This window comes from Maritalea sp. YIW29, assembly GCF_057219265.1.
This window is the reverse complement of sequence record NZ_JBXVVF010000001.1, coordinates 115,343-229,114: the sequence shown is the minus strand read 5'-3', so window position 1 is coordinate 229,114 and position 113,772 is coordinate 115,343. Positions and strand designations below refer to the sequence as shown.

The following is a 113,772-nucleotide window of genomic DNA, read 5'->3' as shown; positions in this document are numbered from 1 at the left end:
GCACTTGTGTTTATCGACGAAAGTCATGTGACCATCGGCCAACTTGGCGCCATGTATCGCGGTGATTTCCGCCGGAAAGCGACTTTGGCCGAATATGGCTTCCGCTTGCCTTCCGCCATGGACAACCGTCCGTTGCGATTTGAAGAATGGAACGCGATGCGGCCCCAGTCCGTTTATGTGTCCGCAACGCCGGGCAAATGGGAGATGGACCAAACCGGCGGCGTGTTTGCAGAGCAAATCATTCGACCAACCGGCCTAATTGACCCACCAGTTGAAATCCGTCCAGCGGCAAATCAAGTCGATGACGTCATTGATGAAATCAAGAAAACCGCCCAACTGGGGTACCGCACTTTGGTGACCACTTTGACCAAGAAGATGGCCGAAGATTTGACGGAATATATGCATGAACAGGGCATCAAAGTCCGCTATATGCATTCGGATACAGACACGATTGAACGGATCGAAATTATCCGTGATTTGCGGCTGGGAGCCTTCGATGTGCTTGTTGGCATCAACTTGTTGCGCGAAGGTTTGGACATACCTGAATGTGCGCTCGTCGCCATTCTGGATGCGGACAAAGAAGGGTTCTTGCGATCCGAAACGTCTCTGATCCAAACGATTGGCCGCGCGGCGCGTAATGTCGATGGCAAGGTGGTCCTTTACGCTGACAAAGTCACTGGCTCCATGGAACGCGCGATGACAGAAACAACCCGTCGCCGTGAAATTCAAATGGCATTCAATAAGGCCAACGGTATTACCCCTCAGTCTATCAAGTCCAATATCAAAAATATCATGGATTCAGTTTATGAGGGTGACCGCGTTACTGTGGGCACTGGAAAAGATCAGATCTCCAAAGGTGGCGTTCATGTTGGTGACAATCTGGCAGCAACGATCAAAGATTTGGAAGGCAAAATGCGCGAAGCCGCAACCAACCTTGAGTTTGAGGAAGCTGCGAGGCTGCGCGATGAAGTTAAGCGTCTTAAGGATATGGAGTTGGATATTATCGATTAGCAGCAGATCAGTTGACCAAATTGATGGGGTGCAATCACCCCTGAAGCCGCATATTCGCTCCAATATGAATGAATGATCTGCTGCAGTCCGCAACATATATTTAACCTTTAGCTCAAATACTGTGTTCGATAATAAATTCAATTATTTCTAGCATCTCGCGTGGCCCAGTATGTTGACAGAAAAACAAATCGAATTGATCCGAAATTCTGCGGGCCAACTCGCCATGTTGGACATTCCAGCAACAAATACATTTTACTCAAATCTGTTTGAGGAGGCGCCAGCTGTTCGGTTCATGTTTCCCGAAGACATCTACGAGCAAAGCGAAAAGCTTTGGAAGTCCATTGTTGCTGTGGTCGAAAACATCGAAGATTTGGGGAAGATCAATGCAGTGCTCAAAGAAATGGGCGCGCGCCATGTTGATTATGGCGTAAAAGCTGAACATTATCCGGTCGTTGCACAAGTGTTGGTGAAAACCATGTCGAGCGTAACAGATGATTGGACAGACGAACACGCCACCGCATGGGCCCATGCGCTGGAACAAGTTTGTGCCACAATGCTTGAGGGCGCAAAAGAGGCCGAAGCGGAGGCTTAGGCCATAATCTTGTTGAAAATCGCACCGCCTACAATTGGGCGGTGCAATTTACGCTGCCTCAGCGGTGCGCCCATATGCCAAATGGCGATCGAATATTGGCGTCACATGCGACAATTTCACCACGAATTCACCCGCCACAATTGATTTATGTCAACTCTGACCTCAAATCATCGGCGCATAGTACGCGCAAGTTATCAAATATGGTTGCAAGTCGAGTCGTCCTATCTGGAATTGATTTCAGGCCAACAATCCTTGGTGACTTCAGCGCTTCTTCATCAAGGCGCTGTGCAATAATCTTGGCGGGTAGGCAATCATCTCATGCCTCGCAAATTATCCGCTCAAGTCTTTGCAAACTAGTGTTCGGGCAGGTGTGGGCATGTCTCGCGATCATCCCCTATCTGATCTCTCCGCGTATGCTGCGCTTGTCCGTTCTAGTTTGCTCAATCCGCTTCATCTCAACGTTGAACGAATGGCTTCACGCTCCTTTTGCCGCTCTCGCCACCAGACGAACAGTCCCGCACCCACGGTCAATGAGGCACCAAATAGGCTAATTAGGTCAATCCAATGACCAAAGAATATGATGGTCATAACTATTGAAGCTGGCAAAATCAGGAAGTTAAACGGTTGCAACGCGCTCGCGGGCGCCTCTCTATAGGCCATTGTAAACAATGTGTGCGCCACATTGGCGGTTACAATTACCAACCCGATCAGCAGCCAACCATTTAGCGTTATTGGCACCATGTTAAACGCACCAACCGCAGTCGAAAGCACGACCCCAACCAGCGCCATATAGACCATCGAGGTTGAAGTGCTGTCGTGCTGCGCGACCAAGCGGGTCAGAACGGTATAAAGCCCAAAAGTCGCCACTGCGCCCAACTGAAACCAAACGCCAATATTTACTTCTTGAAAGCCCGGGCGAATGATTATCATAGCGCCGATAAAGCCCACGCCGATTGCCGACCAGCGGAAAATACCAACTTTCTCCCCCAAAATGGGTATGGCGAACAGGGTTACAACGATTGGGAACAGCATGAAAATCGCTTGCAGGTCAGACAGTGGCATAAATTGAAGCGCAGCGCTAAAGCACCAGATGTCGACCACCAGTAATACGCCGCGAGATAATTGCAGAAACGGTCGTTTGGTGCGGAATGCTTGGCGAATTGGCCCCTCGCGCATCACCCAAACAAGTGTAAAAACTGCAACACCCCAGAACCGGATCATCACAATTTGGGTTGGCGGATAATCAGTTACAAGCATCTTAACCGCAACATCTTGCACGGAAAAAATCAGTATTGAAATCAAGGTAAGGGCAATACCCTTTGAAATATTGTTCCCTGTAACTGGGCTTGGGCTATTCATAAACTGGACCTGATATGCAGCGGGTTTGGCGGATGCCAAGCTGGATTTAAGAAGTTGACCCTAGCATCGAAATCCGCAAACGCCTACACTCATCAGCCCCAAATCAATTCGAATAGACGAGCCACAATGCCCCACATAATCATCGAATATGCCGATCCAATCGCAACAGAGCATAATTTGGATAACCTCTGTAAATCCTTATGCGACGCCGCACTAAATTCGGGGGTTTTTACGGAATTAAAGGACATCAAGGTTCGCGCAATTGCCGCCAGCAACTGGTATCATTCCGTTGAAAATAAAAGCTTCGTGCACGTTACGGTCCGGTTGATCGCCGGACGAACTGAGGAACAAAAAAGTACAGTAACCACCGCGCTATTTGAAGAATTGGAGAAAAGATTGCCAACAGTTGGCACCATCTCGGTGGACATCAAAGAGCTTGACCCAGCAACGTATAAAAGACGGACGCTCTAGGCCCTGTGGCCGAGTTCGCCCGCCCCTGAATTCATCGCCACAAATATTGGCGTCCGAATTTGGTCTATTTATTGGCTGCCATCATTTTGCGAACCACGCCAACTATTGCTGTAAGCGCGCCACCGCCAACTACTCCCGCAACACCGTCACCAGCTAAGCCCATGCCGCTGACCGCTTCAAGGCCGGGAATAACGCCCAGCAACGATGCGCCGCCTAATCCGCCAATTGCACCGGCAATTGTATTTCCCATCGTCCCAAGGTTTACGTCTTTTAACGCACGTCCCACGCCATTGCCGCCTATTCCGCCGGCAATCACCTGAATAAGTAGTGGTAAAATTGCTTCCATTTTCCCCTCCATTTTTTTGGCAAATCTTTTGACCTGCAATTGCGATCCTAACCCGTGGCAAAAGCAAAAAGAAGCCGAAGAAAAAACATTGTCTGACAATAATTGCGAGTACCCTATGCTTCCAATTTCCCCAAATTAGATTAGAGTTGTTCAACAGAGAAGGACAATTAACGATGCGGTTATTTGCGATACTGATAGCGACATTGCTGGCGATCCCTACGGCTTATGCAGACAATTTTGGGGAAAAGCGCGCCTATTTCAAGGATTGGTTGGCAGCTTGCAGACCAAACACCAACTACTGTTCGGTCATAACCTATATTAACCCAAATCCAGCTAATGGAACGGTCGCGGACTATTGGTTCAGGGTCGGCCGACATCAAGATGGCACCGATTGGGAACTCTCGCTAACAACGGTTAAAACACAGCCCGCAAACGCGACCTCCTTCTACATGCATGTTGGTGAAGACTTCTATCCCTATACAAAAGGCGGCACGGCGCGCGCGTTTGGCGCCATCAACGACATATTTCTTTCCGGTGATCAAGCAACCACAATGTTCAAGAAAATGATCACAGACGACAAGCTCACGGTCGATTTCGACGACACAAATGGCAATAGTGTCAATTTAGAATTCTCTTTATCCGGCTTAACCGCTGCGTTGTTGTGGGTGGATGACCAGCAGGACCGGGTCGGCGATCCACGCACTGTCGGTACACTCCCCATGCGCCTGAACTTGGCCGAACCAAATCTGGAAATTCCGAACCAGGTGCCCGCAGCCATCATCGAGCAACATACCAAAGATCAAAATTGCGATGCGCTTTCGGACCTTGTTCATGGATCGGAATGGGAAATTCACCAAGTCAACAACACCACTTTGCTCTATATGATGCCTTGCACAGCGGGTGCCTACAATTTTGGGTACACGTTCTATACCCAATCAACACAATATGAAGGGGTATCAAAACTGCTATTTGCGGACTATTGGGCGCCCATGGGGTGGACCGGCACTGACATTCTCATCAATGCCCATTATGATCCGGCAACCCGAATTCTTTCCAGTTTCTACAAAGGGCGAGGTATCGGTGATTGCGGCAATGCAGGTGAATGGGTTTGGGAAGATTACGGATTTAAGATGAACTCATTTCACGCCAAAGAAAAGTGTGATGGAGAGCCATACGAGTTCCCTCAAATCTTCCCCGCACCTAGCAAATAGAGAACTAAATTGGTCAAAACCATTTCACTAACCGCGCTGGCGATGATTGCGTTTGCCGCCAATTCAGTCTTCACGCGTTTCGGATTGGCAGAGACCAATATCGATCCTGTGATGTTCACCACCATTCGCCTGATTTCTGGCGCTGCTGCTCTGTTCATCCTCGTCTGGGCGCAACACCGAACCATACCAAACCTCAAAGCCGCTGGCTCTTGGCTCGGCGCTGCTTCGTTGGGCGCTTATGCAATATTCTTTTCTTTCGCCTATTTAACGCTGGGTGCAGGATTGGGCGCATTGATCTTATTTGCTTCGGTGCAAATCACGATGATCATTTGGGCAATCGTTAAAGGTGAACGCCCAGGTCCCATTGAAATTCTTGGCATTGTGATCGCCTTTGGTGCATTTACCTACCTGGTATCCCCAGGCCTAGTAGCGCCCGACCCTATCGGCACCTTTCTGATGGTCATCTCTGGCATTAGCTGGGGTGTTTATTCGTTGCTTGGCCGCGGATCTACTAACGCGACCCGAGACACAATGGGTAATTTTGTTCGTACTGTACCGGTTGCCGTGCTGGCCATGGTCGTCGTATCGCTGGCATCGGGCAGTTGGGCCGTAGATATTCAAGGCATCATCTTTGCCTGCCTCTCGGGCGTTTTAGCTTCCGGTATGGGCTATGCGGTGTGGTATCTGGTATTGCCCCAGCTCACGCGCACCAGCGCAGGGGTTGTGCAATTGACAGTGCCCGCCATCGCAACATTAGGTGGCGTTCTGTTTCTTAGTGAACAACTCACAACCCGGTTCGTTATCGCCAGCATATTGATTCTATTGGGTGTTGCCCTCGCGACCATCTTCAAAAAGAAGGTTTAGCCAAACTGGTGCTACCCAAACGCGCTGGAAAACACAAAATACAGAGCGACAAGGTAGGGCAGCGCCAAAACGACAATACCTGCGCGCGCAAACTTGTTAGAAAAGCGCCGCCACATCACAACCGCCAAACTGATCCCAACAATGGTTTCAATCGTACTGACCCAGTCCCCATAATATTGGGACTGCCAATAGGAAATTGGGGAATGAAAACGACCATCGCTTAATGGCCAGAAATGCACGTGAGCATCATCTGCATGAACTGGGAAATCGGCCAAAACATGCAACAAGCAAGCCGCGGAAAACAAAGCCAGCGCAAGCCAAAGCGAGTGTCGTTCCGGGTTTCGTCTCCGTAAGAACATGAAGGCCAGCAACGCAACAATGTAAAGTGGGATGGAATTTGAAAATGCGGATAAAAACTGCCACGGCTCTTGCCAATATAGCCCGTCCGGTTCCCGCCACATATTACTGACTTGAAAGCCGGGGATCCGACTAACCAAAACCATCAAAAACACGGACAAATCGGGGAAAAACCCACCAAAAACAACTAACAAATTTTGCCGACGAGTAAACTTTTTGCGAGTCAACGCGGCCGTTGCAATCAAGATATGTGTGGTTGTCAGCATCGCAATCTCCAGAATTCCAGTCGTAAAGGCAAAAATATGTTCTGACTAGCGCATCAACTAAGTTGTGATGTCTTTACATATAAATACCAATCCCCATATGTGTCACTCTTGTGTTTTGTGGTGATCTTTGCCACTACCTTGCGCACGCACTTTAGAGAAAAAGGTTCAAATGCCATATTTGCTGCTCGCCTTGGGCCTCGCTACATTGGTTGTAACTGGTGATTTGTTGGTTCGCGGTGCGGTTGGCCTGTCCAATCGCATGGGCATTCCACCCCTAGTTATCGGTCTTACCGTCGTTGCATTTGGCACCTCCGCGCCAGAACTTGTGGTCTCGTTATCTGCTGCAGCAGAAGGCGCTCCCGGACTTTCCATAGGCAATGTTGTTGGCTCAAACATCACGAACATCTTGTTCGTGCTTGGTGTGCCCGCCCTGTTTTTCTCAATTAACTGCAAGCAAACCGGGCTGCGTCGTTCCGCGACGTTCATGGTATTCGTCAGCATTTTGCTGATTGTTTTGAGCCTTGATCACATCATCAGTTTTACGGACGGTCTTTTGCTCGTCGTCTTGCTTGCTGGCTATCTCATTTACAATGGCTTTGAAGCCATGCGCATGCGGAAAAAGGGTCAAGCAATCGAAGAGATCGTTGAAGAGATCGATGACGCCCCTGACGATGGCCGCAAAATCACCATTTACCTCATCATTGGCATTATTGGATTGCCACTTGGCGGCAAATTAACAACCGACAGCGCGCTGGATATCGCTTCGATCATGGGCATTGCCGAAAGCGCGGTCGGCTTGTCGATTGTTGCATTGGGCACCTCGTTGCCCGAATTCGCTGCAGGCATGGCCGCAGCCCTTCGCCGTCAATCAGCCGTCGCAATCGGCAACGCGGTCGGGTCGAACATCTTCAACATTCTTTCCATCGTTGGCGTAACGTCGATGATCATTCCACTGCAGGTTGACGCCAATTTCTTGGCATTCGACTATTGGGTAATGCTCTTAATTTCCGTCGGATTGTTGCCGATCATTTTCATGCATCGCAACATCGGACGGTTTGAGGGTATCATCATGGCCGCGTTTTATGTGATGTATTTGTTCCTCGTGTTCCAGGTTGGACACGAGGTTATCGAGGGGAGCTTTTAGGCAAAATGGGACAGCCAGTCGCCCTAATTACTGGAGCAGCAGATCGCATTGGCGCTGCAATGGCCAAAGCGCTCGCTAGTGACGGCTACCAGACCATTATTCATTACAATTCATCTGAAGAAAAAGCCGAAGCTCTTGCCGCTGAAATCACATCAGCCGGCGGCACGACAGCGTCCATTGGCGCAAACTTACTCCATCGTGAGGAACGGGCCGATTTAATCGACCGCGCCAACAAAATTTTCGGTCCGCTGGCGGTGCTCATCAACAACGCATCGATCTTCCAGCCTGACAGCATTGAGAATCTATCAGACGAATTGTGGCAAACACATTTCAGCCTCCACGCCGAAGCCCCAGTGTTTCTTGCAAGCGACTTTGCTAAGCAACTTCCTGACACAATACGCGGCAACGTTATCAACATGATCGACCAGCGTGTGTGGGCCCTCAAGCCAACATTCTTTTCCTACACGCTATCAAAATCCGCCTTATGGACAGCCACCCAAACGATGGCCCAGTCCTTGGCACCGCGCATTCGGGTCAATGCAATTGGCCCGGGGCCAACCATTAAAAACATCCATCAAGCGCAGGCAGATTTCGAAAAAGAGATCAAAAGTCTTCCATTGCAAGTTGGGCCGCAGCTCGATGAAATTTGCGACGCAGTTCGCTTCATTCTTTCCACCCCATCAATGACGGGTCAAATGATGGCGCTTGATGGTGGCGAGCACTTGAAGTGGACGCATAAAGGTGAAAACATCGCACAATAATGAGCGAAACAACCACCTCACCCGGCCCTGACATCATCAAGAAATTCGTTAAAGCGCTGCCCAGTGGGCCAGGCGTTTACCGGATGTTTGATGATGGGGAAAATGTCATTTATGTGGGCAAGGCACGCAATCTAAAAGCCCGGGTCACCAACTACACCCGCTATGAAGGCAATTCCATTCGCATCGGCCGGATGATTTCGGCCACCCGTTCCATGGAGTTTGTCACTACAAATACGGAAAGCGAGGCCCTGCTTTTAGAAGCGAACATGATCAAGCGGCTCAAGCCCCGCTATAATGTTTTGCTGCGCGACGACAAGAGCTTTCCCTATATTTTGATGGCCATGGAACATGAGGCCGCAGAACTCACCAAACACCGAGGTGTGCGGCGCAAAAAGGGACATTATTTCGGCCCCTTTGCCTCGGTGACAGCGGTCAATAGAACCATCACATCATTGCAAAAAGCATTTTTGCTGCGCAACTGTTCAGACAGTTATTATGAGGGACGAACCCGCCCCTGCCTTCAACATCAGATCAAACGCTGTGCCGCACCATGCACGGGCGAAATATCAATTGAAGATTATCAATTACTGGTCGACGACGCCGTAAAGTTTCTTACCGGCAAATCTCGATCTGTGCAGGCCAACCTGTCTGAAGAAATGCAAAAGGCAGCTGAAGATTTAGACTTTGAGCGCGCCGCCCTGCTTCGTGATCGGATTGCGGCCCTTTCCTTGATCCAAGGGCAAGGCGATATGAGCGCGCAGACCGTCGTTGATGCGGATATTTTCGCCATCCATCAAGAAGCTGGAAAGTTCTGCATTCAAGTGTTTTTCTATCGCGCTCATCAGAACTGGGGCAACCGCGCTTATTACCCTCGTGCGGATAAGAGCCTTGAAGAGGGCGAAGTGCTAACGGCGTTCATTGCGCAGTTTTATGAAGCCCGTGTGCCGCCCAAATTGATCCTGCTTTCGCACGAAACCGAAGAACCTAAACTGCTGGGCGAAGCCCTAGCCATTCGCGCCGAGCGCAAAGTTGAAATATTAACTCCGCAGCGCGGCGAGAAACGCACTCTGGTTGAAAACGCATTGAACAATGCACGTCAAGCGCTGGGCAGACAATTGTCTGAAACGGCGTCGCAAACCCAACTGCTAGAGGGCATGGCCAAGACGTTTGGTTTGGTCGAAACGCCCCGGCGCATTGAGGTTTACGACAACTCCCATATTCAGGGCACCAACGCCGTCGGTGGCATGGTCGTTGCCGGACGCGAAGGTTTTTCAAAAAAGCACTATCGGACGTTCAACATCAAATCGACAGACATCACCCCCGGGGATGATTTTGGCATGATGCGGGAAGTCCTGGAGCGCCGTTTCACAAGGCTGGTCAACGAATATAAGCCAGAAGAAGTCGCCGAAGACACTGACAAGGACGCCATGCCAGATTGGCCAGACGTGTTGCTTATTGATGGCGGCAAGGGCCAAATGAGCGCCGTCAGAGAAACGCTGAAGCAGTTTAATTTACCGCAAAAAGTGACTGTCATCGGCATAGCAAAGGGCGAAGAACGCAACGCTGGCCGCGAAACATTCATTCTCGAAGGACGAGAGCCGTTCATGTTGCCTGCCCGCGATCCGGTGCTCTACTATCTGCAAAGACTGCGCGACGAAGTGCACCGTTTCGCCATCGGCACCCATAGGGCGAAGCGAAGCAAGCAGATCGTCAAAAATCCACTGGATGAAATTGAAGGCATTGGCCCAACACGCAAGAAGGCTTTGCTTGGTCATTTCGGATCAGCAAAAGCGGTGAGCGGCGCGACACTGAAAGACCTGCAATCCATCTCAGGGATTTCAAAACAAATGGCGCAAATCATCTATGATCATTTCAATCGCTCTTGACCTAAACGCACGCATCCTATTGCTTGGTCACATGATAATTTGAAGGGCAACATCTGTGAACTTACCAAACATGCTGACAATGTCCCGCATCGTGCTCATCCCGGTCATTGTTGCGCTCATTTTCATGGACGGCCAGACCACCCAATGGATCGCCTTCATTCTCTACGTCATCGCCGCCCTAACAGATTTCCTTGACGGCTATCTCGCGCGTCGCATGCAAATCGTTTCGCCACTCGGGCGCATGCTTGACCCGATTGCAGATAAACTAATCGTTGGCGCGTTGCTCATCGTCTTCGCGTTTGATGGCAGTTTTGATATGTCGCTCGTCATTGCCGCAATCATGATTATGTTGCGCGAAATCGCCGTCGCTGGCCTACGCGAACATTTGGGTGCAGAGCAAATCACGGTGCATGTATCTGGCCTCGCAAAGTATAAAACAACCGCCCAACTAATTGCCCTTGGATTCGTGATGTTGCTCCCCCTTATCCCCGGTCTTGCGGTTCTCGCTCATGGCGCGATGTGGGTCGCAACCGGGCTGACCGTTTACACTGGCTACGAGTATTTCAAACAAGCTTGGCCACATTTGAATGAAGAAAAAGCATGAAAATCCTTTATTTCGCTTGGCTTCGGGAACGTATGAACAAAGGTAGTGAAGACGTTTCGCCGCCCCAAACTATTACAACGATTGCCCAGCTCATGGACTGGAAGGCAGAAAATGACGAAACATTTGCCCTCGCCTTTTCTGACCGTGCCATAATCAGGGCTTCAATCGATGACGAATTGGTGGACCATGATGCGCAAATCCAAGATGCTCGGGAAATTGCATTTTTTCCCCCTATGACCGGTGGCTAATGTGAAAGTCCAAATCCAACAGGATGTTTTTGATCCCGGCCAACTCACCAATCAATTCATTGCCAAATATCAAGAAGTTGGCGCCGTGGCGACATTCACCGGTTTGGTGCGCTCAACGCCGGATCAACCCATTGAGGCACTAATTCTTGAGCACCACCCAACCATGGCGCAAAAGCAAATTGAACGATTTGCAACAGAAGCGATGGAGAAATTCGAGCTGGTCGATATTTCAGTGGTCCATCGTTTTGGCGAGATGAAAGTCGGCGAAGTCATCGTGCACGTCATGGCCGCATCCCGTCATCGACAGGCTGCATTTGACGGCGCAAATTACGTGATGGATTGGCTAAAAACCGACGCTCCGTTCTGGAAGCAAGAAGTCACCTCAGACGGCACACATTGGGTTCAACATCGCAGTGATGACGATGTAGCACGGCAAAAATGGCAAACAAAAACGCCGCCCAAACCTTAAGGGCGACGTTCAAATATTCTAATACTAACTACTCGGCCGCAACTTGCTTTGGCTGAACTTCAGCAGAATACACTTTCATCATCGCGCTACAGATTTCACGGCCATTGAAAATATTGCCTTCAATTTCAGCCACGGGCACAACTTCAGCAGCAGAACCGGTGAGGAAACATTCATCAAAGTCACCAAGCTCGTCGGGCATAATCACCCGTTCGATTACATTGATGCCCTGAGCCCGCGCCAAATCGATGACCGTGCGACGGGTAATACCGTCAAGGAAACAATCAGGCGTTGGTGTGTGAATTTCACCGTTCTTCACAAAGAACACATTCGCACCGGTTGCTTCAGCAATCTGACCACGATAATCAAGCATCATCGCATCTGAAAAACCACGTGCCTCTGCCGCGTGTTTCGACAATGTGCAGATCATGTATAGACCCGCCGCCTTGGATGCGAATGGCGCAGATGTTGGTGCAGGACGACGCCAATCGGAAAGAGCGAGGCGTGTGCCTTTGAGCTTGTCTTCATGGGAGAAAAGGCTTGGCCATTCCCAAGCAGCGATGGCGAGATGAACTGGATTGTTGTGCGCACCAAGGCCAAGTTCCGCAGAACCACGAAATGCCACTGGCCGCATATAGGCGTCAACCAGATCATTTTTCACAAGAACGTCACGGCAAGCTTGATCAATCTCCTCAACGGAATAAGGAATTTGAAAATCCAACAATTCAGCCGACTTGCGCAAACGTGTTGAGTGGTCGCTCAATTTGTAAATCTCGCCACCATAAGCCCGTTGGCCTTCAAATACGCTGGACGCGTAATGCAAAGCATGGGTCAACACATGCACCTTGGTGTCTTTCCAAGGTACCATTTCACCATCAAACCAAATCCAACCATCCCGTTGGTCTAAAGGCACGCCAGCCATTTCTTATCTCCCTACAAACGCATCTGTGTCGGATGCCGAATAATTTACTTCTTCTGATAAAACCCTCACAGACTTGGCAAATCAACTCAAGCTTGTGATAAGAAGAGAAAAAGCGATGATGAAGGCCAGCATGCCAGCCACAAAAATAAATGTCAACAAGACTGACATAAGTTTATCTCTGGTCGATGAACCCGCAGCCTCTAGCGCTGCAATGCCCCTTGACCTGATGGGACTTTTGTTCTTCGCCTATCGCGACTTTGTGCGCGATGCCGACGCACTATTGTCAAAACAAGGATTCGGTCGTGCACACCACAGGGTGCTCTATTTTGTTAATTTGCGCCCCGGCATGACCGTTGCTGACTTGCTCGACATCCTCAAAATTACAAAACAAAGCCTCGCGCGCGTTTTGCGACAGCTGGTCGATGGCGGTTATATTGAGCAACGTACCGGTCCAAGTGACCGCCGCCAACGACTGCTATACCCCACCAAAACCGGCGCTGACTTCTTCGAAACGCTTTCCGCTTCGCAAGCCCAACGCATTGCCCGGGCTTTAGAGCCAATGCCAAAAGAAACACGTCAACTGGTCACCCAATTTCTGGCTTCAATGATTGATCCAAACGATCAAGACACGCTGAAAAACCTCAACTTGGTGGACTAACTGGCCATCTGCGCGTTCTGGCGGCGGTCTTGAGAAAAATCGTAAATTTGATAGTTGCCGCGGCCATTCTTTTTTGCGGCATAAACAGCAACATCGGCCTGAGACATCAATTGTCGCCCACTCACTTGACCATCAGCTGAGTAGGCAATGCCGATACTGGCATTGCACATGCAGGTTTTTCCATAAAGCTCAATTGTGCGGCCAAAACTTTCGTTGATCCGTCGGCCAAGGTCCGCCGCAGTTGATTTGTCAAATCGACCCGTTGCAATCAACATAAACTCATCACCACCAACACGGGCAAGAAAGTCACCTTTGCGCATTGTATCTTGAATGGTCTCAGCCGCCCATTTTAATATACCGTCGCCCACTTCATGGCCGTGTGTGTCATTGATCTTTTTAAAGTTGTCCAGGTCGATGGAGAATAGCGCGAAAGCCGATCTCTCCCCTTGCGCAACACGCAGCCGCTCCACAAACTCTTTCTCAAAATAACGGCGATTTGGAACGTCGGTCAGCACGTCATGCAGAGAATCATAAGCTAACTTATCTTCCAACATACGGGTCTCAGTAATATCCTCATGCGTGCCAATCCATCCGCCGACAGGAGTTGGTGAATGAACAGAACGAATATAGCGACCCGAATTCAACTTTGTTTCGGTATATAGCTCTGCGCCCGTGCCAACATGAGCGAGGATTTCTGGCTGCAACCTGCTTGTGTCGCCAGTAAAATTACCGTCTGCTTTTTGTTGATCCAAAAGTGTCTGAAATGAAATGCCCTTTTTGACGATGGTGGGATCAACACTAAAGATCTGTATATATTTCTCATTCCAGACAGTAAGATTGCCGTCATTATCAAAAACAGAAACACCTTGTTGCATATGAGCAAGAGTAATCGTCAAAGCCTCATGCTCCATTGCGAGCTCAGACTGACTTTTTGCCAAATTGGAAATGGTTACAGCAATTAAGAATGGAGGAAATGTGAAAAACAACGCCAATGTTTGTTGTTGAAACACAATATCTCGCAATGCCATGTCCGAGGACAAACCAGGCAGAACACCAAACACAGCCGCCGCCGATACAGCCAGTGACAATATCGAACTAGCTAAAGCAACGTAATAGGGTCGTCCTTTGAGCGCCAACCACATAGTCGGAAACAACAGTACCAAGACCGGTGGCAAGGAAAGAGGCAGCAGGATTGAAAACCCAATCACAAAGGTGACGCAAATTCGAACGCTGTCTCGAATGTGGAGTAAATTTATGTTTTTGATTTTGAAAGGCGTCTTTTTCAACCGACGCATGGACAACCACGGCAGATAGATAATCATCGCGCTAACGATATCACCTGCCCACCAATTGATTAGCGCGTCAAATGGATGACCGCCGTAAACTTGCGAAACAATGCTTGACCCAATGGCTGCCGCCGGCATTGCTGCAACTGTAACCACACCTAGCAGCCACATCGCCCTCTTTGGACTATCGACCGAACGTCTTGAAATTTCTAATTTCTGAAAACAAAAATAGACAAACAATATCTCAATACAGTTTGCAAATGGGAAGCCAAAAACAATTAGGAGTGGGTCCCCAAAAATCATTTGGATTGAGGCATTTGCCGCGAAGGCCGAAAGGACGAAAGCAACCAAACGATCGCGCCCGTATGAAATGCAAATTAGCACTAAGACCGCATTGGCAGGCCAAAACACAGCAACATTGTGCGACGCACGTGCGAGCATGACGCTGGACAGAGCCAAAACGAAATAGGTCGCAAAACCGATCAAAAACGAATTCACCGTTTTTGCGTTAATGCGAACCATTCAACATTCTCCTGACACAAGCCTGTGCACTTAACCTATTCCTTCAGTGTTTACATATTATTATGATGAAGAAAAGCCGTTTACTAAAACGTTTTGAATCGGCCTCCAACTTGGCCATTGCATCCAAAATCGACACGATCAAGAATTGAATAACTTTGCAGTGACGCGAGGCGTTTAAGGTCTCGTCAAATGTTTTTTGTAATGAGACGTTAAACGCCTCGCGCAAATGGCTTTTGCACCTAATTTGAACTGCCCCGGGGTGCTAAACCCTTTTATCCCCTTGCTCTGCATTCCATCAAAACTGTTTGGTCACCTAGGACCTTTGATGAGTGCCAACAGGCATAGACGGAAAACAGTTCCCGCCAAACGACTTCCAAGCTGCCTTCGGTGTCAGGCTGGACAAGTCAAAATCAATGCGAACGACAAACGTCTTGCCATTCAGCCATTCCCTTCTTTTTAAGAGTTTCGCGCCGCCGTTGTTCGCTTTCGCTCGCCTTTTCTTGCGCTCACGCCACGCAGGCTGACCCCGACATCCCCGATTTTTTTCGCACCGCCGTCGCAGACTTCGTCTGCTACCCCGGCACCCCCGCCAATTGTTCGTCCCATGCAGACGAACACTAATCAACAGGCTCACTCGCCATCCGATACCCGTCGGCACCCTGTATGGCTTCAAAAGAAAGTGCACATATTGTGACATAACATTGTAGGGCGGGGATAAGAATTACCCTCCTCCCATATCCATTATGAAAAGGATCAAGATCAACCAATCACCGCCATTCGTCATACTCGGGCTTGCACCGAGTATCCAAACGACGTCGAAAAATTAGAACTATATCGAAGACCGTTCCCGCCTCACCCCTGCGCTAATGCATCATGGAACCTCGGGTCAGCCTAAGTGAAGGAAACGCCAAATGATGTCCGAGGGTTACGATGACCATTTCAACTCACCGATCTTGGCGTGGGTAGAAAATGGACGCAGCCCGCTAAATCAGGCGCTGCCCATTCGGCACGAGCTTATCGACAGCTGCAAGGACAATATCGCCATTTTCATCTTCATAGCCCAGCGTCAGCACTTCGGACTTTAGCGGGCCAATCTGACGAGGTGGGAAGTTGACGACGGCCATAACCTGACGGCCAACCAGTTCTTCTGGCGTATAATGAACCGTGATTTGGGCTGACGATTTTTTGAGCCCCAACCCGTCGCCAAAATCAATAATCATGATGTGCGCGGGTTTTCGCGCTTCTGGAAACGGGTGCACTTCGACAATTGTACCAGTTCGTATGTCAACTTTTAGAAAATCATCAAAACTGATCTGATCACTCATGCGCCCAACTCCTCACTTCGTTTTCGCGCTGCGGTTACAACTCGTGTCATCAGCGGTGTTAGGCCCTCTTCGCCCATCAAAATCTGCAAACCCGCATAGGTGGTTCCATTGGGAGACGTCACATTTTCGCGCAATGTCGCGGCGCTTGTATCTGGTTCTGCATCCAAAAGCGCGGCGGCGCCAACAATGGTCTGCCGGGCAAGCTTCATCGCTACATCGGATGAAAGTCCTTGTGCTTCGCCGGCCTTCGTCATGGCCTCAACCATGTTGAACACATAGGCTGGGCCCGAGCCGGATAGCCCGGTTACACTATCAATGTCTGCTTCTTGGTCGACCCATATGGTCACACCGGAGGCATCGAGCAAACTGACAACGACATCTCGATCTGCATCCGCCACGCTCGGCATTGCATAAGCACCGATTGCGCCTTTACCAATTTTCGCGGGCGTATTGGGGATCGTGCGCACCACTCGGTCTGTGCCAAGCGCTGCGCTCATCTGTGTGGCGCTGATGCCAGCCATAACGGACAGCACCAATGTCTGTTCGCCAACGCTTACCGCTGCGTCCGCCATCACCGCCGCTGCGACTTGCGGCTTTACCGCGAGCACCAAAACATGCGCGGCTTGTGTTGGTGGGGAAGTGACAAGCATCGCACCAAGGGATTGTGCATGCTCAACAAGTTCAGGTTTTGGGTTTGGATCAACCAGGACAAGGTTTTCCGGCTTCAAGCCAGCTTCCAGCCATCCAATGGCCATTGCCATACCCATTTGCCCTGCACCAACAAGCACAATTGGACCTACATCAAAAAGGGACATTTTATCAGCCTTTAAGCTTCGCCAACCGTCTCAAACATCACGTGAGAAAGGGCTTCATCGGCAGGTTTGCCGGCCCAAACCACAAACTGGAAGGCTTGATAATATTGATCACAGCTCTCGACCGCAGAGTGCAAAAGCGCTTCGCATTGTTGCGGCGTCACTTCAGCGCCACCGCTCAAAAGATGCGAGTTGCGGAACAAGACCATGTTCTCTTTGTTCCAAATGTCGAAGTGCCCGATCCAAAGCTGTTCGTTCACCTTGGAAATGAGTTGTTTGACTTCTACCCGACGTGCTTCTGGAATTTTGAGATCGAACGCACATGCAATATGCAGCGATTCTAAATCTTCCATCCAAGAGAAAGAGACATGATAGTCGCTCCAACCACCGCGAATAGAAATCGAAATTTCATCCGCATCGGCGCGTTCAAACGACCAATCATTAATACCTGCAATGTGCTCGATGATATCCACCGGGTGCATTGCCCGTTCAATTTCCATCTCGATTAGCGACATAACTAGATGCCTTTTCAAAGCTCGTGTTCTGGCAGAACCGGGACAATGCTCGCGAAAAGCCAGCATAGCCCGCGTGTGATACGCTACTTCAAGATCAAAGAAATCATAACACTGACTTCTTTGAGCAAATCAGTGTTCGACGCGAATCTATCTGCGATAACGAACCTTAACCTGACCAACCCAACTGGGAATTCGAAAACATCGATTCCCACCAAATCTCTTGTGGATGATCAGCTCGAGATGGTTAACAGCACATTAACATTTCAGACTATGCACAGCCTGTTTATGTATTGAATTGGTACAATATGTTCTATTTTTTCTTGGCGGCGGGGCTTTTGCTGCCCATGGCATCCAACTGTTTGCGCAGTTCGGCAATTTCTTCGCCTTGGACCTGAACAAGTTCACGCAACGCGTCGAAATCGTCACGTTTGACCAAATCCATGTCATTGACCGCGCGTTCCATTTGAGACTTAACCGCAGTCTCAATCTCGCGACGCACGCCATCAGCCATTCCAGCAGCGTCATTCATCAACTTGCCTAGATCGTCAAAAATTTTGTTTCCATCGCGCATGGCGGTTTTCCCTCAAATCGATTGGTCATTTCAAACGAGTATTTCATGTATGTAAGCATCTAATGCAAGCTTGACCAGTGCATTGGCGAAATGCATGGTGCGATAAATCATCGCCCATTGCTGAGAGTGAACAATTTGCCATTCCCTGATATCGACCCTGTCGCCCTTGCTTTCGGCCCAATTGTCATTCGCTGGTATGCGTTGGCCTATTTGGCGGGCATCTTATTCGCTTGGGGCTACGGCCGGCATATTTTGCTGCAAAAGTCACTTTGGGGTACAGTAAAACCTCCCTTTACGCCAACCCAATTGATCGACTTCATCTTCTGGGCCGTGATCGGTGTCATCATTGGCGGGCGACTGGGATATGTGATGTTCTACGACATATTATTGAGCGTCGGGCTGAACTGGGCACAAGGTTTTGCCGGGATATATGCGGGCAGCTATTACCTGCAAAGCCCGCTGGATATTCCACAAGTCTGGCAAGGTGGTATGTCATTCCATGGTGGTCTATTCGGTCTTGTGATCGCCATGTGGATCTATGCAAAACGTAGCGACGCGAATGTTCTTTCGGGTCTCGACCTACTCGCCTTGATCAGCCCTATCGGGCTTTTGTTTGGCCGGATCGCCAATTTCATCAATGGAGAGCTTTATGGTCGGGTGACCGACATGCCTTGGGGCGTTGTGTTTCCTGCAGGCGGACCCGATCCGCGTCACCCAAGTCAGCTCTATGAGGGCCTGCTTGAAGGGCTTTTGCTGTTCATTATATTACGCATTATCAGCCACAATTTGTTGGGATTACGCAAGCCGGGCCTTGCGGCAGGTATATTCGGTATTGGCTATGGCTTGTCCCGTACCTTGGTTGAAACGGTGCGCGAACCTGATGCGCATATTGGATTGTTGCCCTTCAATCTCACCATGGGCATAATCCTATCCATACCGATCGCCATTGCTGGTTTGATTTTGATCTGGAATGCATTGCGCAAAAAACAAACGCAGCGTGCCATATGAGTGCCCAACAACCGACACCGACGCTTAGCGACCTTATCAACATGCAGATCATGACCCAAGGTCCGATGCCGCTTTCCACTTATATGACCCTTGCGCTCACCCACCCAACGCTCGGTTACTACAAGAAGGCTGATCCGTTGGGTCAAGCGGGTGATTTCATCACCGCACCAGAAGTCAGCCAAATGTTTGGCGAGATGATCGGCATTTGGGTAGCGCAATCGTGGCATCAATTAGGTGAACCCAATCCATTTTCGTTGGTTGAACTTGGTCCAGGGCGTGGCACATTGATGGCGGACTGTTTGCGAGTTCTGCAGCAAGTGCCGGGCATTCTGGACGCGATGAGCATCGGCTTGGTCGAAACAAACCCAATTCTGATCGATAAGCAGTTTGAAGCGCTTAAGGGCCACAAAGTGAAGTGGTATAGCGAAATTGATGAATTGAGCGCTCAAGATGGGCCGCTGATTATCATCGCCAATGAATTTTTCGACGCCCTGCCCATCAAGCAATTTCAACGTACTAACAGAAAATGGCACGAACGTCTGATCGGCTTGAAAGACAATAAGCGCGTTTGGGGCCTTTCCCCCACACCATTGCCAGATGACGCGTTTCCTGAAGGCTTGCGCAACGCCAGCAATGATCAAATCTGGGAAACAAGTTTTTTAGCGCAACAGATCGTTTCGCAAATCGCCACGCTGATCAAAACCCGAAAAGGGGCGATGCTGGCCATTGATTATGGCTATGGGGAAAGCCAAACCGGTGAGACACTGCAGGCTCTTAGTTCCCATCAACATGTTGACCCGCTGGACGACCCCGGAGAAGCAGACCTCACCACCCATGTCGACTTTGCCGCATTGGCCGAAGTCGGGGATAAAATGCAAGTTCCCTCATCCAAATTGATGAATCAGGTGGCATTTCTGAAGGCAATGGGCATCGAGCCGAGGGCCGAAGCGCTGGCCTCAGCAACACCTGCGGCTGCGAACAAGATTGCAACCGATTTGGCAAGGCTTATCGGGTCAGACCAGATGGGCGAACTGTTTAAAGTTTGGTGCTTGTTCAACACCAGTTCGCCGCCCTACCCGTTCGAGGCAGATTGATGCAAGCGCCACTAAAGTCCAAGCATTTTGACAATTTGGGTGTCGCCCACGGATTTTATGGCCGCGAGGGTGGCGTGTCTCAATCGCCCTATGATGGTCTGAATGTATCCTTCGCCGTCGGTGATGACCCGAAAAGTGTCGACACAAACCTGGATGTCATCGCCAAAGATTTTGGTGTTATCGCCAACGCACTTTGTTTGGTGAAACAAACGCACTCGACAAATGTGATCAGTGTTACCCAAGCATCGCCACGGCAAGACCGAATTGAAGCCGATGGCATCGCGACCGCGACCAAAGGCCTCGCGATTGGCATTCAAACTGCTGATTGCGGACCAGTTCTTTTCGCGGACACCAAAAACCAAATCATTGGTGGCTGCCATGCGGGCTGGAAAGGCGCCGTCGGCGGCATCGTCAGCAACACAATTGAAGCCATGGAAAAGCTCGGCGCTGAACGGCGGCATATTCACGCCATTTTGGGCCCATCCATCCGCGTTGAAAATTATGAAGTTGGCAATGCATTTAAAGAGGATGTGCTGGCCCAGCTTCCGCACGTTTCAGCCTATTTCAAACAGCCCAACGGGGCGATAAACCCACATTTTGATCTGCCCCATTGCATCATGGATCAACTCGAATCGGCCAACATTGCTGACGCTTTTGATCTAGAAGTTTGCACCTACGCGAATGCGGATAAATTCTTCTCCCACCGCAAATCAACGCATTTGAAAGAGAAAACTGGACGGCATTTGTCTGTGATTGCGCTTTTATGAGGAGAATTCAAAAGATTCTTCATATTCAACTTTTGTCACGGTTGAACCGAATGGCAGGCCAGTATAACAAGCAAATGACAGATGGGACTTTCGCTTGACTATCCACATTTTCCTGCATTCAAAGGGCGCGCTTCAAAATGAAACTGGTGACTGGGAATTCCAACCCTCCGTTGGCCAAGGCCGTAGCTAAATATCTCAACATGCCACTCACCGATAGTGTGGTGCAAAAATTCGCCGATAAAGAGATCTTTGTCGAAATCAAAGAAAATGTTCGCGGCGAAGATGTGTTTGTTTTGCAATCAACATCCTACCCCGCCAACGATAATTTGATGGAATTGCTGATCATCATCGACGCCCTGCGTCGTGCATCGGCCCGCCGGATCACCGCAGTGATCCCTTATTTCGGTTATGCCCGACAAGACAGAAAATCAGCGTCACGATCGCCCATTTCGGCGAAATTGGTAGCCAACCTGATCACCGAAGCGGGCGCAAACCGCATTTTGACCCTGGACTTGCACGCACAGCAAATTCAGGGTTTTTTCGATCTACCAACAGACAATCTCACTTCAGCACCCGTTATGGTGCGTGACATCCAAGCCCATTACGACACAAGCAACACCATGATCGTTTCGCCAGATGTTGGTGGTGTATTGCGTGCTCGAAATGTTGCCCGACGGATCGGCGCACCATTGTCTATCGTTGATAAACGCCGTCCAAAAGCTGGTGTTTCCGAAGTGATGAACATCATTGGTGAAGTCGAAGGCCAATCTTGCATCATGATCGATGATATCGTGGATAGCGGTGGCACATTGTGCAATGCGGCTGAAGCTTTGTTGAATGCCGGTGCAAAAGAAGTTTCCGCCTATATCACCCACGGCGTACTGTCTGGTGCAGCATGCGAACGGGTTGGCAATTCAAAACTGAAGGAATTGGTGATTTCCGACAGTATTTTGGAAACTGATATCGAAAAAGCAACCTCCAACATCCGCCGCTTCTCAATTGCAGGGCTGATGGGCGAAGCGGTGGCCCGCACGGCGGCAGAGCAATCTGTTTCTAGTCTGTTTGACTAGGCTTCAAGTCCAACTCGGTAACCCTCGGGTCAGCCTGCGCGGCGTGAGCGCAAAATTGAGACCCGAGGGTCTACACGAGACCTACAGTTGACTGTGGTTGAGATTTTCTAGACGCCCCTTGGATACTCGGGTCAAGCCCGAGTATGACAAAAGAAGCAAATGCTTGTGTTTCAACTCGGCCCTCAGCGTCAACCTTTAGGGCTAAAACTCAACGGCAATACGACCAAATTTCTGGTCTGAGCGAACCAAACCGACACATGCAGGCAAATACAAAAATCAGCCGTCATTTTCCCCATTGTGTTATCCGCCAAGAGCCTATATACACCGGGGCTTGAAGCGCTGCGTGCACCCCTGGAGGACGTCAGCGCGCGACTGGGAGATAGTCACCCAGTTCGCACCAACAACTTGGAGAATATCCATGAGCGCTGAGCTTAAGGCTACGGTTCGGGATCGGGTTGGCAAGGGGGCTGCTCGAGCACTGCGTCGCGAAGGTCTAGTTCCTGCCGTCATTTATGGCGACAACAAATCCCCACTATCAATTACAATTACCTATAAAGATGCAACAAAACGCATCCAACAAGGTGGTTTCCTTTCACAAGTGATCAGCGTTGACGTTGATGGCGAAGAGCACCGCGTAATCCCACGTGATTACCAGCTTGAGCCTGTACGCGATTTTCTTGTGCATGTTGATTTCCTACGGGTTTCTAAAACTTCAATTCTAACCGTTGATGTTCCAGTTCACTTTGTGAACGAAGAAGAGTCACCTGGTTTGAAGCGTGGCGGCGTGTTGAACGTTGTTCGTCACACTGTTGAAGTGAACGCATCTGAGCAAAATCTTCCAGAATTCTTGGAAGTAGATTTGACTGGTGCGGAAACTGGTGATGCGTTGCACATTTCAGGCGTTAAATTGCCAAAAGGTGTTACACCGACAATCACCGACCGTGACTTCACGATCGCAACAATTGCTGCGCCATCTGGTCTTAAATCTTCTGATAATGAAGAAGGTGACGACGAAGAAGCAGCTGCAGAAGCTTCAGTTGAAGTTGAAACAATCAAACAAGGTAGCGAAGAGTAGTTTCTCGCAATCGGGGCGCGATCAACCAGGTCGCGCCTTATCGTAAATACGATAAATCGGCGGGGGTGCCGGGGAAGCAGGCAAAGCCTGTGACGGCGGCACGAAAGTGATGCACCTTCTTGTTGGCCTCGGGAATCCGGGTAAGAAATATCAAGCTCACCGACACAATGTTGGTTTTATGGCGGTGGACGCAATAGCGAGCCGCCATAACCTTTCTCCCTACCGCTCCAAATTCAATGCTGAAATGGTTGAGGGCTCAATTGATGGGACCCGCGTCATTTTATTGAAGCCACAAACCTTCATGAACGACAGTGGCATCAGCGTTGCAGCGGCAGCAAAATTCTTCAAACTCGCCCCAGCTGACATAACAGTTCTTTACGATGAGTTGGATTTGGCACCCGGCAAAGTGCGCGTGAAATCCGGGGGCGGTAATGGCGGCCACAACGGCATTCGATCAATGGAAGCGCATATGGGTAAGGACTTTCATCGTGTACGTATTGGCATTGGGCACCCCGGCCACAAAGACCGTGTGCATAGCCATGTGCTGGGCGATTTCGCCAAGGCAGACAATGTTTGGCTTGAACCACTTTTGAACGCCGTTGGCGACCACGCAGGTTTATTGGCCTCTGACCAAGCCTCCAGCTTCATGAACAAGATTTCGCTGGCCGTAAACGGCGATGAGCCAAAGGCAAAGACCAAAAAGCCAGCTCAGAAAAAACAAGGTCCGAAGGCGCAAAGTCATATTCACCAAGCGCGCGCGACACAGAAAACAAAGATGCCCGACAAAGGGCCAATGGCCGACATGCTGAAGAAGCTGTTTGGCAAAGGAGACTAATTGTGGGATTTAAATGCGGTATCGTTGGGCTTCCCAATGTCGGCAAATCAACACTTTTCAACGCTTTGACACGCACGGCGGCAGCGCAAGCGGCCAACTTCCCATTTTGCACCATTGAGCCAAATGTTGGCGAAGTGAGCGTGCCTGATGAACGTTTGGACACAATCGCCAAAATCGGCGGTTCGGCGGAAATCATCCCAACGCGTCTCAGCTTTGTGGACATTGCTGGTTTGGTAAAAGGCGCGGCACAGGGCGAAGGACTTGGCAACCAGTTCTTGGCCAACATCCGCGAAGTCGACGCGATCGCCTACGTTCTGCGTTGTTTTGAGAATGACGACATTATCCACGTCTCCAACAAAATCGATCCGATTGCCGACGCCGAAGTCGTTGAAACCGAGTTGATGCTGTCCGATATGGAAAGTCTTGAAAAACGAGTGGGTGCACTAGAAAAGCGTCTTCGCGGCCAAGATAAAGAAGCCAAACTGACACTTGAGTTGGTTAAACGTGCCCTAGAAGTGTTGCAAGACGGTAGACCGGCTCGCCAAGTAGAAGTGGCAGAAGACGAACAAAAGGCCTTTAAAGAGCTGAACCTTTTGACCTCAAAGCCTGCGCTTTACATTTGCAATGTGGATGAAAAATCTGCGGCTGACGGCAATGAGCAAACCCAACGGGTTCAAGAATATGCCGACGCGCAAAATGCCCGCATGGTGATCATTTCTGCAGAAATCGAAAGCGAGTTGAGCCAACTCGAAGATGATGAGCAAAAAGAATATCTTGAAACGCTCGGTCTAGAAGAGCCCGGCCTAAACCGCATCATTCGCGAAGGTTATAAGCTGCTCAATCTTCAAACCTACTTCACCGTAGGTCCAAAAGAAGCACGCGCTTGGACCGTTGCTGTCGGCACGAAAGCCCCGCAGGCGGCCGGCGTCATTCACACAGACTTCGAACGCGGCTTCATTCGCGCCCAAACCATCGCCTATGACGACTTTGTGGAACTTGGCGGCGAAAGCGCAGCCAAAGAAGCAGGCAAAGCCCGCGACGAAGGCAAAGAATATGTCGTGAAAGACGGCGACATCATGCTGTTTAAATTCAACACCTAGTTCTTGCTGCAAACCGAATTTTGGAGCCCTGCCAAGCAATTGGTGGGGCTTTTTTGTCGCATGTATTATTGTGGGTTGCCGTTAACGTCAATATATGTACGATAACGGCAAATCGATAATGTGGCGATGAGGCAAGCTGGCAATGACAAATCCAATCACGAAAGATCGTTTGCACTTTGAAGACCTAAAAGTCGGACAGGTCATCCAACTGGGTGAGCGTCATTTATCCAAGGAAGACATAATTACCTTTGCCAAAGAGTTCGATCCGCTGCCCTTTCACCTAGACGAAGATGTCGCCAAAAAATCACTGTTGGGCGGCCTTGCTTCGAGCGGCTGGCAAACCGCAGGTTTCAGCCTGCGCATGCTGGTTGACGGTTTTCTCAATAAAGTCGCTGGCACCGGTGGGTTGGGGTTCGACAATTTGAAGTGGAAACGTCCGCTGATGAAGAACGACACCCTAACGGGCACCATAACTATTTCCGCCCTTCGTCGTTCGCATAAGCTTCAGAACCAAGGCATTGCTGTTCTAGATTTTGATATGCGCAACCAAAAAGACCAACAGGTGATGACATTGAGCCTGACCAACATGGTCGAGCTACGTGACCCGTCTGCACCATTTAGCGAAGAGGAACAGGCATGACTCTCTGGTATGAAGATATAGAACCGAAAGTCGTCTGGCCGCTCGGTGAACACACATTCGATCAAGACGAAATTATCCGCTTTGCCAAACGCTATGACCCACAATATTTCCATGTCGATCCAGAGGCTGCAAAGCACAGCCACTTTGGTGGGCTGATCGCATCAGGATGGCACACTGTATCAGTGGGCCACAAAATCATGGTCGACTTTATGTTCGCCCACGATGATGAACTGCGCGCCAAAGGCGAAGAGCCTGGCATCGCCGGCCCGTCACCCGGCGTTAACAAAATGGAGTTCCGCGCCCCAGTTCGGCCCGGCGATACGATTAGATTCGATCTAACGGTGAAAGATAAACGCAAATCAAACTCACTGCCCGGCTGGGGCGTTCTGACGAGCATTATTGAGGCCTACAACCAAGATGACCAGTTGGTTTATCGCTCAGAGATCGCGAGTTTTTCAAAGCTACGGGATTACAAACCCAAATTGAAAGAGCGCGTTATGCTGGCAATGGCAGCGATGCCGGTCTTGCGAAACCTGCTGCGACGGTAGCAAACGCTTGCAGTTGAAGTTGATTGTGGGCTTAACCATCATCACGGTCGCGCAGATACTGCTTCATTTGTGGAAATGATGGCAACCACGCCTCGCGACGTGAGACCCAACTTTCATAAGTTGGCGTCAGCTGGCTTGGTTCATCCAGCGACCCTAAATGAACTTCAATCTCATCCCCAGTACGTGCAAAAACTGATGACCCACAATCGGGACAGAAGTGCCGCCCCTTATAGTTTTTCGTTTCGCCGTCAACTTCAACTGCATCTTGAGGAAAAACGGCTGACGCATAAAAAATCGCGCCGTGATGTTTGCGGCAGTCCATGCAGTGGCAAATGCCCACCCGCAAGGGTACGCCCTTCGCCACAAACCGAACCTTTTCACATTGGCAGCCGCCAACAAGTTGATCCATTTCCCAGATCTCCTAAATGCAACACATGCTCAAATTGTTTGAGCGCATGTTGACAACAACAGCAATTTGGATAATTTTTAGCACATTCAAATCATGAGGTGACGCCTAAAATGATCAGCTAAGTTTTATCGACGCGACCGATGTTTTGCGATGACACGCTCTGTTTTGAGCGTGAGCGAACATATGGGCCGATAAAACAGGTTTAGCGATCAGCGACGATGATCTATCGTCCCGCGCGTCTTTCAATTTTCAAACTTTTTGTCTTTTACGCGCCCTTTTTGGCGCATCGCATCCTTATGGAGAGCATCATGATCAACATTCCTCAATCCATCAAACTCACAAACAAAATTTCAAGCGCCAAATTTGAGCGCTTCTCGATGGAAGGAACTTTCTATGAAAGCCCCATTTACGCATATGAACCCAAAGGCCAACAAAGGTTTTAAGCAACCCAAAGTCGGTAAAAACAGGCAATCAAATTTTGGCAAAGGTGGACCAACACTTCAGGTTCCCAGAATTTCTAAAAATCCCAAATTGGTTGATTTGCTAAAGCAAAAATAACTTCAGCCTCAAGAATAGTGCGCGGCCCATTTGGGCTGCGCCAAATTTAAATTCAAATGGCCCTGCCATTATGAAACGAGAGAAATTATGAGTATTCTAACCTATCACATTGCTTCAACTCTAGACGGATATATCGCTAAAGAGGACGGAACCGTGCCCGGATTTGCCATGGAAGGCACCCATGTTGATGACTATTTCGCCACGCTTCAAACCTATGACAAAATCATAATGGGGCGAAAAACATATGAGGCTGGATATGCCTATGGCATGAAAAAGGGCCAAAACCCCTATCCTCATGCTAGATCAATAGTCTTCTCCAAAAGTGTGAAAATCGAAGGTGAAAAAGAAGTCGAAATAATCGACACCGACCCGGTTGCTGCCATTAAAGAACTAAAAGCAACCACCGATGGAGAAATCTATTTGTGTGGCGGCGGCGCGTTAGCGGGGACACTTCTCAAGCATAAAATGATCGACAAACTGATCATCAAACTCGCCCCCATTGTCTATGGACAAGGTATATCTCTATTTGGCGAATTGGAGAACTTCGCCGAATTTGAGTTGGTGAATTCAAAGTCCTATGACACCGGAACGGTGTTGTTGACATACAAACGAGCATAGATAACAGCTCGGCAAAACTAAACATCGTCTTCGCCAGCAATGGCGAAGACATTTGATCATCCCTGCAAGATCAACTTCAGCCCAGCGGCGCCAAAAATCATCGCAAAAACGCCCTGCACCCATCGGCGCACTTTGAAATAGCCCTTGATCATGCGGTCGGTCGAGAAGAACAAAGCGTAGGAGAAGTTGATTATGAGTGAAATGCAATAGGCACCAACAAAGACTACAAAAGCCATCCACCATGGTGCGTCAGGCTGTAGTCCCAGCGTGATCACGGCAGCCCATGCGAACAATGCCTTCGGATTTGTGACGTGCAGAACAAAGCCGCCTGCAAACTGTTTCGACAATGACTTGCCACCGATGTCCGCTTGCTGCGGGTCTTCCACGGAGGCTGCATTCTTGCCAGCTTTGTAAGCCAACCAGAGCAAATAGATCCCGCCAGCGATTTTAAGCCAATAAAGCACGCCAGCAAACGAAGAGATAAAAGCAACAAGGCCAAACACCGCTAGCATCGACCACAACAGTGAACCGGTGACAACACCAGCAGCCTTTGCCACCCCTTGCGGACGCCCCAATGACATTGAGGCACCTGCGATGGCGAGTGTGGCTGGGCCGGGACTGGCAACAGCTAAGAAAAACACAAAATATGCCAAAGCCAAATTTGGCAGGTGAGCGATGATGATGTCCATAATGCTTTCAGTACTCCAGTGGGAAAACCAAAGTGGGCAAATCACTTGAAACGGTCAAGTCATCAATTCTAATCAGTCGCCTTCGAATTCAAGCAAGAAATGGGTATTTACGTTCTGGGCTCGTACTTTGTCGGCACCACCCAAATCCGGAAGGTCAATCACGAAGGCAGAATGGTCAAGGGTTGCCCCAGTGCGGCGAATAAGTGTGATTGCGGCAATGGCGGTGCCGCCAGTGGCGACCAAATCATCCACCAACAGAACATTGTCGCCTACCTTTACCGCGCCTGCATGCATTTCGATGGTGTCGACGCCATATTCAAGTGCGTAATTTTGCCCAATGGTTTCACCGGGCAATTTGCCCGCCTTGCGAATGGGGATAAAGCCAACACCTAACTCAATTGCCAACCCAGCCCCAAAGATAAATCCGCGCGCCTCAATACCCGCGACATGGGTGATCCCCATATCTCTGAAAGGGTCGGCAAGCTTTTGAATGCTTTCCTTGAAACCTTCTGGATGTTCGATCAGCGAGGTAATATCGCGGAACATAACGCCAGGTTTTGGGTAATCAGGAATAGTGCGGATAAGTGACTTCAGGTCCATGGTTCGCGCCTTCATGGGTTGGCTGCTCGGACGTCTAAAACCAAACTTGGCCGCGCCCGCCATCCTTATGCATAGCAAGCCGCGAAGGCGATTGGCCAGCACCGTTTTAACTTCTGAAGCCAAATCCAACGATATTTTTGCCCCCCACCCTTAATCCCTCCCCACAAAGGGGAGGGAAAGAAGATGCCGCGCAAAATTCCAAAAAAAGGGGCCAGCCGTAGGCTGACCCCTAAATCTGTAATCTCTTCGCCGTTAAGGCTTAGTGATCGACGTTGCTCCATAAGCGACGTTTAACCAAGTACATCATGCCGGTCAGCAAAATGAGGAACAGGATCACACGGAATCCAAGTTCCTTACGTGCAGTCATATCCGGCTCTGCCATCCACATCATGAATGCAGAGATATCTTTTGCATACTGCTCAACTGTTTCGGGCGCAGTGCCTTCATAGTCCACAAGCTCATCAGACAATGGTGGTGCCATTGCGATTTTGTGGCCTGAGAAATAGTCGTTGTAGAATAGGCCGCCAAGGTCTTCACCGTTTGGCGCTTCATCATGATAGCCGACCATCAGATTGTAGATATAGTCCGCGCCACCTTCTTGATAGGCAGTGAAATAGTTGCCAATCCAGTTCGGGAATTTCTGCGGTACGTTACGTGCTTTAGCCAAAACTGAAAAATCAGGTGGGCTATTTGCCGCCTGGAAGTCCAACGGCGTTTCATAAATTGAAGGCCATGTATCCGCAGGGATACCCGGACGAACGCCGTCTTCAACTTCTAGATCCACGATATCATATGACTTAGCCAACGCTTTGACTTGCTCTTCAGAATATTCCGGTCCGCCTTTTTTTGAAAGCATGCGGAAGCTGAACAAGTTCGCCGTGTGACAAGCCGAACAAACTTCTTGGAACACTTGGAAACCACGTTGCAATTGGGCCGGATCATATTTGCCGAAGATGCCGGCAAACGACCATTCCTGCAAAACAGGATCTGGACCATCGCCGCCGCCAGCTGCAAGTGCAGAACCGGCAGACATTGTACCCGCTGCAAGAAGGACAGCACTGATGAGTTTTGTGAATTTTTTCATCATCTCTCTCCTATTCAGCCGCTTTCGGGGCGCTCTTTTGAAGAACACTTTCCGAGATACTAGCCGGCAATGGCTTCGTTGTTTCAATATTCGGCAAGAACGGCAAGATCACCAAGAAATAGATGAAATAGTAAGCCGTGCACAATTTGGCGAAGAACAGATAAACGCCTTCGGCTGGCTGTGCGCCAAGATATGTCAGGCCGATAAATCCAATCACCCACAACCAATAGAACCAACGGAACATTGGGCGGAAAGCGCCGGAGCGTACTTTTGAACGATCAAGCCATGGTACAAAGAACCAGATGATGATCGAGCCAAACATCATAATCACGCCACCAAGCTTACTGTCGATCGGACCCACATTGAAATCGATCGCACGTAGAATGGCGTAGAATGGCAAGAAGTACCATTCGGGCACAATGTGCGGTGGTGTCACCAATGGGTTGGCCGGAATATAGTTGTCTGGGTGGCCCAAAATGTCAGGCGCGAAGAACACGAACCACGCAAATGGGATCATGATCAACATCACCGCGAACAGGTCTTTCATCGTCAGATATGGGTGGAAAGGAACTGTGTCCGCTTTTGTTTTGACTTCAACACCAGTTGGGTTGCCATTGCCCGGTACGTGCAGCGCCCATATGTGCAGAGCAACAACGCCAACAAGCATGAATGGAAGCAAATAGTGCAGCGAGAAGAACCGGTTTAGGGTTGGATTATCAACCGCAAAGCCACCAACCAGCAATGTCTTGATACTGTCGCCAACAACAGGGATCGCCGAGAAGAAGTTCGTGATCACGGTCGCTGCCCAGAAGCTCATTTGGCCCCAAGGAAGAACATAGCCCATAAAGCCAGTTGCCATCATCAACAAGAAGATCGTACAGCCCAAAATCCACAAGACTTCACGTGGTGCCTTATAAGATCCGTAATACAAACCACGGAAAATATGCACATAAACAGCGAAGAAGAAGAAGGAAGCGCCGTTTGCGTGGGTGGCTTGAATATAGCGGCCCCAGTTCACGTCGCGACGAATATGCTCAACCGAGTTAAACGCCAAATCAACATGTGGCGTATAATGCATGGCAAGCACTACACCGGTCACAATTTGGATGACCAAGAAGATCGCCAAAATCGCACCAAACGTCCACCAGTAGTTCAAGTTCTTTGGCGATGGAAAATCGACAAATGAATCATAACCAAGGCGGATAATGGGAAGACGTTCGTCCATCCATTTTTCAAAACCAGTATTTGGTTTGTAATTACTTTTATGTTCCATCAGACTGCCCCTTAACCAATCTTAATCACTGTGTCGGACGTAAAATTGTAGTCCGGAACAATTAGGTTTTCAGGTGCAGGACCCTTACGGATACGACCAGCAGTGTCATAGTGCGAACCATGGCATGGGCAGAACCAACCATGATAATCGCCCGCCTCACCCACTGGGATACAACCCAAATGCGTGCAAACACCGATCATAACAAGCCACTCTTCGTGACCCTCTTTCACACGTTCCGCATCTGTTTGTGGATCTTTAAGATCCTCAAGCGGCACAGCTTTCGCTTCTTCAATTTCTTTTTCCGTCCGACGACGGACAAAAACAGGCTTTCCGCGCCACTTAACAGTGACACTTTGCCCAACTTCAATAGAAGAGATATCTAACTCGATGGATGCCAACGCCAAAGTTGAAGCGTCTGGGTTCATCTGGTCAACTAGCGGCCATGCGACGGCGCCGACGCCAACCGCGCCAACGGCGCCCGTTGCAATATAGAGAAAATCTCTTCTGTTCGGTTCTGATGTGCTTTGTGTAGCCAAGGTCTAAGATCCCTACCTAAGATCGTTCATCCGCTCCCGATACGCTATCCGTTCAGCAGATAGCAGAATCACCCCCATCTGAAACAGATGAAGCGGAAATCGAATTTCTTTTTGCACTCTATAAAGCGCTTGTCCAGCCTTCGCAGTGCGAACTGATAAAAACTGCGACACAATACCCTAGAAATTTGCGATATTTGCACTATGAATGACGCCTGAACTGTTTTTCTAACGCGTAAACGCCTCAACAAGACCAAAGCAAAGATCTAATTCGTGACTGTTTCCCTCGCCCTTTACCAACCTGATATCCCGCAGAACGCAGGCACATTGATGCGGCTTGGCGCGTGTTTGGACTTGAAGGTCCATCTTATTCACCCGACCGGTTTTCTATTTACGCAGAAATCATTTCGTCGGGCAGGCATGGATTATCTGGATCAAGTTGACCTAGTTGAGCATAAAAACTTTGAAGCATTTAACGACTGGCGCACAGAGGCCGAACAACGCTTGGTATTGCTGACCACCAAATCATCCATTCCCCACACTGAAGCTGCATTTACAGACAATGACATATTGATGGTCGGTCGGGAAAGCGCGGGCGTGCCTGATGATGTGGCAGAAATATCAGACCTCAACCTGCGCATCCCCATGCGACAAGATACACGCTCCATCAATGTCGCCATCGCCGCCTCACTTGTGCTAAGCGATGCGCTGAGACAAACCAGACATTGGGCAAACCTGACATGAGCGATTTCGATCTAGAGCAAAAAAAGCAAACCGCAAGCGCTTGGTTTAAAGACCTGCGCAATCAAATCTGCGCCAGCTTTGAACAACTCGAAGATGAATTGGCTGGTCCGATGAGCGATCTAGAACCGGGGCGGTTCAACAGAAAACATTGGGACCGCACCGACCAAACCACCGGCCAACCGGGTGGTGGTGGCGAAATGTCGATCATGCATGGCCGTGTATTTGAAAAAGTCGGTGTGCATATTTCAACCGTCCATGGTGAGTTTTCTGAGGATTTTGCTAAGGGCATGCCGGGCACTGAAAAATCGCGCGCGTTTTGGGCAAGCGGCATTTCGCTGATCGCCCATTTGCAAAACCCTAACGTCCCAGCCGTTCATATGAACACCCGAATGGTCGCCACGCAGGATTGGTGGTTTGGCGGCGGCGGTGACCTCACCCCGGTGCTCGACCGTCGACGCATACAAGAAGATCAAGACACCATTGATTTTCACGCCGCGATGAAATCCGCTTGTGACGCACACGAATGCGCTGACTATGAAAAATACAAAAAGTGGTGTGACGACTATTTCTACTTGCCCCATAGAAATGAACCGCGTGGCACCGGCGGCATATTCTATGATCGGCACAATTCAGGCAATTGGGATGCGGATTTCGCATTCACCCAAGACGTTGGCCGCCAGTTTAAAGACATTTACACAGAGCTTGTGCGTCGTAACTTCAATGATGAATGGACAGATGCGGACCGTGAAGAGCAATTGGTGCGCCGTGGCCGCTATGTGGAGTTCAACCTGCTTTATGATCGAGGCACCACGTTCGGTCTGAAAACCGGCGGCAATGTTGAGAGTATTCTTTCTTCCATGCCCCCTGCGGTTAAATGGCCATAAGTCGGGTCTCGACTAAAAATTCAAAAAAATTTCTCATCTTTGTCGAATCCGTCATATCCTGATCGACAACAGGGTATAGGCGCCAAACAGTGCGCCTAAATTGGGAACAACTTAAAAGGTGAGAAACAATGCAATTCATGGCTCTTATTTATAATGCAGAAGGTTCTGAAGCGTCTTACGAAGGCGGTATGGAACAGATCATGGCCGACTATTGGAAGTTTGGCGAAGAAGCCAAAGCCGCTGGCGTAATGGTAACCGGCGACGCGCTTGAAGCCGTTTCAACAGCCACTTCAATTCGCAGCCGCAATGGCAAGGTGGACCTCACTGACGGACCATTCGCAGAAACTAAAGAACAACTTGGCGGTTACTATTTGCTTGAATGCAAAGACTTAGACCAAGCGATTGAATGGGCACAAAAGATCCCAACGGCCAAATATGGCACAATCGAAGTTCGCCCAGTTATGGTTTTCGACCAAAAGTAATTGAGCAATATTCAAACCCATCTGACCCGTGTTTTACGCAACGACTCGGGTCGGATCTTAGCGAGCCTCATCAAGAGTTTCGACGATTTTGACAAAGCCGAAGATGCGCTGCAAGACGCAGCGACTGAAGCGCTGCGCGTTTGGCCGAACAACGGTCTGCCTGACAATCCCGCAGCATGGTTGCACACCGCCGCTAAACGGCGCGCCATCGACAAGATGCGCAAAGAGCAACGGCACAATGCCAAGCAAACCCAGCAATTCTTGATGGATCTAGATGCCGACAAGGACGAGATGGCCGAAACTGATTATGACATACCTGACGAACGGTTGCGGCTTATCTTTACCTGCTGTCACCCGGCTCTATCCAAGGAAGCGCAGCTGGCCCTTACCTTGCGCACCCTTGGCGGCTTGACGGTCCGCGAAATTGCCCGCGCCTTTTTATCCAGCGAAACCGCCATGTTGCAGCGCATCACCCGCGCAAAAAAGAAAATCCGCGACGCGGGCATTGCCTATGAAGTGCCAAAAACTGAGCAGATCGCCGAGCGACGTCAAGCGGTACAGAAAACCATCTATTTGATTTTCAACGAATCCTATTCCGCCTTTGAAGGCCAAACACTAACCAGAGAAGACTTGGCAAACGAAGCCATTCGGCTCGCGGCTTTGCTTTTTCATCTCGACCCTCATCCGGAAACCGGTGGACTGTTGGCGTTGATGCGGTTCAGCCACGCGCGCCGCAATGCGCGAACTGATGATGACGGGCAAATGGTTAGTTTAGATCTGCAGGACCGCTCGCTTTGGGATCACGACGCAATCCAACAGGCCCAGCTACTATTGGTTGAGCAATTCAAAATCGGGCAATTCGGCCCCTATCAAATGCAAGCAGCCATCAGTGGGCTACATTGTGGCGCTAAAAGTTGGGCACAAACAGATTGGCAGCAAATCGCGGCCCTTTATGGCGCGCTTTCATCGTTTGATCCCTCTCCCGTTGTAAAACTCAACGCTGCAATGGCCATAGCCAATATGGGCCACCCAAACCAAGCGCTTGAAAACCTTGTTGAACTTGAAACGCCGCTCAATGAATATCAGCCATTTTATGCGGCGCGGGCGGAGGTTTACATCATGCTCGGACAAACAGACCTCGCGCGGCATGACTTGCAAAAGGCCATCGCACTATCGGCAAATCTGGTTGAAAAACAATTTCTGCAAAACAAGTTTACCCAACTTGATGCGTGAATTGGGAACCGAATTTTAACCAATTGCTAACCATAATAATTGTTATGAAAGCACAACTTTACGGACAGAATGTCTCGAGATGGAAGGCTAACGAGATGTGGCGCGCGTCTCGTCAAAAGCACATCAAGGCTGACAGGCAACTCAATCAAACATTGAACCAGTCGATCTTTCAGGGCCTTAACAACTTCACATACGGTCAAAATTCACTCATCATCCAAGCCGCAACGCAACGCATTAACAAGATCGCTTGACGGACCTGCATACGGTTGTCACTTTCAACCGATATATTTCCTGCATCTGCGATTCTACGGTTTGGAAACAAAATGCGCCTAGTTCGAGCCCATATTTCGGGCTACCGATCAATTAAATCTATCCACTTTCCATTAGATAATCTGAACGTGTTAATCGGTGAAAACGGTGTAGGAAAAACCAACCTATATCGGGCGCTTCAACTTTTGCGCCACGCCGCTATCGGCGACCTTGCTATAGAATTAGCAAAAGAAGGTGGCATGGCCAGCGCATTTTGGGCGGGCAACTTCCCAAGAGGAAAAGATCGTCGCATCATCGTCGATATCGAATTGCAAAATGTCATCAACAGCATGGACAGCGTACAATTCCGTATCGAAATTGGCCTACCCAGCAAATATGATGCAGCCTTTGAGCTAGAGGCACAAATCAAGCTGGAACGGCTTACCCTTGTTTCTGGTGGACGACGTTCCGTGCTATTTGAGCGCCAAGGTCCATCGGCCTGGGCACGGGGAAAAAGCGGAAAGAAGGTCCAGCTGGATCAAAGCTTCATGGCAAGTGAAACAGCCATAAGCACAATCAGGAACGCGGACTTCCCGGAAATCGATATCGTTAGAAACGCGCTGGTGCAATGCCGATTCTACGGGCATTTCAGAACGGACATAAACTCACCTATTCGCCAAGACGCTTTGGCCACAACGGCTCCCATATTGTCCGAAAACGGCGATAATCTAGCGGCGGTGTTTGCCACCCTGCGCCACATTCGCAACGATACATATGACCTTGATAGATTAATCGAAGAAGCCTTCCCCGGCGCACATCTTGATGTTCCAAGCCCTAGCGAATTCGCGCAATTCGCAATGCAATACGAAGAATTTCCAAGCCGTCTATTCTCGCCCAAAGAGCTTTCGGATGGCACGATACAGTTCCTAGCGCTTACCGGAGCGCTCATGTCGTACCGACTGCCCTCTTTCATCGCATTGAACGAACCCGAGCACAGCCTACACCCATCGCTGTTGCCTGCCCTTGCAAAAATGATCTCACTCGCTGCCGAACGAACGCAAATAGTGGTCGTCACCCATTCATCGGTCTTAGCAGATGCAATAGAAGATGAAACGGGTGTCCGCCCCTACCACATCATCAAAGAAAATGCCGAAACATGGATCGAAGGCCTGTCGCTTACGGGTCAATTTATCGATGAATGAGGTGAAAAGCTGCGCCAGATTTAATGGTCCAACAATTGCTCCGCGGTTAGAGCAAACCCACTTTCAACCCAACGCATTTCAAGTTTCTTCAACTCTTCACCAAGCTTAGGGCCAGCTTCAACACCCTTATCCATCAAGTCTTGGCCCTTCACAGGAAACGTGGGTGCATCCCACGATTGGGCCGTTTTTAAGAGACGCGCATAAGCCGCTGATTTTTCAGTTGCTTCCAAACTCTCAGCTGATTTTTGCCGCATATTGGCAAGGGAAAGCTGCAATGCTGAACTGATCGCCGGTTGGTCCCCCCAGTAGATAAGGGCTTTGAGTTTCTCGTCTGTCATCTCTGATGAGACACCATCCACCATGGCCCATTTTTGCAATTGATCGGCTTCCGCATTGGAAAGGCGCAATCGTTTTGCCAGTGCGGTCAATTTGTCGGCCATCGGCGGCAAAATGGACTTAAGGCGCAACATTGGATCAATGGTCCAATCAAGATCCGCTTCAGCAGCGACCAAGCCGTGTATTGCATCAATGCCCCATTTCTCGCCTTCCGGCAAAATCAGCGCCAATACACCAGTGGTACGCATCCACAATAGCGAACGCGATGGATCAGGTGCACTCAAAATCTTTTTGGTTTCCTGCCAAATCCGCTCTGGCGACAAGTTCTCCAAACCAGATCGTCCACCAACGGTGGCTTTCAGCCCTTCAGCATCTGGGCGACCGGAGCCGTAATAGGCAAAAAAGCGATAGAACCGCAAAATACGCAGATAATCTTCTGCAATGCGTTTTTTTGCATCCCCGATGAACCGCACTTCGCGCTTGATACAATCATTTAAGCCATCAAGCGGGTCCAACAATTCACCGTCTGGGCCCAGATATAAAGCGTTGAAGGTAAAGTCGCGGCGCTTCGCGTCGTCTTTCCAGTCACCACCAAATTCGACAACAGCATGCCGACCATTGGTTTTGATGTCTTTGCGCAGAGATGTGACTTCAAATGTTTCGCCTTCAATCAAAAGCGTAACCGTGCCATGTTCCAAACCGGTTGGGATCGTTTTGATGCCGGCCTGTTCGGCGCACTCGATCACATCTTGGGGCGAAAACATCGTCGCCATATCAACGTCGCCTGTTGGCTCACCCAAGATGGTGTTGCGTACAATACCGCCTACGGCCTTGGTTTTGCCGCCTGCGCCATCAAGCAACTCAAAGGCTTTTTGAACACTTGGTCGTTTCAGCCAATCGGCACTGCGCAACTTTTGCAAAATTTCTTCACTCATGATCGGCCAATTCCTGCACCAAAGCTGTTTCTCTAAACATCCGGGTCATTGAAGCGGTGATGCCCCAAATCGCTCTATCCTGAAAATCAATCCGCCATGTCTCGCGCGTCTTCGCATCACCGCGTACAAATCGAATTTTCGAGTAATGAGCATCTGGCATGAGATGTGTTAACGGCACCTCAAAAAAACTCGCAACTTCGTGGGGATTGGCCGTGAATGGCCGATTGGGACGAATAATGCCGACCACCGGCGTGATCATATAATTTGAACCTGTCAAATAGTTGGGCAAATAGCCGATCACCTCAACATCTGAGGCATGTAGATCAACTTCTTCGTGTGCCTCACGCAGCGCAGCAACAGTGGCGTTGCCGTCTTCGGGATCAATTTTGCCGCCCGGAAAAGCGATTTGCCCGGCATGGGCACGCATGTTTGCCGAGCGTTCAATATAAAGAACTTGGCTCCCAATTTCGCGCTCCACCAATCCAATTAGAACAGCAGAAGGTGTTGGCGACTTATGAGCATTGATTGGCGGCATGCCATCTAACTTATGACAACCAACATCATCTTCATCAGACGGTCGTTCCAGCAAGCGGGAGGCGAGACGTGAGATCAGCGTCGGCTCTGACATAGATTATTGTCCTTATCGGAGATTGCAGCCCCCGTGAAATTAGTCGACCCATTTGGTGATGGGGCCTTCAAGTCTTTTGCCCATACTATCATCTTTTGCCGCAACCAAAACCCGTGCTGGGTCCACAGGTGCGGGAAACTCAATTCGCTCCGGCAATGTGGGCCCAAAACCTAATGGGGCATAATATGGCGCATCACCAACAAGCAACACAAACTCGCATCCCGGCACTGTAAAAGCCTTTGCCACAACTTCGCGCACCAACAGGCGACCAGCGCCCATTTTTCGTTTCGTGGGATCGGTTGCCAGTGGGCCAAGCAAATATCCATTTAGCCCCGATACATTGATGGCGGACATTTTAACATTGGCGAAGGGTTGATCATCGAGTTCAGCCACAAGGCATAAATTTTCTTCAACACCGAACCGTTCCCGAATGCGAAATGCCGCACGAGCGAACCGACCTGGGCCAAAACAAAGGTCGTGTAACTCGTCGATCCAAGTTTGATCCGCTTCAACTTCGTGCCGAACAGCAAGTTGAAGTGATTTTTGGCCAGAGTCGGCCAACATAGATGTAGCGGTAGTGTTGAAAGTCATGAAATTTGCTCATGCGAGAGTGGACGTCAAAAGGGGCGCGATAGGATTATCGCGGTCGTCGGACTCGTCGCAGTGCAAAAATAGAATTGTTCATATTTTTTCAAGTAGCATTGCCAAAAACCAATGTCGAGCAGAAATATTCCATAAGATTAATGGGTGGCACCGAATTAGCACAAGATAAGGAACAATCAGTTCCTTATTAGATGGTTCAATCGCAACAATAATCCCCTATCTTTCACCCCAGCGATTTGAACGAAGGAATTCTCGATGGGTATGTTAGTGAACGGTCTTTGGACCAATCAATGGTATGACACCAAATCATCTGGTGGGCATTTTAAACGCAAAGAAGCAAATTTCAGAAACTTTGTCACCAAAGATGGATCCGCTGGTCCAACGGGAAAAGCAGGATTTAAAGCAGAAGCTGGCCGCTACCATCTCTACATTTCAAACGCCTGCCCATGGGCGCACCGCACGATGATTTTTCGCAAGCTGAAACAGCTTGAAGATTTGATCACGGTGACTGTTGTCGACGCCAAAATGCCAGACGAACATGGATGGACCATCACCAAAGGTGAAGACCCGATCAACAATGCCAAGACCATGTGGCAAGTCTATGTGGCTGCAGACGAAGATTACACCGGCCGTGTCACCGTTCCCGTTTTGTGGGACAAAAAACTGAGCACAATCGTTTCCAACGAGAGTTCAGAAATCATTCGGATGTTCAACACCGAGTTCAACGATATTACCGGCAATCAAGACGATTACTATCCAGAGCAATTGCGCACCCAAATTGGTGAAATCAACGCACGCATTTATAGCGATATCAATAATGGCGTTTATAAGTCAGGCTTTGCGACGACCCAAGAAGCCTATGACGGTGCAGTCACGGCATTGTTCAAATCCCTTGATTGGGTTGACGATATTTTGGACAACAACAAATATCTAACGGGCAACACGCTGACTGAGGCAGACTGGCGCTTGTTCACAACATTGGTGCGTTTTGACCCAGTTTATGTCGGCCACTTCAAATGCAACATCAAACGAATTGCGGATTATCCAAACATCACCCGCTTGGTTGAAGAACTGATGAAGGTGCCTGGCGTGGCCGAAACCATCAATATGGATGACATCCGAACCCACTATTACTGGTCGCACACTTCAATCAACCCGCACCGTATTGTCCCAGCTGGCCCCGCGGTTTAAACCGCTACCAGTTTTCTGAAATTGTGACGCCACCAAAATATTCCGCAACGCGGCGCTTGGTGGCGTCGCTTACGTCTGTGGGCAGGTCGTCAACCTCGAACCATCCCATTTCAGCAATTTCTGCATTGGATTCGAATGCGCGCCCTTGTTCGAAGTTCTTAAACACAAATAACGCCACATGATCGCGTCGGGACGCATCGGCATTGTGATAAAGCGATAAAAACTGCCCATCATCCAATACCTGGTAGCCTGTCTCTTCGAACAGCTCGCGTTTGGCAGTCTGCAGCACGCTGTCTCCAGCCTCGACGCCACCGCCGGGAAACAGCCAACCTGTTGTATAGGTGTGTTTGATCAGCAGGACCTTTTTGCCATCAACAAGCATCGCCCGCGCACCAAGTGTGGTGCGTCGCCAAAACCCCATGATGAACAAAAATACGCGCGATTGGTAACGTTCAAACAATGGCGTATGGATGCCTCGCATGAACATTTGAATGAGTTTGGGCATAAAACTATCCGTCCATGTGATCAAATTCGCAACATTGCCTTTTTTTCCACATAGCTTTTGTACATAGTGCGCCCGAACAGTGCTAGGCCCTGTGGGCGGATTGGAGACAGGTTTCGTGAGACAACTGGCAAGAAATAGACTTAAAATCCCTGCAGTGCGTATCATAGATTCGGTCAAAGGGATTTTGAGGCTAGTTTGCAGCCAATTGCCTCACCCAAAGGGCCGGGCATTCCTCGCCCAATCTCCACGCAAAACCTTCTCACCGATGCTTTAGCATCGCTATCGTTGATTTTGCCTGATCTTGAACAAGGACTGCTCCGGCGAAATCTATCTCCAATCCGCCCACAGGGCCAAACCAGTTGAAAATTGCCATATGCCGAAAATTGCCCATATATCTGACATCCACCTTGGGCCGTTGCCAGCCATCTCGCCGTTGGACTTGCTGAATAAGCGCATCACTGGATATGCAAACTGGAAATTATCCCGCAAGGGGCAAATGCCTTCCGGGCTACTCCATGATTTAACCGAACACCTAAAGTCCCAATCACCAGACCTAGTTGCCGTCTCCGGTGATTTGGTCAATTTGGCTTTGCCCTTAGAATTTGACAATGCACTTCATTGGCTCAAAGCGCTCGGCACAACTGAAAAGGTCGCTGTAATCCCGGGCAATCATGATGCATATCTTGCCAACAGTTTAGACATCGCCACGCAAAAATGGGGTGACTATATGAAGGGCATGACCCTTAGCGACAACCAGTTCCCGTTTTGGCGGCAACAAGATGGTGTCGCCCTTATTGGTTGCTCCAGCGCCATCGCAACGCCACCATTCTTTGCCCATGGCGAATTCGATGAAGAACAGGCAGAACGGCTTGCCGAAATTCTAAAAATCACAGGACAAGCCGGACTGTTTCGCATGGTCATGATCCATCACCCGCCTCATGATGACGTAAAACAGATTTGGAGACGGGGCCTAAAGGGACGAGACATTTTCAGGCGCGTGATTAAAGAACATGGCGCGGAAATTGTGCTGCATGGCCATTTGCATCGTTCAATGATCAACCCGCTTGAAGGCCCACATGGTGAAGTACCATTGATCGGTGTTGCATCTGCCGCGTCAGGACATGGAGGTAAACATTCCCCTGCCCGCTACATCCTTTTTGACGTGCACAAACTGGGCTCCAAATTTGAATGCCAGATGATCGAATATGGTTATCAACGGATTGGCGACGGAATAACCAAACGTCTTGATATGATGTTGTCTTCTGCCTAAGACGCCATCAAACCTTGTGCAAGCGCTCAAACTGAATTATCGCTTGGTAAAAACATGCAAAGCGCACCATGACTGAATTTTCAATTTTGCGGCCCGAATTCAATATCGAAACTGGCGAAGTGAAATGTCACTATCGTCTGGCGGAGCATGAATTCACTGAGCGACTAGAGCTTGGCATTCGGTTTGCCGAAGATGCCGCAAAATCAGATGCATTTGCCCGCACACTTGATCTTGCTGCGGCAATTTTGGGGGTCAGTTACTTCAAGCTTCTAGCGCCAAAGCAAATTAATGCATCCGAACTAAAGCTGACCGAAACAGCGCAAACCCTGGTCAAAGATATTTACGAAAATGGATTGGGTGAGTTTTACGCCAGAAACGACCTGCAGCGTTTTGGTCAAATTGAATATCAGTTTCGCACAACTCAAGACACAGCAGCTAAGGCACAGAGCCAAACCAATGCGTTAGTTTTGATCGGCGGCGGTAAGGACTCGCTACTTTCGGTGAATTTGATGGAAGAGGCCAAATGGAACTTCACACCTTTTGCCGTGAACCCAAAGGGTCCCATCATTTCTTCCATCGACCGTATGGAGCAAACGCCGCTTTTCGCCCGTCGATATCTCGATCAGAAAATGCTCAAGCTCAATTCTGAACATGGCTTCTTCAATGGGCATGTGCCCTCCACAGCGATCAATTCGATTATCGCTGCCCTCGTGGCTCAACTTTATGGCAATAGCCATATTGTCCTTTCCAATGAGCGAAGCGCGAGTGAAGGCAACCTGGAGTTTGATGGACGAGAGGTCAATCACCAACATTCGAAAAGTTTAGACTTCGAGCGATTGTTCGCCAACGCCCTGAAGTCGATAGTTGGCGACGCCATTGGCTATTTTTCAGTTTTGCGCCCCTTCTCTGAATTGCAAATTGGTGCATTGTTCGCCAAAAGCACGCGCTTTGACGGCTCATTTTCTTCCTGCAATGAAAATTTCAAACAAGACGCAACAGGCCCAGCCAAATGGTGCGGCAATTGCCCCAAATGTCATTTCGTTTCTCTAATCTTTGCGCCCTTCATGTCGCCAAATCGGTTGACCAGCATTGTTGGGAAAAACGTGTTGGATGATCAAGCCAAACTTGCCCCGATGCGCGACCTATCTGGCCTAACGGGCCACAAACCGTGGGAATGTGTCGGCGAGATATTGGAAGCCGCGGCGGCACTTTATCAGCTCAACTCGATACCCGAATGGCAGAACGCGATTGTGGTCAAAACACTTAAGCCTGAACTTGAAGCCTTTTATGGTGCGCAAAAACTCCGCAACGCCTGGGCAGATGCGATGACGCCAAGTGACGAACATGCAATCCCCGAAAATCTATATACTCTAATCGAGCAAAACGAGCATGCAGATGCAAATTGATGGTGCAGTTGTCCTTTATGGCGCGGGACGCGAGGCCCGTTCAACCCGTAAATTCTTGGCTGAAGTCGCGCCAGAAACGAAGGTTTATGTGACCGTCGATGACGGCGAAGCAGACGTGCCAGATTGCACGCAGATTTCACCAACCGAACTGCAAGCTATGTTTGACAACAAGGAAGTTGGACTTTTGGTGCGTTCAGCTGGGGTTTCAATTTACAAGCCCGAACTCATCGCCGCCAAAGAAGCCGGCATTCAAGTCACTACGAATATCAACCTTTGGGCCAAACATCGGCGCGGCAGCGCCAAAGTGGTCGCGGTGACCGGCACCAAGGGCAAGAGCACAACTGTAAAACTGACCGAAACAATGCTGAAATGTGCGGGTATTGACGCGCGGCTTGGCGGCAATTTTGGCGTTGCGCCGCTGGATCTGGATGACCACGACATTATCGTGATGGAGCTGTCATCCTATCAAGTGGCCGACCTTGAAATGCAACCCGACTTCGTCGGCTTCACCAACCTCTTCCCCGAGCACATCAATTGGCATGGCAGTCTTGAACAATATTATTTCGACAAAATGAACTTGTTGCGTCGTGATGAGCGCTATTCCTATGCGTTGGGGATGCAGGCGACTGTAAATCAAAAAGTACAAGCCAATCTGCCAAAGTTCGCCAACGAGCTACCGCCGCCGTCAGCGGACATGGTCGCCGCCCTTCATGGCACCATGCGAAAATCAAAGCTCAAAGGCCCGCACAATGTGGACAATATGATGATTGCGGCAAAACTTGCACTAGGCCTAGGCGCGAGCGAAGAGGCCATTTTGCAAGGCCTTGAGAGCTTCGCCCCCCCAGCGCATCGCCTTGAAGAGCATAAAGTTGGTGAGCTGACTATCGTGGACGATTCTATTTCCACAACGCCTGAGGCCACCAAAGCGGCGCTAGCAACCTATCCGGAGACACGCATCGGCCTAATCGTTGGTGGGTTCGATCGCGAGCAGGAATATCATGACCTAGCCTTTGAGATTAAAAACTCATCCGTCACGACATTGGCTTGTCTGCCCAATACAGGCCATCGGCTTGCAGAAGCTGTCCGTGAGTTGGATTTGGACATTACGCTGATTGAAGCTGATAGTTTGGCTGATGCCATGGACGAATTGGGCAAGCATCGAGATCAGTTTGATACATTGATCCTGTCGCCTGCAGCGCCGTCCTTCAACCAATTCAGAGATTATATTGAACGCGGCGAAACATTCGTCGCGCTTGCAAACAAGCTTTTTGCCTGAAGCAATAGACGCCGATCCAAAGACCGGCGTCCAGATGTTCGAAAACTAGGCAACTAGCAAAATTTTGCCGTCACGCCCGCTTTGCGCTGCATGTTCAACAGCATTTTTGATGTCGCTAAGCGAGTAAGTAGCGTCAATCTTTGCCCCAAGTTTGCCGCCAAGCACCAACGGTATTAGCGCGCCAAACAATTGCTGTTTCTCTTCAGCAGTTGCTGTCTGATACCATTTGGCAAGCCAGAAACCTTTGACTTCAATCTCCTTAAAGATGACGGAACCCAGATTGATCGCAGGTGTCACCACGCCAGACATAACACCAAAAACAACCATGGTGCCACCCTGAGATAAACTGTCCACCATGCGGGAAAATGTTTCGCCGCCAACACTGTCAATACCCAGTGAAATCGGCGCGCCATCAGTTGCGGTTTTAATCTGCTCAAGCAAATCATCGCCATCAACCAGAACAACATCCGCACCCAAGGCCAACAGCGCGTCACGTGCATCTTCCCGACGGACAATATTGACTGTTTTGATGCCTTTTAGGGCGGCGAGCTGAATAACATATTGGCCAACTGCCGAGTTTGCAGCACTTTGGATCAGCCAATCACCTTCTTTCAACTCTCTGAAAGAGTTCAAAAGCAGATGGGCAGTTGCTGGGTTTACGGTGATCATCGACATCTGTTCATCATTGCCATGCGGCACAGGGATAAAGCCCGCGGCAGGGCCCGTAATTTCTTCGCGCCATGTGCCGCCACTGGTCAGCAAAACGCGCTGACCGAGTTCAAACCCACTAACGCCAGCACCAAGTTCAATAACTTCGCCAATGCCCTCGCCACCTGCGACAGCTGGCAATTGAGGGACTGTTCCGTACTGCCCCGAAATTTCGAGCAAGCTAGCAGGGTTGATTGGGGAGGCCAGCATTTTGACCCGAAGTTCGCCATCTTGAAGATCAGCGGAAGCCACATCCGACACCTGCAAAACTTCTTTTGGGTCGCCCAATTCTTTATATTCTACAATCTTCATTTTCGCTCTCCATATTGAGTAATTATTGTGATATTGGGTATATATGTGGAAACGGATGGCGATAAATATACGAATTTGCGCATCAGTTTTGTCATATCGACAACAATAAGTGTATTAGACCTTTCTATGGATAAGATTAGAGCATTAGAATATTTTATGAAGGTGGCCGACACGGGCAGCTTCTCAGCGGCTGCTAAATCATTTGGCGTGCCGCCTTCTTCAATCTCGCGTCGCATACAAGATTTGGAAGCCTCGCTGGGCGTCAACTTGTTGCACCGAACAACGCGATCTGTTCGGCTGACCGAGATTGGTTCAATCTATCTGGAACAAATCCAACCAGCAGTTGGCGCAATTGCCTATGCAGACGAAATCATCGGCAATCAATCTGACGAACCTTCGGGGCTATTGCGGGTCACCACGTCGCCGGCTTACGGGCGGTTGCATTTACTGCCCGCGCTCAACAAACTTCGGGACCGCTACCCGAAGCTGCTCTTCGATATTGAACTCTCGGACAAAATCGCCAACCTCGCATCCAACGATGTCGATATTGCCGTACGCGCAACAACGAGCCCACCGGAGCGAGCAGTTGCGCGAAAACTATGCGATGACACCTATCAGTTGGTGGCTGCACCATCATATCTTGAGAGAATGGGGCGCCCGCAAAAAATTGAGGACGTGAAAGATCACCACGCGCTGATCTATCGAAATGCGGTCGCCCCCGTGAGCTGGCATGCCAAAACAGATAGTGGATGGCTCGATGTGCCGACAACGCCCTCATATTTGTGCAGCGACGGGGCAGAATTAATGCGCGAGTGCCTTGATGGCGGCGGGCTGGCCTTGCTGCCAGAATGGAGCCTTTCACCCTATCTAAACTCCGGACAACTGGAAAAGGTTGAATTTGAAAATGCCAAACTTTCAGTGTTTCGAACGGAAAACGCCGCTGTATATCTATTATATCACCGACCCAAATATCGATTAAACAAAATAAAGTTCACCGTCGATTTTCTTGTATCCACACTTACGGTCAGAACGTAGCCAAACTGCAACCAACTCGCGATATTGATTGCGTGGCATTTATTGGTATGGTCTAGGTTGATATTTTTAAGGAGATTGCCAGTGACCCACCAATTTGGACTTGCTACATATCGGCTTGGAACTGACGCGGGTACTCTGATTGCTGAATGGATCACGGATGACCAGGAGGGTCCTGAATCAGAAGTGGGCATAGGTTTAGCCAGAGCGACCGATCAAAATACTGACCAGTTTGAAGGCAACTACACTGTCGAATATTGGCGCGATATCGACGTCCATAAATTCACACTAGACATTGAAAGAAGTGGGACATTTTACAAATTATTTTGGTCACGCGATGGCGAGATACAAAATACTGGATTTGGGTTCGTTAGCAACGGACTGTTGGTTGCTGGATACACACGCTAAATCAATTCAAGTTTGAAAGACACAAATATGCCACCCGGCTATTTCTACCTTTTGGTCGCCATCGTTGGCGAAGTCATCGCCACCGCCGCGCTGAAAGCTTCAGACGGCTTTAGCCAAACCATCCCCTCAGTCTTGGTTGTGGTGGGATATGGATTGGCATTCTACTTTCTCAGCCTCACATTAAAGACGATACCGCTGGGGATTTCCTATGCTATTTGGTCGGGTGTGGGCATTGTCGGCATCTCAGTCATTGGCTGGTTTGTCTACAAACAACCATTGGACCTCCCCGCCATCATCGGCATGGTGATGATTTTGGGCGGCGTCGCCATAATCCATTTATTTTCCAAAGCCGGTGGCCTGCATTAGTTCAGCGCTTGCCAAGCGTTAGATTTGCATGAATTGTTAATCTTCCATTTAGCTAGATGGGGCAACTAAGCATCAAATTTTCATCTTTTTTAACCAATTCCGCAATTGCGAGTTCTGCTAAATAGCTGTTTTTAAACGATTTAACATCTTCGCTAAATTTTTACCTTGTTTCTTACCAGATTGAAAATCGCCATCACGCAAAATCAGTTTCAATCGCTACATGAAGTGGCGCTTGAAAGTGAGGAGCTAGGACATGGTTTTGTTTCTTTTGACCATATCAGCAGCGTTGATTGTTTATGGATATCACCAACCAAATTCACAAACTTTGGCACGGTCGGGCATCTATAAACACGCGCACGAGCCGCACACTCACGACAATCGTACAAATTATTAAGTTAACGGGGTAATATAATGAAAACACTTGCAGCAACTACTTTGCTATTCATGTTGGTCACTGCTGGCCTAGCTTTGGATTTTTCTGTCAACATGTCCGATGCACCAACAAACCTATCAGCGCCGGTTCAAGTAAGCTCAATCTACTAAAGCGTATGCGCTCGAGTTCGTTCCCTTATGAACCGGGCATCCCTTCCCATACGCAACTTGGGTGTTGACGACGCATTGCCGTCGGCCACCCAATTAAGTGGAGCATTGAGTTGAAATCAAGAACCAACAATTAAGCCTCAGCAGCAACTGCTTGAGGCTTAATTCATTTTTGGACCTCTTCTAGCTCGATCAATGTGCCGTCAAAATCCTTCGGGTGAAGGAACAATACTGGCAATCCGTGCGCGCCAATTTTAGGCTCGCCATCGCCAAGAACGCGGGCGCCTTCGCTTGATAGTTTTGCGGCAGCGGCGCGAATGTCTTCAACTTCAAAGCACATGTGATGAATGCCCCCTGATGGGCTATTTTCCAAGAACTTTGCAATCGGTGAGTTTTCACCAAGCGGATGGAGTAGCTCGATCTTCGTGTTGTCCAGCTGAACGAAAACGACCGTTACGCCATGTTCGGGCAAGTCTTGTGGCACAGACACTTCAGCGCCGAGCAAGTCGCGGTATTTCGCGGTTGCTGCGTCCAAATCTGGAACTGCAATAGCGACGTGATTGAGTTTTCCGATCATCTTATTCGTTCCTCAACTTGCCCTCAATGCGGCTCATCACTGCATTGGCAGCATCAAGCACATTTGTGCCGGGACCAAAAATGTCAGCAACACCTGCATCGCGCAGAGCCTGATAGTCCTGTTCAGGGATTACGCCACCAGCGAATACGGAAATGTGCCCAGCATCATTTTCGTTCAATATATCAATAAGTTCGGGGATCAATGTCTTATGGCCAGCCGCTAAAGAGGATGCACCGATGCTATCCACTTTAAGATCGATTGCCTTCGCAGCAACTTCGGTGGGCGTTTCAAACAGGTCACCAATGTGAACATCAAATCCCATATCGGCGAACGCGGTGGCGATGACTTTTGCTCCGCGATCATGCCCATCTTGACCCATTTTGCCGATGTAAATGGAAGGTTTACGTGACTGCCCAAGATCAAATTCGGCAATGCGCGACTGGATCGCCTTATATTCTGGGTCGTCACCATATTGGTGATCATATACGCCAGATATCACCTTGGTGGATGGTTTGTGTCGGTCGAACACCTCCTCCATCGCATCTGAAATTTCACCCAATGTTGCCCGTGCCCGTGCCGCGTCGATTGCGGCGGCCAGCAGGTTACCCTCACCTGTTTTTGCAACTTCGCGCAAAACATCGAGCGTTTCTTGCCATTTTTGCGGGTCGCGGGATTCGCGGATTTTCTTGATCGAAGCAATCTGCTCCAGCCGAACCGCCTTATTGTCGATATCAAGAATATCTAGATCATCTTCTTGATCTAGCCGATAGCGATTAACACCAACAATGACATCCTCGCCTTTATCCACCCGCGTTTGGCGAATGGCAGCAGCGCGCTCAATTTCAAGCTTTGGTGTGCCTTCTTGCACGGCTCTCGTCATGCCGCCTTGGGCTTCAATGTCTTTGATCACAGCACCGGCTTTTTCCACCATTTCAGCGGTTAAGCTCTCGACATAATAAGAACCACCCAATGGGTCGACCACATCCGTAACCCGCGTTTCATGCTGCAAAATGAGTTGCGTATTTCGCGCAATCCGCGATGAAAATTCGGTCGGCAGTGCAATTGCTTCGTCGAATGAATTGGTGTGCAAGCTTTGCGTGCCGCCTAAAACAGAGGCCATCGCCTCGTAGGCTGTGCGCACCACATTGTTGTATGGGTCTTGTTCGGTCAGCGACACACCCGACGTTTGACAGTGCGTACGAAGCATCATTGATCGTGGGTTCTTCGCGCCCAAATCCTTCATAATGTCAGCCCAAAGAGTACGGGCAGCCCGCAGTTTGGAAACTTCCGTGAAGAAGTTCATGCCAATGCCGAAAAAGAACGACAATCGACCGGCAAACGCATCAATGTCCAAGCCTTTAGCTTGCGCTGCACGCACATATTCAATGCCATCAGCGAGCGTATAGGCGAGTTCTTGAACCGCCGTCGCCCCTGCCTCATGCATGTGATAGCCAGAGATCGAAATCGAATTATATTTGGGCATAAATTCAGCGGTATGGGCGATAATGTCCGCAATAATCTTCATGCTCGGCTCAGGCGGATAGATGAAGGTGTTACGCACCATAAACTCTTTTAGGATGTCATTTTGGATGGTGCCGGACAATTTGTCCTGCGAGACGCCCTGCTCTTCTGCCGCGACAACAAACATCGCTAAAACCGGGATCACCGCGCCGTTCATGGTCATCGATACGGACATTTGGTCGAGCGGAATGCCGCCGAACAAGACCTTCATATCCTCGACGCTATCGATAGCAACGCCAGCTTTACCAACGTCACCCGTTACGCGCTCATGGTCGCTATCGTAACCACGGTGGGTCGCCAGATCGAAGGCTACCGAAAGACCTTTTTGGCCTTTTTCGAGCGCTTGGCGATAGAACTTATTGCTCTCTGTCGCTGTCGAAAAGCCAGCATATTGGCGGATCGTCCAAGGGCGGTTTGCATACATGGTGGCCCGAACGCCGCGCGTAAATGGCGCTTCGCCCGGCATTGCGTCGCCCGCATTCGCTGGCGCGTCTTCTGCGAAATAAACTGGTTTTACATCCAGCTCGCCATATTGGGTTTCTAGCGCGTCAACCGGCTTACCGCGAAGTTCTCCCTCGGCTATGCCCTGCCATTTCTTGTAGGTTTTGGACTTGATGCTCATTGGTCTTCAAACTCCATGATCACTTCGTCCACCGCCAACACAGAACCAACCCCAGCCGCGATGGATTTCACCACGGCCTTCTTTTCTGCCCGCAGCACGTTTTCCATCTTCATCGCTTCAACGATAGCAAGCGCTTGCCCGTCTTCAACAACATCGCCCTCTTTGACTTCAAGCCGCACGACCTGTCCGGGCATTGGGCACAATAGATATTTGGACATATCTGGCGGCAATTTGATCGGCATGTGCACCATGAGATCGGCTACGCGCGGCAACAGCACCTGAACCTTTAGGTCGGCGCCCCGATAACGCATTTTGAACCCATATGAGGTGCGGGTGACTTGCACGACCATGTTTTTCTGGTCGCCCACGCGGCCTTTAGCCAGTGTATCGCCGGGTGCCCAATTACACTCAATGCGGATCAGCGTTTCAAAATTTTCTTCATGTTCCTGCCAGATCACAGCGTCATTTTGAACGGCAAAGTCAAACCGAACCTCACCAATAATCACACTACGTTCATTGCCATTCAGGCCAATATCAAGCGTTGTTGCTTCGGAAAAACCACGGGTCTCGACTTTATACGCCATATGGGCCGCCAATCCGGCCAGCAATTTCAACGACGCTTTGGGCAGCTCAACCCCGTCAAATCCATCTGGGAATTCTTCGGCGATATAGCCAGTGGTCAAGCGACCTTCTTTAAAGCGGTCCTGTTCCATCACCGCCGACAAGAACGGAATATTGTGGCCAATGCCTTCCAGTTCGAACCCGTCTAGCGCATCTGACATGGCTTCAATTGCCGTCAAACGATCAGGTGCCCAAGTGCATAATTTTGCAATCATCGGGTCATAAAAAGTGGAAATCTCCCCCCCTTCAAACACACCCGTGTCGTTGCGCACAATCAGGCTGTCAGTCGTAATTTCAGACGGCGGGCGATAACGTGTCAAACGGCCAATGGAGGGGAGGAAATTGCGATAGGGATCCTCGGCATAAAGCCGGGACTCAATTGCCCACCCATTGAGCGTGACCTCATTTTGGCCGATTGCAAGCTTTTCGCCCGCCGCTACGCGGAGCATTTGCTCCACAAGATCAATCCCTGTGATCATTTCAGTGACAGGGTGTTCCACCTGCAACCGTGTGTTCATCTCAAGGAAGTAAAAATTTCTGTCGCCATCAACGATGAACTCCACCGTACCAGCGCTTGAATAACCAACCGCCTGCGCCAACGCACACGATTGCTCGCCCATCTTCTTGCGGGTTTCCTCATCCAAAAATGGAGAAGGCGCTTCTTCAATAACTTTCTGGTTGCGGCGCTGAATGGAACATTCACGCTCGCCCAAATAAATGCAATTACCGTGCTTATCCGCCAGCACCTGAATTTCGATATGACGTGGATCGGTGACAAACTTTTCGATGAAAATCCGATCGTCGCCGAAACTTGATGCTGCTTCCGATTTTGAACGGTCAAATCCTTCCCGCGCTTCATCATCGTCCCAAGCAATCCGCATCCCCTTGCCACCGCCACCAGCGGAAGCTTTAATCATCACCGGATAACCGACCTTGTTGGCAATCTTCACAGCATCTTCGGCATCTTCGATCAAACCCATATGTCCGGGCACAGTAGAGACGTTCGCTTCAGCCGCGATCTTTTTGGACGTGATTTTGTCGCCCATCGCTTCGATGGCTTTAGGCGGCGGACCAATAAAAGTGATGCCGGCTTTTTCCAGTTGATCACAAAACGCTGCGTTTTCACTCAAAAACCCGTAGCCCGGGTGCACAGCCTCTGCGCCCGTTTCCTGGCAGGCTTTCATGATCCGGTCACCCAGCAAATAGCTTTCGGCTGCAGGCGATCCACCAATATGCACCGCCTCGTCCGCCATCTCGACATGCAACGCTTCGCGGTCTGCATCTGAATATACGGCAACGGTTTTGATGCCCAGCTTCTTGGCGGTTTTGATCACCCGGCAAGCAATTTCGCCCCGGTTTGCAATTAGGATTTTTGAGAACATTTTGTTTTGTTTCTCCATCTTCACCCACCAGATCAAAGCCTAGATGAGTTCTTTTTTTTGTCGTTGTCGGGTCAGCCATGTGGCGCGAACCAAATGCGTCCCGACAATCCAGGCAGCGTCGAAATCTCGACCGGATCCTCAGGTCAGCCTGCGCGGTGTGAGCGCCACTCAGTTGCTCGAGGATGACGAGAAAGATTAAGAGTTACTCAGGCCGTCGACACACAAAATCAATTTCAACCAGCGCCTCAAGCGCCAATCCGGTTACACCAATTGTGGTGCGTGCCGGACGGCGGTCTGCCGGGAAAAATGACTGATATGTTTCGTTGAACTGTGCATAGTCGCCGTAAAAATCAGTGAGATAACAACGCGCCATCATCACATGGCTTAGGTCCAACCCAATGCCGCTAAGAACGATTTTGAGGTTCTCCATCACGCGAATAGTCTGCGCTTCAATGCCCTCAGGCAATGGGGCGTCGGGCGCGTTTGGGTCTGTTGGCATTTGGCCCGTAACGAACACCCAACCGTTTGCCTCAGTCGCGTGCGAAAATGGTGCCACAGGTCGTGGGCCATCTGAAATCATATGAAATAGCGGATCTGTCATTTGTTGTTCCCCCTACAACGGAATGTTGTCGTGCTTCTTCTTCGGCATCGACTGTTGTTTGTTCTTAAGCGTTTCAAATGCCCGCGCCACACGGCGTCTCGTATTATGCGGCATGATGACATCATCAATGAAACCACGCTCGGCGGCAACAAATGGATTGGCGAAGCGGTCTTCATAATCCTTTGTGCGTTTGGCTATTTTGTCGGCATCGCCCAACTCAGATCGATAAATGATTTCTGAAGCGCCTTTTGCGCCCATTACGGCGATTTCCGCCGACGGCCAAGCATAGTTCACGTCCGCGCGGATGTGCTTGGAAGCCATAACATCGTATGCACCACCATAAGCTTTGCGGGTGATCAGGGTTACTTTGGGCACAGTGGCCTCGGCATAGGCGAACAGAAGTTTGGCGCCATGTTTAATGATGCCGCCATACTCCTGCGCTGTCCCGGGGAGGAAGCCGGGAACGTCAACTAATGTCAGAATTGGGATATTGAACGCATCACAAAAGCGCACAAACCGCGCCGCCTTTTTCGATGAATTGATGTCTAAACACCCTGCAAGCACCATCGGCTGGTTAGCAACAACGCCGACAGATTGGCCATTCAACCGGATGAACCCAGTCAAAATGTTGGCCGCATGTTCGGCCTGGAGTTCTAAAAACTCGCCTTCATCGGCAATTTTTAGGATAACTTCTTTCATGTCATAGGGCTTGTTGGCACTATCAGGGATGATCGTATCAAGGCTCATGTCCGGACGGTCGATGACATCATTCACATCAACCTTTGGCGCCTTCTCATTTGCGTTGAGCGGCAAATAGTCGACCAAGCGGCGCACTTCCAGAAGCGTTTCAACATCATTATCAAATGCAGCGTCAGCAACAGAGGAAATCTTGGTGTGGGTTGATGCGCCACCCAACTCTTCTTGGGTCACTGTTTCGTTTGTGACGGTTTTCACAACGTCCGGGCCGGTCACAAACATATAGCTTGTGTCTTTCACCATATAGATGAAGTCCGTCATTGCAGGCGAGTAAACCGCGCCACCCGCACAGGGGCCCATAATCACTGAAATCTGCGGCACCGCGCCAGATGCCATTACATTGCGCAAAAACACATCGGCGTAACCACCAAGCGAAGCGACACCTTCCTGAATACGCGCGCCGCCACTATCGTTGAGGCCAATGATCGGCGCACCGTTTTGCACCGCCAATTCCATAACTTTGCAAATCTTTTTGGCGTGGGTTTCAGAAAGCGAACCACCAAAAACTGTGAAATCTTGTGAAAACACATAGACCATGCGGCCATTGATCGTGCCCCAACCGGTGACAACGCCATCCCCAGAGATGATGTTTTCTTCCATGCCGAAATCTGTGCAGCGATGGGTGACGAACATGTCGTATTCTTCAAAACTACCCGGATCGAGCAGCACCTCAAGCCGCTCACGGGCTGTCAGCTTGCCTTTTCCGTGTTGCGTATCGATCCGACGCTGACCACCACCAAGACGGGCATCGCCGCGTTTTTGTTCCAGCTGCTCAATAATTTCGTGCATCAAACGCCCCAACCATCCATTACCTTGTTGAAGGTAGCCTAGCTTTTGCAAGGCAACATGCGAAGGGCAAAAACAGTGTACAGGAACACGCTTTTCACATTGTTAATTGTAAACTTGTGGATTTTGTGAAACTCTAATCTCGCTCACGATGCTCGTCCGTCTTCGCGTGCCCGCACTGAGTGACTGAAGCGCACCAACCGGCGGGGGTGTCGGGGAAACGCCATGGGCGCGACGGCGGCAAGGAAAGAACAATCAATGGTGCCTCGCAAGACTTACGAGTTCTTGGCACCTAAACATAACTTGGGCGGCCAGCCCGAAACCTTTAGGTTTCGCGCCCGCGCAAGTTAGGCAGCAAAGCTGCCGCTCAACTGGGAGCGAAATAATGGCACAACGGAAAATCTTTGCAGGTGTAAAACTTCGGGCACTGCGCGAAAGCAACAAACTCACACAGGCCGAATTTGCCAACCGGCTCGATATTTCCACGAGTTATGTCAATCAGTTGGAAAATAACCAACGTCCGGTTACGGCATCGATCATGCTTGGGCTTGCTGAAACTTTCAATGTTGACGTCACCACCCTACTCGCAGACAAATCGGACCGACTAATTGTTGATCTCAAAGAAATTTTCGCAGATCCGATCTTCGCCGACATGCCCCCTGGTCTACAAGAGCTGAAGAACTTGGCCACCAACACCCCCGATGCTGCGCACGCGTTTTTACGGCTTTATGAAGCCTATCGAAAGTCCAACGAGCGCATGGCTGGTGTCGATGATGTGCTGATGCGCGAGCATTCTGGCAATCTGCAAACTTCATATGAAGAAGTGCGCGATTTCTTCCACTATGCAGACAATTATATCGACGAGCTGGACCGTGCCGCAGAAGAACTCTCCGCTGAAGCTGGATTAGATGACCACCAGAAACTGGAGCGTTTGGTTGCTTATTGCGCTGAAGTGCATGAATTGAGCGTTGAATTTGTGCTGCCCAACAAGCGCGACATGATCCGCCAATTCGATCGCACGCGCCGAACCATTCGTATAAACGCTTCACTTGAAAAACCAACTCAGTTTTTCCAACTGGCCAACCAGTTGGCATTGTTAGAACAGGTCAGCCTGATCAATTCGATTTTAGAGAAAGCAAACTTCAAGCGGGACGAAGCCCGCGCCATTTGCCGGATTGGTTTGGGCAACTATTTCGCTGGCGCATTGCAGATGCCTTATGCAGCCTTCCTGAAAGAAGCACAAATCGTGCGATATGATATTGAAGTGTTGGCCCAGCGATTTGGCGCGAGCTTAGAACAAGTCGCACACCGCCTATCAACGTTGCAACGCCCACAACATCGCGGCATTCCGTTTTTCTTTGCTAGGGTCGACCAAGCGGGCACCATCACGAAACGACACTCCGCAACCGCATTGCAATTCGCACGGTTCGGCGGCGCCTGCCCTCTGTGGAACGTACACCGGGCATTTGAATCGCCAACTGAAATCATCCGCCAACGTGCCGAAACACCCGACGGCAAACGCTATTTATGCTTGGCGTGGATAAACGAAAAAAGCGCAGGTGGTTTTCGCCAACCTACGCGACGATACGCGTATGCATTGGGGTGCGAAATCACCCATGCCGATCAGCTTATTTATTCAGAAGATTTGGACATTTCCGAAACTGCAGCGTTCGACCCAATCGGCATTTCATGCCGCATCTGCGAACGCCGCAACTGCACCCAACGTTCCGTGCCGCCCATCGCAGCGGAGATATCCATTTCACCTGACGAGCGGAGCGTGGTGCCGTACGATATTGTTTAAAAAAATGGCCCCACACAGATTGTGTGAGGCCAATAATTCGAGCGACGCAGCAGTGCCGTCTATTCGTCGCTTACGACATAGTCTTTGAGCAGCTTTTCATTCTTGGCATTTTCAAGCTTCTCGACAATTTCAGCTGAACGGCGTTGATCGAAACGATATTTCACCAAATTAAGTAGACAGATCATCAACATTGCCAACCCCATGACCCAATAACCTTTGGTGGCAATATCAACGTCGATAATCCAGATGGAGATACCCAGCAACGCAAGTGCTGTCATAACGCCGATGCCATTGACCATGATGTAGATTGAGTTGTCATCTTTTTGCATTTCAAATTTCCTCTAAAGTATATTGCGGATGTGTTCTAGATTTACTGCTGTTTAAGACGGGTTAACACGTCACTGGCATCGACCTTGGTTTTGTCGCCAAAGCCAGCGGCGGCCAACCGGTCGCCAACGTCAGATTTTGTAAGCCCCGCATCGATTTGATCCAAGATCTCTGCTTCTTCAAATGGGTCTGAACTTTGGTTCACCCGCTCGATAAGCTCCTCTGCCTCATTGATCGCGCTAACATTGCCAAGACTACGGTTTAGTGATTTCTGCGCCCGTTTATCGGCCTCGATTGCCCGAGCGCCAACAAGGCCCTGTTTCAAGTCAACAATACGTCGGTGCGCCTTTTCAACTGAACTTTGTGTACGTTCGATGCGATGCTCCAACTCGTCCAATGTGGTTTGACGAACTGCACTTTCATTTTCAATTTCCGCAATAGCTTGCGCTGCTTCATGTGCAAGCTGGTCCTTGCCCGCTTCTAAAGCAAGCCGAGCACGTTTTTCAATATCTGCACTGCGTCCACGAAGATTGCTTAGCATTTTGGCTTCGCTTTTCTTGCGGAGAATGAGAGACGCCAATGTCGCTTTCGCGCCGCTTAACCCAGCCTCAGCTTCGCGCACCTTCTGCTCAATAAGTTCAACTGCATATTGATCAATGATTTTGTCTTCAGCTTTAGCGCTAAAACTATTCAACAATGTACCAAGTAAGTTTTTCATCAGTCTTTCCTTTATTTTGAACGCTGTTCATAATTTCAACATACAGGATTTTGAACGCCGTTCAACAATAAAATTGAACGCTGTTCAGAAAAATCACCATTTTTGTCGCTAGTAGCTCGATATATATTTTATTTACAATGAGTTAGGTGAAGTAATTATTTTCAGAATTATTTGGATTTATACGCCAAAAGATGGATATCGACCAACTCATGAGCAATTTTGCCAATGTCATGGTTCATGATCAATTCCATCCGGCCTGAATTTTCCAGTGAAGAAACGCTGTGTACACTCGCGAACAAAAGTCGGCTGGCTTTTTGCGCTTCATCAAGTGGCAGGTTTGGACGCACAGCGACAAAGCATTGGGTGAGAATTTGAATAAGCCCATCAATTTTGGCCACATACCAATCCGGCACGTCTGCCCCGGGCGAACGGCGAAATTCAAACAATGCGTTCCAAAGGTTTTTGTGGTCTTTAACATAGGCCAAGAAAATATCGGCATAAGCATGAAGGGTTTCCTCTCCCGCTTCTTTACCACCCGCAGCCGCAAATGCCACTGCAAGTCCATTGAGCGTTTCCACGTTGACCGCCGTAACAATCGCGTCCAAGTCCGCAAAATGATGATAGAGCGTGCCGGGCGCATAGCCGATTGACTTGGACAGTGCCCGGGCCGATAGCTTTTCTATCCCGTTTTCGACAATGATCTTGCTCGCCGACTTAACAATAAGTGCGCCAAGTTCTTCCTTGGTATGATCTGCGCGTCTGGCCATGCCTCACCTCTTTTGAACAACGTTCAATTACGCCCTCGAAAGCGAGATGACAAGCAATTCTTAAAAACACAGATCATCACGCACCATGATTTTGGGATAACCTTGAGGCAAAATCTACACTTGGTTTGGACGATGTCTCTATTGAACGGACAATGTTGATTGACGGTTGACTTGCTTTGCACCCCAAAGATGCAACATGCCGATAGCGATATCAGCAACACCAGCCAAAGTCATGATTGGCATATTTGCTGTTAACCCAAACCAGATCATGGTTGGGCCATAGACCATTCTCAGACAACCTTCAAACACACCAATTTCAAGTGAAGGGTTTCGCCAACGCCAGATGCCCCATGCAATGACTAAGAGACCAAGCAACTGTATGGCAAGAAGTGAAAAGGGTTCAGTGACGGCAATCGCGTTGCCGCCCATGAGTTGATTTACAGCGTCATATGTTGAGAGTTGTTGCGCATTGGCAATCGGAATTGCAAACAAGCCAAGACCGACAAAGTCGTAAACGCAAAAGCCTCGGATGATTTTTTTGTAAGTATCGCTGTGCATTCCACTGCTCCAATTTAGAATATGGAGCAGCTCTAGCTATTTCATAAGATCAAAACAATTCCGCTGCAGGGAATGCTTAGGCCTCTTTGTCGACTACCCAACCGGTGCCGTCGCGCTCTGGGGTCTTCACCTCTTGGCGCTGCTCAGTCTGCAGATCGACATCTTGTTTTTTGGAAGCTTGTACGTCTTCCACTTTATCTTGATTGCGTACCGCTTCTGTTTGTTCAGGGCGGACAGGATCTGGGCGCGCAAATTGTGCAGGCGCGCTAACGCTTGAAATTGAACTCATAATTGAAACTCCGGTGAAAACTCACACTCGTCAATTCGAAAGAGTGCTACTAAACTTTTTTGTCGGCCAAATTACCAATATTGCCTGTTTGAGCGAAATGAAGCTCATCAAGTGCGGACATAAAGTCGGCAAATGAAGCCGATTTCCGCTTGGGCGCTTTTGGTTGTGTCTTTTTTACTGTCGATGCCATGCTGTTTTCAAAGAACTCAAAAACACCAAATGGTTCGCGGCTATCTGCCTCAATAAAATTACTCATTTTCCTACTCCCACTTAGAATACGATCCCAAGGTAGCAGGCGCAAAATAAGGTCACGTTAGAATATCGATTAAAATTTTATCTAATCCTGGCCGTGCCCCATAGCACCCAAAATTTCAGCGCGTAAGCAGCACGACTTGCCAAAGTCGGCCATTCCCGATAGCCCTTGAAACGCGAGGCGAAGCAAATTGGAAATGGCACATGATTGATCCACAAAAGGGCGTTCAACATAAATGGCATGAAGACCTACTCGCCATCATCACCGGCACATCAATGGTGGCACTTGGGGTCACCATGTATAAACATACATTGTTGGGCACCGGTGGGATAAACGGTTTGGCGCTATTGTTGGACTACGTAACGCCGCTTGGTTTCGGCTTGTTGTTTTTCGTGCTCAACCTGCCCTTTTATTGGCTAGCTTGGAAACGCCTGGGCGCCAGCTATACAATTAAAACCTTCGCCGCCATTGCCCTTGTTTCGCTGCTCGCCCAACTAACACCGAGTTGGGTTATTTTTGACCAACTCAATCCATATTTCGCGACAATTGCCGGCGGTATGATCATCGGGACGGGGTTGCTGATATTATTCCGCCACAATGCAGGTCTTGGCGGCGTGAACATCCTCGCGGTCTATTTGCAGGACCGGTACGGCATTCGAGCTGGTTATTTCCAAATGGGCGTCGACATGGCGATTTTGGTCTGCGCGTTTTTTGTACTTCCCGTGGACAAGGTCTTATTGTCGATTGTTGGGGCACTCATCCTCAACCTCGTTATCGCGATGAACTTTCGACCCGGGCGCTATGTTGGGTTTTCGGGCGCATTCATGGCCGAAAAGCAGAGTAAGAAAAACGAGCGGTAAGCTTTACTGAGCTGCTTTTATCGCTGCGTCTGACATGGGTAACGTCACCCGAAAGCATGCACCCGTGCCATTGCCTTTTACCAGATCAATCTTGCCATTCATGTGGTTTAGGATTTGTGAACTAATGGCTAATCCTAAGCCCGATCCCGTTTGCACATCTGAAACGCCACGATAACCGCGCGAGAATTTGTTGAATATGCGCTTCTTATCCTTGGGCGCGATCCCGGGACCATTGTCCTGAAACTCCAAAATAAACCGACGCCCAATCCGTTTCATATTCACTTGGACAAATGGATTTTCATTGTCGTTATATTTCACCGCGTTAGACATCAAGTTGATAAAGACCTGACAAAGCCGGTCGCTATTTCCATGAACAATCGGTGTGCCCTCCACGTCCGCTTTGCGGATATCAATGCCAGATGATTTTGCCAGCGGCTCGCAAACCAGAGCGGCCCTGTTCAACACTTTTAGAACATCGACGGGCTCATTCTTCCAACTCTTTTCACCGCGCTCCAGCGCACTCAAATCCAAAATTTCATCCAACAACAAAGTAAGCCGCAGGCTCTCCGTATGGATGGTGGATAAGAAACGTTTTCGCTCTTCATCAGTAACCCCTTCAGGGTCCAACAATATTTCAGTGAATGAACGAATTGAGGTCATAGGCGTGCGTACTTCGTGGCTGACCTGACTTAAGAACTCATCCTTCTCCTGATCCAGTTCACGCAATTTCTCGTTGGCATGCTGAAGCTTTTCGGCTGTTAAGCGAAGTTCTTCAGATTTTTGCTCCAGCTGTTGCGAGTACTCGATGACTTGCTGGGTTTCGTCAGCGATCTGCATCACCTCCTGCAGTGAAATATTGTCGCCCGAAACCACTTGCGACAACATCACGTGAGCTGACGCCGCGCCGATTGAGCCGGCAAGTTCTTTCTCCAAATGCGCAATAAAATCAGGCGTTGGTTCGAACTGCGCCCGACTGCCGGGCTCCCGCTTTAAATAGCCGTCAAAAATCGCGGTCGCCCGCTCAGCACCCAAAACACGTTGGGCGACGAAAAACAAATCGTTTGCAGCTGCCGACGAGCGCATGAACCTTGTTTCAGTCCCTGGCAGCCTCCGAAACGCGTCGACAAACAGCGTACTCTGAATGCGTTCAAGTGCTGATTGGTTTGTGGCCAACGAAACAAAAATCATCAACGCAGAATTGGCGAGAAGGCTCCAGAAGACCGAGTGAACAAGTGGATCGATATTCTCAAGTCCGAACAGCGCTTCGGGACGCAGGAACTGAATTCCAAATGGACCATGCGCCACCAACGCGGCAACCCATCCCCCCGTTTCGACGAAACTGGGTAGAAACAGCGTATAGGCCCAAAAAGCGAAACCAACAGCAAGGCCTACGCCGGCGCCCTTCGCCGTGGCGTCCCGCCAATAAAGCGCCGCAACAATTGCGGGCAAAAATTGGGCAACCCCAGCAAACGAAATCAAACCGATCCGCGCGAGGGCACCCGAGCCATTTGTCAGCCAGAAATACAAGAACCCAAGGGCCAAAATTGCACAAATCGAAACACGACGACTTGTGAGCAACAGATTGGTGACCCCCTGCCCGTCACCTGAATCTGACAGCCACGGCGTGCGCAGTGCGATGGGCATAATAATATGATTGGATACCATGATCGAAAGGGCGATTGAGGCAATAATGATCATCGATGTCGCAGAGGAAAATCCGCCAATAAATGCAAACAGCGCCAACAATTCCTGATCGTGCGCCAACGGAAGCGTAAGAACAAACATGTCCGGGTCAGTTCCGGCGGGCAGGAGATTCATACCTACGATTGCAATTGGCAAAGTGAAAACACTCATCCCCAACAGATAAAGCGGAAACGCCCAGCTGGCGGTGCGAAGGTGGTTCTCATCCGAGTTCTCAACAACCGTAATTTGGAACTGCCGGGGCAGACAGATAATCGCAGATGCGGACAACACGAGAATGGTGACCCAGCGCGTCCCAAACCCACCATTGTCATATAGCTGAATGCCAGCGCTTTCGGCTTTGGCAAAGATCTCGCCAAACCCACCGCCAATGCCAAACACCACAAAAATGCCGACGGACATGAGCGCCACGAGTTTCACAATCGCTTCAAAAGCAATCGCGGCGACAACACCATGATGCTGCTCTTTCGCATCAACATTTCGCGTACCAAACAGAATGGTGAAAAGCGCCATCCCCGCCGCTACACCAAGAGCCAAACGATTGTCGTCAGCACGGTCGCCGACGCTGGCGACTAGACTGTCAGATGAAATTACGAACAGGCTGGTGGTGATCGCTTTAAGCTGCAGGGCGATATAAGGCGTCGTGCCGATAACCGCGATCAAAGTCACCAAAATCGCCAAGCGGTTGCTCTTGCCAAACCGAGAGGAAATCAGATCGGCAACCGACGTAATACGTTGATTGCGGCCAATGCGAACTAACTTTCTCAAACCAAACCACCAGCCAACAAAAACCAGTGTTGGGCCCAAATAGATGGCGAAAAACTCTAGTCCGCTGCGCGCCGCCGAGCCAACCGCGCCATAAAATGTCCAACTGGTACAATATACGGAAATCGCCAATGTATAGACCAAAGGTGAACGCAAAAAGTGTGCGCGGTCGCCCTTTGCCCAACGTTCGGAAAAGTATGCCAACGCAAAAAGCAACACGACATAGCCAACCGAAATCAGGATAACGACATTGGCTGAAATCATGGGCTTTCATCCCCATGACTTGGATTTTCTACACCCTCTTTTTGCGCTTTAGGCAAAAACCGGGTGAGGTTTAGTGAGGCAAAAATGAGGAACAACCAGGTGGAAAATAAATAGGCCACAATCAACGGAATACCAAAGACATTGGCATTCTTATCGAACATCAAAACGATTGGCGGCATGATGAGAAACACACCAACAACGGGTAGAAAAAATGCAAAACCTTCACTGCGTTTTCTCTCAGCCATAATTTATGATCAAGCGGTTGCCTGCTCCATCAATTGGCGCACAGCATCCACCACTTCGCTGTTGGCATAAGGCTTGGTGACAAAACCATTTGCACCCAAATCTTGGGCGATTTTGCGGTCTTGCGGTTGGCCCTTCGCCGTTAACATCAAAATGGGCAAGTTTTTGGTGCTGGGCTGCCCGCGCAATTGCTTGAGCACCTCAAAGCCAGATTTCTTAGGCAGCATCACATCCAACACCAAAACGGTCGGCGTCAATTCGCCGACGGCGGTAATCGCAGATTCACCATCAGTGACCGCGCTGATCCGCCAACCAGCCCGTTTAAGGATAAAATCCAGCGAATCAAGGATGCTTGGTTCATCCTCGACAATCAGTACGTCTACAGACACAAATGTTCCTCCCCCTATGGCGAAATCAGCCCTCCCGCCGAAACAACCAAGGTTATAAGTTGGTCACTTTATTCATTTTTTGCCTCGTCGCCAACATCGAACAATCCTGACACAAGTGGCGCCCGGACTGTATGACGTGAATCAACCCCGGCCAGCACTTCTTCTTGACGGTGCGCACAATCGCGACGAATACACATGTGGCAGGTTGGCCCCACCGGTACATCCAGCGCGCTGTTGTCTAACTGAAGGCCCTCCCCATAAACCGTTTTATCTGCATGCAAAACATCGCAGGCCAACATCACCGATGTATATAGTGGCGTTTGACTGTAAGCGGCAGCCCGTTTGGCCGTGGACTTTGCCAAAAACAAATATCGCGACCCGTCTGGATAAGTCACCAACTGGCTAACCACGTCATTCGGCCGCCTGAACGCGCCATAGATCGCCCATAATGGACAGGCATGCCCAGCGTTGGGCAGTTGAAGCCCGGGCAATGGAAACTGCTTGGTCAAACGCCCGGCCGGGTCTGATCGCAAAAATCCAAACGGAATACCTTCTCGACTCGGGGCCCGAAGCGTTACAAGCCGATGAGCAACTTGTTCAAAGCTGGCAGTGTATTTTTGCCCGAGAAAATCAAGGTCATATTTGTTGCTCTCAGCATCAGACAAAAACTGGTCATATGGTAAGCTGATCGAGCCAGCCAAATAGGAACCAAGTGCCCGATAGGCCAAACGACGCGATGTTTGCGACGTCAGCCGTCGGTCATCCACCAATTGCAGCAAGACATCCATGCCGGACATTTCAGCAAATAACCGGGACAGTTGAAACTGTCGACTGGCCATTGTGCAACTACCGCGAAACCACATAAGTTTCTCAGCCTGATCATAATGATATTGCCCGACCGTCGCTTGCAGCCGGTCATCGCGTTGACCGGAACGTTCAACCCGAACCGCAAATTTGTCCTCCAATGCTGCCTCAAGGCTGACTTCTCCAAATGTTCCAAATTCAAGAACCTGTTCGCGCAGTTTGGAACCAAGCTCTTCAAGTGCGGGGAAATAGTTCTTTTCATCATTTATGAGATCATCCACTTCCCGCATTGGGCTGACGGAATGATGTTCAACCGCATCACGATCAAATTCACCTATCAGGGTTTGAGCAACGTCTGAAAGCGTTCGGCTATCGCGGGAAACTGACGCATGAAACCGGCGTTGTTGATCGGGTTCTAAATCCGGAACATCTTCCAAAATCTCGGCCGCTGAGCGAACCGCAGTAATTTGCGAAAGCATTTGGTGCAATAGTTGGGACAGCAATGGATCAGATTGCAGCCTATTGGACATCGCTTTGACATCCGCCCGCGCGTCCAAATAGCCACGATAAATACGAAACAATGCTGCCCCCGCATCCGGGTTGGTTGCCACCAAATTGCGGGCATCTTCCGGCCCCAATTTTAACGATTCGAGCATCGGGTCTGCGAACACTTCTTCAATGTCATTGATCAGCCGTTGCTCATGTTCCCCCGTTAACAGATCCAACTCAACATTCAAATGCGCGGCAATCCGCTGCAACAACACCCCACCAACTTCGCGCTTGTTCGCTTCAATCAAATTCAAATAGGACGGAGAAATCCCCACCATTTTTGCAAATCCAGATTGCGAGAAATCAAGTGATTTCCTCAAGTTGCGAATTTTCAACCCAACCGGCGAACGCATTTTTTGTCTCCATATTTCAACACCGATGAATATAGCTGGTGTAAATATTTTTACAAACTTTACTTTCTTAAAGGTCAACTATTTACAAAATAATCATTATATTACAATGGATTATTGCATTGATTTTCATATCCCCTCTAGAATGACCGGGATGAGACGCATCGCCATTATCGATGCCCATCAACCTATAAAGGAGGAGAATAATGAGCGAACGCAAGGGCGGCCCAAGCCGCCGTAAAGTTCTTAAGGGCGCTGCAGCCGGTTTCATCGGCGCGGGACTAACGCCAACAATATTTTCAAGTGGTTTTGCCCAGGAATATCGTAATCAGCCCACTGGCGGTTCAGTGACATTTGGCTTTAACGTTCCTCAAACCGGTCCATATGCGGACGAAGGTTTGGACGAACTAAAGGCGCAAGAACTAGCCGTTCAGCATTTGAATGGCGAAGGTGATGGCGGCATGTTGAACACCTTCAGCTCAAAGGCACTGCGCGGCAACGGCGTGCTGGGCAAAAAGGTTGAGTTTGTAACAGGCAACACAAACACCAACTCTGATACAGGTCGTGCCTCAGCAAAAGCGATGATCGAAAAAGATGGCGCTATCATGATCAATGGCGGTTCATCATCTGGTGTTGCGGTCGCTGTACAAAGCTTATGCCAAGATGCAGGCGTGATTTTCATGGCCGGCCTTACCCACTCAAATGACACAACAGGTAAAGACAAAAAAGCGAATGGTTTCCGCCATTTCTTCAACGCCTATATGTCCGGCGTGGCATTGGCCCCTGTTCTGAAGTCTGAATATGGAACTGATCGTCGCGCGTATCACCTTTCCATGGATTACACATGGGGTTGGACACAGCAGGCATCGCTGAAACAATCGACAGAGGGTATTGGTTGGGACACGGTCAACACCGTTCTCACGCCAACAACCACGCAAGATTTCTCGGCCTACTTGACCCCAATTCTCAATTCAGGCGCGGATACACTGATCTTGAATCAATATGGTGGTGCGATGGTAAACTCGCTCACCCAAGCAATCCAGTTTGGATTGCGGGATAAAGTGGTCAACGGGAAGCAATTTGAAATTGTCGTACCACTTTATTCTGAGCTTATGGCTGGCGGTGCTGGCGAAAACATCAAAGGTGTGTTCGGCTCCATGAACTGGAACTGGCAGCTTCAAGATGCTGGAACAAAAGCATTCGTGAAGTCATTTGGTGAAAAGTATGGTCGTCCACCATCAAACTCTGCCCACACTTGTTACGTGCAGACACTGCTATATGCGGATGCATGTGAGCGTGCGGGAACATTCAACCCTTGCGGCGTAGCAGCTGCGCTAGAGGGCTTTGAGTTTGACGGACTGGGCAACGGCCCAACGCTTTACCGTGCCGACGATCACCAATGTTTCAAAGACGTGTTGGTTATGAAGGGTAAAGACAACCCAACCAACGAGTTCGATCTTTTGGACATTGTTGAAGTTACACCACGTGAAAAAGTGGAATACGCACCGGATCACGAAATGTTCGCTGGTGGCGCTTTGGGTACATGTAACCCCGGCGCATAAAACAAAAGGTCCAACCGCGCATCTCCCATTGTGCGGTTGGACTTATTTGAAAACAAATTCAAATTGGTCGCATACCTGAGGTAAACCCCATGGACGCAATAATTCTCCAAACGTTAAATGGCTTGGACAAAGGATCCGCTTACGCGTTGATCGCCCTTGGGTTAACGTTGATTTTCGGCACGCTTGGCGTTGTCAATTTTGCCCACGGCACCCTTTTTATGATTGGCGCTTTTTGCGCTGTGGTCGTCCGGCAAATCTTAAACCTGTCCTACGAACAGATTGATCCTGAAAAGCTCGACTTTTTGGGCAACCCGTTAAAAATCAAAACGCCATATGTTGAAAGTTTCTTCGGCCCCGAAATGGGCGCGGCGATCATTGACTGGTCGGTCCCGCTCGCCATCATATTTGCGATACCCGTTATGATTGCAGTTGGCGTTCTTATTGAACGCGGGCTGATCAAACATTTCTACAATCGTCCCCATGCAGACCAAATCTTGGTGACATTTGGACTGGCCATTGTTTTGCAAGAAATTGTCAAAACATTCTTTGGCGCCAATCCAATTTCTCAGCCAGCCCCGGATGTATTTGCGGGCGCTCTCGATTTCGGCGTGCTCATTGGGTTCGACCCATTTGTTATCGTCTACCCCTATTGGCGATTGATCTACTTCCTATTTGCTGGCGTGATCATCAGCGCCATCTTCGCGTTCTTGCGCTACACCACATTTGGCATGGTCGTCCGCGCTGGCATGGCCGACCGTGAAACGGTAGGCCTGCTCGGCATTGATATTGATCGCAAATTTACCGCAATGTTTGGTATCGCCGCGACCGTCGCGGGTTTGGCTGGCGTCATGTACGCACCCATCAACGCGCCCAACTATCATATGGGCATGGATTTCCTTGTTCTAAGTTTTGTGGTCGTGGTCGTTGGGGGCATGGGTTCCTTGTCCGGCGCCGTGTTGGCCGGTTTCTTGCTGGGAATTGTCGAGAGTTTTGCATCGATGAACTGGGTGAAAGACATCATACCGGGCATTGATCAGATCATCATTTATCTTATCGCCATCATCGTTCTTCTGGTTCTGCCAAGGGGTTTGATGGGACGCAAAGGCGTGATGGAGGAGTAAATTATGCTTGGATTAAACAAAATAGACACCCGATTTTTACTGCTCGTCATTTGCCTGACACTGGCAACACCAATTCTGTTGCAACCATTTCCGGAGACCTCTCCGTTGGCTCAGTTCAATGGCGGTTATCCTGATTTAATGCAGCGCTTTGCGATCTTCGGTATCTTCGCGATTGGCTTCAACATCTTGTTTGGCCTAACAGGCTATCTAAGCTTTGGCCATGCTGCATTCCTTGGCGTGGGTTCTTATTCTACGGTTTGGATGTTCAAACTGTTGTCCATGAATGTGCTACCAGGTCTCGTTCTTGCGGTGATCACATCAGGTATTTTGGCTTTGATCATCGGATACATCTCGCTCAAACGTTCAGGCATTTATTTCTCAATTTTGACTCTCGCTTTCGCGCAGATGTCATATAACCTCGCTTACTCCGTGTTCACGCCCATCACGAATGGTGAAACAGGACTGCAAGTGACATTGAGCGACCGTCGTGTTTTGGGACAACAAGTTGCAGAAAATGGCAATGTGCCAGCAACAAACTTTTTCGGCCTTGATATGAGCAGCTCTTACCAACTGCATTTGGCCGACTGGGTGTTCACCTTCAATTTCGGCTATTACTTTTGTGCCTTCATCGCCATCCTCGCATTCTATCTCAGCATGCGCATTTTCCGGTCGCCCTTCGGCATGATGCTTAGAGCAATCAAATCGAACCAAACGCGGATGAACTATACTGGCTTCAACACAAAGCCATACACACTCGCGGCCTTCGTCATTTCCGGCATGTATGCTGGCCTTGCGGGTGGTTTATTGGCTTCAATGGACCCTCTTGCTGGCGCGGAGCGTATGCAATGGACCGCATCGGGTGAAGTTGTCCTGATGACAATTCTTGGCGGCGCGGGAACTTTGATGGGCCCAATAATTGGCGCGGGATTCATCAAATATTTCGAGAACATTTTCTCATCATTCAACGAGCATGTTTTGCACAATATATTTGCATTTCTGCCTGACGGGATTGAAGACTTTGTCGTCAGCGTTACATCGCTTTTTGTCGGCGAAGGCTGGCACCTCACCCTTGGTCTTGTGTTCGTCTTGGTCGTGACATTCCTGCCCGGCGGCATGATGGAAGGGTTTAAGCGCATATCAAACCTGTTCAACAATAGCGGTGGCGATAAGGCCAAGCCCAAAGATCAAGCCCCAGCTCCAGCACCTGCTGAATAGTCTTGAAAGGACATTGAAATGACGACAGACAACGAGAATATTGTTCTGCATGTCGCAGATGTGCACAAGACATTTGGCGGCCTGCACGCCCTCAGCGATATTGACCTGCAAATCGAAGAGGGCAAAACCCACGCAATTATCGGACCTAACGGCGCGGGGAAATCAACTCTACTTAATGTTGTGGTCGGTAGGCTGGCCCCAACGCGCGGCGCGGTGGTGTTTAATGGTGAAGTTCTAACGGGCAAACAACCGCATGAAATTAATCAGGCGGGCGTTGCACGGGTATTCCAAACACCAGAAATCTTCCCGGACCTCACGGTATTGCAAAACGTGATGGCACCTGCATTTGCACGGCGTGACGGTTCATTTACGTTGAATTTCCTTTCTTCTTTGGACAATGAAGAAGAAATTCGAGCAGAGGCAGAACGCATGCTTGAAGATGTCGGCATGACCGCCAGCAAGGATATGCTGGCCGCCTCTCTTTCACGTGGGGACAAGCGGCGCATGGAATTGGCCATGTGCCTTATTCAGCACCCCAGCTTGTTACTATTGGATGAGCCAACTGCTGGCATGTCGCGACACGATACCAACACCACAATTGACTTGCTTAAGAAGATCAAAGAACGTGGGATGACAAAGGTCATCATTGAACACGACATGCATGTTGTATTTTCGTTGGCCGACAAAATCTCGGTTTTGGCCGGTGGCCGCATCATCGCCGAGGGAACACCAGAGGAAGTGCGCAATAACCCGAAAGTGCAAGAAGCATATCTTGGGGGAGCACACTAATGAACGCTATGACAACTGAAACTGAAATCACGCTGAACGCAGCCGCGACTGAGAATGAACGTCCGTTTTTTTCTGTCTCTGATGTGCATGCCTATTATGGTGAAAGTTACATCGTTCAGGGCATTTCCATGGACTTGCCCAAAGGTGAGATCATGGCCCTTTTAGGTCGCAACGGCGCCGGCAAAACATCAGCGCTGCGTACCTTTGCCCGTACTGATAATCCCCAACTCACCCAAGGTGAAGTGTGGCTAGACGGCCAACCATTGCACCAAATGCGCGCGCACGAAGCTGCGTTGGCTGGATTGCAATTGGTGCCAGAAGATCGGCGTATCATCCAAGGCCTAACCGTGGAGGAGAACCTCACCCTCGCCCAGGTTGCCGAAGGCCATGGATGGGCAATTGAACAAGTTTACGAACGTTTTCCGCGCCTTGCCGAACGCCGCACACAGGAAGGCGTGACCCTTTCTGGCGGCGAACAGCAAATGCTGGCCATTGGCCGTGCGTTGGTGCGGGATGTCAAACTCTTGCTGCTGGATGAGCCCTATGAAGGGCTAGCCCCAGTCATTGTGCAAGAGATTGAAAAGATCCTGATGGAGATCAAGGAAATCGGGATCACAACCATTATCGTTGAGCAAAATGCGGTTGCCGCACTTCGCCTCGCCGATAAAGCAGTTATCCTAGACACCGGCGAGGTTGCCTTCACCGGCTCCGCGCAAGAGGTCTTGGATAACGAGGAACTACGTCACGAATATCTCGCGATTTAGTTTTTAGGGCTTCCACCCAATTGGGTTTTAGCCCAAAGACCGGGCACGGTAGGGACCGGCCATTGAACATTGACGTTTTGATAAAGCACCGCCAGCATGAAATGTGCAGGCGAGCAGGAGAAGAACTATGTCCGGTAAAACCTACCCCGTTCCCGCCGATTGGGCACAAAATGCGTTGATTGACGCGGCCCAATATCAATCCATGTATGAGCGTTCCATCAATCATCCAGACGGGTTTTGGGCAGAACAAGCAAAGCGATTGGACTGGACAAAAGAGCCGACAATCATCAAGAACACGAGCTTTGACCCGGTGTCGATCAAATGGTTTGAGGATGGCGAGTTAAACGTCGCCTACAATTGTATAGATCGACATCTAAAAGAAAATGGCGACCGTGTTGCTCTCCTTTGGGAACCTGATCACCCGGATCAAACGGATCTTGCCATCACCTATAACCAGCTTCACGAACGCGTTTGCCGTTTCGCAAATGTCTTGAAATCCTTAGGCGTTACAAAAGGCGATCGTGTCACCATTTATCTCCCGATGATCCCTGAGATTACATACGCCATGCTCGCTTGTGCGCGGATTGGCGCTGCACACTCTGTTGTATTTGCAGGCTTCTCGCCTGAAGCACTCGCTGGTCGCATCAATGATTGCGACAGCACTATAGTCATCACCGCAGACGAAGGTCGTCGCGGTGGCAAAACCATTCCGCTCAAAAAGAATGTCGATGACGCGATGCCACATGCCCTAGGCGTGCAAAAAGTGCTGGTTGTTGAACATACTGGCACCGATATCACCATGAAGGGCGGGCGCGACGTTTGGTGGCATGAAGCAGCGGCAGGCGTCGACGAATTTTGTGACTGCGAGCCGATGAATGCCGAAGATCCGCTATTCATCCTTTATACGTCCGGATCAACAGGTCAGCCCAAGGGCGTGGTGCATACAACTGGCGGGTATCTTACTTACATCACCTTCGCTATGCGCGCCGTATTCAACTACGAAGACGGCGATGTATTCTGGTGCGGCGCGGACTTGGGATGGATTACCGGACACAGTTTCACGCTCTATGCGCCATTGTCGAACGGGGCGACCTCCGTCATGTTTGAGGGCGTACCAAACTTCCCAGATTGCTCGCGGTTCTGGCAGATCATCGACAAATATCAAGTCAATCAGTTCTACACCGCCCCAACGGCCATCCGCGCATTGATGGGCGCAGGTGACGAATTTGTCACCAAAACGGATCGCTCATCGCTCAAACTATTGGGTACTGCCGGTGAACCCATCAACCCAGAAGCATGGGAATGGTATTACCATGTTGTTGGCGAAGGAAAATGTCCAATCGTTGATACATGGTGGCAAACAGAAACTGGCGGTTGCATGATGACCCCATTGCCCGGCGCTCATGGCTTAAAACCGGGTGCAGCCACCTCACCATTCTTTGGCATCAAACCTGAACTGGTCGACAACGACGGCAACGTGCTGGAAGGCGCGGCGGAAGGCAATCTGTGCATTCTAGACAGTTGGCCCGCCCAAGCCCGCACCATCTATGGTGATCACCAACGGTTCGTCGACACCTATTTCACCACCTACAAGGGCAAATATTTCACGTCTGATGGCTGCAAACGCGATGAAGACGGGGCCTATTGGATCACAGGCCGTGTCGATGATGTATTGAACGTTTCTGGCCACCGCATGGGCACCGCCGAAGTAGAAAGCGCGTTGGTCGCTCATGACCAAGTGTCAGAAGCTGCCGTTGTCGGCTATCCGCACGACATTAAGGGCCAAGGCATTTATGTCTATGTCACCTTGATGGCGGGCAATGAGCCTAGTGATGATTTACTCAAAGAATTGCGGGCATGGGTGCGCAAGGAAATTGGGCCAATCGCAACACCAGACCTCATCCAATTCGCGCCAGACTTGCCCAAAACCCGATCCGGCAAAATCATGCGACGTATCCTTAGGAAAATAGCTGAGGATGAATTCTCAAATTTAGGCGACATATCAACGCTTGCCGATCCCTCTGTGGTCGAAAAGCTCATCCAAAATCGCCAAAACAGATCGGCTTAGACCTGTCCCCACAACTTCTAAGCCGTAATTTGGGGTGCCTTTAGTCGGGCACCCCTAATTTTTTGGCGACACCAAATGTTGCATTTAGGGCGCATATTCCGCACAAACATCAACATCGCTTGATCATCTATTGAGTAAAACGGGCAGTTGTAGCAACAATCAGGCCCGCCCATCCATATGGTCTTCGCCCCATGTCCGACGCACAAAACCAGTCATTGTTGAAGCATTCAGATTTTCTAAAACTCTGGGCCGCGCAAATTGGCAGCGCATTCGGCTCGCGTATCACCCGCACCGTATTGCCAATGATCGCCATTCTAACAATCGACGCGACGGCCAATGAAATTGCAATTCTGTCTGCGCTTAGTTTTGCACCTGGTATTTTTGTGGCTTTTTTTGCAGGCGGACATATTGATCGCAATAAAAAGAGACCTCTTCTTATTGCCACCGACCTCATTCGCGCAGGCCTAATCTTCAGCGTTCCAATCGCCGCACATTTTTCTGCAATTTCGATCATGCAACTCTATATCGTTGCGACAGTCGTTGGCGCAGCAACCGCCATTTTCCAAATCGCTGACAATGCCTACCTGCCCCGGCTCGTGAGCAAAGATCAATTGGTTGACGCCAACTCAAAACTGGAAGCAACGGACGCTGTTGCAGAGGCATCTGGTCCCGGCATTGCTGGACTTCTGGTTTCGGTTTTAACAGCACCAGTAGCCATGATTTTTGATGCGGTGACCTATTTATGGTCCGCACTGATGTTGTCGCTGATCAAGAAATCGGAGCCGGAACCAACGGGAAAGTCTAAAGACGATAGCTTGTTACGCGATGCGCTATCGGGCTTTAACGCCTGTATCAAACATCCAATGATTGGCCCCATTTTGGCCGCTGATACATTGATGACATTGGCTAGTGGCATTTACTTCGCGCTCTATATGATTGTTGCCCTGCGCACTTTGGCGCTCGATCCTTTCACCGTGGGCATCATAATATCTTTAGGAGGAATTTCTGGGTTCTTTGGCGCACTGGCAGCAAAGCCTGCAGCGGAAAAATTTGGGCTGCGCAACACGATCATAATTACGATGATTTTTGGCCAGTTGGCGAATTTTGGCATCCCCCTCGCCGCCACATTCCCTCAATATGGCGTTGCATTTCTGTCCTTTCAGCAGTTTGCCAGCGATTTCTTCATGACCATTTTTATCATTCAATCCCTGAGCTTGCGACAACGCGAAATGCCCTCACATATTTTGGCGCGAGCCAACGCAACATTCCAACTTACCACTGGTATCGTCATACCCATAAGCGCACTACTTGCGGGGCCGATTTCGATGTGGATCGGCATTCCAAATACGCTCTGGATAGCAGCAATTGGCGCAATGTTCGCCTTGCCAATTCTTCTGCGCATAAAAACACCGTCGGCCGACACAGTGACCTAATTCATCACGTCGGACCATGCTGGATGTCGCAGATATTGCGCTTTAACAAACGGGCAAATTGGAATGATCTTAGTACCGCTTTGTCGCGCGTCGGCAATCAGATATTCAACCAGCGCTTTGCCAACGCCTTGCCCTTTTAGCGCCTCTGGCACACCAGTATGGTCAGCAATGATGGAATGGGGGCTCATGCGCGAATAGGTCAATTCTGCTTCCACCCCATCCACAACGGTAAAATAACGGCCCCGTGTGGGGCCGTCCTGCTTTTCAATTTTAATGTCGGTCACTAGTCGGCCTCAAACCCAATAGCCTTATGGCTGCCATCACAAAATGGCTTGTTTTTTGACGCGCCGCACCGGCACATTGCAAAGCGTTTTCCGGTGGTGATTTTGCGACCCGATCCAGCAACGATTTCTAAGTTACCCGAAACCATCAACGGACCATCTTTAATGGCCTTAATCGCTAGCTCACCATCACGTGCTTCCAGCGCAACTGGATCTTCTTTTGGTGCAACGTCACTGGTCGCGGCGAAATCATCATCAAGGTGTGAATTATCACAGAACGGTTTGTTCTTTGACTTGCCGCAACGGCAAAGGACCGCACGAACAGCCGGCTCTTGTCCGTCAACTAACAAGTCGCCTCGGTATTCCACAGGACCATTTTCCCACAAACGAGCAGTGTTTACGCGTGGTGCGGTTTCCTCATCTGATCCGTCTTTGAGTTGATAGGTCAATGCGCCAGATGGGCATTCTCGAACCAATCGCGCCAGATCTTGCGCTGGCGCATTGGCCGGAAATATCCATTGCCCCTTCGCACCGGGATTAAACACCTCCGGTAACCCCAACACACAACGACGCGCATGGATGCATTTCTTGCCATCAAATGACACCGCAATTTTGTCGGATTCAACGGTCCCCATTTCACTCCCCCTTAAGATCGATGCCGAATTGTCGAGCATTGTTGCTGCCTAAGGAGATAAGTGCAAGTTAGCGACCTTCACGATATTGTGCATTGACCACTAAACGGCTTTTGAGTGTCGCGCCGCCCCCTGGCCAAAATATGCGTCGAACTTCGCAGCGATTGCCCGAACGAACAATTTGCCCTGTTCGGTCAGCGCGAATTGTTCTTCATCATTGTTGATCAAACCATCTTTGTCGGCCGCAGCAGCGTAATTTGCTTCATCCAAAATTGGCAAGGCACGTTCGCCGAATTTCGACTCCAAGTCAGCTTTACTGAATGCAAAATCACACATGAGTTTTTCGATGACCCAGCCGCGGGCTCGGTCGGTGTTTGAAAGTTCGAACCCCTTTGCAATCGCCAACTCACCCCGGTCAATCGCGGCTTGATATTGCCCTGTTGCGACAATGTTTTGCACATAGCCCGCTTTGGTTTGTCCAATAGCAGACCCGCCGAACCCAATAAGGGCATCCGAATTATCAACTGTGTAACCTTGGAAGTTGCGGCGCAACGTGCCATCTGCTGCGGCCATGGCCATGCTGTCTGTCGGCAACGCAAAGTGATCAAATCCAATGCGCTCATAACCAGCCGTCGCCAATCGATCACCCGCGGCAACAGCATGTTCAAACCGTTCGATGGTGCCCGGCAGTGCATCCTCTTCAATCAGTTTTTGATGGCTCTTCATCCATGGCACATGGGCATACCCGAACAGAGCAATTCGATCCGGTTTGAGCGAAATTGTTTTCTCAACCGTATCCATCAATCGTTCGGTTGTTTGGTATGGCAAGCCGTAAAGCACATCGAGATTGACCGATTTCACCCCCGCTGAGCGCAACGTTTGAACAACATCCCGCGTTAGCTCAAAGCTCTGCGGTCGATTAATCGCTTCTTGCACTTTTTCACTAAAATCCTGCACACCGATGCTGGCGCGGGTGATGCCAAAATCCACCATGCCTTGCACTTTTTCAGGTGTCACGTCACTGGGGTCGATCTCGATGGAAATTTCGGCATCTTTGGCAAATGTAAACGCCGAGCGCAGCTTTTGCCCTAACGTTTGAAAGTCCTTGCGCTCCAAAAGTGTCGGCGAACCGCCACCTAAATGCACGCCGGTTACCACTGAGCCCGGCTTTACCCTGGTAGCGACCATATCGATTTCTTTATATACCCGCTCCAAATAGGCTTTGACCGGCGCATATTTAAGCGTTTGCTTTGTGTTGCATCCGCAAAACCAACATAAGCGATCACAAAACGGGATATGCACGTATAGGGACAAACGGTCCCCCTCGCCTAGCGCTTTAATCCACGTTTCATAGACTGAATTATCAACATCTGTTGTGAAGTGCGGCGCTGTTGGATAACTGGTGTAACGCGGCACTGGTGCTGCGTATTTTTCAATTGTTTCTTGATGCATTTTTATCCCCATATCTGAGGAGGCAGCATATGGAAATGGTGGACATACACCTTGATCGAAATCAAAACCCGTAACACGCTGGCAAACAGTTCACAGCCATGCCACTATTAGCGCAAATCACTTCTCTTGCCGTTCTGGAAAATATGACACAAAAACAAATACAGCCGATTTTCGATGGCCATAATGACATTCTGCTCAAGCTTCTTGAAGAACGCGCAGACGAGCCCGTACAGTCTTTTTTTGAACCCCATGAAGGCCAGCATATTGATCTGCAATCTGCCCAAAAAGGCGGATTTGTGGGTGGCCTTTTCGCCATGTTTATTCCGCCTGAAGATCGTAAATCTTTTCGCAAAACGCCGAGCCAAACCTTTGCTCGCGACTATACGATGAACATGATCACGCTGCTGCGCGACATTGCAGCGGCATCCGATGACCAAGTGGAAATCTGCCGTTCTGTTGGCGATATTCGCAACGCAGTTGCGGCGGGTCGAATGGCGCCGGTCCTTCATATTGAAGGGGCTGAGGCGATATTGCCGGACCTATCGAACCTTGAAGCCTTTTACGCCGAAGGACTACGTTCAATCGGTCCCGTATGGAGCCGTTCCAACGCCTTCGCCCATGGCGTACCATTCAAATTCCCTGCATCACCTGATACCGGGCCAGGTCTCACCAATGATGGCATCGAGTTGATCAAGGCGTGTAATCAAATGGGCATTGCCATTGACCTTTCTCATATGAACGAGAAGGGTTTTTGGGATGTCGCCAGACACAGCAACAAACCGTTGATTGCCAGCCATTCAAACGTCCACGCTTTGTGTCAAACAACAAGAAACCTAACCGACGATCAGCTCAAAGCGGTCAAAGACAGCAATGGCCTTGTCGGCCTAAATTTCGCTGTTGGTTTCCTGCGTAAAGACGGCAAGCAAGACCCGAACGTGCCGCTTTCAACCTGCATCGATCATGTCAACTATATGGTCGACATGATGGGCATCGACAATGTTGGTTTAGGTTCAGATTATGATGGGGCCCCACCACCACTAGAAATCAACAATGCAGGGAAACTTCCCGCATTAGTTTCCGCTTTGTCGGACGCAGGATATGACGATGATGCCGTCAACAAGATCTGCTTTGAAAACTGGATGCGGGTTTTGCAAGAAACTTGGGGCGAATAACACACCCAACATCTGCAAAGAGCGTTCGCCCATTTCAAAGATTTGGGCGAACTCTAAAGCTACGCTTGCTCAACCAACTCAGCCTCGTCATCAGCCTTCTTGAACTTCACCTTCGGGATGAGCATTAGTGCAAGAATACCCAGGAGGACTGAAAGTCCACCGCCGACGAGGAACGGCACGCCCAACCCAAATTGGCTTGCCAAGATTGCACCAACAAATGGCGCGGCCATCATCGCGATCACCGTCATAGCTTCATTAACCGCCGTAACACGACCCATTTTTTCTGGCGGCGATTCTAGCTGCAATACTGTGCGCATAGGGACGAACATGGCGGACCCTAAAACCCCAACAATGAAGAAGGCAGGAACAAACACCCAGATCGGCACGGTCCATGTCATATAAACCACGATGCCGAGGAAAAGCGTAAATCCAGCGGCGGAAATCATCCCAAAACCGATGAAGATATAGGGATGAATTTGTTTCTTGATGCTGCCCAACACCCATGCACCGAGCACGCCGCCAGCGCCTACGGCGGTGACAGACAACCCGAACACTGATTGGTCAAATCCAAGTTCGCGGGTCACTGGCCCCAATAGTGTGTCGTGCAAAAACATCGCAAAAAAGCCAAAGGCGCCAAGACCGATTGTGACCCATAGTGCCGGGATTTTGGTGACGACGACATAACCTTCAGCAATCTCGGCAAAAATGCCTTCAGACTTCTCGTTGTCGCCGGCTTGATCCTCCAGTTTCTTTTTGTCTGCTGGTCGCAACTGCCCAGGCAAACCAAGCAATATCAACAGCGCACCAAGTGACACAAACCCGTTGATAACAAACACCATCTGACTGGTGACAAACAACAACAGCGCGCCACCAACGGCGGGACCGGCGAGCTTAGACGCTTGGTTGATGATTTGGCTTAAGCTATTTGTTGCCATCAATTCGGATTTATCAGCCAGGGCTTGAATAGACGCCTGTTTTGCCGGTCCAAAAAAGCTATCCACTGACGCACGAATGAAAACCAACACCAGCACAATTTCAGGCTGGCCGGCAAACGCCAAGGCTAGTGTTGTTGCCGCCCGGCCCAGATTTGACCAAACCAAAATCATCTTCAGGTTGCTGCGATCAACCAGTGCTCCTGCCAATGGCCCAATGATCAAATAGGGCAAGGCAAAAGACAACGCGAAGAACGCGAAATAGATCGGATCAACTGTCCAAGTGTAGGTGAACAAGGAAATGATCGCGACATAGTCGAGCCAATCCGCAAAATCCGCTGGCAATTGCGCCAACAAAATTCGTCGCAAGTTTTTATTGTTCGGCAATTTCATAGTTGACCTCTCCCTTGATATCTTACATCTAAGTTACAATCTTTCCACTGTCAAGATTGAGTTTGATGCAAACCAAATTTGGCTGTGGCAAAGTCGGTTTTCTTCAACTCCAAGAGATTCGTGAGATCCGAATGAGCGAACAAACCACAACTTCAAAACAGACATTGCAAATTGGTTCTGCACAAACAGAGGCTCTGACGTTACTTATTGAAGAGTGCGCAGAAGTGATCCAAGCAGCTTCCAAAATTCAGCGGTTTGGCAGTTCAACTGCGCACACCGTTACAGGTGTCAAACACAGTACCAACCTCACGAAGGAACTTGCGGATTTATATGCGGTATTGCACCTGGTGGAAGAGCATCAGGTTATTGACTTGCCCGACCAGATGATGATCGAGCAGGCCATTGCGCAAAAGAAAAAATATTCTAACCTATGAAAGGTCAATTCCGGCCAACGGATTGACCCTAAACAGAACTCAACCGGCGATGACGGTCAGATTTTGCGAATTGGTTGCCGTAAGATCGTTTTTAGCTTCTCCGGCGCAACCTTGCGCGGATCGCCCAGATAAATCTCATGATGTTTGCCGACCATTTCATACCCGTTTTGCGGGATGAATTCATTGTGCATCTTGTCCAATATCGGGCCCTCATCATCATAGGAACCAATGTGAAGGACCTGCACGCACAAAGCTTCGGTCATGACCTGCAATCGCGCAGATCGTAAAAAGCTCTCATCCGTTGGCGCATCTTTTTTCTTCGCGTTTTTGGCGACGACTGTTTCAAGAATTTGAGCGAATTGATCTTGAGAAATCCAATCCGGCTGACGGATCATGGCCGTCCATTTCCATGCCGTTTTTTCCCGCGTAATGAACGTGTTCATGTCATCCGCCCACCAAAGTGCCTCTAATGGGCCGACCACATAGTCCTTCCCCAGTTCCTGTTTGGAAAAGAACTTTAGCCCATAGCTCAATCCATAAAGCACGGCAATCGCAGGCGGATAAGATGAACCAACCGGGCCGCCATCGCCGTCAATCATCAAATATTGCATTGCAGGAACGTCAAGCACATCGAAGCGCCCCACCTTGCCAGAATAAAAAACCTTATCTGACTTTTTAAAGTCCACCTTATCCATGATATCAGCCTACTTAATTGGCATAAAAATTTCGGTGAGCAATTCGTTTGGTGCAATGCGCCGAGGGTCATTCAAATAGTCCTCGAAACAAACGTCATCCCGCAATTCAACGTCAGCATTGGGCAACCACTGACCGTAGAGCCAGTTATAAGCTTTGGGCAGTTCAGAATATGGCCCTTTAAACGTCATCACCGCAAAACGACCGGCATTGATAACCAATCGCTCGAATGGCTCAACAACCTCAATCGGCTTGATTTCCGCCATCCCAGCAAATGAACGCAATTCACTGGACTTCACCATACCTGGATCATCAAAGTACACAGCGACACTTGCTGCACCTGGGCCGAACAGTCCTTTTTCCTGACCATATACGCCCAGCTTTTCGAACGCTTTTCCAATATTCATATATGGCCCCTTATGAGGCAGTCCGACGAGATTTAACGTGTCGACATCACGCAGTTCTACTTTGTGCATTCCAATTTCCTCTTGCAGAATGTTTGATTTGTAACTGCAGAGTTTGCCTGTTTCCCGATAACGCACAGGCGGCATCAAATAGCTCGCAGCAAAAGCACGAGAAAACGCGGACATGCTGCCATATCCCGATTGTTCCACAATCTTTTCTATTGCCGTACTTGTGTTAACGAGCTGGTTAGCTGCACGGTGCAGGCGCAGCCGCTTGACTGTTGCAGCGATTGTTTCACCGGTTAGGCCACGATAAACGCGGTGCCAGTGGAACGGAGAAAGGCAAGCAATTTCAGCAAGATGATTGAGATCTATATCATCATCCAAATGATCATAAATATAGTTCACTACACGGTCTATGCGAGACTGATATTGATGAATTGTTTGACGGGCAGACATGTAAACACTCCAGATTACCATTCACATAAACCATATATTGAATTGACAAATCTTGCTGAATTTACATCGCCATTTCAACCGATTTCCAATGTCGCTTTCATATGCGGATGATATGCACAATAGTAAGATAGGGACATGTCTTTCGTCACTTCAATCGCAAACTCTTCGCCATTGCCTAGTTCCTCGCTATCCCAACTTTGATCATCAGCCGTTGCGGTGTGTGGCGCGATATCCAAGTTTCTCCAAATCACAACATCGCCGATTTTCACATTCAGCTTGTCCGGTGAGAACTTAAACGACTTAATTTCTACAATATGTGTTTTGGGCATCTGTGCCGTAGAGAACCCCACGCTGGGCACGACAGCTATCGCTGCCGCCCCCAACATAAATGCGCGGCGATCAATCAAACTCACTTGAGTTGCCCGACCATCATTTCGGCATGTTTTTGGTGTGCTTGAAATATCTGCAAACCCTGTTCAAAAAGCGCCTTCACTTCGGCGTTTTCGATATTTGGAATAAACGCATTTTCGACCAAGTCATTCACAGCCATATGATAAGCCAGCTCGTTTTCCGCATAGCGCTTATCAAACGCAGCACCGCGCAATTGGCTCATTTCATCAATAAGTTTCTCGGCATTTTCACCAAGTGCTTGGCTTAGGAAATTGTCTTGCGGTTGGGCATCTAGTTTTTTCAACAAACCCAAAGCCAGCTCATTCACCAACGTATGATCACGGATCATGGTTTCGGCGAATTCGTGAATTTCGGGGTTCGTTGAAACGGCCAACGCTAGATGCGCATAACGGATATCAATCGTATCCGCCACATACGCAACATGGGCAATTTCCAAGTCGTTTAGATCGGCAGCCTCTTGCGCATTTGATGTACCAGCCATTGCGGCAACCATCATTGTTGCAGCGAAGATGTTCTTTACAAATTTGAGTTTCACTTTGCTCTCCTGTTAAACTATATTCAACAGATATCCGGCAAAATAGAATACGATAAGCACACATAGTACAAAATAAATGACAATTCGTACAAACCACTGTACAAACAAGCAAATGCCACTAAATTGAACTTATGGACATTCTAAGCGATATACTCAGCGCAGCAAAGCTCACCGGCACCTTGTATTTTCATACATCTTTCACCTCCCCTTGGAGCGTGAAGGTGCCGAGCTACGAGCGTGTGGCACGCTTTCATCTTGCCCATAAGGGCCAATGTCTAGTGCGCGTGGGCGACATCGATCCACCCGTATTTTTGAAGCAGGGTGACCTCATCATCATTCCACACGGAGAGACGCATAAACTCTATTGCGATCCCATTACTGAGGACGCGGCGGAGTTGGTAGACGATGTTATTGAGCGCACTGGGTTCAATGGCATCGGCGCCTTAGTGATCGGCGAAAAAGGCACAGATCACGAAACCCAACTTATCTGCGGACATTTTGCATTTGATCCAGAATTTTCACATGTTCTGCTTGCGGCACTTCCGCCGTTCATTCATATCAAAAACTATGGTGCCATTGAAGGCCAATGGCTTGAAACAACACTTAAGTTGATCGGCAGCGAAGCGCAGGCCGAACGCGCCGGCACCAATTTTATCACCGTGCGCATGTCTGAAATTATATTTGCCCAAGCTGTCCGCCACTATGCTTTGGGTGAAGGTCGCACCATGCCTGTGTTTGCGGGGTTGGCAAATGAACGACTATCGCGAGCGTTGGCAACGTTCCATGCACACCCGGCCCAAAAATGGTCAGTAGAGGCCTTAGCCAACGTCGCAGGCATGTCGCGCACAGCGTTTAGCGAAAGTTTTTCAGCCGCATTCAAAACCACGCCGATGAACTATGTCACCAACTGGCGCCTGCAGAACGCAGCGGAAAAGTTGCGGTGTTCTAACGTACCTATCATCGATGTCGCTGAACTCGCGGGTTATGGGTCAGAACCTGCCCTCATAAGAGCATTCAAAAGCAAATTTGGCGAAACACCAGCTCGATATCGCAAAGCAAAACAGTCGGTTCCCGCATAGATCCAATGTTTTTCGGTCAAAGAATTTGACAAATCCCAGGGAATTTGGTGCACAAGAACCTAAATCCATTCAATGCTGAAGTTGAGATATATATGAGCACGTTCCACTATTTTGCCTTTGGCTCCAATCTTTTGAACGCGCGATTGCAAAATCGTTGTGCTTCGGCAAAGCCAGTCGCCATTGCAAGTGTTGAAAAGTTCGGCATCAATTATGGCATGGTAGCTGACGACGATCATGGTGGCTCTGGCAAAATGACCATCTTTAAGACCGGCAACCGCGAAGATGTTGTGCACGGCGTGGTTTATGAAATGGCATTGGAAGAAGCGCCTGTATTGGACAGGTTTGAGGGCATCAATTGGGACCGTCCGATGAAATATACACGCGCCACCGATTTTGAGGTGACAACGCCATCCGGCGAGGTCCTTAAAACCGTAACTTATATGGTGGAACCAAATCCGGCAGCACCACTTCCCTATCATTGGTATTGGGCATTGTGCCTTTCTGGGGCTATTGAAAATGGGTTGCCCGAACATCATCAGGACATGCTGCGTGCGCACGCCTATAAAGCTGATCCGCACGATGCACGTGATGGTAAGCTCGAAGCAGAAATGCTGCTGAATAGGTCCGGCTTTGGTCACTTGATCGAAACACAGTCCGCATGATTGGTGACTTCACCTACGCCCCCCCAACCGATCCATATTTGGAAGTCGTGCACCAAGACCAAGATATTTTGGTGCTGAATAAACCTTCTGGATTGCTGACCGTCCCCGGCAAGGCTGCCGAACACAGTGATTGTTTGGAAAAGCGCGCGCAGGAAAGTTTCCCCTCATCCACAATCGTTCACCGGCTGGATATGGATACATCGGGCATCGTGATCATGGCCATGCACCGCGAGGCACATAGGCATTTGGGCCTGCAATTCGAACGACGACACACAGCGAAAACCTATATCGCTGATATATTTGGAACTGTCCAAAACGACCAAGGCACAGTTGACCTACCTCTGCGCTGCGATTGGCCAAATCGCCCTCGGCAAATGGTCGATCATAAGGAGGGGCGTAGCGCCCAAACCAATTGGCAAGTGCTGGATCGGTATGAAAACCACACCCGCGTGGAACTCACCCCCATCACCGGGCGTTCGCACCAATTGCGAGTGCACATGCTTGAACTGGGTCATCCCATTTTGGGTGACCGGTTTTATGCTACCGGGGATGCGCTAGCCGCAGCAGATCGTTTGCGCCTTCATGCAAAATCACTGACCATTCACCACCCAACCGGTGGTGAACGGGTGAGCTTCGAGGCAGCGCTGCCGTTTTAGTTTGCTTGCGCCCGTGCTGCTTCAATTTTCACATTGGTGAGACGGAACAATGACACCAGTAAAACGAATGCCATGATACCGCCAGCGACGAAGAACGGACTGCGCAAGGCGATTTCACGGCCAAGCGACGGCTCGAAGACGCTGACCAGCGCGCCGCCGATCAAAGTTCCAATTGGCATCATGCCCCAACCAAAGAAACGGTAAACACTGTTTACCCGACCAAGCAACCGATCCGGAATTATGGTTTGGCGAAGTGAAACAGAAATGATGTTCCAAACAATGCTGGCAAACGAGCTAACAAACAGTGCCATCCACGCCACAATGGCATTGCTTGTAAATCCAAACACCAATGTTTCGCCCAAAAAGAGCAAAAGAGAAATGGCCAATATTGTGCCTGAACGCAGATATTTTGCGATGTGAGGAGCCGCTAAGCCTCCGACAACACCGCCAAACGCGGCACCGGTCAGCAACAGGCCATATCCAGCGGGATCGAGATCTAATATCTCTTGCGCAAACAGCACTTGGGTGGCCAAAGTCATCATATAGGCCGCATTGATAAGCCCCAATATGAGGGCGAGATCACGCAGCAAAACGTTTTGCCACAACCAGCTAAGTCCGGCCTTAAGGTCAACCATCCAATGGTTTTTTTGTTCCGATGTTTCCTGGGCAACAGAGAACTGCCCGGAGATCAATACCACCATCAACGTTGCCAACAGCAACGCACCCGCATTGGCCGCAAAGGCAAATGCCAAGGATATTGCGATCAAGAAACCTGCAAGTGGCGGGCCGATCAGCGAGTTCATCACCAATTCAACTGTCGCCAGTTTAGAATTTGCATTTTCCAATTGGGCAGCAGGCACGATTGAGGGCAAGATGGTTTGCGCGGCATTGTCGCGCAGAACTTCAGCCATACCGAGCAATAGTGCAGCCGCGTAAATCACAAACATGGCCAATAAGTTGCTAGACGGTTCCGCTTGCCCTTCGCCCATATTCGGCAGCACCAAGACAACCGCAAAAACCAAAACGGTCAACAATGTGCGTACGACATCCGTCAGCACAATCAGTTTGCGCCGATCCACTCGGTCGATGATAACCCCAGCGGGCAACGAAAAGAAAAGCCAAGGCGCTCGGCCAAACAAGGGCACCAACGCAATCAGTAATGGATCGCGAGTCAATAAAGACGCGAGCCAAGGAAATGCAATGAGGGCCAGTCCGTCACCAAGATTTGAGGCAGCGCTGGCAATGAGAAGTTTGAAGAAATTTGAATTGATCATATCCATCAAACATATTCACCTCGAACTCAAGATGACAATCCCCAAAACCGATGCGCAATAATTCTATGTAAGCTCAGTGACAAATTTGTCGACGTCCTTAACAGAATTTAGGATGATGGTTTTCCCCGAGAACTCATTCAGTTTCTTAAGGATTTTGGGCCGTCGGGTTCTGTTATAGTTCAACACGTAACCGATAAATGCTGCGTCAAACCGTTCCGGGCATCCGGGCGAAGAACCCGGCCTCACCTTGCCGAACGAGGTAATTGTGCGCTTGATGACCCGAAAAAGACAAAACCAAGTTGGAAGATCGATAAAAATGACTGTGTCAGCTCGGGGCAGTCTAACATCCAACGAACTGGTATAGTTTCCGTCCATCACCCACTTGTCTTGTGCGACAATCTTAGCAACAAGTGATCGCCACTCTTCGTCAGGCTTAATGACCCAATTGGGGCGGAAGTAATGTTGATCCATATGGACTGCGGGCACATCAAGCGCTTTAGAAATGCGTTGGCCAAGGGTGGTTTTACCCGAGCCCGAACAGCCTAAAATGAGTATGCGTTGCATGAACAAAATCCGTTAAACATGAAGGACGGATTTTATATCGGCGCTAGTTTTGTTGTGCAAGCAACGTTGTGCCACGCAGTTGGAACTGACGGTCAGGCACAAGAGAAACAACTTTGTATCCACGCTTTTTCAACGCCCGCAAAAAGTCGGGCAACATATCAACTGTGCGCTGATGAATATCGTGGAACAGAACAATGCCTTTACCCTGCTTGTCCAACCGGGCAAGTGTTCTCTTCAACACCTCATTCCCGCCGCCTTTATAATAGTCCTTGCTGTCGATCTGTACGTCCATGATCACCAAGCCAGCATTGTTCACAGCTGTCCTGAGCTTTGAATTTTGTGCAAGATAGGGGAACCGAAAGAACGGTGCAGGTGCTTTGTTGATCGGTGACAGCGCAGCAACCAAAGGCTTCCGCCCCCGTTCAATTTCAGCCAGTGCCGACATCAGGCTAACTTTAGTTAGGTTGCCATGACTATGGGTGTGCAGGCCGATCGTGTGACCACGTTTTGCAACTTCGCGCACCAAGCCAGGGTGTTTTTGCGCGGCTTGTCCCAACATCAAGAATGTAGCTTGCGCACCATGCTGGTCCAAAATATCAAGAATTTTGTCGGTTTTGCCAGGACGCGGTCCATCATCAAAAGTAATAATCACTTCGCCCGTTGCGAGTTTCAGGTCATCCTGTTGCTCAACCGTCAGTTTTCGTCCGCTTAGGCCGCGTCGCAATCCGAAATCAAGAGAAGTGGATTTTTCAATAGATGCTGTGCGAATGCGCGAATCGACGTTTGGCGAATTTGTGAGCGCTGAAGCAGAACGTGTTGGAGCGTGAGCCGATTTTGCTGGAAGCGATTGGGTTTTTAGGGTTGCTGATTGATCAAATCTTTGTGGCGGCTTTGCACATCCGGCAAGAACGGCACAAACACAGACAAACGCCAACACAACCCTTACGCAATACATTCACAAAACCTATAATCATGTAACAAAAGCCTTTTTACATCGATTATGGTTAACGATTTATTTCCAAGCACTTAGCCGGAAATTTGTTCATCTTTGATTAAGAATTCGACGCCTTCTAAAATATTGACTAGGCGCTCATAGTCTTTTTTGCTGATCACAAGCATTTCTTCCCCCGACGGAGAAAAAACGGATTGTGTCTCAACGCGCGAAAGCGCGGTGAGTAGAATTTGATTTTTCATTTTTTGAGCCTCAATTGTACCGCTAGCGCTTAAAAATCATGCGCCAAAGCTTGCGTACTTTGTGATTAAGCCTACCGTTAATCACAAATACAAGACCAATACCAGCCCCAATTTACGCATTGGTCAACATCAGTTATGCAAAAACTGTCATTTTGGTTGTACCAATTTCAACTTACGCACTTGTGCAGATATTTCTCCGCTCATAGATTGGTCCAAAATCCAACGGTCGGAAATCGATCAAATCGGCACGAAGAGGCAATCATGGCTGACCAAATCAAACGCTCAAACCAACATATATCCACGCGCATGGTGCAAGCGAATGGTGTGATCGACCCGCAAACAGGTGGCGTAGTGCCGCCTATTCAGTCCGCCACCACATTTGCCCGCAATGCAGATTATTCGCTGATCAGCGAAGACCATCTCTATTCACGCGATGACAACGACCTTTTGCGCCTCGGTGAAGAAATTCTGACTAAAGCAGAAAATGGGGAAGCTGGGTTGCTCTTCCCTTCCGGAATGGCCGCAATTGCCGCCATCATGCGTACGGTACCCAACAACGGCACCATTATCATCCAATCGCAAATTTATTGGGGCACCACAAAATGGGTGCGTGATTTTTGCGCAAGAAGGGATATTAGCCTGCATGAAGTCGATTGCAGTGACATAAATGTTCTGGACCAAACAATAAAAGCTCAAAAGCCCAATTTGGTTTTTGTTGAAACACCATCCAACCCATGGCTACGCATTACCGATATTCGAAGTGCGGCCAATCTATGCCAACAGTTTGACGCCAAATTGGTCGTGGATTCCACGGCAGCAAGCCCAGTGCTTTCCAACCCACTTGCTTTGGGTGCGGACATTGTCATGCACTCGGCCACAAAGTCGATCAATGGTCATTCTGATGTTCTTGCTGGCTTTTTAGCGACAGCAGATGCGCAAAGCGAGATTTGGCAGGCTATCGGCATGGACAGACATGATGCGGGAGCGGTGTTGGGTAGTTTTGAAGCATGGCTACTTATCCGTGGCATGCGTACCCTCCCGTTGCGCATGGAACGTATGTGCGCAAATGCCATGCAAATTGCTGACTTTCTGGACGCGCACCCCAAAGTGAAAACGGTGCTTTACCCCGGCCTATCCGCGCATCCGGGCCATGAGTTAGCAGCCAAACAAATGAGTGGTGGCTTCGGCTCCTTATTGAGTTTTCTTGTTGAGGGCGACGCGAAACTGGCCTTGGGTGTGTGCTCGAAGTTAGAAATCTTCAAACGAGCAACGTCGCTGGGCGGGGTTGAAAGTCTGGTGGAACATCGACACTCCGTTGAGGGCGATGCAACCGGCGTTCCGCCAAATCTCATTCGTCTATCTGTTGGCATTGAGCATGTTGACGACCTAATTGGCGACCTAAGCGAGGCTTTACGCTAGATTTTCGGCAAATTGATCTCTGAAGGACGGCGTCCGGTTAAACGTTTGAAGGCTTTTGTGAAATGTGCTTGATCAAAATAGCCCAATGCATGTGCCAAATCTGTTAGTGACACCGCCCCACCACTGTTTAGCGTCTCAACTGCTTCAATCATACGATATCGTTCTATGACCCATTTAGGCGAAACCCCAATATAGCCCGCAAACAGTCTTTGCAGCGCGCGTGGCGACATGTGAAACCGCTGCGCGACCGTTGCCACGTCGAAAATTTCCCGGTTCTCTTCAATAAACGCAACAATATCCTGCGCCTGATTGGCCTTTGCATCTATTTCAATTGTTTGTGCGGACAACATAGCTTCGATCCGTGGCACAAAATCCACGCACTTTTTTACTCTGACAAATCTCTCCAGCAACGCCAAATCATCTACATCAAAATAGCTTGAAACCGGCACCGAATTATCGGTGAGACTTTTCATTTCATGGTGGGCAAACCGCCGGAATTGTCCCGGATGGAATTTCACGCCGAAAATCCGCCCCTTGCCTTCCAAATGATACGAAAATGCGCCGCTCGTTATCCCAAACACGCCAGATTGCGCTTGAGGGTCGATGACAAGATGTTGGCTTGCATGGGGCAAATTGACTTGGCTGTAGTTCTGCCCGGCTTCCAAGTCCCATTCAATCAACCAATAGTTCGCGACAATTCCAGCAAGCGTTTCGCTCGGCATTACCATTGTAAGGTCGAAATGCTGCATGCTGATATGTTGTTCGATCAGACCCTTTGGTTGAGTGGCCTTTGCCATATCGTTCACATTCCCTGTCGCAAAATTACAATTCTCGAAAAATTGCACATGCAATTGTTGCAAAAAAAGGAGAACTAAATGCGCAAATTAACAGGCCAATTTGAAATCGCCAAATGGGAGGAAAGCAGCTTTCTTGAAGTACCCGCACCCTTCAAAGCCCACGAAGCAGACATCGCCTATAAGGTCAGCGGCGATCTTGTGGGCGTATTGAATGGCAAATACATCATGACCTATCTAGATGACAAAACCGCACAATATATTGGTGCATTGCAATTCAAGGGGAACGTGGGCGACAAAGAAGGTAGTTTCTTCATGCAAGAAACCGGCTTTTTTGGAGACAGCACTGCCACAACAAAATGGTCGATCATCGCTGGAAGCGGCATTGACGATTTTTTAGGGATAACAGGCAAAGGCAGTTACAATGCAACCGACAAAACCGTCAGTTTTGAACTTGAAGTTGATGGCATCTAGCTTTCACTTACGTCGCGCGCCAACATGAAGCAGCACCCAACAATCAGGATGCCGCCGAGGACTTGCATGATGCGAGGGCCGAAGGCAGCGGAAAAATTGCCTGCGGCCTCATCGTTTGGGGCTTTTGCGCACCTGTCGTTCAGCAACGGCAATACAAGCACCAACAATCATCGATGCGCCGATCCACAAAGAAATATGAGGTACTTCTTGGAAGAACAAATAGCCATATATTGCCGCCCAAATAAGCGCAGTATTGTCCACCATTGCAAACATTGAAGCTGGAATATGTTTAAGCGCGGTCACAAACATCATGAAACCCGCGGCCCCAAGCACACCCAATGCAACAACCCGCCAAATTTGATCGCCTTGGGGCACAACAAAATCGATGCCGATAAAGGGCAAACAGAATATCCCGATCAAACTAGCCTGTACAAAGGTGATAACCCGGGCACTTGATTGATGGGTTTGGCCCTTCAAAATAATAATACTGATTGCATAAGTCACCGGCGCTAAGATGGCCGCGGCCCATCCGAACAAACTGCCTGATCCAGAGACCGGCGTTTCACTGGAGCCAAATGTGACAATCATCGCACCCGCAAACGCAGCCAATGATGCAAACACCAATGTCTTGCTCAATTCTTCTTTCAAGATAACAACGCCCATCACGGCCACCATTATTGGCGCGGTCAGGGAGATGGCGGTCACCAACCCGAGCGGCAGTTCCCCCAGCGCATAAAAGAAGGAAAAGGCTGTTATCCCAATCATCACAGAGCGAATGACATGGGTTTTCATTTTGCTTAAGCGGGGCAGTTTTTCCTTGGTTGCAAACACCAATGCACCCAATAAAATCGCCGCGCCAAATTGGCGGAAAAACAAAATTTCAATAGTTGGCAGGCTCCCAGAAAGGCTCTTCACCAAGGAATCCATCAACGCCAACGCTGCAATTCCACCGACAGCCATAATCAAAGCTTCGACGGTTCCCAAACTTCTCATTTTCGCACCATGTTGATTTTCGTATCACAAGAAAGAGGATACGCAAGATGCGTCACGCTAAAACAAACCTGCCTATCGTGGCAAGCAGAAGCTGAACATGGAGGATTAGAACAGGCCTAGCTGTTCTCAATTTCCTCGCGCATCAGCTCAATCTCGAGCCAAAGCTCTTCTTTTTCTTCAAGTGCTGATTGGGCTGCTGACATCTGATCGGACAATTTTTGAAACTTGTTTGCGTCCGTTGAATATAAGTTCGGATCTGCCAATTCGCCCTGCAATTTCTCAATTTCAATCGAGAGCTTTTCCATTTCACCGGGCAATGTTTCCAGCGCATGCTTGTGCTTGAACGAAAGTTTCTTCGTTGCTGGTTTTGAGCTGGGTGCCGCTTTATTGGACTTTGATTTTTTTGGTTTCGCCAGCGCCGCTGGTTTAGTCACGCCATATCCACGCAATGCCACCATGTCAGAATATCCACCCGGATATTCAGTCCAAACACCCTCGCCATCTGCGATGATGGTTGACGTTACAACACGATCCAAAAATTCCCGGTCGTGACTAACAACCAAGACGGTCCCATCATAATCCGAGATCATCTCTTGCAATAGATCGAGTGTTTCCAAATCCAGATCGTTTGTTGGCTCATCCAATATTAGGAAGTTCGACGGCAGCGACAGCGCCCGCGCGATCATTACACGCGCCCGTTCCCCGCCTGACAATTTACCAACAGCCGTGTTTGCTTGTTCGGGCAAAAACAAAAAATCTTTCATATAGCCAACCACATGACGCGCTTGACCGTTGATGACGACATTGTCACCACCACCGCCCGTCAAAGCATCTTTCAATGTCGTGCTTGGGTCGAGCTGCGCGCGCTTTTGGTCAAGCGTTGCAACTTCAAGTTTGGTGCCCAGTTTAACTTTGCCAGTGTCAGGTTCCAACTCACCAATGATCATTTTGATCAGCGTGGTTTTACCCGCGCCGTTTGGCCCAACAATACCGATGCGATCGCCGCGCATGATGCGGGTCGAGAAGTCATGTACGACCTGTTTGTCGCCAAATGTTTTTGAAATGTCCTCGATATCCGCGACAATTGTTCCAGACTGTTTGCCTTCTGAAACACTCAACTTCACCTGGCCGGGAGGTCCACGATGATCATCGCGTTTTTGCCGCAGGTCGGCCAGCTCGGACATCCGGCGCACATTGCGCTTGCGCCGCGCAGTTACACCGTAACGTACCCAATGTTCTTCGCGGACAATTTGACGATCAAGCTTATGCTGTTCCAATTCTTCAAGCGCTAAGATCTCATCGCGCCATTCTTCAAAATGGGCAAAGCCCTTGTCCGTTTGGCGCGTAACGCCACGATCAAGCCACACGGTCGAACGCGTCAAGTCAGATAGAAAGCGCCTATCATGTGAAATGATCAACATGGCTGACTTCATTGAAGACAGCTCCGCTTGCAGCCATTCAATTACTGGCAAATCCAAGTGGTTGGTTGGCTCATCAAGCAGCAAAATATCTGGATTGGGCGCCAAGGTTCTGGCCAAAGCCGCCCGACGCGTTTCGCCACCTGACAATGATTTTGGATCAGCGTCTGGCTGCATGCCCAACTGATCAAGCAAATAGGGAGCTCGATATTCGTCATCCCCGGCCGTCAGTCCCGCTTCAACATATTCCAGAACAGTGGAATAAGCCGACAGATCAGGTTCTTGAGGCAAATAGCGCACCGTTACGCCGGGTTGCACAAACCGCTCAACCTTATCTGCTTCCACGTCACCAGAAGCAATTTTAAGCAAAGTCGATTTGCCAGACCCATTACGCCCCACCAAAGCAATGCGTTCGCCGGGCGCCACAAATAGTTCAGCACCTTCCAACAGAGGTGTTCCCCCAAAGGTCAATTGAACATCTTTTAGGCTTAAAAGCGCTGCGGCCATGATAAACATCTTTGAACTAGATTAGATTTCAGCTTGGCTTTAGCATTAGTGCACCAAAGATCAAACCAAATGATGGTGCCGGCCGATGCTAAAACAACAGTTGTTAATCAGCGCAGACGAATTACATGATGAATTAGGCAGCAAAGGCCTCGTTATTGTTGATGGCTCTTGGCACCTGCCCAATGCAAATCGTGACGCTCGGGCTGAATATGAAAGCGGCCGTATTCCGGGCGCTCAGTTTTTTGACATCGACATCATTGCCGACCAAAACTCTGGCCTGCCTCACACCATGCCAACACCAAATTTGTTCGCATCCGCAGTCAGCGCAATGGGCATCTCCAACGAAAGCGACATTGTCATCTATGATGCGGCAGGTATGTTTTCTGCTGCCCGTGTTTGGCTGATGTTCAAACTGTTTGGCACCCAAAATATCCGCGTTCTGAACGGTGGTTTGCCCGCTTGGAAAAGCGCGGGCTTTGAGGTAACCGACAAAAAACGCACCCCAGATTTGACCGAATTCATCCCAAAATTCGACGCCTCCTCTGTTGTCGCCCTTGATGAAATGCGTAAAACCGTTGGTACTAAAAGCGCTCAAATCCTTGACGCGCGGGGCGCAGGACGATTTGCCGGAACTGACCCAGAACCTCGCGAAGGTATGCGGGCGGGCCACATGCCAGGGGCAACCAATGTCCCTTTTTCAAACCTGCTAGATGAGGACGGCACATTCAAATCAGAAGATGAACTAAAGGCCGTATTTGCTGAGAAGAACGTTGATCTCAGCCAACCGACCATCACTACATGTGGCTCGGGCGTTACAGCTTCAATCATCATTTTGGCACTAACCTTGCTCGGCAAAACGGACACAAGGCTTTATGACGGATCGTGGTCTGAATGGGGCAGCTTGACCGATACCCCAATCGAAAAAGCTTGACGCCAAGGACAAATCAAAATATTGCAAATGTTAAATGAAATGGCATTTGCAATATGAACCTAACTGACCTTGAAGCAAAACTGTTGGCGCAACTCAAAGCGCAACCCTTTGCCACCCAACAGGAATTGGGTGAAGCACTGGGCATTTCCCGGGCGAGTGTCGCCAACTATGTCGAGCGGTTACAAGCTAAAGGCCTTGTTTTGGGTCGTGCTTATGTCTTTGCAGATGCATCGACAATTTCGTGCATTGGCGGTGCCGTGCTCGACCGCGTATTGCGTTTGGAGCAGCCCGGCATTGCGCAAACATCCCAGCCAGCCACATCAAGTGAAACCCGTGGCGGCGTTGCCCGAAATGTCGCCGAAAACCTTGCTCGATTGGGTGAGCAAGTGAAACTGTTTTCCATTGTCGGCAACGACCCTGCAGGCAAATCCGTTCTGGACGCCTCAGAGGCAGCAGGCGTTGATACAACCCTAGTAGAACGGTCGAGCAACGCTGCAACCGGCACCTACACTGCAATCATGGAGCCGAGTGGCGACCTCTACTTAGGGGCCGCAGACATGGGCATTTTTGGTCAGCTAGACGCCAGTTTTGTCGAACGGCATTGGCCAAAAATCACAGCGTCTCGCCTGATATTCGCAGACACCAATTGCTCCGCGGAAATGCTATCCCAACTCATCACAAACTGTCACAATGGCCAAATTCCGTTGGCCTTAGATGCTGTATCCATACCCAAATTCAACCGTCTACCCGATGATCTAAATGGCGTAGAATATTTGTTCTGCAACATGGATGAGGCGCAGGCAGTTATTGGGGTTGAGACAGCAAACGAGGCAACTTCGGCACTCAATACACGCGGCGCGAAAAACATCATCATTACGGATGGCACCAATCCAGTGACATGCTTTAACGGCCAAGAGCTGACCAAGGTGGAAATCCCACCCACCAAGATTGTCGATGTTTCCGGCGCAGGCGATGCATTTGTCGCGGGGTTTTTACATGCCGTCCTCGACGGAAAATCAGCCGTTGAAGCGGCACAAGTTGGCGTAGTTTCCGCAGGCCTAACCGTTCAAAGCGAATTGCGCAACAGCCCTGACCTCAACGCTAAGGTCGTCGCTGAACAAGCGCCAAAAATTAAAATCCAAAGGAACTAAAATGAAATTCAACTTGCAGTTCGGCGAACATGTCACCAAAGCAAAATTGTCCGGCCAACCGATCGTTGCCTTGGAAACAACCGTAGTGACCCACGGCATGGATTATCCACACAATATCGACACCGCCCTCGCTATGGAACAAGCCGTACGCGATGCAGGAGCATGCCCGGCAAGTCTTGGTATTGTCGACGGTCAGCCTGTGATCGGCATGAGCGAAGAACAGCTGCGGGATTTCGCCAAATCTCCTCGTGGTTCCATTGCCAAATGTAGCCGTAGAGATTTCCCAGCGCTCATGGGCAAGGGCAAATCTGGCTCACTTACCGTTGCGGGCACAATGATCTTGGCCAAGGCAGCGTCCATCGACGTGTTCGCCACTGGCGGCATTGGCGGCGTTCATCGCGGTCACCCATTTGACGTATCTGCCGATTTGCTTGAGTTGGGCAAAACGCCAGTGACAGTTGTGTGCGCAGGCGCAAAGTCGATCCTTGATTTACCACTCACCATGGAAGTGCTGGAAACCCAAGGGGTCCCAGTGATCGGTTATGGTTGCGAGAATTTGCCCGCATTTTACACGCGTGACAGCGGGATTGCCGTTCCGCACCAAGTTAACGGCGTGGACGATGCAGCAAATGTTCTCAATGCATGGCGCAAACTTTCGAGCGACAATGGCATGTTGTTCACGGTGCCAGTGCCAGAAGACGCGGCGCTGACAAATGCCGAGATGGAAAAGATCATCGAGGCAGCGATTGCGGAGGCGGATGCCAAGGGCATTCATGGTGCCGCTGTGACACCCTTTATGCTCGGTAAAGTCGTTGAATTAAGCGGTGGAACATCACTCAAAGCCAACATCGCACTACTGATCAACAATGCGAAAGTGGCTGGCGAAATCGCCATCGCCGCACAATAATGGCCGCGCAATAGTTGAGCTGGTTAGCGCGCCTTAACGGGCGCGCGCCAGGCGATGGCTTTACTTGAATTGTAGCAGCCAACAGCGACCTTCTTCGAATAATTGCCAGAGATTATTTTGACTTGGCCATTGTCGCATTTGCCCATCACAACACCAATGTGATTGCGCATCACCATGAGCGAGCCGACCTGAATTGGCTTTGCTTTTTTGCCATATTTTGCAAAGTCACGCGCGCGGTTTGAACCTTGCGTAGCAAACCCGGCCTCTGCCAAAATTTTATCCATATAGCAGGCGCACCATTTATTTGGACAGCCCTTTGGGCGTCGGCCACCTAAATCCTGTTCCATTAGTTTGATCAGGTTTTTGGCATGTGCAGGTTGCGCAAAGCCAGCGCTACCCACCGCGATTGTGGCGGCGCATAACAGTGTCATCAAGATTTTGTGCATAGTTTAGTGTGCGGTCAAAGCCGCCATCGTCGCTCTGTTGGTCAAGGATATTGCTTGGATTGACAGATCAATTCCAAGGCACGCCATCAACAATGATTTTGTGGCGCAATTGTGACCGAAGTGTTCTCAGTGCGGGGGAGCTAAAGTTCGCTCTGCCAAGGTGGATTTGCACCAGCACGAGAAACCGTAATCGCGGCAACACTAACCGCCAGTTCAAGTGCAGCTTGCAGATCAGCTTCATCGATGGTTTGCAATGCTGATTTGCTCAGGTTTCCGCTGCGCCGCAATCCCGCCAACAGTCCACCATTAAAGCTGTCACCCGCACCGACCGTGTCGATAACCTCGGCCTTTTGTGCAGGGACAAATGTCTTGCCTTTCCGTGTGACGGCATCAACGCCCTCACTGCCTTTAGTCATCAAAACAATCGAGGCGCCATCAGCAATCATTTGTTGGGCGGCGGTTTCGAACTCAACATTTGGCATAAGCCATTCTAGATCTTCGTCGGAAACTTTGATGATGTCGGCATGTTTCAACATACGTTCCATACGACCGCGGTAGGTTGTTTCATCAGTGACGAAACCAGGGCGAATGTTAGGGTCGAATGAAATCACACGAGAATTGGCTTCGCGGGCCATCAACGCTTCATATGTCGCCCCACATGGGTCTGGGATCAAGCTGATTGCACCAAAGTGCAGTGCAGAAACATCGTCGCCAAAGATCGGCAGATCAGCTTGCGTGATCATCCGGCCAGCGCTGTTTTCGTCGTAGAACGCATACTCTGCGTGGCCGTCAGTCAGCTTCACAAAAGCAAGCGTTGTTGGCAAATCATGACGCTTGCAAAATGAGGCATCAACGTTGGATTGCTTGAGGCTTTCATCAATCTGTTGGCCAAATAGATCCGTGGAAAGTCCGGTGAAAAAACCAGCACTTTCGCCCAATCGCCCAAGTGTAATCGCTGTATTGAAAACCGCACCGCCTGAAACAGGAAGATACCCACTGCCCTCGTTGCCAATTTCGCGGGGCAACATATCAATCAGCGCTTCGCCACAACAAACGATCATCGTTTAAATCTCCAACCACAATTGACGCCATCTATGCCAAATCAACGCAATGCCGCAAGTACAAGACGAACAATTTTGCATCTTCTTGTTACGCTTGGGTCTATTTCTTAGGGCGGAAACTATCAATCCTGCCGTGTTCCGTTTCAATTCGACCTGCGCCGATCAGATCCAGACAGTAAGGCACAGCGGGGAAAACAGCGGACAGGCACACATCAATAGCGGATGGTTTTCCCGGCACATTGATGATCAGCGTCTTGCCGCGAATACCGGCGGTTTGACGCGACAGGATTGCCGTTGGGACTTGTTCAAGGCTAACCTTGCGCATCAACTCGCCAAAGCCGAGCAGTTCTTTTTCCATCACCAGCGCCATGGCTTCCGGGGTTAAGTCGCGCGGCGATGGGCCAGTTCCACCGGTCGTTAAAACAAGATCAACGCCATCGTTGTCGCAAAGCTCTTTTAAGCAGGCTTCGACCGAAGAGATTCCATCTTCAATTATCCGTTTTTCTGGAACCCATTCCGAAGACACAACTTCGTTGAGCCATGCTTCGATCGCCGGACCACTTTTATCCTCATACTCACCGCGGCTAGCACGGTCAGAAATGGTTACGATCCCAATTTTTACAGTCATGAATTATCCACCCAAAAACGACATATGCCGTTTGATACCAGATGTAGAATTCTCATCAATCAAGAATTTGTGGCATTCAGGTTTTGTAAAAACTGTTTCGCGGATCAATCCTTCAACAGCGGCGTTGCTCTCCGACGACCGAAGTGCATCGCGTAAGTCAACTGAACCTTCTGAGCCCATACAGGTAAAAAGGGTTCCGGTGCACGAAACGCGCACGCGATTGCAGGTCGAGCAGAAATTATTCGACATCGGCGTGATAAATCCGAGTCGCCCGCCTGTTTCACCAACCCGCACATAGCGCGATGGTCCGCCGGTTGTGTCGCCAATATCAGCAAGCGACCAGCGGTTAGACAGCTCTTGTCGGAAGTCCGTCAGGGACAAATATTGCTCATTTCGATCAAATCCAACTTCACCCAAAGGCATTGTCTCGATCAGTGTCAGGTCCATGCCGCGGCTGTGGGCAAACTTGATCAAGTCGTCAATCTCTTCCTCGATCTTACCTTTAACGGCCACAGTGTTGATCTTGATATGTAGGCCAGCAGCAAGCGCTTCTTCGATGCTGTCTAGTACCCTCTCCAAGCGTCCCCACCGGGTAATTGCGGCATACTTTTCAGGACATAGTGTATCGAGCGAAACATTGACGCGCTTCACGCCAAAATCGACCAGCTGTTTGGCATATTTGCCCAGCAACGTGCCGTTTGTTGTCAACGTCAACTCATCCAACGCGCCGCTTTTCAAGTGACGAGACAAGCCTTCAAAAAGGCTCATCACATTTTTGCGCACCAATGGCTCTCCGCCAGTCAGGCGCACTTTTCGCACGCCGTTTTCAACAAATGAGCTAACCAAACGCTCCAACTCTTCGAGCGACAACACTTCTTTCCGGGGTAAAAATGTCATGTGTTCTGACATGCAATATGTGCACCGCAGGTCACAGCGATCAGTGATTGACAAGCGAAGGTAATTCGCTTGTCGTCCAAATTGATCAATCAGTTCTGCCGCGGGTTGGTTTTTCATAATGCCTACTGCACCAACGGGCTGTCTGTGCCGTCGATTTGAATGCCTTTGATTTCCGCTTCCCCGGCCAAAATGGTGATGTACTGAGCAACTGCGCGGCTCCAACTTGAAGCTTCCAAGAACGCAGCTATTTTCGTTTTCACATGATCAAATGGCAATTGTCTGCCTTCAATTTTACGATCCAACTGCATGACGTGATACCCAAATGGTGTCGGCACTGGCGCGGGGCTCATCTGGCCTTCTTCAAGTTCAAACAACACCGTTTCAAACTCCGGTACTGTTTGACCTTTGGTCAGTTGACCAAGGTTTCCGCCTTCTTTCGCGGAAGGACATTGCGAGAATTCGCGTGCAAATTCACCAAAGCGCTTGGGCTCTTTCTGAACGGCATCAATAATCTGCTGTGCTTTGACCATGCCTTTGCGGCGGGCCACAGGATCTTCCAGCGCACCGGCCAACAATATGTGACGCGCTTCATATATCGTCTCAGACGAAAACTTTTCTTGGTGCTGATCAAAGTACCGCTGGCATTCTTCTTCGCCTGCCCGGGGCACATCAACCTCTTGTTCCAAAAGCTGACGTACTTTCGCGTCATCGTCTGTTTCACGACGCCCCTGATCATCGCTCATTGGTGCTGCTTCAATATCCAAAGCAGCCGCTTTTTGCACAAGCAGTTCGCGGATCACCAGCGCACGTGCGGCATCCAAATAGGCTTCTTTTGGTTGTTCAGCGGTGTGGTTTTGCACCTCTTGCTGAATCGCTTCCAAAGTGATCTCGACGCCATTTACATATATCTCTGGTGACTTCGGTTTTGGATCAACTTTTACCGCATCGCCATTCGCCATTTTTGGCATTGAGTTATCAATTAGAGTTGTCATTTCAATTCCCCATCAATTTGTAGATGGGTGGGGCAGTGTTTTGCCCCACCAATGGCACGACTAGGCGCGTTTCTTTTTGCTGCGCACGATTTGGTAGCCCGGACGCCATAGATAACGAACCGGTGCACTAAGCATGTGAACAAGGCGAGTGAATGGGAACAAAAACAGGATTGTTAGCCCCAAGAACATATGTGCCTTAAAGATTGGGCTCGCATCAATAATGTAGCCCGACGCTTGGAAGTTGAATGTGAAGATGCCTTGGCAATAGTTCATGAAATTCACCATTTCATGACCATCAAGATGCTGTAGCGACACCGGAATGGTGCCAAGCCCCAATGCCAACTGAACCCACAAAATCAAAATCGTCAGGTTGTCAGAAAAACTGGTAGACGCACGTACCCGCGCATCAAAGAAGCGACGGTGAATAAGCAATGTCGCCCCTATAATGCCTGCAACGCCTGCAATGCCGCCAGCCACAATCGCCAGCATTTGCTTGGCGGAGTGACTAATCCCCAGCGCATCAAATATCCAAATAGGTGTAAGCAATCCTACCAAATGGCCGGCAAAAATCGTCAAAACGCCCAGGTGGAATAACACCGATCCCCACATCAACTGCTTTCGGCGTAGAAGTTGGCTGGAACCAGCCTTCCATGTGTAAGGGTCTTTGTCGTAACGCAAGACCGTCCCAATAATCAGGGTCGCTAGTGCGATATAGGGATAGATCCCAAACGCCGCATAATTGAGAAATTCTGTCATCTCTCTTCTCCCTACTGAACCGTTGGTTGCGGCGCAGGCCGCTTCGCAGCGCGGATCTGACGACCTAGCCGATCAGGACCGCAATCTTCTTCACCCTGACCACCACCAAAGGTGATCGCTTCTTCTTCCCAAACAGCATCAAGCGCTTCTAGATCGTTCGGATCATCGTCCGGAACGCTCAAAATCTCTTCGACAACTTTTGGATCAGCTTGGGTTGAAATGATTGCTTCAAGTGCCTGAAAAGCATTTGCGTAAATGCTCTTTTTCTTTTCCAAGCGCTGACGAAGGGCAGAGAGGATATGGACCGTTTGCCCCAACAGCTCTTCGCGCTCGTTTTCGATTTGAATTGACGCGAACTCAATGAACATGGGCAAGAAATCTGGCAGGTCAGTAACCGCCAGCTCAAAGCCTTGTTCTTCATACATCTGCTTGAGATCAACCATCGCCTGACCACGGTCACGGCTTTCGCCATGCACATGCTCAAACAAATGCAGAGACAAAGTGCGCGTGCGATCGAATAGCTCGACGTAACGTTCCTGCGCCTCATAGACGTCACGCGTTGCGATGTCGTCGATCAGCTGATTGAGGAGAGCCTTTGTGGGCTCTCCGGTTAGTCCGTCATCCAGCACAGCGGCCTTTAGTTCCAACCGAGCGTCTTGCAACTCCTTTGACGGATAAGAAAGCAACGTTGATATTATTTTCAATGCGTTAGCCATTATTTTCTCCGATCAAAATACGTCAGTTGGTGTGGTTACTGTTTTGGTTTTCTTTGCACCAAACAGATCAAGTTCTGAATTGCCACCAGAGCAACCATTGCCGAAACTAAACCCGCATGACCCACGAAGGTCATATGCATCCTCAGCTTCCTCACGGTGTGAGGTTGGGATCACAAATCTATCTTCATAGTTCGCAATCGCCATGATCTTGTACATGTCCTCGATCAATTCAGGGGTTAGCCCGACATCGGTCGCGAACTTGTCGTCAATCACACCGTCGATTGTTTTGGTGCGCATATATCCGCGCATCGCCAGCATCCGCTTCAGCGCAACTTTGATTGGCTCGTCCTTGCCGCCGGTCAAAAGATTGGCGAGATAACGAACAGGAATGCGCATGCTATCGACATCTGGCATGGAGTTTTTATCAACACCAATTTTGCCAGCAGCCGCTGCATTTTGCAGTGGAGACAATGGCGGAATGTACCAAACCATTGGCAGCGTCCGATATTCTGGGTGAAGTGGGAACGCCACTTTCCAATCCATCGCCATTTTGTAGACAGGCGAATTTTTGGCGCTTTCGAGCCAATCTTCTGGAATGCCCTGCGCACGCGCCTCAGCAATAACTTCAGGATCGTTTGGATCAAGGAACACTTTGAGCTGTTTCTCGTACAAATCCTTTGTGTCCGGTGTTGAGGCAATCTCTTCGATCTTGTCCGCATCATAAAGCATCACGCCCAAATAGCGGATGCGCCCAACGCACGTTTCAGAACAAACCGTTGGCAGCCCAGCCTCAATGCGTGGGTAACAGAATGTGCATTTTTCTGATTTTCCTGAAGACCAGTTGTAATAAATCTTCTTGTATGGACAACCAGAAACACACATCCGCCAACCGCGGCATTTTTCTTGGTCGATCAACACAATACCATCATCTTCACGCTTATAGATTGCGCCAGATGGACATGCGGCCACACAAGTTGGGTTGAGGCAGTGCTCACACAACCGTGGCAGATACATCATGAAGGTGTTTTCAAACTCGCCGTATATCTCTTTTTCGACGCCTTCAAAATTGTAGTCTTTTCCACGTTTGGAAAACTCACCACCAAGAATTTCTTCCCAGTTTGGACCCCAATTGATCTTTTCCATCCGCTCGCCAGAAATCAAAGAACGTGGACGCGCGGTAGGCGTTGTTTCAACTTCTTTTGCGGTTTGCAAGTGGCCATAATCAAAATCAAACGGCTCATAATAGTCGTCAATTTCAGGCAGGTCAGGGTTGGCAAAAATCTTGGCTAACACCCGCCATTTCGCGCCCATTTTGGGAGTGATCTTGCCTTTGGAATTGCGGGTCCAACCACCATTCCATTTCTTTTGGTTTTCCCAGTCTTTTGGGTAACCAACACCGGGCTTTGTTTCCACATTGTTGAACCAGGCATATTCAACGCCCTCACGGTTGGTCCAAACATTTTTGCAGGTGACAGAACAGGTGTGACACCCAATACATTTATCAAGGTTCAGCACCATGCCGACTTGTGCACGAATACGCATTATTTAGCACCCCTTTTGCCTTTATATGGCCCTTCGAGCCATTCGACTTTGTCCATCTTCCTGACAACCACAAACTCATCGCGGTTAGAGCCGACGGTGCCGTAATAGTTGAAGCCGTATGATTGCTGGACATAGCCGCCAATCATGTGCGTTGGTTTGGTGATGGCGCGGGTCACTGAGTTATGAATGCCGCCGCGAAGGCCTGTTGTTTCCGCCCCAGGTGTGTTCACAATTTTCTCTTGCGCGTGATACATGAAGATCGTTCCATCTTTCATGCGCTGAGAAACAACAACACGCGCGGTAAGAGCACCATTGGTGTTGTAAACTTCAACCCAATCATTGTCCTCAAGGTCTGCCTTTTTGGCGTCGGTCTCAGACAGCCAAACCACAGGGCCACCACGGTTCAACGTCAACATCATCAAATTGTCAGAATAGGTGGAGTGGATACCCCATTTCTGGTGTGGCGTGATGAAGTTCAGCACCACTTGCTTGTTGCCATTTGAACGTTTGTCCAATTCTGGCGTGATGGTTTTGGTATCAATCGGAGGTCGGTAGAGACAGAACCCTTCACCAAATGCCCGCATCCAGAGGTGATCCTGATAGAGCTGCTGACGACCAGTTAGCGTGCGCCAAGGGATCAATTCATGCACATTGGTATAACCCGCATTGTAGCAAACTTTTTCGCTTTCAAGGCCCGACCAAGTTGGTGACGAGATGATCTTTCTTGGCTGCGCGACAATGTCTCGGAACCTGATTTTTTCATCTTCTTTTGGCAAAGCAAGGTGAGCGTGTTCACGGCCCGTTTTTTCTTCCAATGCCTGCCAAGCTTTAACCGCCACTTCGCCATTTGTTTCTGGCGCAAGGCTAAGAACAACTTCACATGCATCAATCGCACTCTCAATTTTTGCAAGACCTTTGGAAACACCTTCCTCGGTCACAACGCCATTGAGTTCCTTGAGCAAATGCACTTCGTGCTTAGTATCCCAAGCAATGCCCTTGCCACCATTTCCAGCTTTGTCCATCAAAGGACCAAGCGCCGTGAACTTTTTATACAAGTTCGGATAATCACGCTCGACCGGAATAATGTTGGGCATCGTCTTGTTTGGAATGGCGTCGATTTCGCCCTTCTTCCAATCTTGCACATCAAGTGCCTGGCCCATTTCGGCAGGAGTATCGTGCAGAATTGGCAAGGTAACGATATCAGTCTCAACACCAAGAACTTCTGGTGCAATTTCGGAGAACTTTTTGGCCAAGCCTTTAAAAATTGCCCAATCCGATTTTGCTTCCCAAGCAGGGTCCGCCGCTGTTGATAGCGGGTGAATGAAGGGATGCATATCTGACGTGTTCAGATCGTCTTTTTCATACCAAGTTGCTGTCGGCAAAACGATGTCTGAATAAACACATGTTGTAGACATGCGGAAATCCAGCGTAACCAAAAGATCCAATTTTCCTTCAGGTGCCTCATCGTGCCATTTGGCTTCGGTTGATCGCGCACGACCTTCCTCGCCCAAATCTTTGCCCATCACCCCATGTGATGTGCCAAGCAAATGTTTGAGGAAATATTCGTGCCCCTTACCAGAAGAGCCGAGCAAGTTGGAGCGCCAAACAAACATGTTGCGTGGCCAGTTTGCCGGATCGTCAGGATCCTCACATGACATTTCCAATTCGCCAGACTTGAGCTTTTCAACCACATAGTCTTTGGGGTCTTTGCCCTCTTCTTTCGCTGCTGCGGCAATAGTGAGTGGGTTCGTCTTCAACTGTGGCGCAGAAGGCAACCAGCCCATCCGTTCAGCACGAATGTTATAGTCGATCATGGTGCCATCCCACGGGCCATCAGGCGCTGTGGGGGACAAGATCTCATCAACCTTCACAGTTTCATAGCGCCACTGATCTGTGTGCGCATAAAAGAAACTTGTTGAGTTCATATGGCGTGGTGGACGGTTCCAATCCAAACCAAACGCTAGAGGCTGCCATCCCGTTTGCGGGCGAAGTTTTTCTTGCCCCACATAATGGCTCCAACCGCCGCCAGACTGACCGATACAACCGCACATCACCAACATATTGATGATACCGCGATAGTTCATATCCATATGATACCAGTGGTTTAGACCAGCGCCGAGAATGACCATGGAACGGCCATTTGTTTTCTCCGCATTGTCCGCAAACTCACGAGCAGTTGTGATGATATGCTCTCTTGGCACACCTGTGATCTTTTCAGCCCAAGCTGGAGTGTAAGGTGTTTCATCATCAAAGCTCGTGGCAACATTTTCGCCACCCAAACCACGATCAAGACCGTAGTTCGCAACAAACAGATCAAACACCGTAGCGACCAGCGCATCGCCGTCGGCTAGCTTGACCTTTTTGGCCGGAACAGAGCGCACCAAGACGCTGTCGTGATCTGTGCCTTCAAAATGGTCATGTTCCTTATTGCCGAAATATGGGAATGCCACATCAGCAACTTGGTCATGCTCACCATCAAGCACAAAGCTCATATCCAATTCGGTCTCATTGCCGCCAGCGTCTTTGGCTTCCAAGTTCCACTGTTTGCTATCGTCCCAACGGAAACCGGCAGAGCCTTGTGGCACGACGATCTTCTTCGTCTTGCCGTCCACCGCGACAGTTTTCCATTCGGCGTTTTCTTTTTCGCCAAGATTGTCTTTGAAATCAGAGGCGCGAACCAAACGCTCGGGGATTAGGTTGCCGTCTTTTTCGACCAACCGAACCAGGTTCGGCATGTCGGTATAACGACGGCAATAGTCTTCAAAATATTCGGCCTGACGATCAAGGTGGAACTCGCGCAAAATCACGTGGCCCATCGCCATGGCTAGCGCTGCATCAGTGCCCTGTTTCGGGTGCAGCCAAAGGTCGGCAAATTTTGACGCTTCAGAATAGTCAGGCGATACAACAACTGACTTGGTGCCTTTATAACGCGCTTCTGTGTAGAAATGAGCATCTGGTGTACGCGTTTGCGGCACATTTGAGCCCCAAAGCATCAAGAAGCCAGCATTGTACCAATCAGCACTTTCAGGAACGTCGGTTTGCTCACCCCATGTCATGGGTGATGCGGGTGGCAAATCGCAATACCAATCATAGAACGACATGCATGTGCCGCCCATCAATGAGAGGTAACGAGAGCCAGCAGCGTAAGAAACCATGGACATCGCGGGAATTGGCGAGAAGCCAATAATCCGGTCAGGGCCATAAGTTTTCGCAGTATATGCGTTAGCCGCTGCGATGATTTCGTTCACTTCATCCCAAGTTGACCGCACCATGCCGCCATGGCCGCGCACTTCTTGGTAAGAACTGCGTGCTTCTTTATCCTGCTGGATATATTCCCAGGCAGCGACCGGCTCGCGCATCACGCGGGCTTCGCGCCATAATTTCACCAAACGCGAACGGATAAGCGGGTGCTTAACGCGGTTGGCGGAATACATGTACCAGCTGTAACTCGCGCCACGGGCGCAACCACGTGGCTCGTGGTTTGGAAGGTCAGGCCGTGTACGTGGGTAATCAGTTTGTTGCGTTTCCCAAGTGACAATGCCGCCTTTCACATAAATTTTCCAAGAGCATGAACCTGTACAGTTCACCCCATGTGTTGAGCGCACAATTTTATCGTGCTGCCAGCGTTTGCGGTAGGCATCCTCCCAACCGCGACTTTCATTGGTCGTAACCCCATGGCCATTAGAGAATTTCTCCTTTGGCGCTAAGAAGTTGAGACGATCCAGTAAATTACTCATATCAGTTCCCCTATAATTAGGATTGATCGGGGTGCCCTGCCGACACCCCGACAATGATCGCGCTCAGTTATCAAGGATTTTGAACGTATGCGTTCGGGCGGAGGTAGAACCACCAGTTGATCACGATGCAGACCGCGTAAAAGATCGCGAAGCCGTACAATGCGTATTCAGGATGTCCTGCGCCCAACTGCTCGCCGAACACTTTCGGGATAATGAAAGCGCCATACGCGGCAACCGCTGCTGTCCAACCCAATGCTGGGCCGGTTTGCTCTTTATCGAACACCATCGCGATGGTGCGGAAGGTCGAACCGTTGCCGATACCAGTGGCAGCAAACAACACGAGGAACAGTCCAAGGAATGGCCAGAAGTAGATTTCTGGTGTGGCAGATGAGTAGGCCTGCTGAATGAAGTAGGCTACGCCCAACGCACTTGCGACCATAACAACGGAGATGATCTGCGTTACTTTTGCACCGCCCATTTTGTCAGCCCACATGCCACCAATCGGACGGATTAGCGCGCCAATAAATGCGCCCATCCATGCAAACATCAGCGCAGACGGACCATTTGGGTTGGCCAAATCGTGGGTCATAACTCCATCAACTTCAACATGGCTAAAACCGAACACAACCTTGATGGTCAAAGGCAAAGCTGCTGAGAAGCCAATGAACGAACCAAATGTCATGGTGTAAATGACGGTCATCGCCCAAGTGTGCTTGTTGCCGAAAATCTTATATTGACGGTTCAGGTTTTGCCCGACGGCACCTGGGATCATTTTCAGACCCAAGACGGTGAGCACAATAACAATCGGCAATACGATCCATTTTGAAAGACCAAGACCAGAGGTTGGCATGCCGCCCTCAACTGTTGGCAACAATAGCCAAACACCAAACGCTGAAGTCAAAAGGCCAATCGCCAACATGCCAAGGATGATGCCTGCGGATCCAAAGAAGTTTGGAATTTTGGGTGACACATGCTCATCGCGAATGTTGTTCATGAACAACCAACCAAGGATCGCGAGCGGAATGAGGAAGACCAACCAAATCAAACCCGCGTTCTGAATGTATGTTTCAGTCCCAGCAGGGATTTTGCCGATCAATGTGCCAGATGTATTCACCAAAGTGCGGCTCGCGCCACCAAACAGACCCATTGTCATCGCCAATGGGATCAGGATTTGCATGGTGGTCACGCCAAAATTGCCCAACCCGGCATTCATACCCAGCGCATAGCCCTGAATTTTCTTCGGATAGAAGAAGGAGATGTTGGACATTGATGATGAGAAGTTACCGCCACCAATGCCAGACAAGAAAGCGAGCATTTGGAAGTACCAAAGCGGTGTGCCCGGGTCTTGCAACGCAAAGCCTGCGCCAATCGCTGGGATCATCAACAAGGCGGTTGTAAACACAATAGTGTTTCGCCCGCCCGCAATCCGGATGAAGAATGTGGAAGGAATACGTAGCGTGGCACCTGTTAGGCCAGCAATCGCGCCCAGGGTAAACAATTCAGATTTCGCAAACCCGAAATCCAAGTTCACCATTTGCACCGTGATGATGCCCCAATAGAGCCAAACAGCAAAACCACATAATAGAGATGGGATTGATATCCATAAGTTGCGCGTGGCGATGGCCTTACCAGTGGAATTCCACTGCGCTTCATCGTCCGGGTTCCAATCGCGAAGGTCTTTACCCACGATATTTCTCCTTAAGTTGAAAACCTTCTCAAGACTGTTCTTGAGCGTTTCTTGAATTACTTTTGAGCGGGCTGGTTAGTGCCAGCCCGCAATGTTGAATTAAGTTGCTGCTTGAGCTTCTGCTGCGCGCTTCTTGGCAACAGCCTCGATCGCAGCTTCCAACTCAGCATTTGCCTTGTCGGCTTTGGCCTTAATTGTCTCGATGTTTGCCGCTGCAAAATTGGCCCGTTCTTCATCTTCCTGACGAGTTGAGAAGCGAACGAAGAAGGCTAGGAACGATGCGATTGTCACAACAATACCGATGATCAGGAATGCTTGTGACCAGTCCAATGTGCCCTTGAACAAGAACCCAGCGGCCACCGCACCCGCGTTACCGCCAGCGCCAACGACGCCAGCAACTGCGCCAAGTGCTTTCTTGTTGATGAAGGGAACAACCGAGTAAGTCGCGCCTTCAGCCATTTGGGTGAACAGTGAGAAAAGGATCAAGGTAGGAATGGCGAGGAACAGCACATGCATTTGTGAGAAGAGCATCAAAGCCAAGCCCTCACAGAACAAGCAGATGAACAGCCAGAACGCACGACCCTTGAGGCCCCAAAGTGCGCCGTAGTTATCGCCAAATATCCCGCCCAATGTCCGGGCGAAAATATTCATCAAGCCGAATGAAGCGGCAACCAAACCGGCGGCAACCAAACCAAGGTCGAAGTAATCTGCGAAGTAGAGTGCAGCCACATTGTTGACGGTCAATTCGATGCCAAAACACGCACCATAAATCAGGAACAACACCCAAACGCGGCTGTCCTTTAGCGCTTCAAAATAGTTGGCGGTGACGCTCTTCTTTTGTGACATCATGCCTTTGGCACGAAGCTCTTTGTAGTTCCCGTCTGGCGCATCCTTTGTCCAGAAGAAATAGGCAATACCTGTTGCAAAGATCGCCAACCCGACAACCACCATGGACAAGCGCCAGCCCGCAGCTTCGGAGAAACCAAAACCAAGCACGAAAATTGAGAAGATCATTGGCATCACAAACTGTGTGACACCGCCACCGAGGTTACCCCAACCAGCGGAAGTCGCGTTGGCCTGCCCGACCACATTTGGCGCGAACATGACGGTGGTGTGATATTGAGTAATCACGAAGGCCGCGCCGATTGCACCAATAGCAAGGCGGAAAATCAGAAAGGATTGGAAGTCTTGCGCCAAGCCGATGCCCATCACAGGGAGCGCGCCAAGAGTTAGAAGACCAGTGTAAGTCAATCTTGGACCGATCCGGTCGCACAACCAACCGATAAGCAATCGTGCAAAGATGGTCACTGATACTGATGCGATGATTGTCCAACCGATTTGGTCTTTTGTTAAACTAAGCTCATCGCGAACAATCAGCATCAATGGCGCAATGCCAAACCATGCAAAGAAGCAGAGAAAGAACGAAAACCATGTCATATGGAACGTTCTGATTTGCACCATTGAGATCTTGAAAAAATTTCCCCAGAGGCTTGTCGCCTTGTTTTGCAGCTCCATGAGAGTTTGTCCCCTTAATGTACAACCGATAAAGCTGAACTCGCTCTAGATGATCGTGTGCGAGCTCCTTGAAAGGCATAAACTCGCTAATGGGGTCGTGAATTGTTGATCCAGATCAAAATCTTACAAATCCGCAGCAAAACAAGAGATCCACCTGCAAACGTGGGTTGCGGTTAAGACATTTGTTTAGGCAAAAACTTTAGGGTTGCAAGCACGTTGCAAAAATGATCAAGTCTTATCTTGATAATTATCAATAACAAGAAATCTACATGCGACCAGTAGAACAAGAACAGATTCGCGAACTCAACATCTTCAAGGGTATATCCCAAGAGAGTTTTGACGAGCTCATGCGCGCGTCATTTTTGCAGACATTTCCACCCAATATGGAGTTGATCCGTGAGGGTGAAGCATCCGACTTTCTGCATATTGTGGTCGAAGGCTGTGTGGAGCTTTTTGCAAATCTGAATGGACGCGAAAGCACTATGTCCATGGTGTACCCGGTTAGCTCTTTCATTCTTGCGGCTATACTGAAAGATGCCGTCTATTTAATGTCGGCGCGCACGAGCAAAAAGTCACGCATTTTGATGATCCCTGCGGTAAGCGTTAGAGGCGTTTTTGACAGTGACCCCGCGTTCTCCAAAGCCATGGTGATGGAACTTTCCACCTGCTATCGCGCAGTGGTGAAAGAACACAAAAACCTCAAACTACGCACGTCAGTCGAACGCTTAGCAAATCGACTATTGCGCTATCGCCAAAAACAGGGAACCGATGAGGTCGTCCTCCCCTATGACAAGAAAATTTTGGCATCGAATTTGGGCATGACGCCCGAAAATCTTTCTCGCGCTTTCAACACGCTCAAGCCATATGGCGTGAAAGTATCGGGGCACAAAATCAACATCACGGATGTTGACGAGTTGTCTAATTTTGCAAAACCGAGCGATCTGATCGACGATCAAACCGTCTAAATCTGTTTCAAATATTATTGAGGACACCCCGATGACCAATCGCAAAATTTATGACGTCGCTGTTATTGGTTTGGGCGCAATGGGCAGTGCAACGCTCTACCAATTGGCCAAGCAAAACGCCAATGTCATTGGCATAGATCAGTTCACCCCGCCTCACACAAAGGGTTCGACACATGGTGAAACCCGTGTCACCCGCTGCGCCATTGGGGAGGGCATTCAATATACCCCGCTTGCCCTGCGTTCTCATGAAATTTGGAAAGAACTAGCCAACGAAACTGGCGAGCAATTGCTGTTTGAAGTTGGTGGGTTGATGATCGCCTCTGGCGACAGCCATGGCAGCGTGCACGGCAGTGATGACTTCTTAGAAACAACAATCGCCGCCGCGAAAAAGTTCAACATCGATCACGAATTGCTAAACGCGGAGCAAATCCGCGCCCGCTTCCCAGGCTTCAATGCAACCGGAAATGATCAAGCCTATTTCGAACCCGGCGCCGGTTACCTCAAAGTCGAAGAATGCGTGCAATCCCAACTTGATCGCGCGGCCGAGCTGGGCGCCAAGACCTTGTTTGACACCAAAGTGCGCACCATCAATTCTGTTGATGGCCAGTTTGAAGTTGAAACTGATGGCGAGACAATAATCGCGAAGAAGCTGGTAGTGAGCGCTGGGCCATGGGTCAATAAACTGCTTGGAAAACCCTATGACGACATTCTAACCACCTCGCGCCAAGTGCTACACTGGTATCCGATTGCGCAGGATGCAAAAAAGGATTGGACTGATCATCCCGTATTCATTTGGTTACATGGCGAAGGCGATGGATATTATGGTTTGCCGTCCCTCGCGGAACCAAATTTGGTCAAGGTCGCGACCGCAAATTACGGCGAAACAGCAAACCCGGATGCAATGAACACAGATGTCGACACCAAGGAACAGGTCGACATGTTTGAAGTGCATTTAGAAGGTCGCCTCGCCGGCATCCAGGCCGCCGCAAAGAAATCTGTCACCTGCATATATACCCTAACACCGGACAGTGACTTCATAATCGACACGCACCCAGACCATGACAATATGATGATCGTGTCGGCGTGTTCAGGTCACGGGTTTAAGCACTCTGCTGCCATTGGCGAAGCTGTAGCACAGCAAATGTTGCATCAAAAATCTGACCTTGACTTATCTGCGTTCAAACTTGCCCGCTTCTTAGACTAAAGACCCTTCCCTGAACTTATTGCTTTTATTTGAAATCCGTTGTTAGGGTTCTTTGAAAGCAATCAGGTTTTGCGCGCTGCGCCTGTTCGGGGGGAAAACAAATGTGGATCGCTATTCGCTCGGCATGGCCCTTATTCATCGGCATGATTTTGCTGATGGTCAGCAATGGTCTATTGTCGACCATTCTCACCATTCGCGGACAGGAAATCGGATTTTCTGAATCCGTCATCGGTTTGGTGCAATCCGGTTATCCAATTGGATTTATCTTTTCGTGTTTCATCACCCCACGTCTCATTTCAGGGTCCGGGCACGTTCGGGTATTCGCAGCCCTTGTTTCGATTGCCAGCACGTCAGCGCTAATCCACTTGATCACCTATGATCCATATAGTTGGGGCGCTATGCGCGTTGTGTCAGGCTTTTGTTTCTCTGGCATTTATATCGTTGCCGAAAGCTGGCTGAATTCTGTTTCGGACAATAAAAACCGCGGATCTTTACTCTCGACCTATTTCGTCATCCAGACGGCTGGCTACATGATCGGCCAACTCATGCTAGGCCTTTCAAAGCCCGGCGACATAAGCCTATTCATCCTTACTTCCGTGATTTTATCTTTTGCCCTAGTCCCAATTTTGATCGCTGCAACCACTCAACCTTCAACCGAAGACCCCCAACGGGTAACAGTATTTGAATTGTTTAGATTGTCCCCAATGGCTCTAATAGGTGGCTTTGCGACCGGCATCGCCAATGGTGGATTGGTCTTCGTGACCGCGCTATATGCCCGAAATGTGGGGCTAAGTGTCAGCGCGACAGGTTATCTGTTGGCCATCTCGACATTTGGCGGATTGCTGATGCAGTTTCCACTGGGCACGCTTTCAGACAAGATTGATCGACGTCTGGTTATTACGGGCTCGGCCCTCATCACATTTCTTGTGTGCATGTTTATG

120 protein-coding genes and 2 pseudogenes (2 of these 122 only partly in view) are annotated in these 113,772 nt (G+C 49.6%); 58 read left to right on the top strand and 64 right to left on the bottom strand.

Annotated elements, in window-relative coordinates:
• Both uvrB and AC2D8L_RS01135 read left to right on the top strand, forming a co-directional pair.
• A protein-coding gene (uvrB, locus tag AC2D8L_RS01140) for an excinuclease ABC subunit UvrB (RefSeq protein WP_484683614.1) crosses the window boundary here: on the top strand, positions 1-1,011 show its 3' portion. It extends 1,443 nt beyond the left edge of the window; the window shows 1,011 of its 2,454 coding nt (coding positions 1,444-2,454); the start codon falls outside the window, past its left edge; its stop codon occupies positions 1,009-1,011.
• Between the two features lie 169 nt (positions 1,012-1,180).
• Positions 1,181-1,603, top strand: a complete 423-nt coding sequence (locus AC2D8L_RS01135) for a globin domain-containing protein (RefSeq protein WP_484683613.1) — start codon at positions 1,181-1,183, stop codon at positions 1,601-1,603.
• A 450-nt stretch (positions 1,604-2,053) separates the two neighbouring features.
• Here the strand turns inward: AC2D8L_RS01135 and AC2D8L_RS01130 are convergent, their stop codons facing one another.
• Positions 2,054-2,962 (bottom strand): DMT family transporter, encoded by a 909-nt coding sequence (locus tag AC2D8L_RS01130; protein WP_484683612.1) that lies wholly within the window; start codon positions 2,960-2,962, stop codon positions 2,054-2,056.
• A 126-nt stretch (positions 2,963-3,088) separates the two neighbouring features.
• Between AC2D8L_RS01130 and AC2D8L_RS01125 the strand changes: the two genes are divergently transcribed.
• Positions 3,089-3,433, top strand: a complete 345-nt coding sequence (locus AC2D8L_RS01125; RefSeq protein ID WP_484683611.1) for a 5-carboxymethyl-2-hydroxymuconate Delta-isomerase — start codon at positions 3,089-3,091, stop codon at positions 3,431-3,433.
• Between the two features lie 64 nt (positions 3,434-3,497).
• Here AC2D8L_RS01125 and AC2D8L_RS01120 read toward each other — a convergent pair whose 3' ends face one another.
• Positions 3,498-3,779 (bottom strand): hypothetical protein, encoded by a 282-nt coding sequence (locus AC2D8L_RS01120; RefSeq protein WP_484683610.1) that lies wholly within the window; start codon positions 3,777-3,779, stop codon positions 3,498-3,500.
• Positions 3,780-3,952: 173 nt separating this feature from the next.
• Here AC2D8L_RS01120 and AC2D8L_RS01115 point away from each other — a divergent pair, with 173 nt between their 5' ends.
• Together AC2D8L_RS01115 and AC2D8L_RS01110 are read left to right on the top strand one after the other, a co-directional pair.
• Positions 3,953-4,990 carry a DUF1176 domain-containing protein gene (locus tag AC2D8L_RS01115; protein WP_484683609.1) on the top strand — a complete coding sequence of 346 codons (1,038 nt, stop codon included), beginning with the start codon at positions 3,953-3,955 and terminating at the stop codon, positions 4,988-4,990.
• 9 nt (positions 4,991-4,999) lie between these two features.
• Positions 5,000-5,854, top strand: a complete 855-nt coding sequence (locus AC2D8L_RS01110) for a DMT family transporter (protein ID WP_484683608.1) — start codon at positions 5,000-5,002, stop codon at positions 5,852-5,854.
• Between the two features lie 11 nt (positions 5,855-5,865).
• On the opposite strand, the gene AC2D8L_RS01105 is transcribed toward AC2D8L_RS01110, so the two are convergent.
• Positions 5,866-6,477, bottom strand: a complete 612-nt coding sequence (locus AC2D8L_RS01105; RefSeq protein ID WP_484683607.1) for a hypothetical protein — start codon at positions 6,475-6,477, stop codon at positions 5,866-5,868.
• Positions 6,478-6,604: 127 nt separating this feature from the next.
• On the opposite strand from AC2D8L_RS01105, the gene AC2D8L_RS01100 reads away from it, so the two are divergent.
• Genes AC2D8L_RS01100 through AC2D8L_RS01075 form a run of 6 tightly spaced genes read left to right on the top strand, consistent with a single transcriptional unit; the run spans position 6,605 to position 11,589 of the window.
• Positions 6,605-7,621 (top strand): calcium/sodium antiporter, encoded by a 1,017-nt coding sequence (locus AC2D8L_RS01100; protein WP_484683606.1) that lies wholly within the window; start codon positions 6,605-6,607, stop codon positions 7,619-7,621.
• A 5-nt stretch (positions 7,622-7,626) separates the two neighbouring features.
• Positions 7,627-8,382: an SDR family oxidoreductase gene (locus AC2D8L_RS01095; protein ID WP_484683605.1), complete on the top strand. Its 756-nt coding sequence runs from the start codon at positions 7,627-7,629 to the stop codon at positions 8,380-8,382.
• The gene (uvrC, locus tag AC2D8L_RS01090) at positions 8,382-10,268 is read left to right on the top strand and encodes an excinuclease ABC subunit UvrC (protein WP_484683604.1); all 1,887 of its coding nucleotides are present in this window, start codon (positions 8,382-8,384) and stop codon (positions 10,266-10,268) included. The genes AC2D8L_RS01095 and uvrC overlap by 1 nt, the downstream gene beginning before the upstream one ends.
• A gap of 55 nt (positions 10,269-10,323) precedes the next feature.
• Entirely contained in the window at positions 10,324-10,872 is a 549-nt protein-coding gene (gene pgsA, locus AC2D8L_RS01085) for a CDP-diacylglycerol--glycerol-3-phosphate 3-phosphatidyltransferase (protein ID WP_484683603.1), read from the top strand.
• Complete coding sequence (gene moaD, locus AC2D8L_RS01080; protein WP_484683602.1) at positions 10,869-11,120, top strand: molybdopterin converting factor subunit 1; 252 nt, start codon at positions 10,869-10,871, stop codon at positions 11,118-11,120. The genes pgsA and moaD overlap by 4 nt, the downstream gene beginning before the upstream one ends.
• A gap of 1 nt (position 11,121) precedes the next feature.
• Positions 11,122-11,589 (top strand): molybdenum cofactor biosynthesis protein MoaE, encoded by a 468-nt coding sequence (locus AC2D8L_RS01075; protein WP_484683601.1) that lies wholly within the window; start codon positions 11,122-11,124, stop codon positions 11,587-11,589.
• A 28-nt stretch (positions 11,590-11,617) separates the two neighbouring features.
• Here AC2D8L_RS01075 and AC2D8L_RS01070 read toward each other — a convergent pair whose 3' ends face one another.
• The gene (locus tag AC2D8L_RS01070; RefSeq protein ID WP_484683600.1) at positions 11,618-12,508 is read right to left on the bottom strand and encodes a branched-chain amino acid aminotransferase; all 891 of its coding nucleotides are present in this window, start codon (positions 12,506-12,508) and stop codon (positions 11,618-11,620) included.
• Positions 12,509-12,623: 115 nt separating this feature from the next.
• Between AC2D8L_RS01070 and AC2D8L_RS01065 the strand changes: the two genes are divergently transcribed.
• Positions 12,624-13,166 (top strand): MarR family winged helix-turn-helix transcriptional regulator, encoded by a 543-nt coding sequence (locus tag AC2D8L_RS01065; RefSeq protein WP_484683599.1) that lies wholly within the window; start codon positions 12,624-12,626, stop codon positions 13,164-13,166.
• Here the strand turns inward: AC2D8L_RS01065 and AC2D8L_RS01060 are convergent.
• The 6 genes from AC2D8L_RS01060 to AC2D8L_RS01035 all read right to left on the bottom strand — a co-directional run bounded on the left by AC2D8L_RS01060 (position 13,163) and on the right by AC2D8L_RS01035 (position 18,197).
• A complete protein-coding gene (locus tag AC2D8L_RS01060; protein WP_484683598.1) occupies positions 13,163-14,974 on the bottom strand; it encodes a sensor domain-containing diguanylate cyclase in 1,812 nt (603 codons plus the stop codon). The two genes, AC2D8L_RS01065 and AC2D8L_RS01060, sit on opposite strands and share 4 nt — an antisense overlap.
• Before the next feature lie 456 nt (positions 14,975-15,430).
• Positions 15,431-15,580 carry a hypothetical protein gene (locus AC2D8L_RS01055; RefSeq protein ID WP_484683597.1) on the bottom strand — a complete coding sequence of 50 codons (150 nt, stop codon included), beginning with the start codon at positions 15,578-15,580 and terminating at the stop codon, positions 15,431-15,433.
• Between the two features lie 377 nt (positions 15,581-15,957).
• Complete coding sequence (locus AC2D8L_RS01050) at positions 15,958-16,299, bottom strand: tRNA-binding protein (protein WP_484683596.1); 342 nt, start codon at positions 16,297-16,299, stop codon at positions 15,958-15,960.
• Positions 16,296-17,114, bottom strand: coding sequence for a pyrroline-5-carboxylate reductase (proC, locus tag AC2D8L_RS01045; protein WP_484683595.1), 819 nt, complete (start codon positions 17,112-17,114; stop codon positions 16,296-16,298). Before proC ends, AC2D8L_RS01050 begins: the two co-directional genes overlap by 4 nt.
• Before the next feature lie 11 nt (positions 17,115-17,125).
• Positions 17,126-17,626, bottom strand: coding sequence for a type III secretion system chaperone family protein (locus AC2D8L_RS01040; protein ID WP_284361315.1), 501 nt, complete (start codon positions 17,624-17,626; stop codon positions 17,126-17,128).
• 310 nt (positions 17,627-17,936) lie between these two features.
• A complete protein-coding gene (locus tag AC2D8L_RS01035) occupies positions 17,937-18,197 on the bottom strand; it encodes an accessory factor UbiK family protein (RefSeq protein WP_484683594.1) in 261 nt (86 codons plus the stop codon).
• A gap of 126 nt (positions 18,198-18,323) precedes the next feature.
• Here AC2D8L_RS01035 and lgt point away from each other — a divergent pair, with 126 nt between their 5' ends.
• The 9 genes from lgt (at position 18,324) to AC2D8L_RS00990 (ending at position 26,334) form a co-directional block, all read left to right on the top strand.
• Positions 18,324-19,205, top strand: coding sequence for a prolipoprotein diacylglyceryl transferase (gene lgt / locus AC2D8L_RS01030; RefSeq protein WP_484683593.1), 882 nt, complete (start codon positions 18,324-18,326; stop codon positions 19,203-19,205).
• Positions 19,202-20,299 (top strand): class I SAM-dependent methyltransferase, encoded by a 1,098-nt coding sequence (locus AC2D8L_RS01025; RefSeq protein WP_484683592.1) that lies wholly within the window; start codon positions 19,202-19,204, stop codon positions 20,297-20,299. Before lgt ends, AC2D8L_RS01025 begins: the two co-directional genes overlap by 4 nt.
• Entirely contained in the window at positions 20,299-21,066 is a 768-nt protein-coding gene (gene pgeF / locus AC2D8L_RS01020; protein ID WP_484683591.1) for a peptidoglycan editing factor PgeF, read from the top strand. Before AC2D8L_RS01025 ends, pgeF begins: the two co-directional genes overlap by 1 nt.
• A 137-nt stretch (positions 21,067-21,203) precedes the next feature.
• Positions 21,204-22,136: a ribose-phosphate pyrophosphokinase gene (locus tag AC2D8L_RS01015; protein ID WP_484683590.1), complete on the top strand. Its 933-nt coding sequence runs from the start codon at positions 21,204-21,206 to the stop codon at positions 22,134-22,136.
• A 418-nt stretch (positions 22,137-22,554) separates the two neighbouring features.
• On the top strand, positions 22,555-23,211 hold the full coding sequence (locus tag AC2D8L_RS01010) for a 50S ribosomal protein L25/general stress protein Ctc (protein WP_484683589.1): 657 nt from the start codon (positions 22,555-22,557) through the stop codon (positions 23,209-23,211).
• Positions 23,212-23,320: 109 nt separating this feature from the next.
• Positions 23,321-24,046: an aminoacyl-tRNA hydrolase gene (gene pth, locus AC2D8L_RS01005; protein ID WP_484683588.1), complete on the top strand. Its 726-nt coding sequence runs from the start codon at positions 23,321-23,323 to the stop codon at positions 24,044-24,046.
• A gap of 2 nt (positions 24,047-24,048) precedes the next feature.
• Positions 24,049-25,146 carry a redox-regulated ATPase YchF gene (gene ychF, locus AC2D8L_RS01000; protein ID WP_484683587.1) on the top strand — a complete coding sequence of 366 codons (1,098 nt, stop codon included), beginning with the start codon at positions 24,049-24,051 and terminating at the stop codon, positions 25,144-25,146.
• Positions 25,147-25,288: 142 nt separating this feature from the next.
• Positions 25,289-25,786: a MaoC family dehydratase gene (locus AC2D8L_RS00995; RefSeq protein ID WP_484683586.1), complete on the top strand. Its 498-nt coding sequence runs from the start codon at positions 25,289-25,291 to the stop codon at positions 25,784-25,786.
• On the top strand, positions 25,783-26,334 hold the full coding sequence (locus AC2D8L_RS00990) for a MaoC family dehydratase (protein ID WP_484683585.1): 552 nt from the start codon (positions 25,783-25,785) through the stop codon (positions 26,332-26,334). The genes AC2D8L_RS00995 and AC2D8L_RS00990 overlap by 4 nt, the downstream gene beginning before the upstream one ends.
• A 31-nt stretch (positions 26,335-26,365) precedes the next feature.
• On the opposite strand, the gene AC2D8L_RS00985 is transcribed toward AC2D8L_RS00990, so the two are convergent.
• Positions 26,366-26,743 carry a GFA family protein gene (locus AC2D8L_RS00985; protein WP_484683584.1) on the bottom strand — a complete coding sequence of 126 codons (378 nt, stop codon included), beginning with the start codon at positions 26,741-26,743 and terminating at the stop codon, positions 26,366-26,368.
• Positions 26,744-27,051: 308 nt separating this feature from the next.
• Here AC2D8L_RS00985 and AC2D8L_RS00980 point away from each other — a divergent pair, with 308 nt between their 5' ends.
• Positions 27,052-27,186 (top strand): hypothetical protein, encoded by a 135-nt coding sequence (locus AC2D8L_RS00980; protein ID WP_484683583.1) that lies wholly within the window; start codon positions 27,052-27,054, stop codon positions 27,184-27,186.
• Between the two features lie 202 nt (positions 27,187-27,388).
• Positions 27,389-27,919, top strand: a complete 531-nt coding sequence (locus tag AC2D8L_RS00975) for a dihydrofolate reductase family protein (protein ID WP_484683582.1) — start codon at positions 27,389-27,391, stop codon at positions 27,917-27,919.
• A 56-nt stretch (positions 27,920-27,975) separates the two neighbouring features.
• On the opposite strand, the gene AC2D8L_RS00970 is transcribed toward AC2D8L_RS00975, so the two are convergent.
• The 5 genes from AC2D8L_RS00970 to petA form a co-directional block, all read right to left on the bottom strand.
• Positions 27,976-28,608, bottom strand: a complete 633-nt coding sequence (locus AC2D8L_RS00970) for a LysE family translocator (RefSeq protein ID WP_484683581.1) — start codon at positions 28,606-28,608, stop codon at positions 27,976-27,978.
• Positions 28,609-28,680: 72 nt separating this feature from the next.
• Complete coding sequence (locus tag AC2D8L_RS00965; RefSeq protein ID WP_484683580.1) at positions 28,681-29,208, bottom strand: adenine phosphoribosyltransferase; 528 nt, start codon at positions 29,206-29,208, stop codon at positions 28,681-28,683.
• Between the two features lie 259 nt (positions 29,209-29,467).
• Entirely contained in the window at positions 29,468-30,295 is an 828-nt protein-coding gene (locus AC2D8L_RS00960) for a cytochrome c1 (RefSeq protein ID WP_484683579.1), read from the bottom strand.
• Positions 30,296-30,302: 7 nt separating this feature from the next.
• Positions 30,303-31,565: a cytochrome b gene (locus tag AC2D8L_RS00955; protein ID WP_484683578.1), complete on the bottom strand. Its 1,263-nt coding sequence runs from the start codon at positions 31,563-31,565 to the stop codon at positions 30,303-30,305.
• An 11-nt stretch (positions 31,566-31,576) separates the two neighbouring features.
• Complete coding sequence (gene petA, locus AC2D8L_RS00950) at positions 31,577-32,101, bottom strand: ubiquinol-cytochrome c reductase iron-sulfur subunit (protein ID WP_484683577.1); 525 nt, start codon at positions 32,099-32,101, stop codon at positions 31,577-31,579.
• 270 nt (positions 32,102-32,371) lie between these two features.
• On the opposite strand from petA, the gene AC2D8L_RS00945 reads away from it, so the two are divergent.
• From AC2D8L_RS00945 to AC2D8L_RS00925, 5 genes are all read left to right on the top strand, one after another.
• Positions 32,372-32,842 carry a tRNA (cytidine(34)-2'-O)-methyltransferase gene (locus AC2D8L_RS00945; protein ID WP_484683576.1) on the top strand — a complete coding sequence of 157 codons (471 nt, stop codon included), beginning with the start codon at positions 32,372-32,374 and terminating at the stop codon, positions 32,840-32,842.
• The gene (gene hemF, locus AC2D8L_RS00940; RefSeq protein ID WP_484683575.1) at positions 32,839-33,726 is read left to right on the top strand and encodes an oxygen-dependent coproporphyrinogen oxidase; all 888 of its coding nucleotides are present in this window, start codon (positions 32,839-32,841) and stop codon (positions 33,724-33,726) included. Before AC2D8L_RS00945 ends, hemF begins: the two co-directional genes overlap by 4 nt.
• 128 nt (positions 33,727-33,854) lie before the next feature.
• Positions 33,855-34,208: a YciI family protein gene (locus AC2D8L_RS00935; protein ID WP_484683574.1), complete on the top strand. Its 354-nt coding sequence runs from the start codon at positions 33,855-33,857 to the stop codon at positions 34,206-34,208.
• Entirely contained in the window at positions 34,209-35,441 is a 1,233-nt protein-coding gene (locus AC2D8L_RS00930) for an RNA polymerase sigma factor (protein ID WP_484683573.1), read from the top strand.
• 323 nt (positions 35,442-35,764) lie between these two features.
• Positions 35,765-36,892, top strand: coding sequence for an AAA family ATPase (locus AC2D8L_RS00925; RefSeq protein WP_484683572.1), 1,128 nt, complete (start codon positions 35,765-35,767; stop codon positions 36,890-36,892).
• Positions 36,893-36,912: 20 nt separating this feature from the next.
• Here AC2D8L_RS00925 and AC2D8L_RS00920 read toward each other — a convergent pair whose 3' ends face one another.
• The 3 genes from AC2D8L_RS00920 to AC2D8L_RS00910 are packed head-to-tail and all read right to left on the bottom strand — an operon-like array spanning position 36,913 to position 39,382.
• Positions 36,913-38,163 carry a CCA tRNA nucleotidyltransferase gene (locus tag AC2D8L_RS00920; RefSeq protein ID WP_484683571.1) on the bottom strand — a complete coding sequence of 417 codons (1,251 nt, stop codon included), beginning with the start codon at positions 38,161-38,163 and terminating at the stop codon, positions 36,913-36,915.
• Complete coding sequence (locus AC2D8L_RS00915; RefSeq protein WP_484683570.1) at positions 38,156-38,791, bottom strand: CoA pyrophosphatase; 636 nt, start codon at positions 38,789-38,791, stop codon at positions 38,156-38,158. The genes AC2D8L_RS00920 and AC2D8L_RS00915 overlap by 8 nt, the downstream gene beginning before the upstream one ends.
• A 39-nt stretch (positions 38,792-38,830) precedes the next feature.
• A complete protein-coding gene (locus tag AC2D8L_RS00910; protein ID WP_484683569.1) occupies positions 38,831-39,382 on the bottom strand; it encodes a GNAT family N-acetyltransferase in 552 nt (183 codons plus the stop codon).
• Positions 39,383-39,649: 267 nt separating this feature from the next.
• Here AC2D8L_RS00910 and AC2D8L_RS00905 point away from each other — a divergent pair, with 267 nt between their 5' ends.
• On the top strand, positions 39,650-40,585 hold the full coding sequence (locus AC2D8L_RS00905) for a glutathione S-transferase family protein (protein WP_484683568.1): 936 nt from the start codon (positions 39,650-39,652) through the stop codon (positions 40,583-40,585).
• Positions 40,586-40,589: 4 nt separating this feature from the next.
• Here AC2D8L_RS00905 and AC2D8L_RS00900 read toward each other — a convergent pair whose 3' ends face one another.
• Positions 40,590-41,090 (bottom strand): NUDIX domain-containing protein, encoded by a 501-nt coding sequence (locus AC2D8L_RS00900; RefSeq protein ID WP_484683567.1) that lies wholly within the window; start codon positions 41,088-41,090, stop codon positions 40,590-40,592.
• A 373-nt stretch (positions 41,091-41,463) separates the two neighbouring features.
• On the opposite strand from AC2D8L_RS00900, the gene AC2D8L_RS00895 reads away from it, so the two are divergent.
• The 3 genes from AC2D8L_RS00895 to murD all read left to right on the top strand — a co-directional run bounded on the left by AC2D8L_RS00895 (position 41,464) and on the right by murD (position 45,042).
• Positions 41,464-42,360 carry a metallophosphoesterase family protein gene (locus AC2D8L_RS00895; protein ID WP_484683566.1) on the top strand — a complete coding sequence of 299 codons (897 nt, stop codon included), beginning with the start codon at positions 41,464-41,466 and terminating at the stop codon, positions 42,358-42,360.
• 68 nt (positions 42,361-42,428) lie between these two features.
• Positions 42,429-43,766 (top strand): MurL-like N-terminal domain-containing, encoded by a 1,338-nt coding sequence (locus AC2D8L_RS00890; protein ID WP_484683565.1) that lies wholly within the window; start codon positions 42,429-42,431, stop codon positions 43,764-43,766.
• The gene (gene murD, locus AC2D8L_RS00885; protein ID WP_484683564.1) at positions 43,750-45,042 is read left to right on the top strand and encodes a UDP-N-acetylmuramoyl-L-alanine--D-glutamate ligase; all 1,293 of its coding nucleotides are present in this window, start codon (positions 43,750-43,752) and stop codon (positions 45,040-45,042) included. The genes AC2D8L_RS00890 and murD overlap by 17 nt, the downstream gene beginning before the upstream one ends.
• A 45-nt stretch (positions 45,043-45,087) precedes the next feature.
• On the opposite strand, the gene AC2D8L_RS00880 is transcribed toward murD, so the two are convergent.
• Positions 45,088-46,062, bottom strand: coding sequence for a zinc-dependent alcohol dehydrogenase family protein (locus AC2D8L_RS00880; protein WP_484683563.1), 975 nt, complete (start codon positions 46,060-46,062; stop codon positions 45,088-45,090).
• 126 nt (positions 46,063-46,188) lie between these two features.
• Here AC2D8L_RS00880 and AC2D8L_RS00875 point away from each other — a divergent pair, with 126 nt between their 5' ends.
• The 4 genes from AC2D8L_RS00875 (at position 46,189) to AC2D8L_RS00860 (ending at position 48,411) form a co-directional block, all read left to right on the top strand.
• Positions 46,189-47,097, top strand: a complete 909-nt coding sequence (locus AC2D8L_RS00875; RefSeq protein WP_484683562.1) for a LysR family transcriptional regulator — start codon at positions 46,189-46,191, stop codon at positions 47,095-47,097.
• Between the two features lie 81 nt (positions 47,098-47,178).
• Positions 47,179-47,502, top strand: coding sequence for a hypothetical protein (locus AC2D8L_RS00870; RefSeq protein ID WP_484683561.1), 324 nt, complete (start codon positions 47,179-47,181; stop codon positions 47,500-47,502).
• A 27-nt stretch (positions 47,503-47,529) separates the two neighbouring features.
• Entirely contained in the window at positions 47,530-47,868 is a 339-nt protein-coding gene (locus AC2D8L_RS00865) for a DMT family transporter (RefSeq protein ID WP_484683560.1), read from the top strand.
• Between the two features lie 411 nt (positions 47,869-48,279).
• Positions 48,280-48,411, top strand: coding sequence for a hypothetical protein (locus AC2D8L_RS00860; RefSeq protein ID WP_484683559.1), 132 nt, complete (start codon positions 48,280-48,282; stop codon positions 48,409-48,411).
• Between the two features lie 163 nt (positions 48,412-48,574).
• Here the strand turns inward: AC2D8L_RS00860 and mce are convergent, their stop codons facing one another.
• The 5 genes from mce to AC2D8L_RS00835 all read right to left on the bottom strand — a co-directional run bounded on the left by mce (position 48,575) and on the right by AC2D8L_RS00835 (position 55,277).
• Positions 48,575-48,985 (bottom strand): methylmalonyl-CoA epimerase, encoded by a 411-nt coding sequence (gene mce / locus AC2D8L_RS00855; RefSeq protein ID WP_484683558.1) that lies wholly within the window; start codon positions 48,983-48,985, stop codon positions 48,575-48,577.
• Between the two features lies 1 nt (position 48,986).
• Positions 48,987-51,128: a methylmalonyl-CoA mutase gene (gene scpA, locus AC2D8L_RS00850; RefSeq protein WP_484683557.1), complete on the bottom strand. Its 2,142-nt coding sequence runs from the start codon at positions 51,126-51,128 to the stop codon at positions 48,987-48,989.
• A complete protein-coding gene (locus AC2D8L_RS00845; RefSeq protein WP_484685133.1) occupies positions 51,125-53,131 on the bottom strand; it encodes an acetyl-CoA carboxylase biotin carboxylase subunit in 2,007 nt (668 codons plus the stop codon). Before AC2D8L_RS00845 ends, scpA begins: the two co-directional genes overlap by 4 nt.
• Before the next feature lie 202 nt (positions 53,132-53,333).
• Entirely contained in the window at positions 53,334-53,732 is a 399-nt protein-coding gene (locus tag AC2D8L_RS00840) for a RidA family protein (RefSeq protein WP_484683556.1), read from the bottom strand.
• Between the two features lie 12 nt (positions 53,733-53,744).
• Positions 53,745-55,277: an acyl-CoA carboxylase subunit beta gene (locus tag AC2D8L_RS00835; RefSeq protein WP_484683555.1), complete on the bottom strand. Its 1,533-nt coding sequence runs from the start codon at positions 55,275-55,277 to the stop codon at positions 53,745-53,747.
• A 382-nt stretch (positions 55,278-55,659) separates the two neighbouring features.
• Here AC2D8L_RS00835 and AC2D8L_RS00830 point away from each other — a divergent pair, with 382 nt between their 5' ends.
• The gene (locus AC2D8L_RS00830; protein WP_484683554.1) at positions 55,660-57,075 is read left to right on the top strand and encodes a helix-turn-helix domain-containing protein; all 1,416 of its coding nucleotides are present in this window, start codon (positions 55,660-55,662) and stop codon (positions 57,073-57,075) included.
• Positions 57,076-57,134: 59 nt separating this feature from the next.
• On the opposite strand, the gene AC2D8L_RS00825 is transcribed toward AC2D8L_RS00830, so the two are convergent.
• The 6 genes from AC2D8L_RS00825 to AC2D8L_RS00800 form a co-directional block, all read right to left on the bottom strand.
• Positions 57,135-57,404 carry a hypothetical protein gene (locus AC2D8L_RS00825; protein ID WP_484683553.1) on the bottom strand — a complete coding sequence of 90 codons (270 nt, stop codon included), beginning with the start codon at positions 57,402-57,404 and terminating at the stop codon, positions 57,135-57,137.
• A 41-nt stretch (positions 57,405-57,445) separates the two neighbouring features.
• Entirely contained in the window at positions 57,446-58,120 is a 675-nt protein-coding gene (locus tag AC2D8L_RS00820) for a PspA/IM30 family protein (RefSeq protein WP_484683552.1), read from the bottom strand.
• Between the two features lie 167 nt (positions 58,121-58,287).
• The gene (locus AC2D8L_RS00815; RefSeq protein ID WP_484683551.1) at positions 58,288-58,887 is read right to left on the bottom strand and encodes a TetR/AcrR family transcriptional regulator; all 600 of its coding nucleotides are present in this window, start codon (positions 58,885-58,887) and stop codon (positions 58,288-58,290) included.
• 138 nt (positions 58,888-59,025) lie between these two features.
• Positions 59,026-59,445: a hypothetical protein gene (locus AC2D8L_RS00810; protein ID WP_484683550.1), complete on the bottom strand. Its 420-nt coding sequence runs from the start codon at positions 59,443-59,445 to the stop codon at positions 59,026-59,028.
• Between the two features lie 76 nt (positions 59,446-59,521).
• Positions 59,522-59,734 (bottom strand): hypothetical protein, encoded by a 213-nt coding sequence (locus AC2D8L_RS00805; protein WP_484683549.1) that lies wholly within the window; start codon positions 59,732-59,734, stop codon positions 59,522-59,524.
• Between the two features lie 49 nt (positions 59,735-59,783).
• On the bottom strand, positions 59,784-59,990 hold the full coding sequence (locus AC2D8L_RS00800; RefSeq protein WP_484683548.1) for a hypothetical protein: 207 nt from the start codon (positions 59,988-59,990) through the stop codon (positions 59,784-59,786).
• A 200-nt stretch (positions 59,991-60,190) separates the two neighbouring features.
• Here AC2D8L_RS00800 and AC2D8L_RS00795 point away from each other — a divergent pair, with 200 nt between their 5' ends.
• Positions 60,191-60,847 (top strand): YitT family protein, encoded by a 657-nt coding sequence (locus AC2D8L_RS00795; RefSeq protein ID WP_484683547.1) that lies wholly within the window; start codon positions 60,191-60,193, stop codon positions 60,845-60,847.
• 3 nt (positions 60,848-60,850) lie between these two features.
• Here the strand turns inward: AC2D8L_RS00795 and AC2D8L_RS00790 are convergent, their stop codons facing one another.
• From AC2D8L_RS00790 to AC2D8L_RS00775, 4 genes are all read right to left on the bottom strand, one after another.
• Positions 60,851-63,577, bottom strand: a complete 2,727-nt coding sequence (locus AC2D8L_RS00790; RefSeq protein ID WP_484683546.1) for an ATP-binding protein — start codon at positions 63,575-63,577, stop codon at positions 60,851-60,853.
• On the bottom strand, positions 63,574-63,822 hold the full coding sequence (locus tag AC2D8L_RS00785) for a hypothetical protein (RefSeq protein ID WP_484683545.1): 249 nt from the start codon (positions 63,820-63,822) through the stop codon (positions 63,574-63,576). Before AC2D8L_RS00785 ends, AC2D8L_RS00790 begins: the two co-directional genes overlap by 4 nt.
• A gap of 9 nt (positions 63,823-63,831) precedes the next feature.
• Positions 63,832-64,209, bottom strand: a complete 378-nt coding sequence (locus tag AC2D8L_RS00780; RefSeq protein WP_484683544.1) for a response regulator transcription factor — start codon at positions 64,207-64,209, stop codon at positions 63,832-63,834.
• A gap of 68 nt (positions 64,210-64,277) precedes the next feature.
• Complete coding sequence (locus AC2D8L_RS00775) at positions 64,278-65,915, bottom strand: helix-turn-helix domain-containing protein (protein ID WP_484683543.1); 1,638 nt, start codon at positions 65,913-65,915, stop codon at positions 64,278-64,280.
• Between the two features lie 203 nt (positions 65,916-66,118).
• Here AC2D8L_RS00775 and AC2D8L_RS00770 point away from each other — a divergent pair, with 203 nt between their 5' ends.
• The 7 genes from AC2D8L_RS00770 to AC2D8L_RS00740 all read left to right on the top strand — a co-directional run bounded on the left by AC2D8L_RS00770 (position 66,119) and on the right by AC2D8L_RS00740 (position 74,864).
• Complete coding sequence (locus AC2D8L_RS00770) at positions 66,119-67,474, top strand: substrate-binding protein (protein ID WP_484683542.1); 1,356 nt, start codon at positions 66,119-66,121, stop codon at positions 67,472-67,474.
• An 89-nt stretch (positions 67,475-67,563) separates the two neighbouring features.
• Complete coding sequence (locus tag AC2D8L_RS00765; RefSeq protein ID WP_484683541.1) at positions 67,564-68,595, top strand: branched-chain amino acid ABC transporter permease; 1,032 nt, start codon at positions 67,564-67,566, stop codon at positions 68,593-68,595.
• A gap of 3 nt (positions 68,596-68,598) precedes the next feature.
• Positions 68,599-69,810: a branched-chain amino acid ABC transporter permease gene (locus tag AC2D8L_RS00760; protein ID WP_484683540.1), complete on the top strand. Its 1,212-nt coding sequence runs from the start codon at positions 68,599-68,601 to the stop codon at positions 69,808-69,810.
• Between the two features lie 18 nt (positions 69,811-69,828).
• On the top strand, positions 69,829-70,599 hold the full coding sequence (locus AC2D8L_RS00755; RefSeq protein WP_484683539.1) for an ABC transporter ATP-binding protein: 771 nt from the start codon (positions 69,829-69,831) through the stop codon (positions 70,597-70,599).
• Between the two features lie 8 nt (positions 70,600-70,607).
• Entirely contained in the window at positions 70,608-71,363 is a 756-nt protein-coding gene (locus AC2D8L_RS00750; protein ID WP_484685132.1) for an ABC transporter ATP-binding protein, read from the top strand.
• A gap of 127 nt (positions 71,364-71,490) precedes the next feature.
• The gene (gene acs, locus AC2D8L_RS00745) at positions 71,491-73,431 is read left to right on the top strand and encodes an acetate--CoA ligase (RefSeq protein WP_484683538.1); all 1,941 of its coding nucleotides are present in this window, start codon (positions 71,491-71,493) and stop codon (positions 73,429-73,431) included.
• Between the two features lie 191 nt (positions 73,432-73,622).
• Positions 73,623-74,864, top strand: a complete 1,242-nt coding sequence (locus tag AC2D8L_RS00740; RefSeq protein ID WP_484683537.1) for an MFS transporter — start codon at positions 73,623-73,625, stop codon at positions 74,862-74,864.
• On the opposite strand, the gene AC2D8L_RS00735 is transcribed toward AC2D8L_RS00740, so the two are convergent.
• The 3 genes from AC2D8L_RS00735 to hemN form a co-directional block, all read right to left on the bottom strand.
• Entirely contained in the window at positions 74,861-75,148 is a 288-nt protein-coding gene (locus tag AC2D8L_RS00735) for a GNAT family N-acetyltransferase (RefSeq protein ID WP_484683536.1), read from the bottom strand. The genes AC2D8L_RS00740 and AC2D8L_RS00735 overlap by 4 nt on opposite strands.
• On the bottom strand, positions 75,148-75,780 hold the full coding sequence (locus AC2D8L_RS00730; RefSeq protein WP_484683535.1) for a CDGSH iron-sulfur domain-containing protein: 633 nt from the start codon (positions 75,778-75,780) through the stop codon (positions 75,148-75,150). The genes AC2D8L_RS00735 and AC2D8L_RS00730 overlap by 1 nt, the downstream gene beginning before the upstream one ends.
• Before the next feature lie 99 nt (positions 75,781-75,879).
• Positions 75,880-77,229, bottom strand: a complete 1,350-nt coding sequence (gene hemN / locus AC2D8L_RS00725) for an oxygen-independent coproporphyrinogen III oxidase (protein WP_484683534.1) — start codon at positions 77,227-77,229, stop codon at positions 75,880-75,882.
• Between the two features lie 143 nt (positions 77,230-77,372).
• On the opposite strand from hemN, the gene AC2D8L_RS00720 reads away from it, so the two are divergent.
• Positions 77,373-78,401 (top strand): dipeptidase, encoded by a 1,029-nt coding sequence (locus AC2D8L_RS00720; protein WP_484683533.1) that lies wholly within the window; start codon positions 77,373-77,375, stop codon positions 78,399-78,401.
• A gap of 59 nt (positions 78,402-78,460) precedes the next feature.
• Here AC2D8L_RS00720 and AC2D8L_RS00715 read toward each other — a convergent pair whose 3' ends face one another.
• Positions 78,461-79,726 (bottom strand): MFS transporter, encoded by a 1,266-nt coding sequence (locus tag AC2D8L_RS00715; protein ID WP_484683532.1) that lies wholly within the window; start codon positions 79,724-79,726, stop codon positions 78,461-78,463.
• A 131-nt stretch (positions 79,727-79,857) separates the two neighbouring features.
• Between AC2D8L_RS00715 and AC2D8L_RS00710 the strand changes: the two genes are divergently transcribed.
• The gene (locus tag AC2D8L_RS00710) at positions 79,858-80,160 is read left to right on the top strand and encodes a nucleoside triphosphate pyrophosphohydrolase family protein (protein ID WP_484683531.1); all 303 of its coding nucleotides are present in this window, start codon (positions 79,858-79,860) and stop codon (positions 80,158-80,160) included.
• Positions 80,161-80,216: 56 nt separating this feature from the next.
• On the opposite strand, the gene AC2D8L_RS00705 is transcribed toward AC2D8L_RS00710, so the two are convergent.
• The 4 genes from AC2D8L_RS00705 to AC2D8L_RS00690 form a co-directional block, all read right to left on the bottom strand.
• Positions 80,217-80,855, bottom strand: coding sequence for a GyrI-like domain-containing protein (locus tag AC2D8L_RS00705; RefSeq protein WP_484683530.1), 639 nt, complete (start codon positions 80,853-80,855; stop codon positions 80,217-80,219).
• 9 nt (positions 80,856-80,864) lie between these two features.
• On the bottom strand, positions 80,865-81,716 hold the full coding sequence (locus tag AC2D8L_RS00700) for an AraC family transcriptional regulator (RefSeq protein WP_484683529.1): 852 nt from the start codon (positions 81,714-81,716) through the stop codon (positions 80,865-80,867).
• A gap of 74 nt (positions 81,717-81,790) precedes the next feature.
• A complete protein-coding gene (locus AC2D8L_RS00695) occupies positions 81,791-82,129 on the bottom strand; it encodes a plastocyanin/azurin family copper-binding protein (protein WP_484683528.1) in 339 nt (112 codons plus the stop codon).
• The gene (locus AC2D8L_RS00690) at positions 82,126-82,662 is read right to left on the bottom strand and encodes a DUF4142 domain-containing protein (protein ID WP_484683527.1); all 537 of its coding nucleotides are present in this window, start codon (positions 82,660-82,662) and stop codon (positions 82,126-82,128) included. The genes AC2D8L_RS00695 and AC2D8L_RS00690 overlap by 4 nt, the downstream gene beginning before the upstream one ends.
• 131 nt (positions 82,663-82,793) lie before the next feature.
• On the opposite strand from AC2D8L_RS00690, the gene AC2D8L_RS00685 reads away from it, so the two are divergent.
• The 3 genes from AC2D8L_RS00685 to AC2D8L_RS00675 are packed head-to-tail and all read left to right on the top strand — an operon-like array spanning position 82,794 to position 85,059.
• Positions 82,794-83,741 carry an AraC family transcriptional regulator gene (locus tag AC2D8L_RS00685; RefSeq protein ID WP_484683526.1) on the top strand — a complete coding sequence of 316 codons (948 nt, stop codon included), beginning with the start codon at positions 82,794-82,796 and terminating at the stop codon, positions 83,739-83,741.
• A gap of 47 nt (positions 83,742-83,788) precedes the next feature.
• Entirely contained in the window at positions 83,789-84,403 is a 615-nt protein-coding gene (locus tag AC2D8L_RS00680) for a gamma-glutamylcyclotransferase family protein (RefSeq protein WP_484683525.1), read from the top strand.
• Positions 84,400-85,059 carry an RluA family pseudouridine synthase gene (locus AC2D8L_RS00675; protein WP_484683524.1) on the top strand — a complete coding sequence of 220 codons (660 nt, stop codon included), beginning with the start codon at positions 84,400-84,402 and terminating at the stop codon, positions 85,057-85,059. Before AC2D8L_RS00680 ends, AC2D8L_RS00675 begins: the two co-directional genes overlap by 4 nt.
• Here AC2D8L_RS00675 and AC2D8L_RS00670 read toward each other — a convergent pair.
• The 4 genes from AC2D8L_RS00670 to AC2D8L_RS00655 form a co-directional block, all read right to left on the bottom strand.
• The gene (locus AC2D8L_RS00670) at positions 85,056-86,339 is read right to left on the bottom strand and encodes an MFS transporter (protein WP_484683523.1); all 1,284 of its coding nucleotides are present in this window, start codon (positions 86,337-86,339) and stop codon (positions 85,056-85,058) included. The genes AC2D8L_RS00675 and AC2D8L_RS00670 overlap by 4 nt on opposite strands.
• A 57-nt stretch (positions 86,340-86,396) precedes the next feature.
• Entirely contained in the window at positions 86,397-86,897 is a 501-nt protein-coding gene (locus AC2D8L_RS00665) for a P-loop NTPase family protein (RefSeq protein ID WP_484683522.1), read from the bottom strand.
• A gap of 43 nt (positions 86,898-86,940) precedes the next feature.
• On the bottom strand, positions 86,941-87,852 hold the full coding sequence (locus AC2D8L_RS00660; RefSeq protein ID WP_484683521.1) for a polysaccharide deacetylase family protein: 912 nt from the start codon (positions 87,850-87,852) through the stop codon (positions 86,941-86,943).
• Positions 87,853-87,923: 71 nt separating this feature from the next.
• Positions 87,924-88,091 (bottom strand): hypothetical protein, encoded by a 168-nt coding sequence (locus AC2D8L_RS00655; protein ID WP_484683520.1) that lies wholly within the window; start codon positions 88,089-88,091, stop codon positions 87,924-87,926.
• Positions 88,092-88,352: 261 nt separating this feature from the next.
• Between AC2D8L_RS00655 and AC2D8L_RS00650 the strand changes: the two genes are divergently transcribed.
• On the top strand, positions 88,353-89,510 hold the full coding sequence (locus AC2D8L_RS00650) for a trans-sulfuration enzyme family protein (RefSeq protein ID WP_484683519.1): 1,158 nt from the start codon (positions 88,353-88,355) through the stop codon (positions 89,508-89,510).
• Here the strand turns inward: AC2D8L_RS00650 and AC2D8L_RS00645 are convergent.
• The gene (locus tag AC2D8L_RS00645; protein ID WP_484683518.1) at positions 89,507-90,307 is read right to left on the bottom strand and encodes an AraC family transcriptional regulator; all 801 of its coding nucleotides are present in this window, start codon (positions 90,305-90,307) and stop codon (positions 89,507-89,509) included. The two genes, AC2D8L_RS00650 and AC2D8L_RS00645, sit on opposite strands and share 4 nt — an antisense overlap.
• 78 nt (positions 90,308-90,385) lie before the next feature.
• Between AC2D8L_RS00645 and AC2D8L_RS00640 the strand changes: the two genes are divergently transcribed.
• The gene (locus AC2D8L_RS00640; protein ID WP_484683517.1) at positions 90,386-90,778 is read left to right on the top strand and encodes a DUF3224 domain-containing protein; all 393 of its coding nucleotides are present in this window, start codon (positions 90,386-90,388) and stop codon (positions 90,776-90,778) included.
• A gap of 108 nt (positions 90,779-90,886) precedes the next feature.
• On the opposite strand, the gene AC2D8L_RS00635 is transcribed toward AC2D8L_RS00640, so the two are convergent.
• The 4 genes and pseudogenes from AC2D8L_RS00635 to AC2D8L_RS00620 all read right to left on the bottom strand — a co-directional run.
• Entirely contained in the window at positions 90,887-91,771 is an 885-nt protein-coding gene (locus AC2D8L_RS00635; protein ID WP_484683516.1) for a DMT family transporter, read from the bottom strand.
• Positions 91,772-91,887: 116 nt separating this feature from the next.
• Positions 91,888-92,229 carry a hypothetical protein gene (locus AC2D8L_RS00630; RefSeq protein WP_484685131.1) on the bottom strand — a complete coding sequence of 114 codons (342 nt, stop codon included), beginning with the start codon at positions 92,227-92,229 and terminating at the stop codon, positions 91,888-91,890.
• Positions 92,230-92,409: 180 nt separating this feature from the next.
• Positions 92,410-93,243, bottom strand: a pseudogene (locus tag AC2D8L_RS00625) (ATP-binding cassette domain-containing protein); the annotation flags it as partial.
• A 21-nt stretch (positions 93,244-93,264) separates the two neighbouring features.
• Positions 93,265-93,696: pseudogene (locus AC2D8L_RS00620) on the bottom strand (ATP-binding cassette domain-containing protein); the annotation flags it as partial.
• Between the two features lie 85 nt (positions 93,697-93,781).
• Between AC2D8L_RS00620 and sseA the strand changes: the two are divergent.
• From sseA to AC2D8L_RS00605, 3 genes are read left to right on the top strand one after another with little or no spacing between them, the layout of a single operon-like run.
• Positions 93,782-94,627, top strand: a complete 846-nt coding sequence (sseA, locus tag AC2D8L_RS00615) for a 3-mercaptopyruvate sulfurtransferase (protein WP_484683515.1) — start codon at positions 93,782-93,784, stop codon at positions 94,625-94,627.
• 53 nt (positions 94,628-94,680) lie between these two features.
• The gene (locus tag AC2D8L_RS00610; RefSeq protein WP_484683514.1) at positions 94,681-95,778 is read left to right on the top strand and encodes a PfkB family carbohydrate kinase; all 1,098 of its coding nucleotides are present in this window, start codon (positions 94,681-94,683) and stop codon (positions 95,776-95,778) included.
• A 1-nt stretch (position 95,779) separates the two neighbouring features.
• Positions 95,780-96,685 carry a pseudouridine-5'-phosphate glycosidase gene (locus tag AC2D8L_RS00605; protein ID WP_484683513.1) on the top strand — a complete coding sequence of 302 codons (906 nt, stop codon included), beginning with the start codon at positions 95,780-95,782 and terminating at the stop codon, positions 96,683-96,685.
• A gap of 23 nt (positions 96,686-96,708) precedes the next feature.
• Here AC2D8L_RS00605 and AC2D8L_RS00600 read toward each other — a convergent pair whose 3' ends face one another.
• The 11 genes from AC2D8L_RS00600 to AC2D8L_RS00550 form a co-directional block, all read right to left on the bottom strand.
• Positions 96,709-97,131 carry a hypothetical protein gene (locus AC2D8L_RS00600; protein ID WP_484683512.1) on the bottom strand — a complete coding sequence of 141 codons (423 nt, stop codon included), beginning with the start codon at positions 97,129-97,131 and terminating at the stop codon, positions 96,709-96,711.
• Positions 97,132-97,271: 140 nt separating this feature from the next.
• Positions 97,272-98,192: a carbohydrate kinase family protein gene (locus tag AC2D8L_RS00595; protein WP_484683511.1), complete on the bottom strand. Its 921-nt coding sequence runs from the start codon at positions 98,190-98,192 to the stop codon at positions 97,272-97,274.
• Positions 98,193-98,292: 100 nt separating this feature from the next.
• Entirely contained in the window at positions 98,293-98,820 is a 528-nt protein-coding gene (mog, locus tag AC2D8L_RS00590) for a molybdopterin adenylyltransferase (protein WP_484683510.1), read from the bottom strand.
• A 3-nt stretch (positions 98,821-98,823) separates the two neighbouring features.
• On the bottom strand, positions 98,824-99,834 hold the full coding sequence (gene moaA, locus AC2D8L_RS00585; RefSeq protein WP_484683509.1) for a GTP 3',8-cyclase MoaA: 1,011 nt from the start codon (positions 99,832-99,834) through the stop codon (positions 98,824-98,826).
• Positions 99,835-99,839: 5 nt separating this feature from the next.
• Positions 99,840-100,709, bottom strand: coding sequence for a peptidylprolyl isomerase (locus tag AC2D8L_RS00580; protein WP_484683508.1), 870 nt, complete (start codon positions 100,707-100,709; stop codon positions 99,840-99,842).
• A gap of 60 nt (positions 100,710-100,769) precedes the next feature.
• A complete protein-coding gene (gene narI / locus AC2D8L_RS00575; protein WP_484683507.1) occupies positions 100,770-101,465 on the bottom strand; it encodes a respiratory nitrate reductase subunit gamma in 696 nt (231 codons plus the stop codon).
• Between the two features lie 11 nt (positions 101,466-101,476).
• Positions 101,477-102,181, bottom strand: coding sequence for a nitrate reductase molybdenum cofactor assembly chaperone (gene narJ, locus AC2D8L_RS00570; RefSeq protein ID WP_484683506.1), 705 nt, complete (start codon positions 102,179-102,181; stop codon positions 101,477-101,479).
• 12 nt (positions 102,182-102,193) lie between these two features.
• The gene (gene narH / locus AC2D8L_RS00565; RefSeq protein ID WP_484683505.1) at positions 102,194-103,723 is read right to left on the bottom strand and encodes a nitrate reductase subunit beta; all 1,530 of its coding nucleotides are present in this window, start codon (positions 103,721-103,723) and stop codon (positions 102,194-102,196) included.
• The gene (locus AC2D8L_RS00560; RefSeq protein ID WP_484683504.1) at positions 103,723-107,460 is read right to left on the bottom strand and encodes a nitrate reductase subunit alpha; all 3,738 of its coding nucleotides are present in this window, start codon (positions 107,458-107,460) and stop codon (positions 103,723-103,725) included. Before AC2D8L_RS00560 ends, narH begins: the two co-directional genes overlap by 1 nt.
• A 70-nt stretch (positions 107,461-107,530) precedes the next feature.
• Positions 107,531-109,147, bottom strand: coding sequence for an MFS transporter (locus tag AC2D8L_RS00555; RefSeq protein WP_484683503.1), 1,617 nt, complete (start codon positions 109,145-109,147; stop codon positions 107,531-107,533).
• A 99-nt stretch (positions 109,148-109,246) separates the two neighbouring features.
• A complete protein-coding gene (locus AC2D8L_RS00550; protein WP_484683502.1) occupies positions 109,247-110,662 on the bottom strand; it encodes an MFS transporter in 1,416 nt (471 codons plus the stop codon).
• 269 nt (positions 110,663-110,931) lie between these two features.
• Here AC2D8L_RS00550 and AC2D8L_RS00545 point away from each other — a divergent pair, with 269 nt between their 5' ends.
• From AC2D8L_RS00545 to AC2D8L_RS00535, 3 genes are all read left to right on the top strand, one after another.
• Positions 110,932-111,627: a cyclic nucleotide-binding domain-containing protein gene (locus tag AC2D8L_RS00545; protein ID WP_484683501.1), complete on the top strand. Its 696-nt coding sequence runs from the start codon at positions 110,932-110,934 to the stop codon at positions 111,625-111,627.
• Between the two features lie 31 nt (positions 111,628-111,658).
• Positions 111,659-112,831 carry an N-methyl-L-tryptophan oxidase gene (gene solA, locus AC2D8L_RS00540; RefSeq protein WP_484683500.1) on the top strand — a complete coding sequence of 391 codons (1,173 nt, stop codon included), beginning with the start codon at positions 111,659-111,661 and terminating at the stop codon, positions 112,829-112,831.
• A gap of 101 nt (positions 112,832-112,932) precedes the next feature.
• Positions 112,933-113,772, top strand: the 5' portion of a protein-coding gene (locus AC2D8L_RS00535) for an MFS transporter (protein WP_484683499.1). Its footprint extends 387 nt past the window's final position; only the first 840 of its 1,227 coding nucleotides appear in the window; it begins with the start codon at positions 112,933-112,935; its stop codon lies off the right edge, out of view.

Coding starts and splice junctions, on each gene's coding strand:
- AC2D8L_RS00600 (WP_484683512.1), bottom strand. CDS start 97,131: ATGCACAAAATCTTGATGACACTGTTATGCGCCGCCACAATCGCGGTG.
- AC2D8L_RS00785 (WP_484683545.1), bottom strand. CDS start 63,822: ATGGCTGAGAGAAAACGCAGTGAAGGTTTTGCATTTTTTCTACCCGTT.
- AC2D8L_RS00755 (WP_484683539.1), top strand. CDS start 69,829: ATGACGACAGACAACGAGAATATTGTTCTGCATGTCGCAGATGTGCAC.
- AC2D8L_RS01135 (WP_484683613.1), top strand. CDS start 1,181: ATGTTGACAGAAAAACAAATCGAATTGATCCGAAATTCTGCGGGCCAA.
- AC2D8L_RS00760 (WP_484683540.1), top strand. CDS start 68,599: ATGCTTGGATTAAACAAAATAGACACCCGATTTTTACTGCTCGTCATT.
- AC2D8L_RS01040 (WP_284361315.1), bottom strand. CDS start 17,626: ATGTCGCTAATCGAGATGGAAATTGAACGGGCAATGCACCCGGTGGAT.
- AC2D8L_RS01035 (WP_484683594.1), bottom strand. CDS start 18,197: ATGCGCGATGGAAACAAAATTTTTGACGATCTAGGCAAGTTGATGAAT.
- AC2D8L_RS00835 (WP_484683555.1), bottom strand. CDS start 55,277: ATGCACGAAATTATTGAGCAGCTGGAACAAAAACGCGGCGATGCCCGT.
- AC2D8L_RS00905 (WP_484683568.1), top strand. CDS start 39,650: ATGGGTATGTTAGTGAACGGTCTTTGGACCAATCAATGGTATGACACC.
- AC2D8L_RS00990 (WP_484683585.1), top strand. CDS start 25,783: ATGACTCTCTGGTATGAAGATATAGAACCGAAAGTCGTCTGGCCGCTC.
- AC2D8L_RS01105 (WP_484683607.1), bottom strand. CDS start 6,477: ATGCTGACAACCACACATATCTTGATTGCAACGGCCGCGTTGACTCGC.
- AC2D8L_RS00660 (WP_484683521.1), bottom strand. CDS start 87,852: ATGTATTGCGTAAGGGTTGTGTTGGCGTTTGTCTGTGTTTGTGCCGTT.
- AC2D8L_RS00995 (WP_484683586.1), top strand. CDS start 25,289: ATGACAAATCCAATCACGAAAGATCGTTTGCACTTTGAAGACCTAAAA.
- AC2D8L_RS00580 (WP_484683508.1), bottom strand. CDS start 100,709: ATGACAACTCTAATTGATAACTCAATGCCAAAAATGGCGAATGGCGAT.
- AC2D8L_RS00630 (WP_484685131.1), bottom strand. CDS start 92,229: ATGGTGGCATTGCGTGGATATGGCGTGACTAAACCAGCGGCGCTGGCG.
- AC2D8L_RS00610 (WP_484683514.1), top strand. CDS start 94,681: ATGAACCTAACTGACCTTGAAGCAAAACTGTTGGCGCAACTCAAAGCG.
- AC2D8L_RS00880 (WP_484683563.1), bottom strand. CDS start 46,062: ATGAAGATTGTAGAATATAAAGAATTGGGCGACCCAAAAGAAGTTTTG.
- AC2D8L_RS00910 (WP_484683569.1), bottom strand. CDS start 39,382: ATGACTTTCAACACTACCGCTACATCTATGTTGGCCGACTCTGGCCAA.
- uvrC (WP_484683604.1), top strand. CDS start 8,382: ATGAGCGAAACAACCACCTCACCCGGCCCTGACATCATCAAGAAATTC.
- AC2D8L_RS00605 (WP_484683513.1), top strand. CDS start 95,780: ATGAAATTCAACTTGCAGTTCGGCGAACATGTCACCAAAGCAAAATTG.
- AC2D8L_RS00960 (WP_484683579.1), bottom strand. CDS start 30,295: ATGATGAAAAAATTCACAAAACTCATCAGTGCTGTCCTTCTTGCAGCG.
- AC2D8L_RS00710 (WP_484683531.1), top strand. CDS start 79,858: ATGAGCGAACAAACCACAACTTCAAAACAGACATTGCAAATTGGTTCT.
- AC2D8L_RS01050 (WP_484683596.1), bottom strand. CDS start 16,299: ATGAGTGATCAGATCAGTTTTGATGATTTTCTAAAAGTTGACATACGA.
- AC2D8L_RS00765 (WP_484683541.1), top strand. CDS start 67,564: ATGGACGCAATAATTCTCCAAACGTTAAATGGCTTGGACAAAGGATCC.
- narH (WP_484683505.1), bottom strand. CDS start 103,723: ATGCGTATTCGTGCACAAGTCGGCATGGTGCTGAACCTTGATAAATGT.
- AC2D8L_RS00595 (WP_484683511.1), bottom strand. CDS start 98,192: ATGATCGTTTGTTGTGGCGAAGCGCTGATTGATATGTTGCCCCGCGAA.
- AC2D8L_RS00800 (WP_484683548.1), bottom strand. CDS start 59,990: ATGAGTAATTTTATTGAGGCAGATAGCCGCGAACCATTTGGTGTTTTT.
- AC2D8L_RS01015 (WP_484683590.1), top strand. CDS start 21,204: ATGAAACTGGTGACTGGGAATTCCAACCCTCCGTTGGCCAAGGCCGTA.
- AC2D8L_RS00985 (WP_484683584.1), bottom strand. CDS start 26,743: ATGGATCAACTTGTTGGCGGCTGCCAATGTGAAAAGGTTCGGTTTGTG.
- AC2D8L_RS01010 (WP_484683589.1), top strand. CDS start 22,555: ATGAGCGCTGAGCTTAAGGCTACGGTTCGGGATCGGGTTGGCAAGGGG.
- AC2D8L_RS00645 (WP_484683518.1), bottom strand. CDS start 90,307: ATGGCAAAGGCCACTCAACCAAAGGGTCTGATCGAACAACATATCAGC.
- scpA (WP_484683557.1), bottom strand. CDS start 51,128: ATGAGCATCAAGTCCAAAACCTACAAGAAATGGCAGGGCATAGCCGAG.
- AC2D8L_RS00860 (WP_484683559.1), top strand. CDS start 48,280: ATGAAAACACTTGCAGCAACTACTTTGCTATTCATGTTGGTCACTGCT.
- AC2D8L_RS00770 (WP_484683542.1), top strand. CDS start 66,119: ATGAGCGAACGCAAGGGCGGCCCAAGCCGCCGTAAAGTTCTTAAGGGC.
- AC2D8L_RS01025 (WP_484683592.1), top strand. CDS start 19,202: ATGAGTGCCCAACAACCGACACCGACGCTTAGCGACCTTATCAACATG.
- AC2D8L_RS01055 (WP_484683597.1), bottom strand. CDS start 15,580: ATGGGACGAACAATTGGCGGGGGTGCCGGGGTAGCAGACGAAGTCTGC.
- AC2D8L_RS00980 (WP_484683583.1), top strand. CDS start 27,052: ATGATCAACATTCCTCAATCCATCAAACTCACAAACAAAATTTCAAGC.
- AC2D8L_RS01070 (WP_484683600.1), bottom strand. CDS start 12,508: ATGGCTGGCGTGCCTTTAGACCAACGGGATGGTTGGATTTGGTTTGAT.
- AC2D8L_RS00545 (WP_484683501.1), top strand. CDS start 110,932: ATGCGACCAGTAGAACAAGAACAGATTCGCGAACTCAACATCTTCAAG.
- AC2D8L_RS01060 (WP_484683598.1), bottom strand. CDS start 14,974: ATGGTTCGCATTAACGCAAAAACGGTGAATTCGTTTTTGATCGGTTTT.
- AC2D8L_RS00935 (WP_484683574.1), top strand. CDS start 33,855: ATGCAATTCATGGCTCTTATTTATAATGCAGAAGGTTCTGAAGCGTCT.
- AC2D8L_RS01095 (WP_484683605.1), top strand. CDS start 7,627: ATGGGACAGCCAGTCGCCCTAATTACTGGAGCAGCAGATCGCATTGGC.
- AC2D8L_RS01115 (WP_484683609.1), top strand. CDS start 3,953: ATGCGGTTATTTGCGATACTGATAGCGACATTGCTGGCGATCCCTACG.
- AC2D8L_RS00925 (WP_484683572.1), top strand. CDS start 35,765: ATGCGCCTAGTTCGAGCCCATATTTCGGGCTACCGATCAATTAAATCT.
- mog (WP_484683510.1), bottom strand. CDS start 98,820: ATGACTGTAAAAATTGGGATCGTAACCATTTCTGACCGTGCTAGCCGC.
- AC2D8L_RS00665 (WP_484683522.1), bottom strand. CDS start 86,897: ATGCAACGCATACTCATTTTAGGCTGTTCGGGCTCGGGTAAAACCACC.
- AC2D8L_RS00830 (WP_484683554.1), top strand. CDS start 55,660: ATGGCACAACGGAAAATCTTTGCAGGTGTAAAACTTCGGGCACTGCGC.
- sseA (WP_484683515.1), top strand. CDS start 93,782: ATGCTAAAACAACAGTTGTTAATCAGCGCAGACGAATTACATGATGAA.
- AC2D8L_RS00815 (WP_484683551.1), bottom strand. CDS start 58,887: ATGGCCAGACGCGCAGATCATACCAAGGAAGAACTTGGCGCACTTATT.
- AC2D8L_RS00915 (WP_484683570.1), bottom strand. CDS start 38,791: ATGTCAGAGCCGACGCTGATCTCACGTCTCGCCTCCCGCTTGCTGGAA.
- AC2D8L_RS00650 (WP_484683519.1), top strand. CDS start 88,353: ATGGCTGACCAAATCAAACGCTCAAACCAACATATATCCACGCGCATG.
- AC2D8L_RS00840 (WP_484683556.1), bottom strand. CDS start 53,732: ATGACAGATCCGCTATTTCATATGATTTCAGATGGCCCACGACCTGTG.
- solA (WP_484683500.1), top strand. CDS start 111,659: ATGACCAATCGCAAAATTTATGACGTCGCTGTTATTGGTTTGGGCGCA.
- AC2D8L_RS00955 (WP_484683578.1), bottom strand. CDS start 31,565: ATGGAACATAAAAGTAATTACAAACCAAATACTGGTTTTGAAAAATGG.
- acs (WP_484683538.1), top strand. CDS start 71,491: ATGTCCGGTAAAACCTACCCCGTTCCCGCCGATTGGGCACAAAATGCG.
- AC2D8L_RS00670 (WP_484683523.1), bottom strand. CDS start 86,339: ATGGATATGATCAATTCAAATTTCTTCAAACTTCTCATTGCCAGCGCT.
- AC2D8L_RS00730 (WP_484683535.1), bottom strand. CDS start 75,780: ATGGGGACCGTTGAATCCGACAAAATTGCGGTGTCATTTGATGGCAAG.
- AC2D8L_RS00845 (WP_484685133.1), bottom strand. CDS start 53,131: ATGTTCTCAAAAATCCTAATTGCAAACCGGGGCGAAATTGCTTGCCGG.
- pth (WP_484683588.1), top strand. CDS start 23,321: ATGCACCTTCTTGTTGGCCTCGGGAATCCGGGTAAGAAATATCAAGCT.
- AC2D8L_RS00685 (WP_484683526.1), top strand. CDS start 82,794: ATGGACATTCTAAGCGATATACTCAGCGCAGCAAAGCTCACCGGCACC.
- AC2D8L_RS00975 (WP_484683582.1), top strand. CDS start 27,389: ATGAGTATTCTAACCTATCACATTGCTTCAACTCTAGACGGATATATC.
- AC2D8L_RS00795 (WP_484683547.1), top strand. CDS start 60,191: ATGATTGATCCACAAAAGGGCGTTCAACATAAATGGCATGAAGACCTA.
- AC2D8L_RS00920 (WP_484683571.1), bottom strand. CDS start 38,163: ATGAGTGAAGAAATTTTGCAAAAGTTGCGCAGTGCCGATTGGCTGAAA.
- narI (WP_484683507.1), bottom strand. CDS start 101,465: ATGACAGAATTTCTCAATTATGCGGCGTTTGGGATCTATCCCTATATC.
- AC2D8L_RS00810 (WP_484683550.1), bottom strand. CDS start 59,445: ATGCACAGCGATACTTACAAAAAAATCATCCGAGGCTTTTGCGTTTAC.
- AC2D8L_RS00890 (WP_484683565.1), top strand. CDS start 42,429: ATGACTGAATTTTCAATTTTGCGGCCCGAATTCAATATCGAAACTGGC.
- moaD (WP_484683602.1), top strand. CDS start 10,869: ATGAAAATCCTTTATTTCGCTTGGCTTCGGGAACGTATGAACAAAGGT.
- AC2D8L_RS01120 (WP_484683610.1), bottom strand. CDS start 3,779: ATGGAAGCAATTTTACCACTACTTATTCAGGTGATTGCCGGCGGAATA.
- narJ (WP_484683506.1), bottom strand. CDS start 102,181: ATGGCTAACGCATTGAAAATAATATCAACGTTGCTTTCTTATCCGTCA.
- AC2D8L_RS01125 (WP_484683611.1), top strand. CDS start 3,089: ATGCCCCACATAATCATCGAATATGCCGATCCAATCGCAACAGAGCAT.
- hemN (WP_484683534.1), bottom strand. CDS start 77,229: ATGCATCAAGAAACAATTGAAAAATACGCAGCACCAGTGCCGCGTTAC.
- AC2D8L_RS00560 (WP_484683504.1), bottom strand. CDS start 107,460: ATGAGTAATTTACTGGATCGTCTCAACTTCTTAGCGCCAAAGGAGAAA.
- moaA (WP_484683509.1), bottom strand. CDS start 99,834: ATGAAAAACCAACCCGCGGCAGAACTGATTGATCAATTTGGACGACAA.
- AC2D8L_RS00895 (WP_484683566.1), top strand. CDS start 41,464: ATGCCGAAAATTGCCCATATATCTGACATCCACCTTGGGCCGTTGCCA.
- AC2D8L_RS01130 (WP_484683612.1), bottom strand. CDS start 2,962: ATGAATAGCCCAAGCCCAGTTACAGGGAACAATATTTCAAAGGGTATT.
- AC2D8L_RS00790 (WP_484683546.1), bottom strand. CDS start 63,577: ATGATTTCAGCCAATGTCGTTATCCTGATTTCGGTTGGCTATGTCGTG.
- proC (WP_484683595.1), bottom strand. CDS start 17,114: ATGTCCCTTTTTGATGTAGGTCCAATTGTGCTTGTTGGTGCAGGGCAA.
- AC2D8L_RS00700 (WP_484683529.1), bottom strand. CDS start 81,716: ATGTCTGCCCGTCAAACAATTCATCAATATCAGTCTCGCATAGACCGT.
- AC2D8L_RS00775 (WP_484683543.1), bottom strand. CDS start 65,915: ATGCGTTCGCCGGTTGGGTTGAAAATTCGCAACTTGAGGAAATCACTT.
- pgeF (WP_484683591.1), top strand. CDS start 20,299: ATGCAAGCGCCACTAAAGTCCAAGCATTTTGACAATTTGGGTGTCGCC.
- AC2D8L_RS00640 (WP_484683517.1), top strand. CDS start 90,386: ATGCGCAAATTAACAGGCCAATTTGAAATCGCCAAATGGGAGGAAAGC.
- AC2D8L_RS00675 (WP_484683524.1), top strand. CDS start 84,400: ATGATTGGTGACTTCACCTACGCCCCCCCAACCGATCCATATTTGGAA.
- AC2D8L_RS00750 (WP_484685132.1), top strand. CDS start 70,608: ATGACAACTGAAACTGAAATCACGCTGAACGCAGCCGCGACTGAGAAT.
- AC2D8L_RS00825 (WP_484683553.1), bottom strand. CDS start 57,404: ATGCAAAAAGATGACAACTCAATCTACATCATGGTCAATGGCATCGGC.
- AC2D8L_RS00740 (WP_484683537.1), top strand. CDS start 73,623: ATGTCCGACGCACAAAACCAGTCATTGTTGAAGCATTCAGATTTTCTA.
- AC2D8L_RS00820 (WP_484683552.1), bottom strand. CDS start 58,120: ATGAAAAACTTACTTGGTACATTGTTGAATAGTTTTAGCGCTAAAGCT.
- AC2D8L_RS00635 (WP_484683516.1), bottom strand. CDS start 91,771: ATGAGAAGTTTGGGAACCGTCGAAGCTTTGATTATGGCTGTCGGTGGA.
- AC2D8L_RS00965 (WP_484683580.1), bottom strand. CDS start 29,208: ATGGACCTGAAGTCACTTATCCGCACTATTCCTGATTACCCAAAACCT.
- AC2D8L_RS00900 (WP_484683567.1), bottom strand. CDS start 41,090: ATGCCCAAACTCATTCAAATGTTCATGCGAGGCATCCATACGCCATTG.
- AC2D8L_RS00805 (WP_484683549.1), bottom strand. CDS start 59,734: ATGAGTTCAATTTCAAGCGTTAGCGCGCCTGCACAATTTGCGCGCCCA.
- AC2D8L_RS00550 (WP_484683502.1), bottom strand. CDS start 110,662: ATGGAGCTGCAAAACAAGGCGACAAGCCTCTGGGGAAATTTTTTCAAG.
- AC2D8L_RS00655 (WP_484683520.1), bottom strand. CDS start 88,091: ATGAAAAATCAAATTCTACTCACCGCGCTTTCGCGCGTTGAGACACAA.
- AC2D8L_RS00720 (WP_484683533.1), top strand. CDS start 77,373: ATGACACAAAAACAAATACAGCCGATTTTCGATGGCCATAATGACATT.
- AC2D8L_RS00865 (WP_484683560.1), top strand. CDS start 47,530: ATGCCACCCGGCTATTTCTACCTTTTGGTCGCCATCGTTGGCGAAGTC.
- AC2D8L_RS01065 (WP_484683599.1), top strand. CDS start 12,624: ATGATGAAGGCCAGCATGCCAGCCACAAAAATAAATGTCAACAAGACT.
- AC2D8L_RS00715 (WP_484683532.1), bottom strand. CDS start 79,726: ATGAAATTGCCGAACAATAAAAACTTGCGACGAATTTTGTTGGCGCAA.
- mce (WP_484683558.1), bottom strand. CDS start 48,985: ATGATCGGAAAACTCAATCACGTCGCTATTGCAGTTCCAGATTTGGAC.
- AC2D8L_RS00705 (WP_484683530.1), bottom strand. CDS start 80,855: ATGGATAAGGTGGACTTTAAAAAGTCAGATAAGGTTTTTTATTCTGGC.
- AC2D8L_RS00970 (WP_484683581.1), bottom strand. CDS start 28,608: ATGGACATCATCATCGCTCACCTGCCAAATTTGGCTTTGGCATATTTT.
- murD (WP_484683564.1), top strand. CDS start 43,750: ATGCAGATGCAAATTGATGGTGCAGTTGTCCTTTATGGCGCGGGACGC.
- AC2D8L_RS00875 (WP_484683562.1), top strand. CDS start 46,189: ATGGATAAGATTAGAGCATTAGAATATTTTATGAAGGTGGCCGACACG.
- hemF (WP_484683575.1), top strand. CDS start 32,839: ATGAGCGATTTCGATCTAGAGCAAAAAAAGCAAACCGCAAGCGCTTGG.